The organism is Ascidiimonas meishanensis, assembly GCF_037782385.1.
Lineage (GTDB): Bacteria > Bacteroidota > Bacteroidia > Flavobacteriales > Flavobacteriaceae > Ascidiimonas > Ascidiimonas meishanensis.
In genome coordinates, this window is sequence record NZ_JBBEXD010000006.1 from 173,014 (window position 1) to 288,356 (window position 115,343).

General features: G+C 35.1%; 75 protein-coding genes, 1 tRNA gene and 3 pseudogenes (2 of these 79 only partly in view). 51 read left to right on the plus strand and 28 right to left on the minus strand.

Translation table 11 applies throughout. The annotated features are described in order from the left end of the window. The 18 genes from WBG07_RS12810 to WBG07_RS12895 all read left to right on the plus strand — a co-directional run. A protein-coding gene (locus tag WBG07_RS12810; RefSeq protein ID WP_340201871.1) for an SDR family NAD(P)-dependent oxidoreductase crosses the window boundary here: on the plus strand, positions 1-5,979 show its 3' end. The gene continues 12,321 nt to the left of window position 1, outside the view; only the last 5,979 of its 18,300 coding nucleotides appear in the window; its start codon lies off the left edge, out of view; its stop codon occupies positions 5,977-5,979. A gap of 11 nt (positions 5,980-5,990) precedes the next feature. Next, positions 5,991-14,621 carry an SDR family NAD(P)-dependent oxidoreductase gene (locus tag WBG07_RS12815; protein WP_340201873.1) on the plus strand — a complete coding sequence of 2,877 codons (8,631 nt, stop codon included), beginning with the start codon at positions 5,991-5,993 and terminating at the stop codon, positions 14,619-14,621. A gap of 41 nt (positions 14,622-14,662) precedes the next feature. Continuing rightward, positions 14,663-15,523 carry an ABC transporter ATP-binding protein gene (locus tag WBG07_RS12820; RefSeq protein WP_340201875.1) on the plus strand — a complete coding sequence of 287 codons (861 nt, stop codon included), beginning with the start codon at positions 14,663-14,665 and terminating at the stop codon, positions 15,521-15,523. 165 nt (positions 15,524-15,688) lie between these two features. Next, a complete protein-coding gene (locus WBG07_RS12825; protein ID WP_340201877.1) occupies positions 15,689-16,405 on the plus strand; it encodes a fluoroquinolone export ABC transporter permease subunit in 717 nt (238 codons plus the stop codon). 1 nt (position 16,406) lies between these two features. Beyond that, positions 16,407-17,123, plus strand: coding sequence for a hypothetical protein (locus WBG07_RS12830; RefSeq protein WP_340201878.1), 717 nt, complete (start codon positions 16,407-16,409; stop codon positions 17,121-17,123). Between the two features lie 149 nt (positions 17,124-17,272). Continuing rightward, on the plus strand, positions 17,273-18,223 hold the full coding sequence (locus tag WBG07_RS12835) for an acyltransferase domain-containing protein (protein WP_340201880.1): 951 nt from the start codon (positions 17,273-17,275) through the stop codon (positions 18,221-18,223). A 600-nt stretch (positions 18,224-18,823) separates the two neighbouring features. Then, complete coding sequence (locus tag WBG07_RS12840; protein ID WP_340201882.1) at positions 18,824-20,488, plus strand: leucine-rich repeat domain-containing protein; 1,665 nt, start codon at positions 18,824-18,826, stop codon at positions 20,486-20,488. Between the two features lie 576 nt (positions 20,489-21,064). Next, positions 21,065-22,870, plus strand: a complete 1,806-nt coding sequence (locus tag WBG07_RS12845; protein WP_340201883.1) for a leucine-rich repeat domain-containing protein — start codon at positions 21,065-21,067, stop codon at positions 22,868-22,870. A gap of 284 nt (positions 22,871-23,154) precedes the next feature. Beyond that, a complete protein-coding gene (locus tag WBG07_RS12850; RefSeq protein WP_340201885.1) occupies positions 23,155-23,577 on the plus strand; it encodes an ABA4-like family protein in 423 nt (140 codons plus the stop codon). Beyond that, positions 23,574-24,503: a hypothetical protein gene (locus WBG07_RS12855; protein WP_340201886.1), complete on the plus strand. Its 930-nt coding sequence runs from the start codon at positions 23,574-23,576 to the stop codon at positions 24,501-24,503. The genes WBG07_RS12850 and WBG07_RS12855 overlap by 4 nt, the downstream gene beginning before the upstream one ends. Positions 24,504-24,513: 10 nt before the next feature. After that, on the plus strand, positions 24,514-25,560 hold the full coding sequence (locus WBG07_RS12860; RefSeq protein WP_340201888.1) for a sensor histidine kinase: 1,047 nt from the start codon (positions 24,514-24,516) through the stop codon (positions 25,558-25,560). Positions 25,561-25,576: 16 nt separating this feature from the next. Beyond that, entirely contained in the window at positions 25,577-26,329 is a 753-nt protein-coding gene (locus WBG07_RS12865) for a LytR/AlgR family response regulator transcription factor (protein WP_340201889.1), read from the plus strand. 450 nt (positions 26,330-26,779) lie between these two features. Further along, entirely contained in the window at positions 26,780-27,550 is a 771-nt protein-coding gene (locus WBG07_RS12870; RefSeq protein WP_340201890.1) for an outer membrane lipoprotein-sorting protein, read from the plus strand. Next, complete coding sequence (locus tag WBG07_RS12875; protein WP_340201892.1) at positions 27,547-28,770, plus strand: ABC transporter permease; 1,224 nt, start codon at positions 27,547-27,549, stop codon at positions 28,768-28,770. The genes WBG07_RS12870 and WBG07_RS12875 overlap by 4 nt, the downstream gene beginning before the upstream one ends. 2 nt (positions 28,771-28,772) lie before the next feature. Beyond that, on the plus strand, positions 28,773-29,990 hold the full coding sequence (locus tag WBG07_RS12880) for an ABC transporter permease (protein ID WP_340201894.1): 1,218 nt from the start codon (positions 28,773-28,775) through the stop codon (positions 29,988-29,990). A gap of 4 nt (positions 29,991-29,994) precedes the next feature. Further along, a complete protein-coding gene (locus WBG07_RS12885) occupies positions 29,995-30,693 on the plus strand; it encodes an ABC transporter ATP-binding protein (protein ID WP_340201896.1) in 699 nt (232 codons plus the stop codon). Positions 30,694-30,698: 5 nt separating this feature from the next. Next, on the plus strand, positions 30,699-31,853 hold the full coding sequence (locus WBG07_RS12890; protein WP_340201898.1) for a hypothetical protein: 1,155 nt from the start codon (positions 30,699-30,701) through the stop codon (positions 31,851-31,853). Positions 31,854-31,860: 7 nt separating this feature from the next. Beyond that, positions 31,861-34,368 (plus strand): cation-translocating P-type ATPase, encoded by a 2,508-nt coding sequence (locus tag WBG07_RS12895; protein ID WP_340201901.1) that lies wholly within the window; start codon positions 31,861-31,863, stop codon positions 34,366-34,368. A gap of 158 nt (positions 34,369-34,526) precedes the next feature. Here the strand turns inward: WBG07_RS12895 and WBG07_RS12900 are convergent, their stop codons facing one another. The 3 genes from WBG07_RS12900 to WBG07_RS12910 all read right to left on the minus strand — a co-directional run bounded on the left by WBG07_RS12900 (position 34,527) and on the right by WBG07_RS12910 (position 39,073). Beyond that, positions 34,527-35,444, minus strand: a complete 918-nt coding sequence (locus tag WBG07_RS12900) for a hypothetical protein (protein ID WP_340201904.1) — start codon at positions 35,442-35,444, stop codon at positions 34,527-34,529. 71 nt (positions 35,445-35,515) lie between these two features. Continuing rightward, positions 35,516-36,169, minus strand: coding sequence for a DUF6799 domain-containing protein (locus tag WBG07_RS12905; RefSeq protein WP_340201906.1), 654 nt, complete (start codon positions 36,167-36,169; stop codon positions 35,516-35,518). Between the two features lie 1,065 nt (positions 36,170-37,234). Continuing rightward, entirely contained in the window at positions 37,235-39,073 is a 1,839-nt protein-coding gene (locus WBG07_RS12910) for an SLC13 family permease (RefSeq protein ID WP_340201907.1), read from the minus strand. Positions 39,074-39,518: 445 nt separating this feature from the next. On the opposite strand from WBG07_RS12910, the gene WBG07_RS12915 reads away from it, so the two are divergent. The 5 genes and pseudogenes from WBG07_RS12915 (at position 39,519) to WBG07_RS12930 (ending at position 42,678) form a co-directional block, all read left to right on the plus strand. Beyond that, a complete protein-coding gene (locus WBG07_RS12915) occupies positions 39,519-39,980 on the plus strand; it encodes a hypothetical protein (protein WP_340201909.1) in 462 nt (153 codons plus the stop codon). 137 nt (positions 39,981-40,117) lie between these two features. Beyond that, positions 40,118-40,233: pseudogene (locus WBG07_RS19505) on the plus strand (IS982 family transposase); the annotation flags it as partial. Beyond that, positions 40,230-40,526, plus strand: a pseudogene (locus WBG07_RS12920) (ABC transporter permease); the annotation flags it as partial. The pseudogenes WBG07_RS19505 and WBG07_RS12920, both read left to right, overlap by 4 nt. Before the next feature lie 229 nt (positions 40,527-40,755). Next, the gene (locus WBG07_RS12925; protein ID WP_340201912.1) at positions 40,756-41,589 is read left to right on the plus strand and encodes a helix-turn-helix domain-containing protein; all 834 of its coding nucleotides are present in this window, start codon (positions 40,756-40,758) and stop codon (positions 41,587-41,589) included. Positions 41,590-41,643: 54 nt separating this feature from the next. Beyond that, entirely contained in the window at positions 41,644-42,678 is a 1,035-nt protein-coding gene (locus WBG07_RS12930) for a bestrophin family protein (protein WP_340201914.1), read from the plus strand. Positions 42,679-42,698: 20 nt separating this feature from the next. Here the strand turns inward: WBG07_RS12930 and WBG07_RS12935 are convergent, their stop codons facing one another. Genes WBG07_RS12935 through WBG07_RS12950 form a run of 4 tightly spaced genes read right to left on the minus strand, consistent with a single transcriptional unit; the run spans position 42,699 to position 47,047 of the window. Continuing rightward, positions 42,699-43,715, minus strand: coding sequence for an XdhC family protein (locus WBG07_RS12935; protein ID WP_340201917.1), 1,017 nt, complete (start codon positions 43,713-43,715; stop codon positions 42,699-42,701). A 26-nt stretch (positions 43,716-43,741) separates the two neighbouring features. Further along, positions 43,742-45,910 (minus strand): xanthine dehydrogenase family protein molybdopterin-binding subunit, encoded by a 2,169-nt coding sequence (locus tag WBG07_RS12940; protein ID WP_340201918.1) that lies wholly within the window; start codon positions 45,908-45,910, stop codon positions 43,742-43,744. Continuing rightward, complete coding sequence (locus WBG07_RS12945; RefSeq protein WP_340201919.1) at positions 45,907-46,398, minus strand: (2Fe-2S)-binding protein; 492 nt, start codon at positions 46,396-46,398, stop codon at positions 45,907-45,909. Before WBG07_RS12945 ends, WBG07_RS12940 begins: the two co-directional genes overlap by 4 nt. A 28-nt stretch (positions 46,399-46,426) precedes the next feature. After that, positions 46,427-47,047, minus strand: a complete 621-nt coding sequence (locus WBG07_RS12950) for a hypothetical protein (RefSeq protein ID WP_340201921.1) — start codon at positions 47,045-47,047, stop codon at positions 46,427-46,429. Between the two features lie 946 nt (positions 47,048-47,993). On the opposite strand from WBG07_RS12950, the gene WBG07_RS12955 reads away from it, so the two are divergent. The 4 genes from WBG07_RS12955 (at position 47,994) to WBG07_RS12970 (ending at position 52,963) form a co-directional block, all read left to right on the plus strand. Next, positions 47,994-48,425, plus strand: coding sequence for an HU family DNA-binding protein (locus tag WBG07_RS12955; protein ID WP_340201923.1), 432 nt, complete (start codon positions 47,994-47,996; stop codon positions 48,423-48,425). Positions 48,426-49,590: 1,165 nt separating this feature from the next. Further along, complete coding sequence (locus WBG07_RS12960; protein ID WP_340201924.1) at positions 49,591-50,403, plus strand: hypothetical protein; 813 nt, start codon at positions 49,591-49,593, stop codon at positions 50,401-50,403. A gap of 77 nt (positions 50,404-50,480) precedes the next feature. Then, positions 50,481-51,053, plus strand: a complete 573-nt coding sequence (locus WBG07_RS12965; protein ID WP_340201926.1) for a hypothetical protein — start codon at positions 50,481-50,483, stop codon at positions 51,051-51,053. Between the two features lie 293 nt (positions 51,054-51,346). Further along, entirely contained in the window at positions 51,347-52,963 is a 1,617-nt protein-coding gene (locus WBG07_RS12970; protein WP_340201927.1) for a type I restriction-modification system subunit M, read from the plus strand. Here WBG07_RS12970 and WBG07_RS12975 read toward each other — a convergent pair. Further along, positions 52,947-53,114: a hypothetical protein gene (locus tag WBG07_RS12975; protein ID WP_340201929.1), complete on the minus strand. Its 168-nt coding sequence runs from the start codon at positions 53,112-53,114 to the stop codon at positions 52,947-52,949. The two genes, WBG07_RS12970 and WBG07_RS12975, sit on opposite strands and share 17 nt — an antisense overlap. Before the next feature lie 48 nt (positions 53,115-53,162). Here WBG07_RS12975 and WBG07_RS12980 point away from each other — a divergent pair, with 48 nt between their 5' ends. The 6 genes from WBG07_RS12980 to WBG07_RS13005 all read left to right on the plus strand — a co-directional run bounded on the left by WBG07_RS12980 (position 53,163) and on the right by WBG07_RS13005 (position 68,203). Continuing rightward, positions 53,163-54,407 (plus strand): restriction endonuclease subunit S, encoded by a 1,245-nt coding sequence (locus WBG07_RS12980; protein ID WP_340201931.1) that lies wholly within the window; start codon positions 53,163-53,165, stop codon positions 54,405-54,407. Between the two features lie 173 nt (positions 54,408-54,580). After that, complete coding sequence (locus WBG07_RS12985) at positions 54,581-54,859, plus strand: GIY-YIG nuclease family protein (RefSeq protein WP_340201932.1); 279 nt, start codon at positions 54,581-54,583, stop codon at positions 54,857-54,859. Positions 54,860-55,023: 164 nt separating this feature from the next. After that, positions 55,024-55,302, plus strand: a complete 279-nt coding sequence (locus tag WBG07_RS12990) for a GIY-YIG nuclease family protein (RefSeq protein WP_340201932.1) — start codon at positions 55,024-55,026, stop codon at positions 55,300-55,302. Between the two features lie 224 nt (positions 55,303-55,526). Then, entirely contained in the window at positions 55,527-58,379 is a 2,853-nt protein-coding gene (locus tag WBG07_RS12995) for a type I restriction endonuclease subunit R (protein ID WP_340201934.1), read from the plus strand. Between the two features lie 1,068 nt (positions 58,380-59,447). Next, positions 59,448-64,496, plus strand: a complete 5,049-nt coding sequence (locus tag WBG07_RS13000; protein ID WP_340201936.1) for a hypothetical protein — start codon at positions 59,448-59,450, stop codon at positions 64,494-64,496. Between the two features lie 17 nt (positions 64,497-64,513). Then, positions 64,514-68,203, plus strand: a complete 3,690-nt coding sequence (locus WBG07_RS13005) for a hypothetical protein (protein ID WP_340201938.1) — start codon at positions 64,514-64,516, stop codon at positions 68,201-68,203. Positions 68,204-68,647: 444 nt separating this feature from the next. On the opposite strand, the gene WBG07_RS13010 is transcribed toward WBG07_RS13005, so the two are convergent. The 4 genes from WBG07_RS13010 to WBG07_RS13025 all read right to left on the minus strand — a co-directional run bounded on the left by WBG07_RS13010 (position 68,648) and on the right by WBG07_RS13025 (position 75,305). Beyond that, a complete protein-coding gene (locus tag WBG07_RS13010; RefSeq protein WP_340201940.1) occupies positions 68,648-70,660 on the minus strand; it encodes a tyrosinase family protein in 2,013 nt (670 codons plus the stop codon). Positions 70,661-70,876: 216 nt separating this feature from the next. Then, the gene (locus WBG07_RS13015) at positions 70,877-71,035 is read right to left on the minus strand and encodes a hypothetical protein (protein WP_340201941.1); all 159 of its coding nucleotides are present in this window, start codon (positions 71,033-71,035) and stop codon (positions 70,877-70,879) included. Positions 71,036-71,733: 698 nt separating this feature from the next. Further along, positions 71,734-73,758 carry a tyrosinase family protein gene (locus tag WBG07_RS13020; RefSeq protein ID WP_340201942.1) on the minus strand — a complete coding sequence of 675 codons (2,025 nt, stop codon included), beginning with the start codon at positions 73,756-73,758 and terminating at the stop codon, positions 71,734-71,736. Between the two features lie 1,462 nt (positions 73,759-75,220). Beyond that, positions 75,221-75,305: transfer RNA gene (locus tag WBG07_RS13025), tRNA-Ser, on the minus strand. Positions 75,306-75,795: 490 nt separating this feature from the next. On the opposite strand from WBG07_RS13025, the gene WBG07_RS13030 reads away from it, so the two are divergent. From WBG07_RS13030 to WBG07_RS13045, 4 genes are all read left to right on the plus strand, one after another. Next, positions 75,796-76,551 carry a sulfite exporter TauE/SafE family protein gene (locus WBG07_RS13030; RefSeq protein WP_340201943.1) on the plus strand — a complete coding sequence of 252 codons (756 nt, stop codon included), beginning with the start codon at positions 75,796-75,798 and terminating at the stop codon, positions 76,549-76,551. 257 nt (positions 76,552-76,808) lie between these two features. Beyond that, a complete protein-coding gene (locus WBG07_RS13035; protein ID WP_340201945.1) occupies positions 76,809-77,438 on the plus strand; it encodes an NAD(P)H-dependent oxidoreductase in 630 nt (209 codons plus the stop codon). Positions 77,439-77,464: 26 nt separating this feature from the next. Next, on the plus strand, positions 77,465-78,658 hold the full coding sequence (locus WBG07_RS13040; protein WP_340201947.1) for a DegT/DnrJ/EryC1/StrS family aminotransferase: 1,194 nt from the start codon (positions 77,465-77,467) through the stop codon (positions 78,656-78,658). A gap of 173 nt (positions 78,659-78,831) precedes the next feature. Continuing rightward, positions 78,832-81,060, plus strand: a complete 2,229-nt coding sequence (locus WBG07_RS13045) for an ATP-binding protein (protein WP_340201948.1) — start codon at positions 78,832-78,834, stop codon at positions 81,058-81,060. Here the strand turns inward: WBG07_RS13045 and ribB are convergent. The 11 genes from ribB to WBG07_RS13100 all read right to left on the minus strand — a co-directional run bounded on the left by ribB (position 81,057) and on the right by WBG07_RS13100 (position 92,017). Beyond that, a complete protein-coding gene (gene ribB / locus WBG07_RS13050; RefSeq protein ID WP_340201949.1) occupies positions 81,057-82,202 on the minus strand; it encodes a 3,4-dihydroxy-2-butanone-4-phosphate synthase in 1,146 nt (381 codons plus the stop codon). The genes WBG07_RS13045 and ribB overlap by 4 nt on opposite strands. A gap of 22 nt (positions 82,203-82,224) precedes the next feature. Continuing rightward, on the minus strand, positions 82,225-83,712 hold the full coding sequence (locus WBG07_RS13055; protein WP_340201950.1) for an LptF/LptG family permease: 1,488 nt from the start codon (positions 83,710-83,712) through the stop codon (positions 82,225-82,227). A gap of 5 nt (positions 83,713-83,717) precedes the next feature. Then, entirely contained in the window at positions 83,718-84,365 is a 648-nt protein-coding gene (locus WBG07_RS13060) for an outer membrane lipoprotein periplasmic chaperone LolA1 (RefSeq protein WP_340201951.1), read from the minus strand. Positions 84,366-84,375: 10 nt separating this feature from the next. Further along, entirely contained in the window at positions 84,376-86,838 is a 2,463-nt protein-coding gene (locus tag WBG07_RS13065) for an FtsK/SpoIIIE family DNA translocase (protein ID WP_340201952.1), read from the minus strand. 62 nt (positions 86,839-86,900) lie between these two features. Then, positions 86,901-87,260, minus strand: coding sequence for a diacylglycerol kinase (locus WBG07_RS13070; protein WP_340201953.1), 360 nt, complete (start codon positions 87,258-87,260; stop codon positions 86,901-86,903). After that, positions 87,253-87,759 (minus strand): thiol peroxidase, encoded by a 507-nt coding sequence (gene tpx, locus WBG07_RS13075; RefSeq protein WP_340201954.1) that lies wholly within the window; start codon positions 87,757-87,759, stop codon positions 87,253-87,255. Before tpx ends, WBG07_RS13070 begins: the two co-directional genes overlap by 8 nt. Before the next feature lie 98 nt (positions 87,760-87,857). Continuing rightward, complete coding sequence (locus WBG07_RS13080) at positions 87,858-88,115, minus strand: DUF6952 family protein (RefSeq protein WP_340201955.1); 258 nt, start codon at positions 88,113-88,115, stop codon at positions 87,858-87,860. Further along, positions 88,096-88,410, minus strand: a complete 315-nt coding sequence (locus tag WBG07_RS13085) for a thioredoxin family protein (protein WP_340201956.1) — start codon at positions 88,408-88,410, stop codon at positions 88,096-88,098. Before WBG07_RS13085 ends, WBG07_RS13080 begins: the two co-directional genes overlap by 20 nt. 7 nt (positions 88,411-88,417) lie before the next feature. Beyond that, positions 88,418-89,062: a peroxiredoxin gene (locus WBG07_RS13090; protein ID WP_340201957.1), complete on the minus strand. Its 645-nt coding sequence runs from the start codon at positions 89,060-89,062 to the stop codon at positions 88,418-88,420. A gap of 165 nt (positions 89,063-89,227) precedes the next feature. Further along, complete coding sequence (gene nhaC / locus WBG07_RS13095) at positions 89,228-90,709, minus strand: Na+/H+ antiporter NhaC (protein ID WP_340201958.1); 1,482 nt, start codon at positions 90,707-90,709, stop codon at positions 89,228-89,230. An 84-nt stretch (positions 90,710-90,793) separates the two neighbouring features. Then, the gene (locus WBG07_RS13100; RefSeq protein WP_340201959.1) at positions 90,794-92,017 is read right to left on the minus strand and encodes an aminotransferase class I/II-fold pyridoxal phosphate-dependent enzyme; all 1,224 of its coding nucleotides are present in this window, start codon (positions 92,015-92,017) and stop codon (positions 90,794-90,796) included. A gap of 155 nt (positions 92,018-92,172) precedes the next feature. Between WBG07_RS13100 and WBG07_RS13105 the strand changes: the two genes are divergently transcribed. Continuing rightward, positions 92,173-92,631, plus strand: coding sequence for an Lrp/AsnC family transcriptional regulator (locus WBG07_RS13105; protein WP_340202055.1), 459 nt, complete (start codon positions 92,173-92,175; stop codon positions 92,629-92,631). Between the two features lie 671 nt (positions 92,632-93,302). Here the strand turns inward: WBG07_RS13105 and WBG07_RS13110 are convergent. After that, entirely contained in the window at positions 93,303-94,028 is a 726-nt protein-coding gene (locus tag WBG07_RS13110; RefSeq protein ID WP_340201960.1) for a hypothetical protein, read from the minus strand. Between the two features lie 603 nt (positions 94,029-94,631). Between WBG07_RS13110 and lpdA the strand changes: the two genes are divergently transcribed. Then, on the plus strand, positions 94,632-96,038 hold the full coding sequence (lpdA, locus tag WBG07_RS13115) for a dihydrolipoyl dehydrogenase (RefSeq protein WP_340201961.1): 1,407 nt from the start codon (positions 94,632-94,634) through the stop codon (positions 96,036-96,038). Between the two features lie 54 nt (positions 96,039-96,092). On the opposite strand, the gene WBG07_RS13120 is transcribed toward lpdA, so the two are convergent. Together WBG07_RS13120 and WBG07_RS13125 are read right to left on the minus strand one after the other, a co-directional pair. After that, positions 96,093-97,829 carry an ABC transporter ATP-binding protein gene (locus tag WBG07_RS13120; protein ID WP_340201962.1) on the minus strand — a complete coding sequence of 579 codons (1,737 nt, stop codon included), beginning with the start codon at positions 97,827-97,829 and terminating at the stop codon, positions 96,093-96,095. Positions 97,830-97,919: 90 nt separating this feature from the next. Beyond that, entirely contained in the window at positions 97,920-99,113 is a 1,194-nt protein-coding gene (locus WBG07_RS13125; protein WP_340201963.1) for a heparan-alpha-glucosaminide N-acetyltransferase domain-containing protein, read from the minus strand. 215 nt (positions 99,114-99,328) lie between these two features. On the opposite strand from WBG07_RS13125, the gene WBG07_RS13130 reads away from it, so the two are divergent. The 12 genes and pseudogenes from WBG07_RS13130 to WBG07_RS13185 form a co-directional block, all read left to right on the plus strand. Beyond that, positions 99,329-99,871 carry an NADPH-dependent FMN reductase gene (locus WBG07_RS13130; protein WP_340201964.1) on the plus strand — a complete coding sequence of 181 codons (543 nt, stop codon included), beginning with the start codon at positions 99,329-99,331 and terminating at the stop codon, positions 99,869-99,871. 1 nt (position 99,872) lies between these two features. Then, complete coding sequence (locus WBG07_RS13135; RefSeq protein WP_340201965.1) at positions 99,873-101,168, plus strand: anthranilate synthase component I family protein; 1,296 nt, start codon at positions 99,873-99,875, stop codon at positions 101,166-101,168. 46 nt (positions 101,169-101,214) lie between these two features. Further along, positions 101,215-102,045, plus strand: coding sequence for an alpha/beta hydrolase (locus tag WBG07_RS13140; protein WP_340201966.1), 831 nt, complete (start codon positions 101,215-101,217; stop codon positions 102,043-102,045). Continuing rightward, positions 102,042-103,355, plus strand: a complete 1,314-nt coding sequence (gene tilS, locus WBG07_RS13145; RefSeq protein ID WP_340201967.1) for a tRNA lysidine(34) synthetase TilS — start codon at positions 102,042-102,044, stop codon at positions 103,353-103,355. The genes WBG07_RS13140 and tilS overlap by 4 nt, the downstream gene beginning before the upstream one ends. Continuing rightward, positions 103,352-105,307 (plus strand): protein-disulfide reductase DsbD family protein, encoded by a 1,956-nt coding sequence (locus WBG07_RS13150; RefSeq protein WP_340201968.1) that lies wholly within the window; start codon positions 103,352-103,354, stop codon positions 105,305-105,307. Before tilS ends, WBG07_RS13150 begins: the two co-directional genes overlap by 4 nt. A gap of 78 nt (positions 105,308-105,385) precedes the next feature. Further along, entirely contained in the window at positions 105,386-107,254 is a 1,869-nt protein-coding gene (locus WBG07_RS13155) for a CocE/NonD family hydrolase (protein ID WP_413788825.1), read from the plus strand. A 271-nt stretch (positions 107,255-107,525) separates the two neighbouring features. Continuing rightward, positions 107,526-107,918, plus strand: coding sequence for a hypothetical protein (locus WBG07_RS13160; RefSeq protein ID WP_340201970.1), 393 nt, complete (start codon positions 107,526-107,528; stop codon positions 107,916-107,918). Between the two features lie 156 nt (positions 107,919-108,074). Beyond that, positions 108,075-108,557: a hypothetical protein gene (locus WBG07_RS13165; protein ID WP_340201971.1), complete on the plus strand. Its 483-nt coding sequence runs from the start codon at positions 108,075-108,077 to the stop codon at positions 108,555-108,557. Continuing rightward, positions 108,521-109,312 (plus strand): sensor histidine kinase, encoded by a 792-nt coding sequence (locus tag WBG07_RS13170; RefSeq protein ID WP_340201972.1) that lies wholly within the window; start codon positions 108,521-108,523, stop codon positions 109,310-109,312. Before WBG07_RS13165 ends, WBG07_RS13170 begins: the two co-directional genes overlap by 37 nt. Before the next feature lie 6 nt (positions 109,313-109,318). Then, positions 109,319-110,008 carry a response regulator transcription factor gene (locus WBG07_RS13175; protein ID WP_340201974.1) on the plus strand — a complete coding sequence of 230 codons (690 nt, stop codon included), beginning with the start codon at positions 109,319-109,321 and terminating at the stop codon, positions 110,006-110,008. A gap of 104 nt (positions 110,009-110,112) precedes the next feature. Further along, positions 110,113-111,561 (plus strand): hypothetical protein, encoded by a 1,449-nt coding sequence (locus WBG07_RS13180; protein WP_340201975.1) that lies wholly within the window; start codon positions 110,113-110,115, stop codon positions 111,559-111,561. A gap of 283 nt (positions 111,562-111,844) precedes the next feature. Beyond that, a pseudogene (locus WBG07_RS13185) lies at positions 111,845-112,678 on the plus strand (YifB family Mg chelatase-like AAA ATPase); the annotation flags it as partial. On the opposite strand, the gene WBG07_RS13190 reads toward WBG07_RS13185, so the two are convergent. Continuing rightward, positions 112,583-114,166 carry a recombinase family protein gene (locus WBG07_RS13190; RefSeq protein WP_340201976.1) on the minus strand — a complete coding sequence of 528 codons (1,584 nt, stop codon included), beginning with the start codon at positions 114,164-114,166 and terminating at the stop codon, positions 112,583-112,585. The pseudogene WBG07_RS13185 and the gene WBG07_RS13190 overlap by 96 nt on opposite strands. An 80-nt stretch (positions 114,167-114,246) precedes the next feature. Further along, positions 114,247-115,343, minus strand: partial view of a hypothetical protein gene (locus WBG07_RS13195; protein WP_340201977.1) — the 3' portion only. 766 nt of this gene lie beyond the right edge of the window; 1,097 of the gene's 1,863 nt are visible here — the last part of the coding sequence; its start codon lies beyond the right edge, outside the window; it ends in the stop codon at positions 114,247-114,249.

Genomic DNA, 115,343 nt, shown 5'->3' on the forward strand with positions numbered 1-115,343 from the left:
CCTTCACTAAATTTTGAAAAGGCAAATGAGCATATTGATTTTGACAACAGTCCTTTTTATGTCAATACTCAGCTAAAAAATTGGGAAACGCCACTATCAATGAAGCGAAGAGCAGCAGTTAGTTCTTTTGGCTTTAGTGGGACTAATGCCCATATGGTCATTGAAGAAGCGCCTAAGGTATACTACAAACAAATACCAAAACAAGAGCAGTATTTATTTCTGCTATCAGCAAAAACACCTACAGCATTAAAAAATAAAGCTGAAGATTTATTAGAATATCTCAATCAGATGTCTTCGTCTATAGACGTGTCTAATATTGCCTATACGTTGGCTAACTGTAAAATGCATCTTCCTGTAAGAATAGCATGCATAGCAGCAAATACGAATACTCTTATAAAGTCTATTAAGGCATTTGTTAATGCAGAGAAACAAGATTATTTCAAGGCTAATACCAACAGAAAAACTAAAATATCTAGAGAAGAACTAGAGAGTGCCCAGGTACTATTTCAAAAAAATACTTTTAAATACGAGCTAAAAGAATTAGAAGAATTAGCACAATATTATGTGGATGGCTATGGTTTGAATTGGAATGCTTTTTTTGATGAAGATAAATATCAAAAAATTAATCTGCCATCGTATCCTTTTGAACGAAAATCCTATTGGGTAGAATTAAATGATGATGAACAAGAACTGGAACTCACGCAACAGGTAAAAGAAACAACTACAAAAAGTCCTAGTAATATTTTCAAAAAAATAATAAAATCAGAAGATCCCATAGTTGCGCATCATCATGTAGATTCTTTTCCTGTCTTACCAGGGGTTGCTCATATTGAATTAGCATTACAAGCGCTTCATTATTTTAAAAATACTATAGATTATAAATTAAACGATCTAATCTGGTTGTATCCTATAAAAATAGAAAATGATATTGAACTACATGTTGAACTATGGGAAACAAAACAGAAAGTTAATTTTAGCATAAAAAGTAAGCTTGATCAATCTTGGATAACCCATTCTACAGGTAATTTTACAAAAAACATAACCAGTGATTCAGTTGCATTAGAGATACCTAAGATCAAAGCAAGGTTAGATAAGCACGAATCTCAGGATGAGGTATTTAAAAAGTTAGAGGATTATGGAATGGTTTATGGAACTTTCTATCAAGGACTCATTGAGTTATGGTCAAATAATGATGAAACTCTCATAAAAATAGAACTTCCAGAAGTTCATGCTCCAACATTTAATCAGTATTTTCTGCACCCTACAATAATGGATGCTGCCTTGCAAGGAACCATTGGTATTGTGCAAGATACATTGAAAAAAGACCCCATGCTTCCATTTAATGTGCAAGAAATTCAGCATATTAGTCCTTTATCAAAAAGCGGGTATGCATATATTGCTAAAGCGAAAAAAGCAGATCATTTCAATATTAAAATATTAGATGATAAGGGAAATCTTTGTGTATTAGTTTCTAATTTGGCTTTTAGAGAATATAAGAAAAATACTATACATCCATTATACTTTCCAACTTGGACTCTTAATAAAACACCCTTAGATAGTAAAGAGGTAAAAAACAAAAAAGTACTTCTGGTAAGTGATTTAAGCATGAAACCGCTTTCAGATTTTATTGCAAAAAAACATTTGAATAGCAGCATAGAATGGTTAAACAGTAATGATATAAAATCAGAAATTGATTATTTTTTCTTAAATGAAATTGATACTGTTTATTTTATAGTTGGAGATACCTCAGAATCAATTAATGATGTTAGTGCACTACATCAAGAACAAGAACAAAGTATCGTACCATTATTTCGTTTAGTAAAGGCAGTTTTAGCTCAAAATCAATCAAATTCAAGGATTCAGTTTACAGTGGTAACTAGCAATTCAGTTGCGGTAAACTCTTTAGAAAAAATAAGCCCATTCAGATCTGGTCTTTTTGGATTTATAAAAACAATGTCTAGTGAGTTCAAAAACTGGTCTGTAGACTTCATAGATATTGACGATTATGCTTTTAAAGACATTACTAATTTAGAAAAAATAGCACAGCTAATTAGTAATGAGAAAGGGCATTCTCAAGGACATGAAATAGCGCTTAGACAGGGAGAACGGTATGAAAGGTCATTCAGCACTATTAATTTTGAAGAAGTAACTCCTGTTTTTAAGCAAGAAGGAGTTTATCTCATTATTGGAGGAGCGGGAGCTATAGGAAATCAGCTTAGTGCATTTCTTGCAGAGAAATATAAGGCAAACATAGTATGGATTGGTAGACGTGAACTAACTCGGGATATTAAACAAAAAATAGATCAGAATACCTCTAAAGGAGGCAAAACTACCTACCTGTCTGGGGATGCAACAGATAGTGTTTTTATACATACCTCTATCCAATATATTGAAGAGACAATAGGGGCTTTGAATGGTGTTATTCATTGTGCAGCGGTATTAAAAGATCAGTATATAAAATCAATGCAAGAACAAGATTTTATTCAGGTGTTCCGAACCAAAACAGATAGTAGTTACATTCTGGGTGATTATTTTAAAAATAAACCGTTAGATTTTATGGTGTTCTTTTCCTCTATACAATCTTTTGCAGGAAATGTTGGACAATCAAATTATGGTGCTGCTTGTAATTTTGTGGATACATATGCTAAGTATCTGGACAAATTAACCAAATATCCTATTTATACAATAAATTGGGGCCTTTGGGAAGGCGAAGGTCTTGCCTCTGATGAAAAAATAAATAATGAATTACAAAAAATTGGGTTAACTCCAATTCAATCTCAGGAAGGATTACAAATGTTCTCCAATATTTTGTCAAATAAATATTCTCAGGTAGTAGCTTGTAAAGCAACCAAAAAGTTACTTCAAAAAATGGGACTTGAACAAGAAAATCAAATAAAAAACAGTAATCCAAAGATACAGGAAATAGCATCCATTCCTGTTAAAAAGGAAAGTATTCGTAAGTCATTAGAGCAAGAAATTTATAAAACCCTTTCTGATGTTTTAAAAAATGAACAAGGCAGTTTTAATCAGTACACCCCATTTTCAGATTTTGGAGTAGATTCCCTTCTTGCAGTAGATATTATTCAATCTTTAAACAAGCTATTACAGATTCAGTTACAACCAACTGATTTATTTAATTATGCTACAGTTGAAAAATTGACAGACTATATTCTCGAAGAGTTTGATCCTTTAGTTTTAGAAAAGGATCATACTACAAATAGTACACAAAATAAGACAGTAAAAGTTGAGATAAATAACAAGAATCACAAAATTCAAGAGCAAGCATATAATGCTAAAGCTAACATAAAAGAAAGCAATAATTCTTTTATTGAATCAGAAAATGAAGATATCGCTATTATTGGTATGTCTGGTACTTTTCCAGACGCTCCAGATATTGAAACCTTCTGGGGAAATTTAAAAAAGGGGCAAAATGCGGTCAAGGAAATTTCTCGGTGGAAAGTAGATGATTTTTATAATCCAGATAGAACCAAAGTAGATAAAAGTTATTGTAAATGGGGCGCTTTCATTGAAAAACCATACCTGTTTGATCCATTATTTTTTAATATATCTCCAAAGGAAGCAGAGTTGATGGATCCTCAACAACGATTATTTTTAATGGATGCTTGGAATGCATTAGAAGATGCGGGGTATTCAGATAAAGCTTTGGAAGACCAGAAGTGTTCTGTGTATATTGGTTGCGAATCGGGAGATTATAGTAATAAATTAAATGAAAGTGAGGTTCCAAAAGATGCATATATGTTTACAGGCAATGCAGCTTCTATATTAACAGCTAGAGTATCTTATCTTTTAAATTTGAAAGGAGCCAGTGTGCCTGTAGATACAGCCTGTTCTTCATCGCTAGTAGCCATACACCTTGCTTGTGAAGCGTTGCGAAATAATACCTCTTCAATGGCTATTGCAGGAGGCATTGCTATTATGAATACACCAGAATTTTATACTCTTTCTTGTAGAGCAAGTATGCTCTCTGTAGATGGACAATGTAAAACCTTTGATAGTGATGCAAATGGATTTGTACCTGGAGAAGCGGTAGGTGTTATTGTACTCAAAAAACTTAAGGAAGCAGTAGCAGATGGAGATCATATTCACGCAGTAATTAAAGGTTCAGGAATCAACCAAGACGGTAAGACCAATGGTATTACAGCACCAAGCGCTCCTTCCCAAACAGCATTAGAATTAGATGTTTATGAACGGTTTAACATCAACCCGAATGATATTTCATACGTAGAGGCGCATGGTACGGGTACCAAACTAGGAGATCCAATTGAAATTGAGGCACTTACAAAATCATTTCGTGAATATACACAAGATAAGCAATTTTGTGCCATTGGATCGGTAAAAACAAATATAGGGCATACGCTTACCGCTGCCGGTATATCTGGAGTTATAAAAACGGTACTTTGCCTTAAAAACAAGTTATTGGTACCCTCCTTAAATCTTAAACAAGAGAACCCCTTTATTAATTTTGCTGACAGTCCTTTTTATGTAAATACGAAATTATCAGAATGGCAGAAAAGTAAAAGAATAGCAGCGATAAGTTCTTTTGGTTTCAGTGGAACAAATGCACATCTAATTTTAGAAGAAGCTCCATTATCAAAACCAATGAAGAGTGATCTTAACGGTCCCTATTTATTCCCATTTTCGGCCAAAACACCTAAGGCTTTAAAACAACGCTTAATTGATATAAGCAATTGGTTAGATGAAAATAAAGGAAAGTATAGCTTGCACGATCTATCACAAACGCTATGCTTGGGTAGAAGTCATTTTGACCATAGAGCATGCATAGTGGCTAGTCATAAGGAAGAATTGCTGGAAGAAGTACATAGTTTACTAAACAGTGGGCATTCCTCTTCAGGGTTTATAAGTTATGACAGTAATGAAAAAAACGAGATCATTAAAAATGATCTTGTTTATAATGATCCTTATGATAGTGCTAAAAAGTTTGTAGAAGGCTATATAATTGAATGGGCAGAAAGTAACAGTAGCTACCAAAAAGTACCATTACCTGTATATCCTTTTGATTGTGACACCTACGATGTTCCTCCTAAGAAAGTGCAGGTTATGGATAATAAATTAGAGGCCCAAACAATTTTACATCCGGCAATACATGTAAATGCATCCACCCTTTTTGATGTAAAATTTAAAAGTGATTTTGGAATTCATAACTTTTTTCTGAGTGATCATCAAGTATTTGGAATTCCAACACTACCGGGAGTAATGTATTTAGAAATGGCCAGAGTAGCCGGAAGTATTGCTGTTGAAACTCCCGTCTTAAAATTATCAAATATTGTTTGGATAAATCCATTTAGACTTAATAACAAAGAACAGTTACAATCAATCTCTACGATACTCTTTCCAGATGAGAACCAAATTGTTTATCATATTAAAAATGAGGAATCATTATTTTCCGAAGGCGTAATAGAACTAGATTATATACCAGAGAATAAGGAAGAATTACAAGTAGATCTAAATCGGTTTTTAACAGATTCTGAAGAAATTATTTTGGGTAGTGATTGCTATCAGTTTTTTGAAGAGGCGGGACTTCAATACGGCCCCTCTTTTCAAAGTGTAAAACAAATCTATATCAGAGAAGAAGGCTGTCTGGCTGAAATAGAACTTCCAGAAAATCAATATGAATCAATAAAATCATTTGGATTACATCCTTCTATTCTTGATGCCGCATTTCAATCGGTATTATCTATGATTAGTATAGATGATATGGAAAAGGGAGATTTATTACTTCCTTTTTCTCTGGACTGCCTAGAAATATTAGGCGAATTAACAGCAAACTGTTTTGTTTTTATCACGATAGCAGATAGAACTAATACCAGTAGTTCATTTGATATCATAATGGTAAACCAAAACGGGGAACCTTTGATAAAACTAACTAATTTGATGGTTAGGAAGATTAGAAAAAAACAATTTAGGAAGAATGAAGAACTTCTTTTAACGAGTAATTAATAAAAAGCATTTTGGATAATATAGCTCAAGCATCTCAAGAAATAATTACTGACCACTTAAAAGGTCAGTCCATGTTTTTTAAACCAGTTTGGCGAGAATGTTCTTTAAATATAGAGAACGCAGTAGTAGATTTTCCAGAAGTGGTATTGTTTTTTGGAACGATACCATCAGATTATAAAAAGACATTCAATACGTCTAGAATTATACAAGTTAATGCAAAAGAAAACTATAGGGAATTAAATAATGGCTATGAAATAAGAGCAAAGAATTTTGAAGATTATTCGGCTATCCTCAAGGAGGTAGAAGGTTATAGCTTATTAATTGTTTTTGCTTGGCCATTAATAGCTGAATTTGATTTGTCTCTTGATAAACGTTTGGAATATGGGCCTAGTTCGTTTTTTCTTTTGACTAAAGCGGTACTCGCCAATAAAAAAATCAGAAAAGCTACGTTTCAATATTTTTACCAAGGAAGTTTAAAAGAAACAGAGCCTTTGCATATGGGGCTCAGTGGATTTAATAAAACACTTGCCTTAGAAAATCCCAATTTTCCTGCTAAAATCATTGCTATTCATGAAACGATGTTGTCTTTTGTTAGTAAGCAGGAATATTTTTCAGACCCAGTTACAGATCTCATATGTTATCAACATAATATTCGAAATATACAAGTACTAGAATTAGTCACTAATAGTAAAGTCTCTTCTTCAGGCATAATAATTAAAAAACAAGGAACGTATATCATAAGTGGTGGTGCAGGGGAGTTAGGTCTTATTTTCACTGAATATTTAGCAGCAAAAAACATAGCCACTTTTATTTTAGTTGGGCGTTCAAAACTTTCTCATGAAAAAGAAATTAGAATAAAGAAAATATCTTTTCAAACAGGCTCTCTAATTTTATATTTTCAAACAGATCTTACTAGTAAGACGGAAGTTCAAAATTTAATTAATAAAGTCCATCTTTCTTATGGAAGTATTAATGGGATTATTCATTCTGCTGGAATTTTAAAGGATAGTTTTTTATTAAAAAAAGAACAGCATGATTGGAATCAGGTGATTGCAACTAAAATGAAGAGTACCAATTATTTGGATGAATTTTCAAAAAAGGATCCACTAGACTTTTTTATTTTATTTTCTTCAATTGCTTCCATTATTGGATCTGTAGGGCAGGCAGATTATGCATACGCAAATGGCTATGTGAACGCATTTTCAGAACAACGTAATCATTTATCATCTAAAGAGCTGCGTAATGGTAAAACTATTGCTATTAATTGGCCATTTTGGGAAAAAGGAGGTATGTATATGCCCAAAGAACAAATAAGACTCATGAGGGAAACGGCTAATGTATGGCCATTAACAAGCGCTGAGGGTATTACTGCTCTTGAAAACTCAATTGGTTTTAATGAACCAATACTATTATTTATTAAAGGAAACAAAACAAAAATAGAACGCATGATCAATCATAATTCTAGTACTATAATTACTGATAAAAATAATTCAGGAGAAGAAAAGGGATTGAAGACAAGAGCTGAAAAATTCTTCAAGAAATTACTTGCAGAGGAAATAAAGCTTCCAGCTAGTAAAATTAAATCAAATGCGCCTTTAGAAAAGTATGGTATAGATTCTATGATGATAATGTCATTAACTCAAAAGCTTGAGAAGTCATTTGGAAGTTTGTCAAAAACATTATTTTTTGAATACCAGACGTTAGATGAACTGGTTGATTACTTTATAGAAAATCACTCCAATGCGCTCCTTATTCAAATAGAAGATGAACCTTCTCAACCAGTGAATTTAAAGCCATTGGTTCCAGAAGCAAATAAAGTTTTTAGAAAATTTAGATTTCGAAAAAAACTACCTCAGGAGGAAAAACAAAAATCAGACAAGGAAAAACAAATTCCTGAGGTAGAAGAAATAGCTATAATTGGTGTTAGCGGTCGTTATCCTCAGGCAAATACCTTAGAAGAGTTTTGGGAAAATTTAAAAGAAGGGAAAGATAGTATTACAGAAATTCCAGAAGATCGCTGGGATTGGAAATCTGATTTCTCTCCTAAAAAAGGAGAAGCAGGAAAATATTATAGTAAGTGGGGTGGATTTATGGATGACATAGATAAATTTGATCCGCTGTTTTTTAATATATCTCCTTTAGAAGCTCAGTTAATTGATCCTCAAGAGCGGCTTTTTATGGAGACCGTTTGGCATACGCTAGAGAATGCTTGTTATACAAAATCTCAACTTTCTGGAAAAAAAATAGGGGTGTATGTAGGTGTTATGTATGGACATTATCAATTGCATGCTACATCTGAAGAAGGTTTTGTACCTAGTTCATCTTTTGCTTCCATAGCAAATAGAGTATCTTATTATTTTAATTTTTTTGGTCCAAGTATGGGAATAGACACTATGTGTTCTTCTTCTCTAACATCTATCCATTTGGCATGTAATAGTATTCTGTCTGGTGAAAGTGAAATGGCTATCGCAGGTGGTGTCAACATATCGCCACATCCTCAAAAGTATAAACTATTGAGTCAATCTCAATTTGCTTCTACTGATGGAAAATGTCACAGTTTTGGAGAAGGAGGAGATGGTTATGTACCAGGAGAAGGAGTAGGTGCAGTACTTTTAAAACCTTTAAGTAAGGCAATAAAAGATAATGATCATATCCATGCAGTTATTAAGGGAAGCGCTTTAAATCATGGAGGTAAAACCAATGGCTATACGGTACCTAATCCAAAATCTCAATCAAACCTCATTAAAAGTGTCTTAAAAGACACTAAAATCCCTACAGACAGTATTGGATATATAGAAGCACATGGTACAGGGACTTCTTTGGGAGATCCTATAGAAATTTCGGCGCTTAACAAAGCCTTTGGTACATTTAAAAAGAAAGCAACTTGTGCCGTTGGCTCCGTAAAATCTAATATAGGACATTTAGAATCTGCTGCAGGTATTGCAGCCATAACGAAGGTCTTACTTCAGATGAAGTATCAAAAACTGGTTCCTTCAATTCATTCCCAGAAAGAGAATCCGAATTTACAATTAGAAGACTCCGTATTTTATATTCAGAAAAAATTAACCGATTGGAACCGTCCCGAATTGATGGTCAATACTAAAAAGATCGCCTATCCACTTAGAGCAGGAGTTAGTTCTTTTGGTGCTGGTGGAGCTAATGCTCATATTATTCTGGAAGAGTATAGAAAAAAGGAATCTACGCTTAAAAATGAAACTGAGCCATTAGACCAAACTCATATAATCCCTCTTTCTGCAAAGAATGAAGAACAATTAGTGAAAAATGGTAAGAAGCTTCTTCAGTTCATTAAAAGTCAGGTAAAAACAAAAAAATATTCTTCAAAAAAATACGATAAGGAAGAAGTTTTAGAAGTAATAGCATCAATCGCTTCTCAAATTTGTGAAATTGATGAAAAACATATTGATAACGATGAAGAATTAATGTCTCAAGGTTTTTCTGCGATTGAAATAACTGATTTTAGAACAAGAGTAAATAACTTATTCAAGATAAATTTAGGAGAAGATGTTGTGAATGAGGGGAATACATTAAGAAATATAGCAGAAAGTATTCTAGAATTTATAGGTTTTAAGGATGAGCACAGTACTAGTACAGCTCAAACCATAAAGCTTCAGGATATTGCCTTCTCCTTACAAGTTGGTCGAGAAGCTTTTTCTTATCGCGCTGTATTCACCGCTATCAGTATTAATGAAACGATTCAAAAACTGGAAGACTTTTTAAATAAAGAGGGAGCATCTATGTCAAAAATAAAAATTCATAAATGTGATATGGATGATGATTTTGACCTTGCTAAGATAGAGAACCTTACGGTCAACAAAGACTACGGTGGAATTGTAGAACAATGGAGTAAAGGAGCAGAAATAAACTGGAATCTACTGCATCATCCAATTAAACCTAATAGAATCCCTCTACCAGGATATGAATTTTCTCGAGAGAAATATTGGCTTGGAGTTACGAAAGCAACTCAAGATCAAAAAAATGATATTGAAGGCCCTAAAACCCCAGAAATAGTGGAAAATAGCGTAGAAATACCTGAAAAAATTATTGCTCATCAAGAAGCGTTATCTGTATCAAAATTAACTAAGCTATTGATAAAAGATATTGCAAAGGAAACGGCCTCTTTAATTAAATTAGACCCTAAGCGATTAGATCCCAAAGAAAATTTTGGAACCTACGGTTTAGAATCCATGACCTTTGTTAAATTATCAGAAAATTTAAATGAAATTTATGGAACAGATATAACCCCCGCTATCTTTTTTGAAAAAGGAACTGTAGAAGCGTTAGCAGCATTTTTGATTTCTGATTATAAAGAAAAACTTATTAATTATTACAGTAAAACGAATACTACTCCGGTACAACAAAAAACAAAACCAATGATTGCGCAACAAAAAGTTTCTTCCGTCGTATCAGAAAAAAATAATAAAATTGTTAAAACAGCCCATCTTGAAGAACAAGATGATATTGCTATTATTGGTATTAGTGGGCGTTTTCCAGGTACTAAAAATTTGGAGGAGTGGTGGGATAAATTAGAAAATGAAGTAGATCTTATTTCAGAAGTCCCATCAGATCGTTGGGATTGGAAAGAAATACAAAAAGAATCAAATAAAACCCTGTTTTCGTGGGGAGGATTTATTCCAGATGCAGACAAATTTGATGCAGCTTTCTTTAATATTTCTCCTTCAGAAGCAGAGATGATGGATCCTCAACAAAGAATCTTTCTTGAAACCGTATGGCATACCATTGAAAATGCAGGATATAGAGCCTCGGATTTTTCGGGTAGAAAGGTAGGTATATTTTCTGGAGTCCAATTTCATGATTATCAATATTTGTTAGCTAATAATGGAGAACTTAACCCACATATGGGATTGGGTAATGAACATTCTATTTTAGTAAATAGAGCCTCTTTTCTTTTAAACTCTCATGGGCCGAGTGAACCTTATAATACCGCTTGCTCCAGTGCGTTAGTAGCGTTAAGCAGAGCTGTTGATTCTATCCAAAAAGGAGAAAGTGAAGTTGCTTTAGCCGGAGGCGTAACGTTAATGCTAAATCCTTCGGTAACCGTAAGTGCAGATAATTTAGGAATTCTATCGCCTGATGGAAGATGCAAAACCCTTGATGCAAATGCAAATGGATATGTTAGAGGAGAAGGGGTTGGTCTTGTAATGCTTAAACCTTTACAAAAGGCTAAGAATGATGGAGATCATATTTATGCAGTTATAAAAGGGACCACGGTCAATCATGGAGGAAAAGCGTCTTCATTAACAGCACCAAACTCTAATGCACAAGCAGATTTACTAACAGAGGCTTTTTCTAAAGCCCAGTTTGATCCAGAGACAATATCATATTTAGAGTTGCATGGAACTGGCACTAAATTAGGAGATCCTGTAGAAATACAGGGAATTTCAAGTGCGTTTAAAAATCTTGCAGCCAAGCAAAATAAAACAATCAGTAAACAGAATTATTGTGGTATAGGCTCAGTAAAAACAAATATTGGGCATTTAGAACCAGCTTCTGGAATAGCAGGTCTTCTTAAGCTTGTATTATCATTAGGACATGGAAAATTGCCAGGAATCTTGCATTTGAATGAGCAGAATCCTTATGTTAAACTAGAAAATAGTCCTTTTTACATTGTGAAAAATACTAAGGAATGGAAACGCTTAAAAGATGAGAATGGAAACGAAATTTCCCGACGTGCGGGTGTTAGTTCTTTTGGTTTTGGTGGAGTTAATGCACATGCCGTTCTGGAAGAATATGAAAAAGAAACCCTGGCAAATAGCGGTGAAACATTAGCTTTTATTTTGTCGGCAAGAACAGAAGAACGTCTTAAAACCTATGCACAACTCTTTTTACAATTTATGGAAGAGAGGGAACAAGGAAAATTAATGTATAGTCCAACACTAGATGAAATTGCGTTCACATTACAAGTTGGAAGAGAAAATTTATCCTATCGCTGGTGTTGTATTGCTAATTCAGATGAACAGCTCACAACATGTCTAAAGGATTACATAGAGGGTAAGTCATCAAACAGTTTTCTAACAGATAAAGAAAAGTCCTTTGAGGAAAAGAACATAATAAATGAAGATGAGGTACAATTTGCTCTGGAATCAAAAAATCTTGATAAGCTTATAAAATATTGGGTAAGTGGCACAAGCATAGATTGGAATCTAATCTACACTTCAGAAAATAGACCTAATAGATGTCCATTACCTGTATATCCATTTGAAAGAAAACGTCATTGGTTTACTCCTAAACCAAAAAGCATTACTATCCAAGATGATACGAAAATAGAGCAACAAGCTTCTTCTAAAGTTGAAGTGATTACAGATAGATATGAGTATGTACTTAATTTTTTAATAACTACTGTAGAATCAAAGCTGGACGTAGAAAATATTACTGTTGGAAAGGATACAGATTTTGTTGAAATAGGGGTAGACTCTATTATGTCATCTTTTGTTATGCAAATTATTCAAGAGCAGTTCTCAAATGATATTCCTTTAACCGCTTTAATGGAATATCCAATTTTAGGAGATTTGGCTAGGTATATTACAGATGAATTTCTTCCAGAAGACTTTGGATTCTCTGGAAGCATAACCAGTTCATCAAAAGGCAGTAGTAAAGATCAAGCAAATAAATTTCCTCCAGAAGTGTTGCCTATTAATACTAATGGAAGCAAGCAAATTTCTTTTTGGATTCATGGCGCTACGGGATTTTCAACATTTTTTAAAGATTTGTCGGGTGTGTTAGGTCCAGATTATCCGTTATATGCTTTTCAAGCAAGAGGTACAGATGGTAAATCAGTACCACACACTTTTGAAGAGATGGTAACTCATTATATAGAATGTATTAAAATGATACAACCAGAAGGCCCATATTTCTTAGGAGGGTATTCTTTTGGGGGACTCGTTGCTTATGAGATTGCACGTCGTCTAAATGAACAAGGCAATGAAATCAAAAATCTGGTGATGTTAGAAGCGTTTCCTACCACGGGAACGGTAAATGAAAAGTTTTATGAAACCTATGATTTTGATTTCTTAAAACTATACCTCGTTAACTCTTTCTTGAATATAAAAGACAACCCAGAATTGATGATTACTAAAGAAGATATCGTTGATGTACCTCAAAGAATGAAAATAGGTCACATTGCAAAATTAGCCAAAGAAAGAGCTAATTTATTAATCCCCGTTGATGATATTTACAATTATATACAGGGAGGTTTAACTTGTTCTGATTATGCCGAAGAAGCTTATAAGACCATACAGATTGATAAACCTTATAATGGTTCTGACGTATTGTACTTTAGAACTACAAAAGGATTTATAGGCGAAGATAATTTAATGAACTGGGACTCTTTAGATATCTATGCGCTCTATGACTATATCACACCATGGGAAAATCTGGTGGAAAAAAATATGGAGGTAGTCACTGTCAATAGTGATCACTTTAGTATCCTAGAAGAACCTACTCTCTTTGTAGTAGCTTCCAAAATTGAGCAACTCCTTAATCAACCAGAAACGGAAGATTTTAAAGACTATAATTTATTTAAAAAACAATTTAGTGAAGTAAATAACTTTATTTGTTATCCAATTTTAAAAGCCTTTAAAAGTAAAGGACTCTTCCTTAAAAAAGGAGAGCAAAATACGTATAATGATATTAAAGAGAAAATTGGTGTACTTACAGAATATCATCGTTTAGTAGACGAGTTAGTCAATATATTAATTCAGAATAAATTTCTTAAAAAAGAGGGAAAACATATTGTATGTACTGCAATCATTAATAGTGCAAAAACTAAGAAAGAACTAAATGGTATAGAGGGTACATTAGAGATGTTTTCTAAAGAATATACGGAGGTATCAAACTATTTACCGCTAATGGAAACATGTCTGAAAAAATTTATGAATGTGGTGAATGGAGATTCGCAAGGAGTAGATGTGATCTTTCCAAGAGGTAGCACAGAATTATTAGATCCTATTTATGCAGGGAATTTTCAAATGGATTATTATAATAACTTGATAGCGCAGTCTGTAAAAATGTATATTAAAAACAAACTGCGAATTTATCCAAATACCCGAATTAATATTCTTGAGGTAGGATCTGGTACAGGAGCCACGAGTAAAGTGGTTTTTGATGCTATCCAAGAATATTCAAACAAAATAACATTTTACTATACAGATATAGCCCCTATGTTCTTGCAAATGGCTAAACAACAGTTTTTAGAAAAAAATCCGTTTATAGAATTTACTATACTCGATATAAATAAACCGTTTAGTGAACAAGGTTATGAACCTGGTAGTGTAGATATTGTACTGGGAAGCAATGTTTTACATACCTGTTTTTTAATAGAACCTGTGCTAAAGCATATTCAAGAAGTGTTAAGACCAACGGGTATAGTTTTAATTAATGAGTTGACTCAAAAATTGAATTATAACACACTTACTTTTGGCTTGCTTAGTGATTGGTGGCAATATAAAGATGAAAAATTAAGAATAGAAGGATCTCCATTATTTACAAATCAACAATGGTGTAAATTGTTAGAAGCAAATGGTTTTCTAAAAAGTGAAATAAAAGGGATAGATAGTAATAGCCATGAGAATATGGCACAAAGCTTAATAGTTGGAGAAAAATAAGACTATTCTATTTATAAATTATTCTAATTAAGGATATAAATATGCTAAAGGTAGAAAACCTGTATTATACATACGCCAAAAATGATAACCCAACAATTAAAGGAATTAGTTTTGAAGTAAAACCGGGTAAAATCATAGGATTCTTAGGTCCTAGCGGAGCTGGTAAAAGTACAGTTCAAAAAATTATAATTCGTTTATTGTCAGGGTATAAAGGTGATATAGAGGTGTCTGGCAAAAAACTTCAAGATTGGAATTTAAAAGATTATTATGAATATATAGGGGTAGGTTTTGAATTACCCAATCACTACCTTAAATTAACTGCCTTAGAAAATTTAAATTTATTTGGATCATTTTATAGCTGTCCTATCAAATTTGATCATTTATTAGAGCAAGTTGGATTAGCAGAACATAAAAATAAACGAGTAGAAGAATTTTCTAAAGGAATGAAAATGCGCTTAAATTTTGTACGTGCATTTATGCATGACCCAAAACTAATTTTCCTTGATGAACCTACTTCTGGATTGGATCCTGTAAGTGCTAGAAACCTTAAAAATATAATTATAGAGCAAAAGAGAAAAGGTAAAACTATTTTTCTAACCACTCACAATATGTATGATGCAGAAGAGCTTTGTGATCAGGTAGGTTTTATCGTAGATGGAGAACTAAAGGTGATGGATAATCCGGCAACGCTTAAAAGGGAAGGTTTTACACCTAAAGTGGTATTAAAATATAAAAATGATGAATCCTTTGAAAAGGAATTTGATTTACAGGGTATAGGACAAAATGAAAACTTTATTAAGACGCTTAAAAATACTGATTACACTATTGAATCAATTAACACTAAGAAGACAACATTAGAGGATGTTTTTATAAAAGTTACGGGTGCTAACTTATCCAAATAAGTATTATTAAGCGGTCATTTTCTATGGGGCGTTTCAGTAAGATAAACAATAGTAAAGTAAGTTCTAGTGTAAGTAAATAACATTATACAAGAAATGTAGATTATTAATGCAGGGAATATACGCTCTATGAAAAATAGGAGTATTCCAGAATAAATTAGGTGAGTAATGGAAAGTATGAAAAATAATTTCAATTTATTATACAAAGCTCTGAAATGGGATTTCTATTTACAAAAGAAGTATAACATTCTTTTAATAGCTTTAATCATATCTATATTCTATGCGGTATGCTGGAAAATAATTGGGAACGATTTGCCTGGAGAAGTTTTAGTGATATTAATATTTAGCGATCCTGCTATGTTAGGATTTCTTTTTATAGGTGTTTTGTTGCTTACAGATAAAGGTAGTAGAACATTACAAGTATTCAACATATCACCATTGAGTACAGAGGGGTATATATGGTCTAAAACTATTTCATTAACTATTATTACTATATTTTGTAGTTTAGTAATTACAATAGCTGCTCATGGTTTGGACTTTAATTTTATTTATTTATTACTTGGAGTAATTTTATCTTCTACATTGTTTATTTTCATTGGTTTTATTGCTGTTTCTTTAGTAAATAATTTCAATGAATATGTTTTTGTACTGCCCTTTTTTATGCTTCCATTATGTATTCCATTTTTGAATTATTTTGGGATAACCAACACGAAATTATTTTATCTAATCCCAACACAAGCATCACTTATTCTTTTAGATACCATACTTCATAAGAATACAGATTTTATACAGATTATGTATGCCATAGGATATTTAATATTATGGAACTTCATAGGGTACATAATCGCAAAGAAGTTTTATAAGAAATTCTTAATTAAACAATAATATGGGTAAATTACTTTCACTTTTCATAAATGATGGGAAATTTATTTTTAGAAATTCTATTTTGATTGTTCTAGCAATAGCCCCATTACTTATTATGGGGTTCATAAGATATTTATTGCCTTTTATTGCTAAAAACTATTTGCCCGAATTAATTATTCATTATCCATATATAATAGCGCTATTTTGTTTGATGACAGCAATTTTTCCCGCTTTTGCTATTTCATTTATTATGCTGGATGAAAAAGATGAAGATCTTTTTCAAGTACTACGAGTGATGCCTATTTCATTTTTAGATTTTTTAACGTATCGATTAACTTTTGTTTTCTGTTTTGGCTTTTTCTTTTCTTTTCTAACGTTAAAATTTAATGGTCTTTTAGAAGTAGATACCAGTACTTGTATTTATATGGCTCTATTATTTGCTTTATCAGGACCAATTGTCACTCTGGTGACAGTTACATTTGCATCCAATAAAGTTGAAGGACTAGCTATACTTAAAGCAATTAACTTCATTTTTATATTACCTTTATTATCCATATTTATACCCTCTAACTGGAAATTTGTTTTATCAATTATCCCACAATTCTGGTCATACCAGACTTTTGTTCAGTATTTTAATAATAATTCATTATGGTATTTTATCATAGGGGTACTATTTCATGTCCTTACACTAATTGGGCTTATAGCATTGTTTAAAGTAAATATTTTTCGTCGAAAATAATTAATACCTATCTATTGATTTTACCTACCGCATACACACAAGCTTATAAAAGACAAATCTTAAGAGCTTAATTTTTTCAAATTAATTTAAAGAAGAATATTGGTTCTTTAAAATGAGTACTATTATAAATAAAATATCAATTTAACCTAATGAAAAATCACAAAATCATATTTTTATTTTCAGGACAAGGAAGCCAATACAGAGGGATGGGGCAAAGTTTATATGAAAAAAACCTAGTTTTTAGAGCTAGTTTAGAAAAAAGTGATTTAATAGTTAGGCAATTATTAAATAGATCTTTAATCTATGAATTGTATGAATCTAAGGATAAAGATTTTGATGAATTACTAATAACACATCCAGCTATCGTTGCGGTAGAAATAGCCATGTTTGAGGTTTTACAAAGTATGAATATCAATCCTGATTACGTTTGTGGAAACAGCTTAGGAGAATTCGCTGCGGCATTTGCTAGTAACGTATGGGATTTAGAGACTGCCATAAGATTTTCAATAGAACAGGCAAAAACTATTGTAAATACTGGTTTAGAAGGTGGAATGCTAGCCGTAATTGATAATGAGAAAAAACTTGATAAACAACGTTACTTAGATTATGATCTATTTCTTGCTTCCGATAATTTTGAAGGACATTATACCTTATCAGGTTCAGTTAAAAATTTAGACTCATTTCAAATAGATTCAACTAAAAAAGGGGTGAATTTTGTACGTCTTCCAGTAAAAATTCCTTTTCATTCCTCTTTACTGTTTAATGAGTTAAGTCATGTTAAATATCCAACAATTAACAATCTGGGATTACGCAATCCTACCTCAGGATTTGTTTCCGGAATGAAATGTAAAGAATTAAATATCCTGCCCACAAACTATTTTGAGCAAGTAATAAGCTTGTATATGAATTATACAAAAACCATAAATTATTTGGAAGAAAAAGGAGCATGCTTTTATATTGATCTGGGACCTTCTGGCACAAGCGCAACATTTACAAAGTATAATTTAGATACGAAATCAAATTCAAAGACTTTTCAAATAATGACACCGTTTAAAAGAGAAGTGCAACAGCTTAATGAATTAAAAAATTACTTGAATTAGCTTAAAATTATAGCCATAAAGTTACTATTTGAACTAATTTTATTATATGCAGTAGTATTACCACCAATCTAGAAAACAAACTGAGGTATCATTCTATGGTACACATATAATCATAATCTTAAAGCTGCTTTTTACTTTATGAGCAGTGCATTTTGGGATGCTTATTATAATTCCTTGCAATAACACTTATAATCAGAATCAATCACTTATTAAATTTCATGCACTAGGGTAGGATAAAATCCCATATTTTGTAATTAATAACTCAAACTATGTTAAGAATTAAATTCTGCCATAAGTATTAAGTTGGTAGGGTGAATTTAAATTCGTTCACAATATCTAAATACTAAACAAGTATGAGAACCATAATAGAGGTAAGGTCTGAGACAGAAATAGGAAAAATAGGGATTGTTATTTCTTCAAATTTAGTAGGTTGAAAAATCAAGATTTATAACAACTAATTTCTTTTCATAAAAACCAAAATTAATCTAATGAATGAGAAATTCAACTTTTTATCTAAAGGGCTAAGCCATTTGGTAGTAACATAAAGTATTTCATAAGGTTTTGAGAAGGTAAAAAAACAATTTTTAATAAACTTATTTAATGGGAAATATTGCCACTGCAAGACAAAAAATTAAAGAAGCAAAAGATAACGGAGAGACTATTTTAAATCTAACCATGTTGGGTTTGACTGCGCAAGAATTAGCATCACTAATTCCCAGCATAGCAGAAATTCCAGGATTAAAGGAAGTAGACTTAGCTGAAAATAGAATAGACATACTACCAGATACAATTCGTAATTTAACCATGTTGGAAGAGCTTAATCTAGAAGGAAATGAACTTCAAGGTCTACCGGATTCCATTAGTGATTTACAAAATCTAAAAAATATATTTCTCGCAGATAATGACATTGAACAATTCCCTACCATATTAACAAGTCTAACGAATCTTGAGTATGCAGACCTTCGTGCCAATGCGATGCAAGATCTACCCAGATCAATAACCAGTTTGGGTAATTTAAATATTGATCTGAGTAACAATCCGCTATCTCAAGAAGCACTAACTTGGATAACTACTACTTTTACAGATGGCAATATCACTACAGATCTAAATGCATTAGAGACAGATTATGATATAACTGATGTTATTGAGGCGATGTACCCAGAAACAAAGGATGAAACTTTGGAAATGATAGCTAATTTAGATTTTGGTTCTTTTAGCACCGCTACTCAGAATAATAGAAATGCAAATGATGTTGTTACTGAGTTTTTGAGTAAAACTCCTTTTGAAGGTAGGGTGGCAAGAGAAGTATATCTCCCGGCAACTAAGCAAATGCTTGATATTGTATTAAACCCTAGAAACACAGAAGAAGATAAGAGCACAGAGCTTCAAAAGATGGCAACCTCCCTAGGTAATTGTTCCACCCCTGTTAAAAGTTTTTTAATACAAAATAAGGTAAACAAACAACTAAGCGAAGAAGCTTCATTAACCCCGCTTTTGGAAAATTTATTGGATAGAGAAGCCGTAGAAGATAGAATAAACACCGTTTTTAAAGATAAGTTTAAGTCTGGTGACAAAATAGAAATGATTCAAGCTATGGTAGACAGTATTTTTATGGAAGGTGCCGAGCGTTATCAACATAATACCAATCTTAGAATTACAGGAGAAAGACCACGGTTGGAATCTAAAACGATCAATCAAGAATATGGTTTTAGAAACTTACCAGACGATGCGGCATCTATCTTCGCCAAGCTCTTTTGCGAAACCAATAATGAAAATGCACTTATCAAAAATACAACAGGTGAGTATGTGTTAGACCCTCCAAAATTAAAATCTATTACTTCGGCTTACCGGGCAAGATTTGCCATTATTAGCGCTGAAGAAAGAGTGGTATCCGAAAAAACAGCGAGCTATAATATGGAGGTTACCGCATTGCTTAACAATGACGATTTAATGGAAAACACAACAGAGCCTGATGTCGCTTTGTTATTAGATATCCCTTCGCAACAGGAAGAATTACGGGTGGCACTGTTTCGCACACCAGAAAGTGAACGCGATGCTACCTACGATAGATTTTTGCAAGATCAAAAAACAAAAATCAGACAAGCCATACAAAAATATGCCCCCCAAAAGGTAGTATTACCAGGGCTATTAAATCCTATGAATGACGGTAGGCGATCACCCTCACCAGATGGTGGCGGAAAACGAAAAGCAACTCCTTCTCAAAATGAAGCTTCGCAAAATAAAAGAAGTAGAAGTCCAGGTTAATGAAATACGGTTGATGCTAAAATTAAATTATTTTCCACTTATAGGAGGAAAGTCCTTACACAATATGATTTTTATAAGATTGGTACTTAAAACTTATAATAGAGTGCTATTTTATTTTCTCCTATTTTTTTAATGTCTGGTTGAGCGTTGTTTTCATCCCTCAGAATTTTTTTAGTATACCTGTCTATTTTCACAGTTCTTTTTTAATGCTATTTTTGTGTACACCCAGTTTATAAATGATGCGTTTTTGGTGGAAACCAGCCTATAAAAACCTTTGAGTTTAATATCTCACGGGTTATATTAAATAGTAGTGGTTTTTGTATGGAAAGGATATAAAAAGATAGATTTCAATATTTTAAGTTTAAATATTATATCTATAACTTAAACTCATGTTTTAAATTATTGTATCCCTAATCAAGTAATGGTTTTAAATTTACATAGTTAAGACTTAAATTCAGTACAAATGGTTGAGTTAATATGTAGTGTTTCCATAAGCATCCGCCTAAATATATTTAACTCATTATAGATGGTAAAATACATTCAGAAAATAATGTAACTAATGCTTAAAACAGAAATATGGGGAATATTGAACAAGCTTTGGTAGAAATTGAAAGGGCAGAGCAAGAAGGTTTAGTACGTTTGAATTTGGGGGGGTTAGGACTTACAGATAATGATTTAAAAGAGTTAATATCAAAGATTCAAAAAATTAGTAATTTAGAAGAACTTCACTTGGCAGATAACAATTTAACAGCCCTTCCCTCAGATATTTGTAATATAACCAGTCTTAAGGTATTAAGCCTATCACTTAATAACCTTAGTAGCCTACCCACTAATATTGATGATCTAATAAATCTTGAATCGTTAGATTTGAGCATGAATCAATTTAGTACGTTACCTCACTTTATTAATGAATTAGGTGCTTTAGAGCGTTTAGATTTAGAAGCTAATGAATTAGTAGAGTTGCCAGAACAAATAGGATACTTAGATAATTTAAAAGAATTAATTATTGCAGATAATTCTTTGACCGCGCTACCACCAGAAATTGGTTATTTACCAAGTATTGAAAGATTTAATGCCTCTCATAATGCACTAACAGCGCTTCCCGAAAGCATACTCAATTATAATGAAATAGACGAATTAAATCTAAAGTTTAATCCTTTATCAGAGGAAACAAGAACCTGGTTGTATGAACAGTTTGGTTATGAAGAGTTGGTAGATGATCAAGTTGACTATGATATTTCTGTAGAAGTAACTGTTTTATATCCAGAAACGCATAATGAAGTACTAAAGAAAATTGATGCTCTTGATATTGGAACCTATGATACCGCTGCTGCCAATAAAAAAACAGCACCAGATATTATTAAAGAATTCCTAAGTAAAACACCCCTTCAAGGAGCGATAGCAAAAGAAGTATATCTACCTGCTGCCAAAGAGCTATTAGATTTTATATTACATTCAAAAGAATCAAAGCAAGAAAAGAGTACTCAATTGCAAAAAATGGCTACATCCTTAGGCGATTGCGCTACTCCGGTTAAAAGCTTTTTAATACAAAACGCTATAGATAAACAATTACGTGGTAGTAAACCATTAACCCCACTATTAAACAAGTTAGTAGACAGGGAAACAATAGAAAACGAAATTAATACTAAGCTCAAAAAATACCTTCGAGGTCATGATAAAATTGAGCAGGTACAAGGAATTGTAAATAGCCTTTTTCTGGAAGGAGCAGAGACTCACGAAGATAATAAGTATCTAAGAATTAAAGGTGATAGAGTACGATTAGAATCTAAAACTATAAATATAGAATTTGCTTTTGACCAAATATCAAAATCAGAATCCTTATCTCTTGCGGCTGCTAAACTTTTTTGTGAGACAGATGGGAAAAAGAAGCTTATCCAGAATGAGGAAGGTCAATACCTACTATCTCCGCCAAAAATAAAATCAATTACCTCTGCACACCGGGCAAAACTCGGTTTAATTTCAGATCAGGAAAGAGCTATTGCTTCTAAAACCAGAAGTTACGAATTAGAAGTTATAGCCTTGCTAAGGCATCCGGAGCTGGTTGCTAATTCTATAGAAAAAGACATACAGCCTTTAATGGACCTACCTACCCAACAAGAATCATTACGAGTAGCACTGTTTGGTATATCAGAAAACGAATTCGATGCTACTTATGATAAATTTTTACATGATCAAAAAACAAAAATTAAGCAAGCCTTAGAAAAGTACAGCCCTCAAAAGATAGGATTAGCAGAACTATTAAACCCTATGAATGACGGTAGGCGATCACCTTCACCAGATGGAGATGGGCAAGGAAAAAGAAAAGTAACTCCTTCTCAAAATGAAGCTTCGCAAAATAAAAGAAACAGAGGTTTTAAATAAGTAAATAGTAAAACCAAACAGATTTTCTTTCCCTTTTGATGCCTTATTATCTAGGTATATCTTCCACGAACCTATCTTATCTTTTCTCTTTTAAAGTCATAATAATTTAGTGCATATTTAGGTAGTTTGACTTTAAAGTTGATCAATTCTAATCAGAATTTCGCATGTTCAATAGTAAGCTTAACAATTGAACATCATTTAACGACGGTTCAGCATAAAGTCATATTGTATTGGATAGTGTGCTCGCATCTTTGGAGTAGTATTCAAAATAATAAATCAATAAAATGACACCAACAGATGTTTTCTCACTCGCAAATTTAATCGCCATGCCCATGTGGGTCTTGATGATTTTCTTACCTAAATGGAAAGTAACCAGCTTCTTGATTAATTTCAAACTAGTCCCCATACTTCTTTCCGTTATCTATCTTGTTTATATCATTCAATCAATAGTAACCGGAGGTCTCATGGATTTTGGAAGTCTATCATCTGTGATGCAATTGTTTACACAAGAATATGCGGTCTTAGCAGGATGGGTGCACTACCTCGCTTTTGACCTTTTAATAGGAATGTGGTTATTAAATCAAAATAAAGAATTAAAGATTCATCAGGCACTAATGGCTCCTTGTCTTTTGCTGACTTTTATGTTTGGACCTCTAGGCTTTTTACTTTTCACAATCATCAAAACCTTCAAAAATAAGTCGCTATGAAACCTATAAACACATCAGAGGCAAGTAGAGTAAATATCAACAAAAACATAGCATACCTCTATAATGATATACCTTATAAAAACAACTCATTTTCAATAACGCTTTCAAAATTATTTGCAGAATGGCATAGCATTCTAAAACACATTCTCAAAACGGTAAAGAAGGAAAATTCTACTGCCTATTGGATTGCACTGATTACCTGCGCACTTTCTATTGTTTGCATCCTAGGTCTTGTTATTGATAAAAGAATGCTCTTAGGCGTGAATGTTTGGATAAAGCCATTAAAATTTACAATTTCTATCGCTATCTATATAATAACCACCAGCTTTCTTTTGAGTATATACCCTTACTCTAAAAGAAAAAAAGGAATTATAAACGGAATCGTATCATGGAGTTTGCTTATTGAATTGGGAATTATAATTTGTCAGGCAGCAAGAGGAGTTCAATCTCATTACAATGTGTCTACCGGGTTTGATGCTATTCTCTACATGTCCATGGGCCTTTTAACTGGAATAAATGTGTTCATAATTATAGTATTGATGATTGATAGCCTACGGTTGAAACTAAAAACCAAAAAATCTATTCAGTGGTCTATATTTCTGGGTTTGACTATCATTTTCTTTAGTAGTTGGATAGGCGGACAAATGATAAGTCAGTTATCACATAGTGTAGGCGTTGCAGACGGAGGAGCAGGGCTGCCACTGGTAAACTGGAGCACGGTAGCCGGTGATTTAAGGATTGCTCATTTTTTTGGATTGCATGGCATTCAAATAATTCCGTTATTCGCCTTTTGGTTATCTAAAAAATCGAATACCTCATCTCGAAATCAGATAATAGCCGTTACTGTTTTTAGCTTGTTGTATGCAGCCTGGATAGGTTTCGTATATTATCAAGCAAAACAAGGGATACCATTGCTTGCTATTTAATATAATTTATATGCTATTAAACAAGAAGAAACGTATAAAATATTTAGGATTCAATGATACCTGGTTTATGTTTATAGGGATCATTATCCTAAGTTTTATTATTGACTATATTTTTAATAATTCATTTGTTCGCTACTCTTTTGGTATAGCAATTATTAATTGGGGAATATCTCTTTTCTTTTCGCTGGTAAATTGGTTTTTAATGCGAAGGATTTTGATTTATTTGCGAAAAAGGTATCCTAGTTTTCAAGACTCTCGAAAGCGAATATTGACTATTTTGCCAATACTGGTGATGACGATACTCCTTATAGATTATTTTGGAGGATTAGTATTGGGAGCCATATTTGGGCAGGACTATCATCCGTTGGAGCGTTTTAAGATACTGATATTTGTAATAGTTTTAACTATTATGACCATGGCCATTTATGAAGCCATTTATTTTTATGTGAGCCTTAAGAAATCCATAAGGGAAGAAGAACAATCAAAACAAGCCATTGTTCAGGCAGAGTTGGATGCACTTCGTAATCAAGCGCAACCTCATTTTTTTTTCAATACTTTGAATACGTTGCGTGATATTATAGATCAAAACTCAAAGGAGGAGGCAAAAGAATTTGTTGATAAGCTATCAGAGATGTATCGGTTTTTATTAGAGTCTGGAAGTGCCAATCTAATCTTTCTTAAAGATGAATTAAAATTTGCCAAAGCATACGTCCATATTCAAGCAGAACGCTTTGGAGATAATTTGCAGCTCAATTGGGATATTTCGGAGGCCACATTGAACGCTATGATTGTACCCATGAGCCTACAACTACTATTGGAAAATGCGATAAAACACAACGTAATTTCCAAGGCAAAGCCGTTAAAGATACATGTGATAGCAAAAGACAATACATTATTAGTGAGCAACCAGATACAACCCAAGTCTACCCAACTGCCATCAACAAAAGTGGGTCTAAAGAATATAGAACAACGGTATTCCTTGATTTCGTGTAAACGGGTTGAAATAAAAAATGAAGACAAGCAATTTACCGTAACACTTCCTTTATTAAAAGCATAAAAATAAAATTACAGCTATGCAGATATTGATTATTGAAGATGAAAGACGAGCGGCAAATCAATTAGAACGTTTGCTAAAAGCTTCTAATTTTGATTATGAATTGTTGGAAGTAATAGATACTGTAGAAGATGCAGTCTTGTGGTTTAATAACCATAAAGCACCAGAACTTGTATTTATGGATATTCAATTAGCCGATGGATTAAGCTTTGAGATTTTTCAAAAAACAAACGTAGAAGCCCCTATTATTTTTACAACGGCTTTTGATCAGTACGCTATCCAAGCATTTAAAGTGAATAGTGTAGACTATTTACTAAAACCTATTCAGCAAAATGATTTAAATAAGGCTCTTGATAAATTCAATAAGAACAATAAACCAGTCCCAGTTGAGCCCTTTATTTTGAAACAATTACTCAGCAATATAGAATCTCTAAATAAGCGTGAAGGCATTTTGGTCAAAGAAGGCAACGGATTTCTACAAATCAAGACCAAAGAGTTATTATACTGCTATTCTGAAGACAGTATTACTTTTGCTGTGACTGCCAATAAACGTCATGTTATTAATGAAACCATTGATGATTTGTTTGATTCTTTAGATAAAAATCAATTTTATAAAATTAATAGAGGACAAATAGTTTCTAAAAGTTCCATTGAAAAAATTGATCCTTATTTTAACCATCGGGTTAAATTATTCATTACCAATCCGCGCAATCAACAATTTATAGTTAGTAGACCAAAAACGGGTCATTTTAAAGAGTGGATGAATAAATAGTTTAAAAATAGCTTCAAGCTGCCCTCAGCATTGCGAGTATCATAATTCCGTGAACGCCTCTAGTAATTATAGCGCCTTTGGTTTGAAGTGTATCCATTTTTTATCAAAAGATTAGGTTGAATATTAAATATCTGTGATGAATCATTAGATATCAATGCTTTAAAATGATATAAATCAGAGAGTCTAAGTCAATTTTTTAGAGGATGATTGCAATCTAAAGAGGTTTTGTAGCCAAGAGAGGTTCAAGACGTATAGACAATTGAACAAAACAAATATTAGCCTGATGCCAGCGGAGAAGATGCCTGTTATTATCAAATTAGAATTTATCTAGAAATAGTGGTAGGTATTGGAATCATGGGTAATTATATGAGCAATCATAGCCCTTAATTATAAATTTAAATGCTGATTTATATCATTGTCAAAATAGTTTTTTCGAGATAGATTTAATGTATGAAAAAAGTACAACTAGTTAAATTTATTGGTGGCATTATTCTCTTTGTGATACCTCTTTTTTCCATGCAGTTTCAGCAAGAACTTACAGCAAAAGATATTGTAAAAAAAGCTGATGATAATATGCGGGGTAAAACTTCACAAGCCGAGATCACTATCAAAATAATTAGACCTACATGGAGTAGAGAAATGAATATGCAAGCTTGGACAAAAGGAGATGACTATTCAATGATTTTGGTAACCTCACCTGCCAAAGAAAAGGGAACCGTGTTTTTAAAGCGTATAAAAGAGGTTTGGAATTGGATTCCCACAATTGAGCGCACAATAAAATTACCACCTTCAATGATGTCACAGAGTTGGATGGGTACAGATTTCACCAATGATGATCTGGTAAAAGAAGCTTCTTCTGTTGTAGACTATACCCACAAACATCTGGGCAAAGAATCAATTACAGGAAAAGACTGCTATAAAATAGAAATGATTCCCAAGCCCTCTGCGGCAATAGTTTGGGAAAAAGTAATTGTTTGGATAGATTCTGAAGATTTTTTACAGCTAAAAGCAGCATTCTATGATGAAGATGGAGAATTGATAAACGTTATGAAATCTAGTGAAGTTAAAGAAGTGGGTGGAAGAAAAATAACCTCAAAAATTGAAATGTTTCCAGTAGACAAAGAGGGTAATAGTACAGTAATCATTTACAACAACATCGTTTTTGATAAAGAAATAAACGACAAGTTTTTTACTACTCGTAATATGAAACAATTAAAATGATGCTCTTAAAATTAGCTTGGTTAAATATATGGCGCAATAAGCGTAGAACAATTATCACTGCTACTTCAGTGTTTTTTGCAGTACTACTAGCCATAATTTTTCGTTCCTTAACCGATGGAATTTATGATAATATGATTCATAATGTGGTGAGCTATTCTTCCGGTTATTTACAAATACATCAAAAAGGGTATTGGGAAGAACAGTCTATTGACAATTCATTTACAGAAGATGCAAAACTGTATCAAGACTTACTCAAAAACCCTGAGGTAACTCAGATTATGCCTCGTTTGCAAACATTTGCTCTAGCCTCGTATTCCAACAAAACAAAAGGTGTTCTTATTTTAGGAATAGATCCTCATAAAGAAAGAGAAGTTAATAAGCTACATGAAAAAATTATAGACGGTCATTATATTGAAAGTATTAACGATAATGCAATTGTCTTAGGAGAAGGATTGGCCTCTCACTTAAAGCTAAAAGTGAATGATACCTTGGTACTACTAGGCCAAGGATATCACGCAAGCAGTGCTGCGGCAAAATTCAGAGTAAAAGGCCTTATAAAATTAGGAGCGCCTGAACTGAATAATAATTTGGTGTATATGCCCATAAAACAATCGCAATACATGCATGGAGCCGAAAATAGGTTAACCTCCGTTTCGGTGATGTTGGAGAAATCTACCAATTTAGAAAAACTGAAACATTCTTTACAAGCATCTATTGATTCTGATGCATATGAAGTAATGAGTTGGAAAGAAATGATGCCCGAAATGGATCAATATATAGAGGCCGATAGTACTGCGCATTATATCATTATAGGTATCCTGTATTTCATCATTTCATTCGGATTATTTGGCACCTTATTAATGATGATTTTTGAGCGTAAACATGAATTAGGCATTTTGATAGCCATAGGAATGAAAAAGAGATTATTGGCTTTTGTACTACTGCTAGAATCTATAATGATTTCTTTATTAGGTTGTTTTGCGGGTATTATTGGAGGTATTTTATTTGTAAAATGGTTTACTGTACATCCAATTCATTTAACCGGTGAGCTAAAGGAAGTTTATGAAGATTACGGTATAGAATCTATCATCTATTTTTCTAGCCACGAGAAAATTTTTATTGTTCAAACTTTAATCGTTTTAATATTATCTATTCTATTAGCCTTTTATCCAGGTTATAAAGTGTTGAAATTAAAACCGGTTGAAGCTATAAATAGTTAGTTATGTTATTTCAAATTGCTTGGCGAAATATATGGCGTAATAGATCCAGAAGTTTGGTGGTTATCAGCTCAATCATCATTGGAGTTTGGGCGGGTATTTTTATTTTGTCCTTTTCTTGGGGTTTATATAAGAATAATATTAATGAGTCTGTATATAAACAGTTATCTCATATTCAAATTCATCATCCAGCTTTTGAAGAAGAAAAAGATGCCAAATTCACCATTCAAAATACAGATCAGATTGTAAAACAGTTTCAAGCCAATGATCAAATTGCGTCTGTAAGTTCACGCGTTATTTCAATGGGAATGATAACATCTCCAACAACAGCAAGTGGTGTAAAGATTTACGGAATCAATCCCGCTTTTGAAATTCCACAGATTGCTTTAAACAAAAGTGTGAGAGAAGGCACTTATTTTGATTCTGGAAAAGACAATGAGATACTCATTGGTGAAAAACTAGCCAGAAAACTTAAAATCAAACTCAAGAGTAAAGTCGTATTGACCTTTACAAATAGTAATTCGGAAATCGTTTCGGGAGCATTTAGAGTTGGTGGTATTTACAGATCCAAAAATAGTTCATTAGATGAAGTGAACGTATATGTTCAACAAGAACATTTGCGAGAACTGTTAGAACTAAAGCCTTCTGAGAGCAATGAAATAGCCATATTATTAAAAGATGAAAAACAGTTAGATAGTATTAAAAAATACTGTGTAGCCTTAGTTTCAAAAGCTAAGATTGAAGATTGGAAAGAATTGTCTCCAGAGCTGGGAATGATAATAGAGTCCTTTAATCTTTATACCTACATCATTAGCGGGATCATTCTCTTGGCATTAACCTTTGGCATTATAAATACGATGTTGATGTCTGTTTTAGAGCGCATTCGAGAACTCGGAATGTTGATGGCTATTGGAATGAATAAGCGTAAAATATTTATAATGATTATGCTGGAAACAATTTATTTAACAGTAATAGGTGTTCCAATTGGGTTGCTTATAGGATGGTTGACTGTTATTGTATTAGGAAAGACTGGAATTAATATTTCTATGTTTTCTGAAGGCTTAGCCTCCTACGGATTCAGTTCTATGATATATCCAGCTCTAGATCAAGAAAAATATATGATTATTGTGACTATGTGTTTGATAACGGCCATAGTATCGGCTATTTATCCTGCTTATAAAGCACTGCAATTAAACCCTTCAGAAGCAATACGTAAAATTTAAAATTATGGCAAAAACAATTATAGATGCACATAATGTGAGTAAAACGTTCAATCCAAAAACAATTCCGATTCATGCGGTTCAAAATGTGCACGTCCATATAGAAGAAGGAGAGTTTGTTGCTTTAGTAGGCCCATCGGGCTCAGGAAAATCTACCTTACTGAATATGATAGGCGGATTAGATGACCCAACAGAAGGCACCGTTATTATTGATGGCATAGAGATTACAAAACTTTCAGAGAACAAATTGATAGATTTCCGGCTTCAGAATATTGGTTTTGTTTTTCAATCCTTTAATCTGATTCCAGTTCTTACTGCAAAAGAAAATGTAGGTTTTGTATTGCAGTTGCAACGTATGTCAAAAGACGAGCGCCAAAAGCGCGTGTTAACCTTGTTGAAAGAAGTGGGCCTTGAAGATAAAATAGACAGTAAGCCAGGCGAACTTTCTGGCGGTCAACAACAACGTGTAGCGGTGGCAAGGGCATTGGCCTCTAAACCAAAAATAATACTGGCAGATGAGCCTACTGCAAACTTAGACTCCAAGTCTGCTGCTAATTTATTGGACATTATGGCCAAACTTAACAAAGAAGAAAAAATCACTTTTTTATTTTCAACCCATGACCAAAGAGTAATTAAAAAGGCAAGAAGAGTCATAACATTAGTGGATGGCAAAATAGATTCCGATGTGCAACAAATACCAAGCTAAAAACTATGAAAAGGGTTCTAGTTATACTAATATTCATTTTTATATGGGATGCTTTTAGTCTTTTTGCACAAGAAAAGGAAGAGAAACTCTTCTTAACAGGATACCTTAAAAATCTTCATGAATTGAGTTTTGTAGATAAACTAGAGCAGTTACAATGGACTACTTTTTTGCACAACAGACTCAATTTTAAATACGTTCCTTCAGAAACCTTTACTATGAGATTGGAGTTTAGAAATCGTATTTTTTATGGAGATAATATCAAAAACATTCCTAACTTTTCCAATATAATTTCACGAGATAATGGCTGGGTAAATCTTTCTTGGAATCTAATAGACCAGAGCAAGGTAGTATTTAACGCCACCATAGACCGGGCTTTAATAAACTACAATAAGGGAGATTGGAATATTACCTTGGGAAGACAACGTGTAAATTGGGGAAGAAATTTAGTATGGAATCCAAACGATATTTTTAACACCTATAATTTTCTGGATTTTGATTACGAAGAGCGTCCGGGAAGCGATGCATTACGAGTACAATACTATACAGGTGATTTTAGCAAAATTGAATTGGCGGCAAAGAAAGGAAGAAATAAAAACGATTTTATAGTGGCAACCATGTATGAGTTCAATAAATGGTCTTATGATATTCAGATACTTACAGGTATTTATCATAAAGATTGGGTGCTAGGTGCTGGCTGGGCTGGAAATTTAAAAAATGCAGGATTTAAAGGAGAGGTATCTTATTTTATACCTTATGAGAATACTACTAGATCTGAAAATGTTTGGAGTACTTCTTTATCTGTTGATTACGGGTTTAAAAATGGTCTTTATATAAACGGGTCAGTATTATACAATAGCACGGTAAATGATTTTTCAGGAGGAATTGAAAATTTACTATTTTCAGATATTACAGCAAAGAACCTTCTGCCATTTGAATATGCCGGATTTATTCAATTATCTAAAGAATTTTCACCTATCTTATTAGCTACGATGAGTACTATTTATTCACCTACGAACCATTCTGTTATTATAATCCCTTCTTTTAGATATTCTATTGCTAATAACTTGGAACTTGACTTTACTGGACAATCCTTCTTTGAGTTTAAAGAGTATCAAACCTTAGGGAATAGTTTTTTCACCAGACTGCGCTGGAGTTTTTAAAATCTAAATGATGTCTATAGATAATTTTGGAATTAAGGGATTAACCAAGGAACAAGTCATTAAGGCAAGAGCTACTTTTGGTGCTAACAGGCTTTCTTATAAAAAAGAGAATGGGCTTTTAGAAGCTTTAAAAAGCTTGGTAAAAGAACCTATGGTTGTTTTACTTTTTGCAGCATCAACTATCTATTTCATGAGTGGAAATATTGGAGATGGAATTTTTCTATCCGTAGCCATAGTCTTAGTGGCATCTATTTCTCTATATCAGGATTCCAGAAGCCGCAATGCGCTAGAAAAATTGAAAAGCTTTACCCAGCCTCATTGTAAGGTTATTAGAAGTGGTATAGTTGAGAAAATAAAAAGTGAGAATTTGGTGGTTGGGGATTATGTTATGGTAGAAGAAGGGACTATTATCTCTGCAGATGCCACTATTGTACATTCCAATGATTTTTCGGTTAATGAGTCTATTCTCACTGGTGAATCTCTTGCAGTATACAAAGATTCTAGAAAATTAGATGCTGTTATTTATAGTGGGACAACCGTGGCAAGCGGATTGGCGATAGCTACAGTAACAGCTATTGGAAATGAAACCCAATTGGGTAAAATAGGCAAGAGCCTGGAAAGTATTAAAGAAGAAAAAACGCCTTTAGAATTACAGATTACTAATTTTGTAAAAAAGATGGTTATAGCTGGAGCAATTATCTTTTTAATTGTTTGGAGTATTAATTTTTCCAAATCTTATGAGGTGTTGGATAGCCTACTAAAAGCACTAACCCTAGCTATGAGTATTCTTCCTGAAGAAATACCAGTTGCTTTTACCACTTTTATGGCACTAGGCGCTTGGAGATTAATGAAAATGGGAATCGTTGTAAAGCAAATGAAAACGGTAGAGACGCTGGGCAGTGCTACTATTATTTGCACCGATAAAACAGGAACAATCACAGAAAACAAAATGAGTTTGGCTAAATTATTTGTGTTAGAATCACAAAAAATGATGGACCCCAAAGGTACATTGAATGATGCTGATAAGGAATTGATAACCTTGGCAATGTGGGCGAGTGAGCCTATCCCTTTTGACCCTATGGAAAAGGCACTGCATGACGCATATACTCAGCTAGCACAATTTGATGACCGACCGAACTTTAAAATGATTCATGAATATCCTTTGGGTGGAAAACCTCCCATGATGACCCATATTTTTGAGGACAATTTGGGAAATCGCATTATAGCCGCTAAAGGAGCTCCAGAAGCATTCATACAAATTTCTAATTTAACAGAAAGTGAAAAACAGGAGATCTCAAAGGCAATAAAAACTCTAGGAGAAAATGGATATCGTTTGTTAGGTGTTGGCAGTGCTCATTTCACTAACGAAAATTTCCCAACCAAGCAACAAGAATTTGAATTCAAATTTAAAGGAATTGTTGCTTTTTATGATCCACCAAAGAAAAATATCAATCAGGTGCTTGAAGATTTTCATTCTGCAGGAATTGAAGTTAAACTTGTCACGGGTGATAATGCAACCACTACTATGGCTATCGCAAAGCAAGTTGGCTTTAGAGGCTATGAAAAACAGTTATCTGGCAATGAGGTGATGCTATTGCAAGACTCAGAATTAGAGGAAAGAGCATTGGATACTTTTGTGTTTACACGTATGTTTCCAGAAGCAAAGCTAAAACTGATTAATGCATTAAAAGCAAAAAATGAAATTGTGGCTATGACGGGTGATGGCGTAAACGATGGTCCTGCACTTAAAGCCGCACATATAGGAATTGCTATGGGCAAAAAAGGAACAGAAATAGCAAAACAGGCAGCTTCCTTGATTTTAGTAGAGGATGACTTGTCCAAGATGGTAGACGCCATTGCAATGGGGAGAAAAATTTACACCAACCTAAAAAAAGCCATCCAATATGTCATATCAATTCACATACCTATCATTCTAGTAGTATTTATACCATTAGTTCTAGGATGGATTTATCCTAATATTTTTTCGCCTGTTCATGTTATTTTGTTAGAATTAATTATGGGTCCTACCTGTTCCATTATTTATGAGAATGAGCCAATGGAGAAAAATACCATGATTAAAAACCCCAGACCCTTTACAACTACCTTTTTAAAATGGAGAGAGTTGACCACAAGTGTTATTCAGGGATTGATGATTACATTAGGCGCATTGATTATTTATCAATATGCGGTACTAAATGGATTTAACGAAGCAATTACTCGTACAATGGTTTTTGTAGTACTTATAGCTGCCAATATATTTCTCACCTTAGTAAATAGATCTTTTTTTTATGCTATTTATGAAACTTTAAAATATAAGAACAATTTGGTGCCCCTTATTATTGCCATAACCATAGGCATTTTATGCGTACTTCTTTTTGTAAAACCCTTTACCAAATTCTTTGAATTTGAATCTTTGACCCTGCACCAATTAGCTATAAGTATTGCCGCAGGTTTTTTATTTGTAATTTGGTACGAATTGATAAAATGGGGGAGAAGGTTAACTTCTAAGCATTAGAATTTTATGGGCTTCTTTTTTTAGAAAATAAGAGCCATACTTTAAGCTTAGAGATAACATCATTTTTGTAAATCAATATAACTCCTATAGATGCTTTTGTCCAAAAAGATTTATTTAGAAAAAGTATGAAGACACTAAGTTGCTAAGAATACGATTAGTTATCTACTTTTATTTATTAAAGTGTTCTTATTTTTTTTCGTAGAAAACCAATAGCTAATACCTACCGACCAATAGAATACACTTTCTAATTTCTCTTTAATTATAAGGTCTTCAGTAGTAATTGTCGCACTACTTTGAGGAAATGCCAAGGTTGGACTAAAAGAAAAAATAAAGGATTCATGATAATATTGAAAAGGCATACCCAATTCAATGTTTAGTAAATTGAATTCTGTAGCTTCATTAATTTCTATGGTGTTAGAAATTGTTTGGTTTTGACCTCCAGATCCTTTGCCTTTTCTATTTCCAAGGCGGCTGGTTTTGTAATAAGCTTCATAAAAATTTTGGGTTCCTGCACCCAAAGAAAAAGAAGGCTTAATCAAAAAACGCTGTTTATCTAAATATAAAATTTTACTTAACACTAATTCACCAAAAATATCTGCTCTACTACTCGTGTTAAAAAAACTGTTTACGGAAAGAGAAATTTCTACTGTTTTCAAATCATAACTTATCAGTCCACTTAGGTTAGCGGTCATTTCAGATTGTACGTTGTAACTATCTTCATTGAAGAAATAGCCTGTTACTGAAATTCCACCGCTCCATTTTTTAGAATCAAAAAGATATCCAGTACTTAATAAAAAAAGATCTATACGTTGTTCGGAGGAAGCAGTAAGATAGGATGCAGAGATATCTGCAAAAAAACCGGAAGCATCATAATATCCTATGGAAGGAAAGATATAGGGCGCTGCAATTGAATCGCGTCTCCCCATAAAGATTGCATCGTTCATATAACTTAAATCCGCTAGTATGTAGGAATCTTGTTTTGAAGAAATCTCTTTGATAGAGTTTTTATTATTCTGAGCAGTTACTTCCATAAAGAAAAGGACAATGACTACTGTAAGGCGTAGAATAGTTTTCATTTTAGAATACGGTTATATGAAATTCACAAAGAGCTTTACTCAGTAAAAGCAAAGCTCTTTAGACCTCTATATTATCTTAAACCTACTTTTTTCTTTTTTTGAACTTTCGGTTTTGATTGCATTTTGTTCTTCATCATACTTTTCTTCAACATCGTTTTTCGATGTTGATAGGTGTTCTTGAACATTTCACCACCCATATTGAGACATTCTCCTTCTAAAAGGCGCAGCTGTTTACGATCTCGAGTTTGATAACTTCCATCTGGATTTACAGCTGCACCATCCCCTAAATCAAGTTTTTGTTGTAATCTGTTCTGAGATTGGTTTCTAATTTGAATAACTTCGCCATCAACAAGCATATAATGCAACCTGTTTTGGTTTCTTTCTTGAATCTGTGATTGATTCAGCCCTTTGTTCTCTTGCTTAACCTTGTAACGATACTGGTATTCATTTCTATATTTAATACCATCTGCGTCCAAGCATTCTCCGTCTTTTAATCTTAACCTGTCTCGATCTTTAGTTTGATAGGTGCCATCTATATTCAATATAGAACCATCGTTTAAGGTTATTTTGTCTTTCAATTTAATTTGCTCACGGTCTCTAATTTGTAATACATCACCATCAACTAACATAAGTCTAACTTGCTCACGATCCTGATCGCGATTCTGGGCGGTAATAGCTGTTAATCCTAAGACAACAAGAGCTATTAATAGGATTGATTTTTTCATCTTTTTTTATTTTAATTAGTAATGCTAATGTATAATCCTAAGGAAGTAAATCAAATGATATGGATCATAGTTCTAAAAAATTTATAGTTTCGAGAGGCTATAAACTATATGAAGCTCTTTTTAGATTGTGAACTATAAAAAAGATAATAATATGGAAAATAGAGAGCCTATTAGGCTCTAAATATGATTCAATTAAGGGATAGCGCGTTGCACAAAAAAAGCTTTTTCATAAAACAGTATAATTTAATACTGGATCTTTTTTATTCCCTATAATTTTAAATTAATTTCTTCTTCTTTTTGTTCTAGATGTTCTGCTAGATCTAGGACTGTTTGAATAATTTTCCCTGTGGTAGTTCTTTATACTATCACCCCTATAACCTTTAATACGCACAAATTTGCTTCTATTGAAATTAATGTTTCTATATCTTTGAGGAAGCACATCCACATAAAACCAAACGTTATTTTCTAGATACAGATATTTTCTTAGTGAGAGATCATAGTAAATAACATACTCCGGAAAATAGACATAACGTACGGATTCAATTCTATTTGGATAAAACCAGGGTGGTGGGGGAGTATTCGGATTTGGAGATATAATTAGAGGTCCACAACTCTCAAGGGTAAATGTGCTGATTATTACAAGTAATATGATGAAATATTTTCTGTTTTTCATAACCTAAATATTTATAGTATCAAAGAAACGAAAGTAACAAAGAATTAGAAATGACCTAGGTCACTTTTGGTCACACTATTCGTACTATTTTCTAATCCTACTTCTTAGTGGTAAATGAAGCTTATAAAAAAGAAACAGGTTATTTTAATATCCAAAATATTAATTTCTTTACAGTAGTATGCCTTCAAAAAAGCAAAAGATCTCAAAAACTATGTAAAGATTATAGACGTATAAATTATATAGTGATTGGCCGTATAAAAAATAGGATTTCATAGGCTCCGTGGATCTTCATATTCTAAACCTCAAATAGTACTATCAGGAGTAAAAATTTTAATCATACCATTAGTAGCTTAAAAAGTGTTCTTTTATTTAGAGCAAGTAGGTAGGCACAGTCAAAAAGGCCATATAAGGGGTACCAAAAACAGGGTAGCTATTAAAAACAGTAGCAATAATGGGCTGCCTACTTTCACATAATCTATAAACTTATAATTACCAGCCGTCATTACCATAGCATTAGTAGTGGTGCCCACCGGAGTTAAAAACGCAGTAGAAGCACTAATGGCTACAACAATCATAAACGGTTCTGGTGAAATATGTAAAGAACTGGCTGCCAGTATGGCAATAGGTGCCATTAAAACTGCGGTAGCCGAGTTATTAATCGCCTGGCTAAATCCGGAAGTCAGCAGAAAAACCCCTGCCAGTAAGGCGATAGGATGAATACTTCCCAAACCGCTTACCAAACCATTTGCCGCCATGGTAGCAATCCCCGTTTTTTGCAGGGCAATCCCCATGGGTATCATGGCTGCAATCATTATAACGCTTGTCCAGCTTATACTTTTATAGGCCTTTGCCACGGGTACACATCTCGTAATAATCACAATACCGGCACAGATCATGGCCGCCATAGCACCGGGCAGTATTTTAAATACCAAAAGAACAATCATAAGCAACAAACTACCCAAGGCAATGTAAGATTTATAGGTAAGTTGGGTTAAACTTTTCATCATACTTTCCGGGCTTCCAGAAATCACTAGATTTTTATAGGTGTTTTTTAAGGCTTCTATTTTTTCCCAGGTACCTCTTATAATAAAGGCATCTCCTGCTTTTACCGCTACATTTTTATCTTTTAAAGGCTTATTATTTCTAGAAGCTGATAACAATTGAATGCCATCTTGTTTAATGTACGACCCCATAGGAATTTCCTGCCCCAGAAAAATAGATTTTGGAGTCACCATCATTTCTGCCATACCCACTTCCTGATTGAGAAGCTCGTCTATTAAGTGGTCTTGTTCATTTTTAAAAGGTATAATTCCCAAACTAAACTTTAATATAAACTTATCAATGGCCACCGTATCACCTTTTACGGTTATAATATCATGATATCTTAATTCGGTATCATTACTAGGAAATTCTACATAAGGTTTCACCCCTTGTAAAGGTTTTGGAAAGCGTCTTTTTAAACGAATAATAGAAATGTTATGGTGCTCTTCAAAGTTCCACTGGCCAATAAGTGTATTAATTAAAGGAGACATGGAACGAATTCTTAGTCGGTATAAATTAGCTCCAATACTATATTTCTCTATCCATTCGTGCATTTCAGAATCTAAATCCAGCGGTTTATCTTCCCCTTTATTAGAAGGTAATAGTCTATAGCCCACATACCTAAAATAGAGCAATGAAATTAAAAGTAGCGGCAGCCCGATAAGCGCAAATTCAAAAAATGAAAACGACTCAAACCCATTTTCTTGCAACGCATTACTGGCAATAATATTAGGGGGTGTACCAGTAAGGGTTAATAAACCACCTGTATTAGAACCAAAAGCCACCGGCATTAGCAATTTAGAAGGTAAGGTGCCTATGCTGTAGGCAGACGTTACAATAACCGGCAGCAAGGTAGCTACCGTACCGGTATTACTCACAAAGCCAGATAAGGTGCCAGACCCAAGAGTAACTAGCAGTAGCAATTTGGAAATACTTTTTCCTGCCCATTGTACAAATCGTTGCCCCGCCAGCGCAGTCCACCCTGTTAAAGACAACCCTTCACCAATAATAAATAAAGAAGCAATCATAATAACTGTGGGATTGCTAAAACCACTTAAGGTCTCCTTCAAATCAATAATACCCAATACATAAAGGCTTAACATAGAGAGAAGGGCTACCACATCTGGAGAAAATTTACCCCAAACAAATAGAATGATAGTTACAGTTAAAATAACAAGAGTTACGGTCATGTAATTTTATTTTTTTGAATGCAAAAATCTGTATCCTAGCAGAAATCATTCATTTAAGTCTAATATCTTACTATGGCTGTCAAAAATAGCGCTTATACTTAACTTTCTTACCGTAATTAAAACATGAATACAGTAGCATGCGGTTAAAAATAATGATCGTATTTGTTTTGTAACATAATCTTTAAGTGCAAAAACACTAAATTTTTTTTGGTATCTGGAGCAATAGTTTCACAGTAAAAACATCATATGTATACGGTATAAAGGATGCGTTTGATTTATGGTGTAAGCCCTGTGTATTTTAATCAGCTAGCTTTACACTTATAGATCTTTCTGTTTATTTAAGAAAAAACACAATATAAAGTAAGTTAAAACGTTCAAAATTAATACTCAGAAGTTAGTTTTTTGCTAACCATTAATTTTTACAAACTAAAACTAAATTTTATTTATGAAAACCAACATTTTCGCAGTACTCATCTTATTCAGCATTTCTTTTATTTCCTGTCAGTTAGAAGATAGTGTAGACACTATTGAACAAGAGCAGGTGATTGAAACCAATGATGTTTCAGATAAAGACAATACTGATGCTACTTCAAGAATTCAATGCTTTGGGCAACCTACATGCTCTGCTGGCGTAAGTTTAGGAGTTACCACTTCTTCAGAAAAAGATACTTTTTTAATTATGTACGAAACACCTGATGGGCAACCCAGATTTCAATATGTTACAAAAGGAAGTTATCTAAATAGGGAAGTAAAGTATTACAAACATCCATCGTATCCAGGATACTTTTTTAAATTATGGTTTAAGAATAAATATGTTCCTGAGCCGGGTATGCAATATGAAGAAGTATACGATGGTGACCCTATCAGTACGAAAACTTACCATATGAATTGGAGTTACCAATACTAAGGGTATATTTTATTTAATTAAAAAAAATGACGAAATGCCTGAAAACGAACGTTTCAAGGCATTTTTTTTATGCATTGAATTTTAGAGTTCAACAAGAGCTAATAGTTAAAACAGTAAACGTATTCTAGACTAATTGCATTACCAATGACCAAGTTGGAATCATTGATTATATGATTACCAAAGGCAATACCAATAACAGAAAGCCTTTGCGTTTTCAAGCCTTCATCAAAAAACTTTTGGCAAACTTTTTGGTTGTTTATGGCGGTGATTTATGATGGCTTGTTTTTAATGTCTCTTAATACATTTCAATCCTATCCATTAGATTCTTTTTCAATAGGAGCCACCATGTTCAACCCTATAGATTTATCACGAATCCTTATTTTATTGAAATTAGATATTTCAGCTTTGTTAGGCTATACAGGTGCGGTATTTCAAAAGTTCTTTGGAACCGGTTTTGGATTGTTCATTTCCATTATGGCACTCTCCCTATGGGTGCTTTTACCCGTACTTAACATATATAGAAAGAGCAGAAAAAAAGATTTTTAAAGCGCTAATTTAGCTTCATAGTTTTTCCAAGATGTAGGTATGTTTTTATTTTGTTAACGGTTAACATTTTTTAATTCAGTTGCAAAAAATGGTTGTTTAAGAAAACACTGTAAGGAGCAATCTTTAAAATCTAACATGCCTAACTTTTTGGTATACAATACAATATCTTTGCTTGTATTTTGACATTTTTAGACAACTATAGGAATCAAAAAATCCATATTTTTAGTTCATGGAAAATAGGTATACCAAATTTATACATTGTGATGATATTGAAATAGCAACTTCCTGCGAAGACTCTATTGGAGCAGTTCTTAATACATACCTTCCCTCTACCATATTATTGTTCACTCAAGTGGGTCAATTAAATATAAAGATAGACCAAGAATTGTTTTCAATCCCCAGGGGTCATTTTGGATTACTGAGAAAATACACCACTGTAGAAATTTTTAAAACTTGGAAACGTGATGAAGGATATGCGAAAACCTATGGGTTTATGCTCACCAACAATTATATAAGAAAGGTAATTGATGGAATTGTGCTCCCCAAAGATTTAGCACCTACTACAAAACGTTTTATGAAGGTTCCAAAAACAAAAGAATTAAATGAACTAATGGTTCCTCTTATAGCCCATATTGATAATGGTAAAGATTTGGATACCAATTATATTGAAAATAAAACCTTGGAAGCACTTATAGCATTAGTAAAGGCAAAAAAGGAATTATCTGTTGTGTTCAAAGAATTCTCATTAGCAGAGCGGGCAGATATTGAAGAACTTATGTTTCATAATTATTTATATAATATTCCGTTAAAAACTTTAGCTGAACAATCTGGTAGAAGCCTGTCAACTTTCAACAGAGATTTTAGGTCTATTTTTAATGAAACCCCTCATAAGTGGATTTTAAATAAAAGATTAGAGTATGCCCGCAATATAATGTTTAGCAAGAAGAAGAGACCTTCTGAGGTTTTTTTACAAGCTGGATTTGAAAATTTAGCACACTTTAGCCGATCTTTCAAGAAAAAATACGCCATTACTCCGTCTGATTATTTCAAAACCTTAAATTGAAATTTTTAGTCAAATCATTCCAAAAAATAATAAAGCTCATAAATTTTATAGAAGATGATTGTTACTAAGGGAATCAGTTTTGCAAAATTAATCAAATGGACTTGGTTTCATATTTTATGGTTAGTTGTTTTAATGGGAGTAGCGGCACTTCTGTATCACTTTAAAATTATCAATATTGTGATTCCTTGGTTACCAATTTCAGTAATAGGCACAGCCGTAGCATTCTATGTTGGTTTTAAAAATAACCAAGCTTATGATAGAATGTGGGAAGCCAGGAAAATATGGGGAGGTATTGTAAACGATAGTCGTTCCTGGGGAATGATGGTAGATGGATATGTATCCCTTTTTTTTGCTGAAGATAAAATTGCTGAAAAAGAAGTTCATAGTATTAAAAAACGACTCATATATAGACATATCGCATGGTTATACGCCCATCGCAGTCAATTATTGGTACCAACACCCTGGGAACATGTTAGTCAAGGTGGTTATACAGCAAGGACTGCTAAAATGTATCGGAAAAAATTTGGTCTAGGTCTTATTGATGATGAAATTACAAGAACAGAACTAAAATTATTTATTCCAGAAGAAGAACACGACCGATTAATAAATAATGTAAATACCGCAACACAAATTATTAATGAGCAGGCAAGAGACCTTAAAAAATTAAGGGAACAAGGTTTTATAGATGACTTTAGGCATATGGAAATGGTAAATGTATTAAGTAATTTTTACACATTGCAAGGTAAGAATGAACGTATTAAGAAATTCCCGCTACCTAGGCAATATGCTAATATTAGTAGGTATTTCGTAGGGATATTTATTATATTTCTTCCGTTTTCTATGATTCCCGAACTCTTGAAACTTGGAAACCTGGGAGTATGGTTATCTGTACCTATTACAGCATTAATTGGCTGGGTATATGTAATGATGGAAGTAATAGGAGATTATACCGAAAACCCATTTCAAGGTATGGCCAATGACATTCCGATGTTATCCTTATGCCGGGTAATAGAAATAGATTTGCGGGAAATGTTAGGAGAAGTAGATTTACCTCCTGGTATAAACTCAAAAAACGGAATTTTGATGTAGCCGTATACAGAACTAAATCTCTACTGATGAATCTTACCAACAATACTCCTCAAAGACAGGGCCTCCGTCTCCCTAACAATAGAAAGAATTTCTGATAAAATGGATAAGGCTATTTCTTCGGGGGTTATAGAACCAATATGCAAACCTGCCGGACTGTAAATAACATCTAAAAATGTTTCTGATAATTCTGGAGAATAGTGCATAAGCTCACTTTGTAATTCTTCACGCCGCTTAGAAGATCCTACTATACCAATGTATCTTGGTTGCAATGGTTCTAATTTTAACAGGTATTTTAAATCTTGCACATAGTTATGTGTCATGAGCACTACCACCGTTTCATTATCAATAGGGACATCTAATATTTCTGGTGTTTGCGCGGTTACAGATTTTGCTCCTGGAAAATCAGACACTAGTTTAGGGTCTTTTATAGAAGTAATTACATTCACTTCCCAACCTAATAAAGAAGCCATTGTACATAGTTTAACAGAATCATGCTCGCCACCTATAATTAACAGGTGAAGGCTGGGTTTTAAAATTTGAGAGAATATTTTTAAATCTTTAAAGGTCTTGGGTTCAAAAGTCTTGCTAAATATGAAACTTGAATTGTCATTAAAACGGGTGATACTTCCAAAATCTCCAACTGCGTCTTCTTTTTGTTCATAGTAAGACTCTATTTTAAATGGCTCCCGAGTTTCTAAAACATGTTGAAACTTTTCTAAGAATTCATCTGAAATATTAAAAGGCTCAATTAGAATATACAAGATACCTTCACATCCTAAACGATAGCGTCCATCATACGTAATTACTATAGCTTTATCCTCTTTAAATACAGATTCTGCCCTACGTTTTATTTCGTTTTCAACACAACCACCACTTACGGCGCCCACCATTTTACCATGTTCAGAAATCAGCATACGCACCCCCGGTTTTCTATAAGAAGATCCTTCTAAAAAAACTACTGTAGCCAATACACTTTTCAATTCACTTTGTTGATTGATTTTAGCGTGATAGACTATATCTTTAAATTCGTGTGTCAATTATGGTAGGTATTTATTATATATAATTAGCTCAATTTTAATGGTAAATCTGTTAAACGTTTCCCTGTTAATCTACGCACCGCATTTGCTACTGCTGCACCTATAGGCCCCATAGGGGGTTCTCCAACCGGTAAAGGTATCTCTGCACCTTGAATAAAATGCACCTCAATTTCTTTTGGTGCATGTTTCATTAATGCCATATCATAAGGGCCATAAATTGTGGGAGTTAGTTGTCCGTCTTCCAAAGTCATTTTCTCAAACATAGCTGCGCTCATTCCCATAATTATAGAACCTTCACATTGTGCTTTTACTTGGTCTGGATTTACTACAACACCACAATCAAAAGCACAGGTTACTTTATGCACTTTAATTTGGTTATTCTCAATAGAAACTTCCACCACATGTGCTGCAGGGGAGTTAGCATCCGTAGATGCAGCAAATCCCATTGCGCGTCCATTTACTACTTTATCTTTATAATTCCCTTTTTCGGCAGCCAATTTAATCACCTCTTTAATCCGTTTTGAAATAGGGGCATCACCCAAACTTGAAATTCTAAATTCCACAGGATTTTTTTGCGCTTTAATGGCCATTTCATCAACAAAACTTTCAATAGCAAAAATATTGGCTAATAACCCTAAGCTACGCCACCAACTAGTGGCAAAAGGCAAGGTGGTATGCCATTGTACCGCACGATGATTTGGAATTTTATCGTACATAATATTTGCCCCACGCATAGCCCCCAAATCTGTACCTAAAACATCATGTAAAACTCCGGGTAGTATAACAGAACCAATAGCCACATCTCCACTGGCATAATGGTGTTCTAATGCGTCAAGCAAACCGTTATCATTTAATTTTCCTCGCATGATATGGTGCGTTGGTGGCCGAAATAAATCGTTTTGAAATTCTTCTTTCCTACTAAAAATATACTTTATAGGCTTACCAACTTCTTTTGATAATTGAACCGCTTGTATGGCGTGATTGGTATTTAATTTACGCCCAAAACCACCCCCTAAATACGTAGGTACAATATTTACCTTTTCGGCAGCTACATTCAATGCTTCAGCCACCGCTTTTTGAGTGACGCCTGGTACTTGAGTAGATAAAATTACAGTAATCTCTCCGTTGTTATAATCGGCAACAGCGCCATTGGGTTCTATTTGGGCATGAGCACCAATAGGACTGGTAAATTCCATAGAAACCACATTTTCAGCACCTGCGTCTAGTTTAGCACCTTCTTTTTGGGTCACCATTTTGTTACCTTTACCTACTTGAAGTGTTTCACGAATTTCTTCTTCCGTCCATTTTTTCGGGATATCCCAATCTACTTTTAAATACCTCTTGGCCGCCAAAGCCTGAGGGAAGGATTTAGCAATTACACCCACCCAATCATCCATCTGAACTATTTTCACCACACCCGGCATGTTTTCAGATTCAGAAGTATTCGCACTTTTAAATTTTGCCCCCACGGTACTTGGTCTTACAATTGCTGCATGCAACATATCTGGCATTTCCGCATCCAATCCAAAAATAGGATCCCCATAAACTTTTGCATTTAAATCAATACGTTTAATTGGTTTTCCAATAAATTTATAATCAGACATTGGTTTTAATTCCGGGGTATCAGGAATCTCCCATTCAGTAACACCATCAGCCGCTTCAGCATACGTCATGGTCTTTCCACCGCCAGAAATAACCCCTTCTTTAGTAGATAATTTGGAAACATTCACACTCCATTTTTTAGCCGCTTCATTCTTCAGCATTTCACGCATGGTAGCAGATAATTCACGAAGCGGTTGCCATAAGCCCCCAACAGATAAACTCCCTCCGGTACTCATCATATCTACAATACCGGTTTTGGTAGCTGCGCCTATAACCTCTATTTGATCAATTCTAAGATTCATCTCGTCAGCAATCATTTGTGCAAAACTGGTAAACGAACCTTGTCCCATTTCTACTTTAGGAGAATGGAAAATAAGCTTGTTAGCTTTGGTGAGTTCAAACCATAGGTTAGGCTCTGTACCGCTACCCATATAGGAGGGAGGCAAGGTTTCTACCATTCCAAAAATAGAACGCCGTATAGGATTTCTAAACGCGTAGGTGCCAATAGCTAGAACCCCTAAGGTGCCTAACCCACCTCTTACTAAAAATTTACGACGAGAGATGCCTTTAGATGTTTTTTCTTTTTTACTCATAGCTCTCTATTTAGTGGGTGAGAAGAATTGTTCTTTATTTCGGCGGCACGATGTATGGCTTTTCGCATTCTATAGTACGTTGCACAACGGCATACATTTATAATATTATTGTCTATATCTTCATCTGTAGGCGTTGGATTTTTTTCTAAGAGAGCAGCAGTAGCCATCATAAATCCTGGTTGACAATAGCCACATTGTGGCACTATTTCTTCCATCCAGGCTTGTTGCACCGGATGCGGATTTTCTTTGGTTCCCAACCCTTCTATAGTTGTTATTTTTTTTCCCTCAGCAAATTTTACCGCATAAGAACAGGAACGTACTTCTTCGCTATCTACCATAATAGTGCACGCACCACAAGCTGCTTTTCCGCAGCCAAATTTTGTTCCTTTTAAATCAAGCATATCCCTAATTACCCAAAGTAAAGGCGTATTGCCATCCTCAATGTTAATGGTTTGAGGGCTGTTGTTTATAGTGAATGATATTTTCATACTATCAAGTTGGTTTTCATTTTAATAATTAATCTTCTGGAACTATGGCCCCATTTGCAATCCATTCTTTCACCGCTTTTTTATATTCTTCCAGGGGTACAGGTGGTTTTTTACGTGGCGTTCCATCTGCCTTAACACCGGGTTCCCATGCCCATAATACAAGTTCATGTTCTGTTAAGTGATGCATTAATTCTTCCAGATTGCGGCCTCCATTATTTGCTGGATTAAGCATAGATTTGGCAATTTCAGTACGTGTTAAACCTTCCCACTTCATTTTGGCCGGTGCTAAACTCCACTCAGGTGCACCGGGCACTCCAGAATACGCATTGTTTTCAGATTGGTGGCACGTAATACATTTGGTAGCTTCATAACCTAAATTACGTTCTCCACCCGCCATCCCAAAGTAATGAGGATGCCCATCATCTCCTTGTTTGGGAATGTTATCATTTGGATGGCAGTTTATACAACGCGGACTCGTAAGAACGTCCATCATCTTATTAAAATGCACATTGCTATTTGAAGTTACGGTATCTTTTTTGGATGTTGGAATATACAAGGTATCCAAATCTCTAGGTGTATAATGAGTGGCAAATAAGACTCCAAAAATCAAAAAAACAGGAATCAAAATCAAACGCAATAGCTTTCTCATCTTCTATAGATTAAAAATTAGTCTTTGTAAAAATAAGAGTAAAAGAAGTACATAACTTGACTAAAAATGTCAAAATTCAAATGAAGACCAATTCAGGTAAGTTTCCAAAAACTGCACTATGGAAACAAATGGGTCACCTCTTTTTGCTCTTAACCAGGCAGAGAAATAGGGATGCATTAGATTGCTTCCCCATCTCCCCACGAGATTATAAAGCTAAGAATTAATAGCTTAATAGAAAGAACCCTTCTTTCCATTCCCGGCAGGCAGAGAGAAACTTGATGTAAACTGTCTCCATTTTTGATAGCATGGCAAAACAAACAAACCGTCTGGTACGCTAGGTTTTTGTATGTAAACCAAGAAAAACGCAGTAGGACCTCACGCATAGTATAGCGGTAGCTAGCCTATATGCCATTTGTAAAGTATTTTCGATGCTTCAGCCGTTTGGAAACGCAATATACATTTAGGACCTCCTTAGAAGAAAATAGAAATAAGATGAATTAAAAGTGCTCCCGACTTCCTTAGGGATTCTTTTGGTTTTTTTCTGAACCCTGAGCGCAGTCGCAGGGTAGGTGAGCAAAGAAAATGAACTTAATAATCTAAAAATAAGATTATTAAGTTAAAATAATCTAAAAAATTTTAAAACTATATTTTATGGAGACTAAATCAAACTCACGTTAGCTACCATACGTTCCCACGCATTCCAGCACCTCAAAAGTCTAAGCAGCCATAAGAACGGGGGAATAATTTGCTACCATACGCCCCAAACTCCAAAAATTTTGTTTAACTAATAATAAGGATTACTTAATCATTTTATTAAAATATTAAGAATTTGCTATAAAAAATAACATTTGTTTGCATAATTATAAGTGTTTCTTAACAAAATACCCAAGAATTCTCATTCATATTTGTGAAACAAACAATGGTAACCCAATAAATTTTATATATCATGAGCGTAACATTTAAATCCGTAGCAAAAAGAAATCCACAAAATTTTGACGAAACCCCTAAATTCTATGCGTTAGCCGTTGCCAGTGGCAATGCAGACATAGACCGCCTCTCTGAGTTGGTAGCCGATGGTTCTACCGTGCGGCAAAACGATGTCTATGCGGTAATCATAGGATTGGTAAACGCCATACAAGGCGAATTAAAGAATGGCCGTAAAGTAACGCTGGGTAAACTAGGCACTTTTAGCCTGGGCGTCACCAGCGAAGGCGTAGAAGAAGAAGAAAAACTCTCTGCCAACCAGATTAAAAAAGCCCGTATTAATTACCGCCCTGGTGCAGAAATTAAAGACATGCTTAAAACCCTGCGGTTTAAAAAGCTGCGTAAAGCAGAATCACCAGAAGGAACAACTACGCTGCCACCACTTAATGAATAAAGTCAGTTCGATGTAAATAAGAATTAAAATCCTGTTCGAAGTTGTCTTTTTCCGCAGTGTAACAAGGTTTTCCGTTAAGAATTTTCGAAGCCTTGGAGAAAATTTAGGAAAGCCTTGTGGTTTTGTCCACTTTCTGGACAAAAATACCTTGGAAAAAGTGTCTTTTCTTTTGGTTCGTTTTCTTTGGACAAGCAAAGAAAATGAACGTAAGTAATTTATATGCAACAATTTTAATACATAAAAGACCCTATTTAAGGTTAAAAATAAAACTGAAATTAGATAGAACTCACATTAAATAATTAAACAACAGCTGGCAAGCTAGCAGTAAGGTTTTTAGTAAAGTTTAAAAGCCATCTGGCAGAAAAAGTCCTTCGGGACTTTTTTTTTATGCCCTGTTTTTTCGCTAAAAAGCTACGCAGCTTTGGCCGTAAACCTGCGGTACTTTGGTGGTAAACCTGCGTAGGTTTTACTACCAACCTGCTGAGCTTTACTACCAAACCTGCTGAGGTTGTTAACACAAGCTTCGCAGCTTGACGGTTAAAGGTAAATCTACACTACAGATAGCTCCTTACCTCCCCAAACAATGCTCTTTTGTGTAGCAGATGCGTTATGTGTAAAGTATTTTCGATGCCTCCACCGTTTGAGGGAACAATGCACATTTTAAGACCTCCTTTGTAGAAATAAAAATAAGATAAACTAAAAGCGCTCCCGACTTCCTTCGGGATTCTTTTGGTTTGTTTCTAAACCCTGAGCGCAGTCGCAGAGTGGGCGAGCAAAGAAAATGAAAGGAATACTCTAAAAATAAAAATGTTAGGTTAAAACAGGATAAAAATTTTAAAACTATATTTTATGGAGACTAAATCAAACTCACATTAACGCTACACTACACTACAGGTAGCTTCTTAGCTCTCCAAACAACGCCTTTTTGTGTAGCAGATGCCTTATGTGTAAAGTATTTTCGATGCTGTATGATCATTTTTAAAATACCCTTCCAAGCACACAGTAAGACTCTTTTAATACAGAACAAAAAGCTTAAAACAATATAAAAGCTATAAATTTTATCCGATTTTACTATTTTTATTATACAGAATAATCTTATATTTTTGCTAAGCTTACAGTATAAATCACCTTTTTCTATTACTAATTATAAAAAACCGATGTAAAATTGCCCGTTACTAAAATTAATTTTAAGCAAACCGAAGCGACTTTCCCAATTGCTAAGAAACCGACTGAAAATAAACTTATAGACACTTCTTTTGCGCAAAGTGAGAGGGCTACAGGCAAACTGAGGTTACCGGCAGTAAATAACGGGCGTTACGAATCGAGACATCCTATACTTAATCCAGAAGGGCATACTGTGGGCTATCTATCTAAAGCCGCCAATACTATTGGATATACCTGGAATTGCGTGTACGCAGGGCATTGTTTCTGGCTTACCAATATGACGTTTCACGATACTTTTAATGGCGGTAAATACTCCAACATATCTTTAGTAGCAGAAGCAGGCACCTTTCTTTTTTCATCCACCCGAAAATTTAAGGTAATTAAGGCATTTGCGCTTGACGGAAGCTACGCAGGGTTTACCAGAGCCTTTAAATTACTTAATAATGAGCGTGAGTTGTTTTACCTTACCAACAAAGGTTTTGCCTTGTTTAACACCTATGGCCAAAACCTGATAGCACAGGCAGATTTTCAGGAATATTTAAGCGAGAACACTTGGGATTTTGCCTTATCGCCCAAAGTACCTATACTGGCGATAGTAGCAAGTTCAATGGGTGAAAAAGACCCGGTTGACGGTGCGTACAGATACAAAAACTTTGTTAGGCTCTACAGCATGAAAAACGGTGAGTTAATGGGTGAAAAAATACTGGAAATGAACGGGTTCACACGCTGGGCCATTTACTTTAGCAAAAATGGGAGATTTCTAAAAATAGCATCACCAGAAATTACACTTTGCTTTGAACTTACTGCCCCCTGATATCAACTTATTTTAAATTAAAAAATACGTTAAAAACAACATAAAAGTACTATCATAACCAACAAAACTCATTACAAGTGAATACTGTAAGAATTGAAGAAATCATAAACGATTATAAACGCTGGCGTGATGTTAATCCGGATAGTTGGATAATACATTGTAAAAGTCAAGATAGCTTAGAAGAGGCTATTGAATGTGCCGCCAGAGCAAAAAATCATGAGGGAAAGAAAAACCCACATCAGTATCGGCTTAGAATAAAAGCGATAGATGCTTTTGTAGCGAGTCTAAATGAACAAAAAGCTGCCATTGCCCAAGTACAAACTTTTAAAGAGCTCTTGCAAATTATCACTAAAAACACGGTAAAATACATTGGTCCTTTGGCACACTATGATACGGCTGTACGGATTGGTGCATGGTTAGATTTGTCTCCAGAATATATTTACATACATTGCGGCACCAAAGTGGGTGCCGAAAGGCTGTTAAAAAGAAAAATACGCACCCCTTTTATCAATATTTCAGAACTTCCAAGCCCTTTTCTACAGGCAAGACTTACCAATGACGAACTGGAAAACCTGCTGTGTATTTGCAAAGACTGTTTTCTTGATGAAAACAAACCCTGCCCGCCAGTAAAAACCACTACCCGATGTTAATTAGATATACTATAATTTTATGCTTTAAAAAGTAGCTGTACTTGCTGTTTTTAATAAATCACATTTAATAGATTACCACAAGATAGGAAAGTTAATTTTGAGCAACCAAAGCCAAATATTAATATTAGCCGGGTGGAAACCGATTTAACAGATTATCCTTTATAGATTTAAAATTGGAATAAACCACTTCAAAACCAGTACAGCTAATTTTTACGCCCGTAAATACCATTTTATAGCCGCTACTTTTTATATTTGAAAGATTATACCCCACCCCCACAATAAATACAAACTAAATGTCTGAAGCACATAAAAAACAATTAGAACAACAACTCTGGAATATAGCAAATACCCTACGTGGTAAAATGAATGCAGATGAGTTTCGGGATTATATCTTAGGCTTTATTTTTTACAAATACCTAGCCGAAAAAATGGAACTCTACGCCAATAAAATTCTTAAAGAAGGGGGAGATGTCTTTTTATTTTCTCAAATAGACGAGCATACAGAAACAGGCGCAGCATACATAGAAGCCATAAGAGAAGAATCTTTAGAAAAACTAGGGTACTTCTTAAAACCATCAGAACTGTTTAGTGCAGTAGCCAAAAGAGGTAATTTTGACGATGAGGGGAAACCTTTGGTAAAAGAAGAAAGCGGTACCTATGGTAACACCTCCAATTTTATCTTAGAAGACCTACAGAAAATCTTAAACAATATCCAAAACAGCACCATGGGTACAGATAGTGAAGAAGATTTTGAAGACCTCTTTGAAGATATGGATTTAAACTCCACCAAATTAGGAAAGTCACCAGAAGCCCGAAACGAGATTATTGCCAAAGTACTCGCACACCTGGATAAAATAGATTTTAAATTAGAACAAACCGAGTTAGACGTATTGGGTGATGCCTACGAATACCTAATAGGGAAATTTGCCAGTGGAGCAGGTAAAAAAGCAGGCGAATTTTACACCCCGCAAGAAGTAAGTATGGTACTGGCAAAGTTAGTAACCACCGGTAAAACCAGGCTAAAATCTGTTTACGACCCCACTTGTGGGAGCGGCTCACTCTTGTTACGTGTAGCCAAAGAAGTAGAAGAAGTGAATAACTTTTACGGGCAAGAACTCAACCGTACCACCTACAACCTAGCCCGTATGAATATGATCTTGCACGGGGTACATTACAGACAGTTTGATATTAAACAAGAAGACACCTTAGAACACCCACAACACATAGAACACCGCTTTGAAGCCATTGTAGCCAATCCGCCCTTTTCTGCCAAGTGGAGTGCCAACCAACTCTTTATGAGTGATGACAGATTTAGTCAATACGGTAAGTTAGCCCCGGGTAGTAAAGCAGATTTTGCCTTTGTGCAACATATGGTACACCATTTAGCCGAAAACGGACAAATGGCAGTGGTACTGCCACACGGCGCCTTGTTTAGAGGCAGTGCAGAAGCCCACATACGCCAATATTTAATTGAAGAAAAAAACTTCTTAGATGCCGTTATAGGTTTGCCAGCAAACATATTTTACGGCACCAGCATCCCCACCTGTATATTAGTCTTTAAAAAATGTAGAGAACACCCTAACGATATTTTATTTATAGATGCCAGCGCACATTTTGAGAAAGTAAAAACCCAAAACATGTTGGGTGTGGCAGATGTAGAAAAAATAATAAGCACTTATAGAGAACGCAACACCGAGGATAAATACAGTTATAAAGCATCCCTAGAAGAAGTAGCCGAAAACAATTACAACCTAAACATACCCCGCTATGTAGACACCTTTGAAGAAGAAGACCCCATAGATATAGATACTGTAGCCACCCAAATACAAACTTTAGATACAGAATTGCAAGAAAACGAAACCCTAATTGCTACTTTCTGTAAAGAACTAAACATTAAAACCCCTTTCTAACCGTCATTGCAAACCAAACCATCATTGCAAACCAAACCGTCATTGTGAACCAAACCATCATTGCAAACCAAACCGTCATTGCAAACCAAACCGTCATTGCAAACCAAACCGTCATTGCAAACCAAACCGTCATTGCGAACCAAACCGTCATTGCGAGGGAAGCATGACCGAAGCAATCCCCTAAAACAGAGTAACAACCATGAAAAACAACACACAAACATTAATACCTCCATTACGGTTCCCAGAGTTTAAGGGAGAATGGGAGAAAATAAAATTAGATAATCTTTTAGATTTTAAAAATGGAATTAATGCTTCTAAAGAAGATTATGGCTTTGGATATAAATTTATTAACGTTTTAGATATAATTGAAAATGATTTTATCACTTATGATAAAATTAAAGGTGAAGTGAATGTTCCTAAAAAAGTATTTGAAAAAAACTTAGTTCAATATGGCGATATTCTATTTCAAAGAAGTTCAGAAACGAGGGAGGAAGTTGGGCAATCTAATGTTTATTTAGATAAAGAGAATAAAGCAACATTTGGTGGTTTTGTTATTCGCGGAAAAAAAATAGGAAATTATGAACCTTTTTTCTTTCATTTATTATTAAAGTCATCAATTGCTAGAAAAGAAATTACGACAAAATCTGGAGGTAGTACTAGATACAATGTAGGGCAAGATATTTTATCTTCTATAAAATTACCTTTTCCAAAAATACAAGAACAACAAAAAATAGCCAATTTCCTAACAGCAGTAAATAATCGCATCCAAAACTTAGAAAAAAAGAAATCTCTTTTAGAAGAATATAAAAAAGGGGTGATGCAAAAAATATTTAAACAAGAGTTACGGTTTAAAGACACTTCCACTGCGCTCAGTGCAGGTGATGGGAAGGCGTTTCCTGAGTGGGAGTTTAAAAATGGTAATTTATTACTTCAAAGTATTTCAGATAAAAATCATAATTCGGATTTACCAATTTTAGCAGTAACCCAAGATCAAGGAGCTATTCCAAGACATTTAATAGATTATAATATTGGGGTTACTGCAAAAAGTGTGAGTTCATACAAAGTAGTTCAAGTTGGAGATTTTATTATAAGTTTAAGATCTTTTCAAGGTGGTATTGAATATTCAAGTTATAAAGGGATCTGTAGTCCTGCATATATCATTTTAAGACCAATAAAGGATATGAATAGAGATTTTTATAAGTATTATTTAAAAACACCTTCTTACATAAAAGAATTAACAAGAAAACTTGAAGGAATAAGAGATGGTAAAATGATAAGTTATAAATACTTTTCTGAAATTAAGTTGCCTTACCCTGCTTTAGAAGAACAAACCAAAATTGCTAATTTCTTATCTGCCATAGATAAAAACATAGCCTTAGTAAAAGACCAAATAGAAAAAACAAAGGCGTACAAAAAAGGCTTATTACAGCAGCTCTTTGTATAATGGCAGTGCGAACCAAACAGAACGTCATTGCGAGCCAAACACAACGCCATTGCGAGCCAAACACAACGTCATTGCGAGCGCAGCGAAGCAATCCCACAAAACAGAGCAACAAACCAGAAACGAATTGCTTCGGTCATGCTTCCCTCGCAATGACAGACTAAAAAAAGTAAAGAATGAAACCAGGGTTTATCTACATACTCACCAATAAAAACAATACCACCTTGTATGTGGGGGTTACTGCTAACCTGTCTGGAAGAGTACAACAACATAAAGAAAAAATAAACCCTAAATCGTTTACAGCACGGTATAATTTGAATAAATTAGTGTATTATGAGGCTTTTCAAATGATAGGCAACGCCATAGGCAGAGAAAAACAATTAAAAGCGGGCAGTAGAGCTAAAAAAACAGCACTTATAGAAAGCATCAACCCAAAGTGGGAAGACTTATGTTAGGTAGTAAAAAAGGAATTTGGAGACTAGATTGCTTCGGTCATTGCGAGCCAAACACAACGTCATTGCGAGCGCAGCGAAGCAATCCCACAAAACAGAGCAACAAACCAGAAACGAATTGCTTCGGTCATGCTTCCCTCGCAATGACAGACTAAAAAAAGTAAAGAATGAAACCAGGGTTTATCTACATACTCACCAATAAAAACAATACCACCTTGTATGTGGGGGTTACTGCTAACCTGTCTGGAAGAGTACAACAACATAAAGAAAAAATAAACCCTAAATCGTTTACAGCACGGTATAATTTGAATAAATTAGTGTATTATGAGGCTTTTCAAATGATAGGCAACGCCATAGGCAGAGAAAAACAATTAAAAGCGGGCAGTAGAGCTAAAAAAACAGCACTTATAGAAAGCATCAACCCAAAGTGGGAAGACTTATGTTAGGTAGTAAAAAAGGAATTTGGAGACTAGATTGCTTCGGTCATTGCGAGCCAAACACAACGTCATTGCGAGCGCAGCACAACGTCATTGCGAGCGCAGCGAAGCAATCCCACAAAACAGAGCAACAAACCAAAAACGGATTGCTTCGGTCATGCTTCCCTCGCAATGACAGTAGAATGGCTACGCCAGCAATTGCGGTTAGCATAGTCTCCACGATAATTAAATAAATGAGTACACAACCAGAACAAGTATTAGAAAATCAGTTAATAGCACAGCTAGCAAGTATTGGTTATACTAAAGTGAGTATTCCAGATGAAGCTACCTTATTAGCAAACTTAAAAACACAGCTAGAAAAGCATAATAACATTACGCTCACAGCCAAAGAATTTGAGCGGGTACTCAATCTATTGAGCAAAGGTTCTGTATTTGAAAAAGCCAAAACGCTAAGAGAAAAACAGCATATGGTTAGAGATAATGGTGATAACCTGTATTTTGAGTTTTTAAACACCGAGCATTGGTGTCAAAATCAATATCAAGTTACCAATCAAGTTACCATAGAGGGTAGTTATAAGAATCGTTATGATGTTACCTTGTTAGTGAATGGTTTGCCTTTAGTTCAAATAGAATTAAAGCGCAGAGGTTTAGAAATGAAAGAAGCCTTTAATCAAATAAACCGTTATCAAAGACATTCATTTGGGGCTAAATCTGCCTTGTTTCAATACGTGCAAATATTTGTAATAAGTAATGGTGTAAACGCCAAATACTATGCAAATAACAGGCATCAATCTTTTAAACAAACCTTTTATTGGACAAATAAAGAAAACAAGCGGTTAACCAATATCTTAAACGGGTTTACATCAGAATTTTTAGAGCCTTGCAATATTTCTAAAATGATCTGCAAATACATTGTTCTAAACGAAACACATAAAATATTAATGGTATTGAGACCCTATCAATACTATGCAGTAGAAAGCATTATAGATAAGGTTAAAAACAGTACACATAATGGTTATATCTGGCATACTACAGGTTCAGGTAAAACGCTTACTTCTTTTAAAGCAAGTCAGATAATTATGAAAATGCCACAAGTTAAAAAAGTGGTATTTGTAGTAGATAGAAAAGATTTAGATTACCAAACCACCAAAGAGTTTAATAGTTTTTCCAAAGGCAGTATAGACGGTACAGACAATACAAAAGCATTAGTAAAACAGTTTAGTGATGATACTAAGATTATTGTAACCACCATCCAGAAGTTAAATACAGCCATTAGCAAAAAGAACTATTTAGGTAAGATGGAGAGAATGAAAGAGGAGCGTATCGTCTTTATTTTTGATGAATGTCATAGAAGTCAGTTTGGGGAAACGCATAATCGCATAAAAGCATTCTTCCATAACTTTCAAATGTTTGGTTTTACAGGTACCCCCATATTTGCAGACAATGCCGTTAAAAACGAATTGGGAAAGCGAACCACCAAAGAATTGTTTGGCGAGTGCTTACATAAATACGTAATCACAGATGCTATTAAGGATGAGAATGTATTAAAATTTGCAGTAGAATATGTGGGTAAATACAAGCAAAAAGAATCTGCTACAGAAATAGATATTGAAGTAGAAGATATTGACCGTAAAGAGTTAATGGAATCACCAAAGCGTTTAGAAAAAATAGCAGACTATATTATCGCAAACCACCACCGTAAAACGCATAACAAAGAATTTACAGGCATGTTTTGTGTGGGGAGTACAGATATGTTAGTAGATTATTATGATATGCTGCATCGTAAAAAAGAAGCTGGTGAACACAACCTAAAAATAGCCACCATCTTTAGTTATGTAGCTAATGAAGAAGATGCAGATGCAAACGGCTATATTCCAGAAGAAGTTTCAGTAGTTGAAGAATCTCCTGCCTTATATGGCTTGAATGTACACAAAAGAGATAAGTTAGAAAGTTATATAGGGCATTATAATGAGATGTTTGGTGCTAATTTCTCAACAAAAGACAGCCAATCCTTTTATAATTATTACAACGATATATCAAAGAAAGTAAAAGAACGTAAGATTGATATATTATTAGTAGTAAATATGTTTTTAACAGGTTTTGACAGTCCGTCTTTAAACACTCTGTATGTAGATAAGAATTTAAAATATCACGGCTTAATACAAGCCTATTCACGTACCAATAGAATTATAAACGAACAAAAATCACAGGGAAATATTGTAGTATTTCGTAATCTTAAAAAAGTAACAGATCAAGCCATAACACTCTTTAGTAATAAAGAAGCCATAGAGGTTATCATAATGAAGCCTTATGAAGAATACACACAAAAGTTTAATGAGGCATTTATCAATTTATTAAAAATAACACCCACCGTAAATAGTGTAAACAATTTAGTAAGTGAAGAAGATGAGTTAGCCTTTATTAAAGCATTTAGGGAGTTAATGCGTTTAAAAAACACCATGACCACCTTTGCAAATTTTGATTGGGAAGATTTAGCAATGCAAGAACAACTCTTTAATGATTATAGAAGTAAGTATCTTGATTTATGGCAGAAAACAAAACACGATACAGCCAAAGAAAAAGTATCTATACTTGATGATGTAGATTTTGAGTTAGAACTAATTCATAGAGACGAAATTAATGTTACTTATATTCTTAAACTGTTAGCAAACTTAAAAGATGCTAAAAAGTCAGATCAAGAAGCCAAGAAAAAAGAGATTGTAGATGCCTTGGCAGGAGAAGCCAATTTAAGAAGCAAAAGAGAGTTAATAGAAAAGTTTATAGAAGATAACCTACCACAAATAGAAGATTCTGAGACCATACCGCAAGAATTTGAAAAATTCTGGTCTCAAGAACAACAAAAAGCCTTTGAAGTATTTGTAAAAGAAGAAAATCTATCCTCAGCAAAAACACAAAAACTCATAGAAGATTATCTGTATGCAGAAAGAGAACCCTTGCGTGATGAATTATTAGATTTAATAGAAGGTGATAAACCAAACGTCTTAAAACGTAAATCAATAGGCGATAGAATCTTGTATAAAGTAGTCAATTTTGTAGAGACTTTTATCAACGGTATGGATAGTTAAATAACGTACGTTAGACATAAATAAGAATTGAAAATTCAGTTCGCAATTGTCTTTTCTTTTGGTTTGTTTCTAAACCCTGAGCGTAGTTGCAGGGTAGGCGAGCAAACAAAATATACATAGTCAACTCATATACCCTATTCAAGATTAAAATAAACTGAGTTTGATGTAAAAAGAATTCCTGTTTTATTGATTTTTTCTTTTCCGCAGTGCAGCAGGCCTTTTCCGTTAAAAATTTTTGAAGCCCCAATCCTTCGGGGGAGAAATGTAAATTCATGAACTCCTTAGAAGAGAATAGAAATAATAGGAACCAAAAGCGCTCCCAACTATCTTCGGGATTCTTTTGGTTTGTTTCTGAACCCTGAGCGCAGTGGAAGGGTGGGCGAGCAAAGAAAATGAAAGTAACACTATAAAATACGTATAAGATACCAAAAAACCAACAGGGTTTTCCACCCTTTTTTTTAAGGATAAACACCCGGGAGAAAGCGTGTTTTTCCTCTTTAAAACAACCACAGCTAAGAGTAACTTTAGATTATCATTTAACCTTATAATTAACGTCAGTTCTACGTAAACAAGAATTAAAATCGATTTCGAAATTGTCTTTTTCCGCAGTATAACAAGGTTTTCCGTTAAGAATTTTTGAAGCCTTGGAGAAAATTTAGGAAAGCCTTGTGGTTTTGTCCACTTTCTGGATAAAAATACCTTGGAAAAAGTGTCTTTTCTTTTGGTTCGTTTTCTTTGGACAAGCAAAGAAAATGAACTTAAAAATCTAAAAAGAAGATTGTTAAATTAAAATAGTGTGAAAAAATTTAAATTATATTTTATGGAAGTTATATCGAACTCACATTAATTAAGTTTCCACAGTTCTTAAAATAATACCTCAAGAGAGAGGCTAATGCTATAGAACGCCGGCTACTTAAAACTAAAGATCAACACCCAATTGGTGTCTTCTTTTAAAGAAGTAATTCCTGCTAGCATAACCTTATGTATGCAATAGGGGTCAATTTAACCATTCATGTGTCTTGGTTGGCTGTGTACACAGTTTGCCCTCGCACTTTTAAACCATAAACGATGGACGATAGTAAACTCGCTGCCAAAATTGCCGAACTCACTTCAAATTTAATAGCCAAAGAAGCGTATGACCAAGAGCAACTAACGGCCTTGAAACGCGTGGCGGTATTCAATATAAAAAAGGGGCTGCAAAAAAACACTCTGGCACCCAGTGGCATTACAGAATTAAACATCAAACAGGAGCTGGAAGATACGGCAGCATTTGAAATTAAAGACCCTAAACTAAAGAAGCTTAAGGCAAAGAAGATCCCAGACTTAAGCAAGTATGTGAAGGAAAATCTGGCTTTTAAATACAAAAGGAAAGAGCGCATTCCGGTATTTGAATCCAGAAGTGTAGAAGCCCGCTTACCCATCAATTTGAATCCCGCAGCCGAAGAGTGGCGTTGGAATCAAGTACGGTCTGAGGCGTTGGGCCCCTTTCTTACCGAGCAAGGGCAGCAGTATTGGTTTGATTTATATACCTATGATAAAAAGCTCACCGTTCGCTCTAAAGCAGACGGCCTTGCACAGTTTTTATTTTCCAATGCACGCAGAAGAAAGTGGCAGACGGCACTCAATAATACCAAATCTGTTGCGCTTGCTGCCGGCCATGTTTGGATAAACAGCAAAATGCTCTCCGCAAGCGCTGCCACTAATTCTTATGTGGGCTTTAACATTAAAGGGGGCACTTTTAGCATTAGCAATAGCAATGAATTCAATGGCGATTTTCTAGATTTTTCCGGAGCCTTTACGGGGAGCTTAACCCTGGAGCTGGTGCAACCCAAACCCAGCCTTACTTCCTTTGAAGGTTGCGAGGCAGGGCAAAAAAGCAAATTTGAATACCCCAAACAGTTAAAGTGGGTTTGGAAAAACGGCCAGTTAAAAGAACTGGTGGGTGAAAAAGGCACGCTAGACGGCTATGGGAATCAGATAGACTTTACAGATTTTCAATTGCCAGTAGTAGACAGATCTGATATTAACCACCTTTTTATCCCTTGTGAAGCGAGTAACAAAGTATGGAACGCCCATTTTGAAAATAGTAAGCTATTTAAAGCAAAAGGAAGCGCCGCCATCAAGGAGGCCTATTTGGCGCTCCCCATGGTCACGGTAACTACACCTTCCACGCTTGGAGAACCCGCTAATAGTGGGGGGTGGGTGATGAAGCTTTCTTCAGAACTGGAGTGCACCTGGATTGGGAGCCAGAAAGAACAACCCGTTGCGCTGCCACAAGAGCCTTTGATTTTTGTATACCCAAACGCCTTTTTATTCCATAGCCCAAAAACAAGCATTGACAACAGTTCTCAAAAAAATATAAAGCAAAAATACAGCTGCTGGAACATACAGGCAGACCTTCCCGGGCGAGTACCTTTTGAGCTTCAATACAAGCACTTATTTTCCTTGTACTACTATTGCCATGCAGAAGATGGCGAAACACTAGCCGCAACCTGTGAAGGCAAGGCAAAAGTAGACCGCCCAATGCTCGCACAAGGAAACCCAATTCAACTAAAAGAGTTGATGACAGGGATGGTGTTCTTTGCGTCTAAGGGAAATAAACTCCGTATTTTTTCCTATTTAAACCATACAGATCCGGCTGCGCTAATTAGTGGCAAACGTGATTTACTGACTCTAAAAAATGCGCTGCTGGCCATTACAAGACCGTATGCCCTTATGTTGAAAGGCACCTTGAATTCGTCCAATCCAAACGAAATAGAAAAGGGCACTATGAGCCTGTTTTTAGGCTTAGACAGATGGAAGCCTATACTTCCAGACCCCTATGTGAGTAATTTACAAGGTGGCTGGGGAGGCAGGAAACCCGTAGTTACCAACAGGCTTACTAATGAAGGAATTCATATTTCAACCAACAATGTAAGTGCGGCCTTAGTGGGCAGTATTGAATGGGAGAAACCCAGCGCTCCAGTACTAAAATTTCTTGGGCAACTGCCTTTAAGAAGTGGGGTAGGGATTAGAACTAAAAGTGAAGCCAGCATTCAGCCAACTTACCTGAAAATAGGTAAAAATGAACTCCAGAATGCCAAAGAACATACCATAGATGATGATAAAAAGAAAGACCAAGAAAATATAGACAGGCCTTTTGATCAAATCCATGAAAGGTTAATAGGTTGGAAACTGCTGGACGTATCTACCAATATGGATTTAATAGGGGTTTCTGTGAGTCCGCTGTTTTCCAGAGAAGGCAAGCCCAATATAACCCGTCTGGAGACTGGTGAAGCTGCGATGCTCAATACGGGGCTGGCTCCCACAGCAAGCCATATGCTGGTAAAAGACTTAGCCATGCACACCCCATTGTCTATGGTAAATGTATTCACCTTGCCACAGGTACAATGGGAACCGGTGAGAACCCTGCCGGAAGACCAAAATGAAGTGCTCTTTGGCTGGTATCCTGAGAATCTCTCTTCGGCAGATGACGGCGGGCCTACACACCTTATAGGAACGAGCCAGGTGCTAACACCCATCATACCAGATATAGTAGCCCAGCAAATTAGGGATTCTTTTGATAGTGGTCATGAAGCGCTAGCCTTAACAACATTAGCATTTGGGCTCAAAGTTGCTATGAATTTGACACCTCAAGAAGCTGTAAATAGAAATGCAGATGCGATAGATTTTATACAACCCTCATTTCCAGATAAGAAAATGACGGGCGGCATACAAGTACAATTAAGTGCTGAAGCTGGCAACCCAAAGAATACTTCTCCATCTCCTGGTTTTAAAGGCCTCATGGCACAGTCTCTTAATGGATATGAATTGAGCACCGGCACCCCTTTAGGACTTAGCGTGCTAGGTGCCACACTGCAATCTGATGCGTCTGTTGAGACCCAGTTTAATAAAGAGTTTTCTGGATCAGGCACCAATCCGTTTGTGCCCGTTACTCGCTTTGACATTTCAGGATATGGCGGTTCTAATTATAGTGAATGGGAAAACGAAGCCGCACTAGCTTCTATAGGGAAGGTTAAATTTAATATTAATGTAGGGCGTACCGCCTTGGAAGTGGTGAAGTTTGTTTCCAAAATATATCCATGGGGTACAACGGTAACACGCTCCGTAACTATAGAGCGGCGCAGTGGCGGCGGGGTGATTAGAAAAGATAGCGGCTGGCAACCAAACCAGACAGGGATTCTTGATTTTAGGGCAAAGCCGGCAATTCCAAACAACCCCTATACTTTTAGTCCGGGGGTATTTAGAGGGTGTTTTGATTTGGTAAATATTAGGCCCGCATCAGATGAGATTATCACTTTTACAGATCCTGCTAATGGAAATAATGTAGAATTGGCACCCGTTTATTTTGATGCCAACATTAAGCTGGAAGGTCAGGAATCTGATAAAATAGTATCTACAGGAATTTTAGGCTTTATACAGTTGGCACCCAAACCAGATGCCACCGTTAATCCGTGGATGCCGCAATTGTTGTCTACCCGGGCGTTTCAAGAATTGATAGAACAACAAGGGCCTATAGGTGGGCCCATTGATACCATTCTTGAGGTGGGTAATGCGGGTTTAAAGTTTCGCGCTACACGCTTTGAGGTAGATGTTACAGACAATGCAGGCACAACCAACTTTATAGGTGTGGTGCGCGGTCAACCTTTATTGCCAAACAATGGTTCGTGGTCTGTAGTTAAAATGGCTGCGCCAGGCAATCTGGCAGATCCGCAGGAAGCTACTACCACAGATATCTCAAAAGGAACCCCGTTGCTTTTAGCAAATAATTGGTTGCCACCAGTAGACATGAATATGAATGTAAGCGCACCAAGCGGGCGGTATAGGTTTATAGATCCTACCGATCTATTTGCAGCCCAACCGCGATATGATTATTGTTTTATGCAAAATACCGGCTCTCAATCTTTCTTATTCAGACGTCCGGAAATTGCATTTGGTATGAAGGAAATCCTTTCCAATTTACCTCCCGCTTTTGCAGATCCTTTTGCGATGATGACTAGTAAGGGGGCTTTTCCGCCTGTGGCAAATGCTATTGTGGCACCCAACGCTAATTTTAAATTACTAACACAAAGCAATACCAACCAACTAAAACTAAACCAAGACGTTAACCTTAATAACCCGAGATCACCATTAATATTAAGCAAAGATGGGGTGGATGAGATTTTGATTGAATATGCCGATTCAAAACTGAGGTTGCGCATAGGTTATGACGACTGGAGTGTGACCTTAGATAAATTTGTTATTTGGACCAGTCTCATGGGTATTGAACGATTTTCTGGAGTAGAATACAATTTGGTTGCAGATAATCAAACTTCTCCAAAATTAGTAAACAACTCTTCTTTCCTTAAAAAAGAAATTCAGGACGCATTGCGCTTCTTACCGGGTATGGGAGATTCAAGAGATGTACCCACCATAGAATTGGGTATGACCAATGCCAAGCACGAAGTGAAGGTGCATACCAGTTTTTCCTGTAAGATTGATTTCCTGAAAGGAAAAGTAAAATGTCTTCCGGGATCTGAACCAAAAAAATCTGATGGAGGAGAATTTTCTGGAAACACACAAGAACTATGGCTCAAATTTAAAGGAAGCGTAGGCGTAGATTCTGTTAAAGATACCTCTCTAGGCACCTGGGAAGCATTTTTTGGTGCTACAGTAGGGGCAGAACTCCAAGGAAAAATTCCAATTTCCGGCCCCATATTTATGGTACTAGGCTTAATGGCCGAGGTAGCCTTAAGATCTGCAGCGAGCCCTACCACCGGAACTACTGAGGTAAACTTCAAATCCCTGTCCATTGCCGCTTATGTAGGCGTAGGAGTAGGGGGCTCCATAGGGCCATTTTCTGCCAATGCATTTATAGCCGCAGGTATTGTATTTGTCTATGAAAATGATACGGCAAAATTAGGAGGACTGGTAAGATTGGAGGCCAATGTAGATCTTAAGATCGTGCAGGTTAACATATTTGCCGAACTCAAAGGGGTAGTATACAAAGGAGATTATGAAGGCGAAACAAATGTAGACCTTATTGATGCTACCGGCACCGTAGGCGTTAATGTTTCCATTCTCTTTGTCTTTAGTATCAAGGCATCCTATGCTTATATAACCACTCAAAAACTATAGTTAAAAAAAATAATATCATGGCTCTAATACCTTCAAAATTAACATTAGCTCCTTATCTACAAAGATGGGATGCAGACACCAATACATTATATTTTAACGTACTGGTAATGCCCACCGGGAATCCGTTGCAACCGCTTGGCACTAGCTTGCCTGTTGCCGATAAAGGACCCGCTTTTGCCAATGCCAATTTACATTTTGATGTACGCATCTCAGACCAATGGCAACAGTTGCCAGATATGACGAATTTTGATTTTCAGCAAACGCTGAGTCCTGCCATGCCGCTCCATAGGCCCGCCATCTGCAATACTTTAAAAAGCCAATTTAATATTACACAGCAGGAAGAAGTGATGGTACGTAAAAAAGAGCTTATGATTCGTAAACATTTAATGAAGACGTATACAGAGTCTTTTGCATTTGTTTCGCCAAAAACAACATTGGCATTTACAGATGATACGTATCAATGCCTACTAAATTGCCCACCTAAGAATCCACCAACTCCTGTCTTACCAGACGATTCTGTAAGCTGGGCAGAGGCGTTTTCTTTTGTGATAAGACAGCCAAAGTTAGCCCAAGAATTGGGATTGGTATATACATTAGAAGTACCGCTTCCCAACGCACAATTATTGAAAAACGGCGGTTGGATTTTTATCAGTCTTGATGCTGCCAGCGACTATCACCATTTGTTAGGGACTCCCAATTTTCTAAAAGCATACGCGAGTAGAATTCCCGCCCTGAATAGTAATCGGCCATTATTTACGCCGGTTCTTTTTCCAGTAGCCAATGGGGTACCACTTGCCGGGAATTTTGATGATGCCTTTTTAGAATACGCCACGTTTAATGATGGATTTGCAAAAATAGTTCATGGAGGTCAAGCAAAGAATAGAAACCATTTAGAAGAAAAAGAACAACCAGGCTTTTCTCCTCTAAGGGAAGAAGGAGTACAATTGGGTTGGGACGATGAAGATCTGGTAGTGGCACAAAACAGACAGATGAGTGTAGATCCGGAAACCCTTGCACAGCAGGTGGAAGCACCCATGGGCGTAGTAGGTTACCGAATTGATGTTAGAGAAAAAAACACCACAACATGGCATTCTTTAAATAAAGTGGCTACCGATTCTTTGCTTTATGCAGGACAAAATTTTGGGGCTGTTGCCTGGGAGTCTAGAGTAGAAGTGGCACCTGCTGCTATTGGAGAGCAATTTTGGTTGCCCTCTTATTTTGCAAGATGGAAAGGAGGTTCTATAGTAGTTACAGACGCAGATGACTTGTTGTTATTAAACGGTCAAACCCGTACAACACCCCTGTATTATAAGTCTGTAGATGCACAAGATGTACCCTTAAAGTATGGTACAGCCTATGAATTTAGAGTGCGAATGGTAGATACCACCAATGGGGGACCCACCGTGATGGATGAAGCCATTGTACCTGGGGATGCACCCATCAGTAAAATTAATTTTAAAAGATTTGTGCCACCAGGGGAGGTGACTTGGCCAGAAACCGACTTTAGTCCTGAGGATGCTAGCGTATCCTTATACAATATTTCCAGACCGCGCATGGGCATCCCACAAGCATTGTATACGCAGGTTACCAATGTGAGAAGTGATTTATTGACGCAACAGCAAGCGAATATTGGTAAAAGCGGAGCCGACTTAAGCGAACCAACTATTTTTGATCCAGATACGCCTACTTTGTCCATACGTGTATTGGTAAGAACGCCAGATTTTGATCCTACGGCGCAAGAGGCAGATGAAGAAGGATATATGCTCTGGTACCAGACTACCCGAGATTTTCCACTAAATCCCAAGCTGCCTTTGCCATTACAACTAAGTTTTGTAGATACTCCACGATTGAGCGATTTAGACATAGTAGCATTTAGCGATCCTGGTTCGGCAACGCTACAGCTCCCTACTGCAAGAGATATTAAAATAGAGTTGCAAGCTTTAGGCACCAATGATCTCAATTATTTTGGTAGCGAGCAAGCCCGAAGAGGAACCATATCAGATATTAAGTTGCATAAAATAGCGACTGCAGAAAATGATTTTATTTTACCTCAAACACCACAAGACACCTTAAGATCTGTCTATTTGCAAGGCAGTTCACTTGAAAATGACTTGCAGCCAACGGCTACCGTACTGCAAAATGAATCTTTACCGGTACTGGTACAACGCCTTGCCGGTGCAACAGGTCTGGTGGCAAATGATACTACGCTACTCATGCCACCGGGAGAACGAGGAATCTTTGGGTGCTCTAAAGAACTCAACCATTATTTACCGGCTAACAATAGCAGTCTGGTACTTATGGGGGTTAGTGAATTGTCTAATCAGTGGATCAATATGTTACATTGGAAAATAAATCGCGATTGGACTTGGAAAGGATTTGCGAATCCAGTTTTTGAAGTTACCCGTAGGATTCAATTAAACGGAAATTCTTTTGAGGTGATAGAAAAGGTGGGAAGTGTGCGAATGATGCATGCAGTGACGCCACTGCTTGATGCAGAATTACCCGCAGAGAAGGAACACTTTAGCTTTGTGTTTATGGATGCTTTTCAACCTCCATTAGGATTAAATGGCTTGCCTTATGAAGTGGAAGTGAGTTACTTTCTAACGGTGAATTTTGAAAATGGAGATCAACTTCAACTTGAGGTAGACAATCTTTTACCTATCACTACGCCACCAAAACAAATTCCAAAAGTGGCATCTGCGGGTATTGCCTTAAGTCCGTATGTAACTGGCGAAGCATATGCCAGCACAGGCAAACGAGGAAAAATGCTTTGGCTGGAATTTGAAGAAGCACCAGTAGATGCACGAGATAATTTCTTTGTACGTGTCTTGGCACAAACGGCAGATCCAATGCTATTAGAACACCATCAATCGCTACCAGAGCCACATGGATTTAAACAATGGGCGTTAGATCCTGAATGGGTACGCGTGATTTCTCCTGGACAATCTGATGACTCTGCAGGGCTCACCACTATGCAACGATTGATACCAGCAGCCGATTCTGACCGACATTTTTTAGTGCCTTTGCCATCTGGTACTTATCCTGATTCTCCCGAACTCTTTGGATTTTATACCTATGAGATTCGGGTAGGGCATGACAAAGGATCTGAAGACAATCCATTTTGGAGTACGGCTCAAGGTAGATTTGGTGCGGCCACCGTTTTACAAGGGGTACAGCATCCTTGCCCTACCATGAGTTGCAGTGTGCATCGCGTGCCACATGGGGTGGTGGTCTCATCAAGCTATGCGAAGCCTTATCACCAAGGTAGAGACATCCAGGCCACACCACCCAACACACAGATACATTATGTGCTATATGCAAGAGTCCATCAAGCAGATGGCAGCACCATGCGTAACATAGAGCTGGATAAAAGAGCAGGGCATTCTATAGATCGTAAAAAAGCACTTCTCATTCAAAGTGAAATTGGCATCCAACTGGAACCGGACGTTTCAAATTCCATAGATGCCCAGAACCGCACCAACATTTTGCAAGCTCCCTTACAGGCGCATAGCATTTGGAGTCAAGATGAGATTTCAAATTTATTGACCGGGATGGGATTGCCAGAAGATACCCCGTTGAGCGTGCTGGGAATAGAATTGTTACCAGAGCCTACCGGTTCTTTTGCCGATCCGCTAGGTGGTAATTTAGGGCAAGTTCGAATTTTGCGAACGTCTCCCTTGTATCCCATAGCTAGTATGTGTTGTTAAAGAGGCATTTGTAGTGAACGATTGGGGCTGTAGGTTATGCAAACGCGTATAAAAGAAAGGATACCTTATTGCTGTTTTGTCTTTTTTTAGAAGGTATAAAAGCGTACCTCATATTTAAGGTGAGTAAGAAGTAAATAAGAATTAAAAATCGAGTTCAAAATTGCCTTTTCTTTTGGTTTGTTTTCTGAACCCTGAGTGGAGCCAATGGGTGAAGAAGCAAAGAAAATGAATGTAAGTAATTCATTTAGAGAGTAATACTGCTCTTTCAAACAGTCATTGCGAGTCGCTAAGCGACGAAGCAATCTCATACACTGTTTTATCATAGAAATCAGGTTTACTACTAAAAACGCATTTATAGCTAATCCTATAAAATAGCAAAAGCCTACCCGAGGTGGGTAGGCTTTTGTATGAATTGTATGATGATTGGTTCAACAGCTATGTAACCTAACGCTGTAGAATCAATTTACCTGTTTTCTGTATGCCTTGTGCTTCCAGTGTGTAGAGGTAGACACCATCAGGAATGTTTCCTGCATGGAATACGGCTCTGTGTACCCCTGGTTCCTGAGAGATTCCGTTGACGAGTCTTTTGATTTCTCTTCCGGTGATATCTCTTACCGTGAGTACTACCTTGGTAGCTTCAGGAAGGGTGTACTCAATGGTGGCGGATTGTGAGAATGGATTAGGGTAGCCACGCATGTCCAATTCCAGTTCTTCCGTTAAAACAATGTCATCCTCCTGGGGTGGAGCAGAATTTCCTGAAGACGTGTAGAAACATACATTGTCAATCGCCATATCACTACGCCAGTTACCTCCAGTTGTACCTACGAATCGCAAATAGTATCCTGTTGGACCACTGTTTGTGTACGCATAAGGAATATCTAATACTATACCACCCCAATCTTCTCCCTGATCTCCACTCTTTGTCCAAATCGTAGAATATCCAGAAGTAGCATAGTTACTCACTTGAAGTACTAGGTTACCCATATTACTACCATTCATATTATACCAAAATCCTACTCTGTTAACATCCCCGCTTTCAATACGTTTTCGCAAAATAGCTTTTTTTGACGGATAGCTAGTACCACTGGTACTTGCTTCTATATACGCGTAGTAGTCTCCTGTAAAAGCACCACTAGGTCCTGTATTGGTAGAAGAGGTTCCGCCCTTCTGTCTTAGCCAGTCTCCATCATCTCCGGCCATATTAACCCAGCCATCCCAGCCTGAATCGAAACCATTGCACTGACCATTCGATATATCACCAGTAACGGATATATCATCAAAAGCCATGCCGTCTGAAGCAATAGTATAGTTATCATATTGCTGGAATTTAATCTTAAAGGTACTGGTGAGGCTTAATCCCGCATTAGCTGCAAGCGTGGACACATTTAGGGTCTCTTGTTTATATGTGGTATTACCCCCACTTAGGTTAAAGACTTTGACAAAAGGACCTCCGTCAGAAAAATATATACCATCCTCATTGTGGTATTCGTCGTTCCACTCTTTCCAATAAAAACTAAGTGAAACATTAGAGGTATTGGCAAGATTCAAATTAATTATAGCTTGATTTGTAGTGAAGTTGGTGTTGGTGTTCGAATCCATGGTTAGGTGAGAACCGGAGCGGGGACTATTGGCGCTAGTAACCTGAACCCGCCCAAAACGATTAGAACTTCCGATATAGGTATAGATATCTACTTCACCACTATTAAAATTCTGACTATACGGTAGACTTGCATATTTTCCATTACACAGTTCATAGTCCCAATACATCTCATCTACCCAGGCATGCCAAATCCAGAAAATAGCTGATGCCGGAGATGCTAGAGAATTCTGCATAACGCCTCCAACGGCGCCATGTACCTTATTATGTTCACACTCCAAATCTGCTGCAAACTTATCAATAGGACGAGTCCTTGAACCAGTTTGGTCAGCACAAGATGTAACAGTATTCCCATTATTGTAATTAGTACAGAAGTTATTATTGGTAAATCTACTAACATTGTAGTTAGTACCATTACTGTATGGATCCGAGATTGTTACGGCAGTAAAGCCGCCAGGTAACACAGCGCTACTACCCCTAAAGGCTGAAGGTATGGTTGACGTTGGATCCCAATACGGTAACATATTATTGCATTTGTTTCTAAGATAAGAACTTAATTTAGGCATGACATACGCTTCCATGCCTTCTATAAACCTTCTGTGCCAACCCAAAAATACTTCGTTGTAGTTATGAATGTAGGCATCATTATCTCCATGTTCTTTGACAATTGGGTATCGGTCCAAGAGAGCTGCATTCGTATTTTGATTAAGCTTTAGATAGTCCATTATATGATTCCTAAGTGTAGTTTGCTCAGTACCTGTAAAATTGGAGATAGGCACCCTTCTGCCTGCAAAAGCATCTGTGGTGCTTAAAAGGGCTAGTAGCAAGCCCATAAAAATTAGCTGATAATTTTTCCTCATAATGTAATTGTTTAATATGGTTATTTAGGTTAATTGAATGCTTACTCTATTCAGGCTTTTCAGCAACCGCCTTATATTATGTTTCGACAAGCGTAAAATTATATTTCTTGAGAATATCTCCTTGAGATTGAAGCTAAATGAAACATTGTGTTATCAGATACTATATATCCGTTACTTAAATCGGTATATCTATGGCGCTTTCTAAATTCATTGTCTTTATTTGTCATCCCTATGGACATACCCTACCATCAAATATTCCTTAACATATTTGTTTACAATTAAATCAATGGCAGCCTTCTTTTCAAAATCTATATTTTGAGAAAGCACCTTTAAACAGGGCAGAAGCATTATGGATATAGTTAAGGGTATTTTCATTTTTCTTTCCTGTAGCGTAAATCGTAATCAGCGATTTAATATATAGCTTTGTAGTGTTAGGTTAAGTTATAAATTAAAATGTAAGGGATTTTTTCTTTAATCCGTTTTAATGTGATCTGTTTTGAAGTTTTGCACAACAAGTTTATCCAATTAATCTTACAAAGTTTTTGCTAAAATTTTGTTAAAGTTAACCAAGAAAATAGTAAGGAAACAAAAGGAATTAATAACCGGTAATGTGATAGGATAAATGGTAATATGGAGTTATAACCGGAAATATAGTAGCATAACCGGGACTATGCAGGTATAATTGGGTTAATGAATAATGACCACTTTTACTGTAGTTTAAGTAATATAGAAAGACAGGAAAAATCTTATTATTTGTTATACAAGGCTAAATTTGTACTGAGTGGAGCCGATGGGTGAAGAAGCAAAGAAAATGAACGTAAATAATTCATTGCGAGAGCGGTACTGCTCTTTTCAGACAGTAATTGCGAGTTGCTAAGCGATGAAGCAATCTTATTAGACTGTTTTATCACATTATAAATAGAGGACTTCACTTTATTCGCAATAGCAACGAAAGATGAACAATCACTACTAAAAACAGATTTATAGCTAATCCTAAAAAATAGCAAAAGCCTACCCATCTCGGGTAGGCTTTTGTATGAATTGTGTGATGATTTGCTCAACAGCTATGCAACCTAACGCTGTAGAATCAATTTACCTGTTTTCTGTATGCCTTGTGCTTCCAGTGTGTAGAGGTAGACACCATCAGGAATGTTTCCTGCATGGAATACGGCTCTGTGTACCCCTGGTTCCTGAGAGATTCCGTTGACGAGTCTTTTGATTTCTCTTCCTGTGATATCTCTTACCGTGAGTACTACCTTGGTAGCTTCAGGTAGGGTGTACTCAATGGTGGCGGATTGAGAGAATGGATTGGGGTAGCCACGCATGTCTAGTGTGAGTTCTTCCGTTAAAACAATATCATTGTCATCATCCAGAGTCGGTGCAGAACGTCCTGAAGACGTGCTGAAACATATATTGTCCACCGCCATATCACTACGCCAGCTGCTTCCAGTTGTACCTACCAATCGTAAATAGTATCCTCCGCTTAGGTAAGTTGAAGGGATGGTTACCGTTGCACTTCGCCATGAATTTCCCTGGTCTCCAGTCCGGCTCCAAATCTGAGTATATCCGCTAGTAGTTGAGTTGCTCACTTGAAGCGCTAGAGTACCCATAGTAGAGCCGTACATATGATAGTTAAATGATACCCTACTAAGAGATGAGTTAAAAATTTGCCTCTGTAAAGTTGCTCTTTTTGACGGATAGCCGGTACCATTACCACTAGCTTCTAAATAAAGGTAGCGGGTTCCACTAGCAGCACCAGTAGGCCCTGTGCTGCTAGACGTAGTTGAACCTGCATGTCTAGTCCAGTCTATATCATCAGAACCAGAATTATTGAGATCAAACCAATAATCCCAGCCTGTTTCGAAATCAGTACAATGGCCACTCGCCATAGTACCGGTGATGGATACACCATCAAAAGCCATGCCGTCTGTAGTGATAGCATAGTTATCATATTGCTGGAACTTAATCTTAAATGTATTAGTGAGGCTTAATCCATTATTAGCTGCAAGTGTGGATACATTGAGGGTTTGTTGCGCCCATGTAGTGCTACCACCAGTGAGGTCATAGACTTTGACAAAAGGGCCTCCATCAGAAAAATACACACCATCCTGGTCGTGGTTTTCATCGCTCCACTCTTTCCACCAAAAATTAAGTGAGACATTAGACATACCAGCAAGATTTAAATTCACTATAGCTTCATTTTCAGCGAAGTTTGTGTTGGTGGTCACATCCATAGTTAGGTGTCTAGAACCTGATTGTGGCCCATTTTGGGTAGTCACTTGAACTCGCCCAAAACGATTAGAGCTACCTACATACCAAGAGTTATCTAGCAAATTATCAAAATTCATGCTATAAGGTATACTTGAATAAGTTGGATTACATACTTCATAATCCCAATAGAGTTCATCTACAAAGGCGTGCCAAATCCAGAAAATAGCTGCTGCCGGAGAATGTAGCGAATCTCCCATAACGCCTCCAATGGTATCATGTACACTATTATGTTCGCACTCCAAATCTGCTGCAAACTTATCAATCGGTCTAATCGCATCATCAGTTTGTCTAGCAGTTTGAGTAGCACAATAGGTTGCAGCTTGCCCATCATTAGGGTAATTATTACAGAAGTTGAGATCGAAAAATCTATTAAAGTTATAGTTACCACTGCTGTTAGGGTTCGTGTTTTCGATAGGATCAAATCCAGATAATACAGCGTCAGTACCGGAAAATGCCGAAGGGATGGTTGTCGTGGGACTCCAAAATGGTAACAGATTATTGCATTTGGTTCTAAGAGAAGAACTTATATTAGCCATGACGTAGGTTTCCATTTCTGCTATATACCTCCTGTGCCAACCCAAAAATACTTGGTTATAGTTATGAATGTAGGCATCATTATCTCCATGTGTATTGACAACGTTATATCTATCAGTACCAGATGCACTCGTGTCTATATCAGAGTTTAGATAGTTCATTATCTGAGTCCTAATTGTAGTTCGCTCACTACTTGTTAAAGACCAGATGCTTACTCTCCTACCTGCAAAAGCATCTGTGGTGTTAAGAAGGGCTAGTAGTAAGCCCATAAAAATAAGTTGGTAATTTTTCATAATAATGTAATTGTTTAATATGGTTATTAGGTTAATTTAATGCTTACTCTATTTAGGCTTTTCAGCGACCGCCTTTTCTTGTGTTTCAACAAGCGTAGAATTATATTTTTAAGCACATTTTTTTGAAATTGAAACTAAATGAAGCATGTTGATGAAGCATGTTGCTTTTAGCTGTTATATATCTGTTTATTAAATCCGTATTTTCAATGTGCTGGGTAAATTCATTGAAATTATCTATAAAACCTATAGTTGAACATTCCTTACAATTGAATCAATGGCAGCCTTCTTTTCAAAATCTAAATTTTGAGAAAGTACCTTTAAACAGGATAAAAGTATTATGGTTGTGGTTAAGAGTATTTTCATTTTTCTTTCCTGTAACGTAAATCGTAACCAGCGATTTAACATATAGCTTTGTAGTGTTAGGTTAAGTTATAAATTAAAATATAAAGGATTTTTTTCTTTAATCCTTTTTAATATGATCTTTATTGAAGTTTTGTAAGATAAGTTTATAAAATTAATCTTACAGGGTCTTAGCTAAAATTTTGTTAAATTTAGCAAGTAAATTAGTAATAAGAAAAAAGGAATTCATAACTGGTAATTTGATGAAATAAGGGGCAATATATGGTTATAACCGGGAATATGGCGGCATAACCGGGAATATGCAGGCATAATAGGACTAATGAATTATAGCCATTGATGGTGTAGTACAAATGCTGTGTAAAATTGGAAAAGTATTATTATAAGTTATGCAAGTCAAGACTTTTGCTGAGTTTGTATAAGTAAAAAGTGTCATGAAAAGTTTTTTGCCTTGCATTCATCATTAATAATGGGAACAGATGACGTACTTGTAGGAACTTGGAGAACCCATATTGAACCGATGTAAGTTATTTAAGGAGCAATGGGTAAGCAGAAGGTACATTTTAAAGCACTACCTTTCTAGTGCTGTTCCCAATGAAATGAAATAATTTTCTTAACGGTTTAATGATCCCAGAAGGGAATCCTTGGCAAGCATAAAACCCACACCAAGCTATGCTTGTTGTTTTTTTGTTTCCTTTCGCAAGCTGAAACGAGTTTCGCTCGCTCTAGAAAACAAAAAACCCGCAACTTTCGTTGCGGGTTTCTTTTGCGGAGAAAGAGGGATTATTTTCAATGATCCCAGAAGGGAATCCTTGGCAAGCATAAAACCCACATCAAGCTATGCTTGTTGTTTTTTTGTTTCCTTTCGCAAGCTGAAACGAGTTTCGCTCGCTCTAGAAAACAAAAAACCCGCAACTTTCGTTGCGGGTTTCTTTTGCGGAGAAAGAGGGATTATTTTCAATGATCCCAGAAGGGAATCCTTGGCAAGCATAAAACCCACATCAAGCTATGCTTGTTGTTTTTTTGTTTCCTTTCGCAAGCTGAAACGAGTTTCGCTCGCTCTAGAAAACAAAAAACCCGCAACTTTCGTTGCGGGTTTCTTTTGCGGAGAAAGAGGGATTCGAACCCCCGGAGGTGTGACCCTCAACAGTTTTCAAGACTGCCGCATTCGACCACTCTGCCATTTCTCCAGTCGTATCTTTATTAAGAAAAAGAACTTTTAACTGCCGCTCCCGATACTTCGGGACGACCACGCTGTCTTTCTCCAGTCGTATCTTTATTAAGAAAAAGAACTTTTAACTGCCGCTACCGATACTTCGGGACGACCACTCTGCCATTTCTCCTAAGCGGATGCAAATATAGAAAGCTTTTTATTGTATTAAAAGTAATTCTTTAGATTTTTTAATAGAGGTTTTAATATTTTTATAAAGTATTAATAATCAGTCATCAGGCAAAATGCTATTTCTGTCTTTGGGAACCTTTTTATCTAAATAAAAGAGCCCTTCTCATATCATTATTTCCTGAATAGCTTTTAGATTCACCAACTGCTCACTTCATCTCAGCATTCACGAGTCTTACTAATTCTGGTATTAAAATAATTAGAAAAGCAGTCTTTGATTTTTTCATTGGATGTTCTTCAATACTTTAAAAATATAGTATTTTCACCGTTAAAAGATTGAAATGAACCCTATTTGGGAATTTTTTCTATTAGTTATTGTAGGTTTTACTACCGGTTTTATAAATACCATGGCAGGTGGAGGCTCTTTAATAACGCTGCCTATTCTCATTTTTTTAGGTTTACCTGCAGACGTGGCTAATGGCACTAACAGGATTCCCACATTTATTCAAAGTATAGCTTCTATTGCTGGATATAAAAGTAAAGGATTAAAGATAAAACCTTTTGCATGGTATCTAAGTATAGTGGCATTTGCAGGCGCTTTAATAGGGGTGAATCTGGCATTGGATGTAAAGGGGGAGCTATTCAACCGTATTCTGGCTATTGTGATGGTGGTGGTGGTAGTTTTTATGGTAATTAAGCCTAAAAATGTTTCAGGATATTTAGAAGAACGTACTAAAGGAAAATACTTTTGGATGAGTATTTTTATATTTTTCTTCATTGGAATTTATGCGGGTTTTATACAAGCGGGTACGGGGATATTTACGTTACTAGTACTCTCTTCTGTAAACCATATTTCTTTAGTAAAAGGGAATGTAATTAAGGCGGTAATGATCTTGATTCTCACAACAGGAGCACTTACCATATTTATACTCAATGTAGAAATAAATTGGAGATACGGACTGTATATGTCACTTGGAAATGCTTTTGGCGCATGGTGGAGTAGCCGTTGGTCTGTAAATAAAGGAGATAAAACTGTAAAAATATTTCTCATGATCATGGTAATTGCAATGGCAATCAAACTATGGTTTTTTGATTAAAAGCCTTTTGATTAAAACAAATAACAATTGCCATACTACACTTTAAACTCCAATTGAAAAGTAGTATTTTTACGATATATTACTTAAATAAAGGTTTTGATTACGGGTATAAAAGCTTTTATTATTCTGGGGAGTTCTGGAAGTAAATGAAATGGGGACAATAAGTTGTAGTAATGATGAAGAAATAAATGGTATACCTGAAAAAAAGTAAATAACAGATTTGAAAAATTGAAGACAAATAATTAAAAAAAATACAGATGAATATAATTGAAAAACTGCAATGGCGGTATGCCACAAAGAAGTTTGATAATCAAAAAAAATTAAGTAGAGAGTCAATTGAAACCTTGAAAAAAGCGTTTGATTTAACCGCTACTTCTTATGGATTACAACCCATTAAATTAGTGATTGTAAGTGATGACAAAGTAAAGGAAGAATTGTTACCGCACAGTTGGAATCAAAAACAAGTGGTTCAAGCATCTCACATTTTAATTTTTTGTATAGAGACTGCCGTAGATGAGCGTTATATCAAAGGATATTTTGATCTGGTGAAAGATGAACGTAGTACGCCAGACGAAGTATTAAGTCCTTTTAGATCAAGCCTTATTAAGAGTTTTGAAAAGATGACGGAAGAAGAGAAGTATATATGGGCTTCTAAGCAGGCATACCTGGCTATGGGAAATTTGTTAACCGTCTGTTCGCTTATGGAGGTTGATGCGTGTCCTATGGAAGGCTTTCTTCCAGCAAAGTATGATGAAATTCTTTCATTAAAAGATAAAGGCTTAAGTTCTGTTTTAGTGATGCCGGTAGGATATAGGGCAGAAGACGATATGTTTTCTAACTTTAAAAAAGTAAGGAGAGGCGTTTCTGAAAGCGTTATAGAATTATAAAACTTTAAAATCAAATATTATAAGGAATGCCAGGATTTGAACTTTTTGGAGAAGAAGAAAGAACGCAGGTAAATGAGGTTCTTAATACTGGCGTGCTCATGCGCTATGGTTTTGATGGCATGCGACAAGGACAATGGAAAGCAAAATCACTGGAAAAAGCCTTAGAAGAACGGTTCAAAGTAAAGCATGCACATTTGGTGAGTAGTGGTACTGCTGCGCTCACTGTAGCATTGGCATCTATGGGTATTGGAGCAGGAGATGAGGTGATCATGCCTGTATTCACCTTTGTTGCCAGTTTTGAAGCTATTATGGCTTTAGGAGCCATACCTGTACCTGTAGATATTGATGATACGCTAACACTAGATCTGCAGGGAGTAGAAAATGCTATTACTAATAATACTAAAGTAGTAATGCCGGTACATATGTGCGGTTCTATGGCGAGGTTAAAAGAATTAAAAGCCATTTGCGATAAATATAATTTGCTCCTATTGGAAGATGCATGTCAAGCAATTGGAGGTACTTATGAAGGAAAGCCACTGGGTAGCTATGGAGATGCAGGTTGCTTTTCATTTGATTACGTAAAAACCATTACCTGTGGAGAGGGTGGTGCTTTAATTACGAATCATACCGATTGTTATGAAAACGCACATAAATTTTCAGATCACGGTCATGACCATATTGGAATGGATAGGGGGGCAGAATCTCACCCATTTTTAGGCTATAACTATCGAATCTCCGAATTGAATGCAGCTGTGGGATTAGCTCAAGTTCATAAACTGGATACATTTCTCAAAATTCAAAAGAAAAATTATCAGATCATAAGAGCTCAGATTGAATCTTTAGAAAAAATTCAATTTAGAACTGTACCGCTGGAAGGAGAAGAAAGTTATGCATTTTTAACCATTTTTTTACCCAATGCAACCACCGCCCAAAGTGCAATGAAAAGTTTAAAAGCTAATGGGGTAGATGGCTGTTTTTACTGGTATGATAATAATTGGCATTATATAAATCAATGGAAGCATTTAACCTCATTAAGGTCATTAGGTAAATTACCAAATGAATTGAAGATACAGTTTGAAAAGCATATGAATCGTGATTTTTCAAAATCAGATTTCTGGATGCGTAGGACAATTTCAATACTTATCAAACTCAGTTGGACGGAAGAAGAGACAAAAGCAAGAGCGCAAAAAATATATGCTTCTTTAAAGAGTGTTATTTAAAGCTACACTAGTTTACAATCAAATCGCTTTTTTTATTTAAATCATTTTTTACCTCTATATAATCCTCTTTTCACATGGATATTTAAGCATTTTACATCAAAAACGCCTCATTTTTTGATTATTAGCATTTTTTTGACAATCTTTACGTACCCTAAATCATTACCTACAGCTAAATGAAGTTTTATATAACCATTTATGCGGTCTTTTTTGTTATATTCAATTTTAATGCTCAGGAAGCAGAATATGCCAGCGTTAAAAAAATTGATAGTTTGCTAAGGCAAGCAAATAAAGATTTCCGTTCCTACCAACTCAAAAAGTCCATTGAGACAGCCTCTCAGATTATAGAGATTAGTGACCCCCGTGACCATCGTTACCAAATCATACGTGCGTATGAGATCAAGGGAAAGAATTACCAACTTATCAAAGACTATAAAGCAGCAGAAAATACCTATAGAGAAGCCATTGGTTTGGCTTCAACCAAATTTGATACACGGTTACTTGCTTCTTTATATAATAATTTAGGAATTGTCTATTACAAGGGATATGGCGATTTTGAAAAGGCCTTATCTTATTATGAAGAGTCGTTAACTTGGGCAAATAGGTCTTTGAATGATTTTGAAAAAATAAATCCACTTTTAAATATTTCAAGATTATTATTAAATGAAGATAATTATGACAAAGCATATACCTATCTATTAAAAGTAAAAAGGCTTATAGCCGAGGAGGGAACCGCAGATTCAAAAGCCCAAATAAATCACCTTATGGGACAATATTATTTTTCCGAAGGAGTATATGACAAGGCAAAAGAGTCTTTTGAACAAGGTATAGAGATTGCAAAATCAAAAAGAAATTATTCTGTTTTAGCTGATATTTATCTTACCTATGCTAAAATACTTGCGAAACTTGATGAGAAAGATATGGCCTATGAGGCTTCTATGAATTATATTAAATATTCAGAAAGGGTTCTTAACCAAGAAAGAGTAACACAATCTGAAATTTCAAAAGCCAGATTTAATCTTGATGAATATAAAAGAGATTTAGTAGTAGCAAAGCGAGAACGGGAACTACAGAAAAAAGCATCGGAAAAAACGCAATTACTAAATGCAATTACACTGGTAATTACCGGTATCTTGTTTGTTCTATTAATTTTATTATTTAAAAGTTATAATTCCAAAAAAGGATTCAGTCGTATTTTAGAAGAAAAGAATCTAGAGTTAGAATTGGCAAAGAATGAAGCTGAAAAACTTTCACGCCTTAAAACACAATTTATTTCTACGGTAAGTCATGAGCTAAGAACACCACTTTATGGGGTGGTTGGTTTGACTTCTTTACTGTTGGAACGAAATAATCTTTCACAACGGGATAGTAAGTTCTTGCGATCACTAAAATTTTCTGGAGATTACCTTTTAAATTTAATTAATGATATTCTTCAAATCAGTAAGATAGATTCAAACAAAGTGAAGCTTCAAAATGTAAGTTTTAATATCAGAACTTTGCTGGAAGATATGTCTAAGTCATTTCAATATCAGCTAGAAGAAAAGCAAAATGAGTTACATCTTATGATTGATGAAAATCTACCGGATATGCTTATTGGAGATACGGTTCACTTGTCTCAAATAATGGTTAATTTGGTTGGGAATGCTTGTAAATTTACCGAAAATGGGGATGTCTGGATTCTTTTAAAAGTAATAAATAGGAAAGATAACAAAGTGCGGGTTAGATTTGAAGTAGAAGATAATGGCATTGGTATACCCAAAGAAGAACAATCATTGGTTTTTGATAATTTTTCTCAAATAAGATCAGAAAAAAATAATTACATGGGTACTGGTTTGGGACTTTCTATTGTTAAAAATCTTCTGAACATAATGGGAAGTGATATTAGCTTAGAAAGTGAACTGGGTAAAGGCACAAAATTTGTGTTTGAACTTGAACTTGAGTTAGATAAACCTACATTCAAAATAGAAATTCAAGAGCCAGATTTACTAGAAAAAGCCAAAGATGAAGGCTTTAAGATTCTAATTGTAGAAGATAACAAGATTAATCAAATGGTTACTCAAAACATTCTCATGAATGGAAAATTTCAATATGGGAATGCAGAAAATGGAAGAGAAGCGATTCAAAAGGTAAAGAGAGACCACTATGATCTTATTTTAATGGATTTGAATATGCCAATTATGGGAGGTATAGAGGCTACCCAGAAGATACGAAGATTTAATAAACAAATACCTATTGTAGCACTTACGGCATCAGAAATAGATACTAAAAAGCAGGATATTTTAGATGTAGGAATAGATGATATAATCATAAAACCTTATGATACACATGAGTTCTATCAGGTAATTCTAAAAAATATTTACAAAAAGGCAAAACAGAAAAAAGTATTAATTCCAGCAAACGATTAATAAGGGGCGTAGGATACAATTTCTAGACCATAACCAATCATACCTACTCTTTTAGTTTGTATTGAATTTGAAATAAGCTTAATTTTCACAATATTTAAATCATGAAGAATTTGAGCACCAATACCATAATCTTTGGAATCCATAGGTATTTTTGGGGCAACCAGTTTTTCTTGATTTTGCAGGTCTTTAATTTCAGATAATCGCTGAATAAGATTTACTGCCTGATTTTCCTGATTGATAAAAATAATAGCACCTTTTCCTTCTTTGTTTATAACATCAAACATATTTTGCAGTTTTTTATCTGCATTCATCGTAAGTGTACTTAAAATATCATTACTTATCAGCGTAGAATTGATACGGGTAAGAACAGGTTCATCAGAAGACCAACTGCCTTTGGTGAGTGCAATATGAACCAATTTATTAGTTGTTTGCTCATAAGCGCGAAGTCTGAAATTACCAAAACGGGTATAGATTTCAAAATCCAGTTTTTTATTAATTAAACTGTCATGTTGCATCCTGTAGGCAACAAGCGCTTCAATTGAAACTAATTTAAGATCAAATTTTTGTGCTACTTCTACTAATTGCGGCAGTCTGGCCATAGAGCCATCTTCATTCATAATTTCCACAATAACCCCTGCAGGTTTTAAGCCCGCCAACCTTGCGAAATCAATAGCAGCTTCCGTATGCCCTGTGCGTCTTAAAACACCTCCTTCTTTGGCAACTAAAGGGAAAATATGTCCGGGTCTACCTAGTTCAAAAGACTTAGTGCCTGTATTCACCAGTGCTTGAACCGTTTTAGCACGGTCTGCAGCAGAAATCCCTGTGGTTACACCACTTCCTCTTAAATCTACTGAAACTGTAAAAGCAGTTTCCATAGGGTCTGTATTGTTGCCAACCATCATATGCAGATCCAATTCTTTGCATCTGTTTTCCGTTAAGGGAGCACAAATAAGGCCTCTGCCATGAGTTGCCATAAAATTAATCATCTCTGGCGTTACCTTTTCTGCGGCAGCTAAAAAATCCCCTTCATTTTCACGATCTTCATCATCTACCACAATAATGACTTTACCGTTGCGAATGTCTTCAATAGCTTCTTCTATCGTATTAAGTTGAATATGGCTAGTTTTGATGGTGGTATTCATGAAAGAATTTTTGCAAATATAATTATTTTTCAGACAGATTTTTTTTGACTTTTCTAAGTTTTCTGAAAATAGTTCCAAAGTTTAATAAAAATCCATCCGTATTAAATACACCTTTGTCTGCGGTGGCTCTTCGGGTGAGAAAAATACCTAATGGCATCATAACTAGTGTAGCTAGCCAAGACCCTAAGATAGGAGAAATACTGCCATCTTCTGCGTAATTTTTTGCAAATAAATCCAAAAAATAATAGGTAAGAAACAATCCTATGGCAAGCACCATAGGTAATCCCAAACCGCCTTTTCGCACAATTGCGCCCAGTGGAGCACCTATAAAAAACAAGATGATACAAATAAATGCCAGCGCATATTTTTCATGAAGGGATATGATGTGATGATTAAGTAGTTTTTCTCTCCTGAGTCTGTCACTTTTGCGTCCTTGAATAGTGGCTATAATATTAGTGGTATTGTTAATAGCAATATCTAGTAATTGCTCTTGTTTCCATTCTGGAAACTCATTCATTAAAGAATCTCTATGGGTAATAGGCATTTTAATAGAATCCTTTTTAACAGTTACGGAATCTACAGGATTATTTTTTTCAATATTTACAAATGCATTTACACCAGTTCTACGGTAAATGTTGTTGCCAAAAGTATTGGCAACCCTTTTGTTGTCTTTTGAAATGGAGTCAATAAAATAATCAAGTTCGCCAACATTGAGCATTTTATAAAGTCGAGTTGATTTTTCTTCATCCAGATCTACATCATTTAGCCCAGAAAGATCCATATTTATGGTATAAAACTTGAATTCTACCTTAGCATGTGGGAAATGAGTAGTGCTTTTGGGAGAATTTGTTTTTATATCTTCATAATAATGTCCATCTTTTAATACTAATTGCAAAATGTCTGAGTCTTCACTGCTTTTTAATTCTCCTTCGTTGGCTTTTATAACGACTCTGTTCTCCTCAAATTTATTTTTTTTGTGAATGATGACATTCTTAAGAAAATTGTCATTTTCACCATACTTTTTTTCTACTTTGATATTGATAATATCTCCAATATCATTAAAAACACCTTCGTTAATAGCAAGTGCAGGTTTTAATTTTGCTATATTTTTTCGAAGATTATACGATTTATTTTCGGCTTTAGGGATTACATCGTTTGCAAAGAAAAAAGTGCCAATTCCAAGCAAAAACATAAAAATCATGAGACTTTTCATCGCACGTTGTAACGAAATACCGGAAGCTTTCATGGCTGCAAACTCATAATTCTCAGCAAAGCTACCAAAAGTCATTATAGACGCTAATAAAACCGTTAGCGGAAGCACTTTATTTACCAAAGTAGGTGAATAGTAAAATAAGAATTTAGCTATTATAAGTAGATCTAATCCTTTTCCAGCAAACTCTTCAATAAAAAACCAAATGGCTTGAAATATGAATATAAACATCAGTATCACAAAAGAACTTGTGAAATTAAATAAAAAGCGTGCTAAGATATACCTATCAAGTATTTTCAACGATCCTAATTTCTAGTGATGTAATAACCTTCATCTTCATATTTCTTTTCATTAAAGGTAAATAAGGATTTTGAGATAGGTTGGTTTGTTTTAAAAGAATTAACAGTGATCGTTGTTTTGGTGTTATTACTAGCTACTTGAATTAAATTATAAATATGTTTTGTCTGAACGTCTATTCCTAGCAATAAGCTAACCACCTCAGAATTGGAATCTATAGGAGTCATTTTTATAAACTGAATCTTTCTCCCTTTAATATTCTGAAGAATATCCCAATCATACTTATATCCCTCCATATAAAAAGTAAGCATTTTAGAGGGTGTAATCGTATTCTCATCTTCGGCATCCTGTTTTTCAATGGTAACTTCTTCGTTTTCTGGAATAATAGTATGTACCATTTTCCCATCGTATAACACGGTTGCGCCTAAGTAGTTTAAAAGGTATTTGTCACCCTGCATCGTAACATTTCCACGAGTCTCCTGGTTAATGTTTTCTGCTTTATTATTTAAAACATATTTAAAGTCAATAAATATATTTTGATAGCTTTTTGCTTTGGCATATACTTCATCAAGCAAAGCTTTTGCTTTGGCACTGTTCTGTGCTGGTGCGGCTATAGATACAAATATCATGACGAATAAAATAGCTATTTTTTTCATGCAATTCCTGTTAGTTTTTTTCATTATTTAACAATTCTTCTAATGCTAGGATATCACTTACCAAAACTTGTCTTGCCTTACTTCCTTCAAAGGGGCCAACAATACCTGCTGCTTCTAATTGATCTATGATTCTCCCTGCTCTGTTATAACCTAGTTTTAGTTTTCGTTGCAACAAAGAGGCAGAACCTTGTTGGGCATTTACAATCACTTCTGCAGCATCTCTGAACAATGCATCCCTGTCTGAGATATCTACATCAAGACTTGTGCCAGAATCTTCTCCGGAATATTCTGGAAGTTGATGGGCTTCTGGATATGCACGTTGGCTTCCTATGTATTCTGTGATCTTAGCAACTTCAGGGGTGTCTACAAAAGCACACTGTATTCTTACAATATCATTACCTTGTGTATAAAGCATATCACCACGTCCAATAAGTTGATCTGCTCCTTGACTATCAAGAATGGTTCTTGAATCTATTTTTGAGGTTACTCTAAATGCAATTCGTGCGGGGAAGTTTGCTTTAATAATACCAGTAATTACATTTACAGAAGGTCTTTGTGTGGCAATTATCAAGTGAATCCCCACCGCACGGGCTAACTGTGCTAATCTGGCAATTGGCATTTCAACTTCTTTACCAGCTGTCATAATTAGGTCGGCGAATTCATCTACAACCAATACAATATAGGGTAGAAATTTATGACCGTCGTTTGGATTTAGTTTTCTGGATTTGAATTTTTCATTGTATTCTTTGATGTTTCTAACCAATGCATTTTTTAATAATTCATACCTGTCATCCATCTCAATACAAAGTGAATTTAAAGTATTGATTACCTTGTTATTATCGGTAATAATAGCATCTTCTGTATCTGGAAGCTTCGCTAAAAAATGTCGCTCAATTTTATTGAATAAGGTGAGTTCTACCTTTTTAGGGTCTACGAGTACAAATTTAACCTCTGCAGGGTGCTTTTTATATAACAATGAAGTTAGTATTGCATTTAAACCTACTGATTTACCTTGCCCAGTAGCACCAGCCATCAAAAGGTGAGGCATTTTAGCGAGATCTACCACAAAGGTTTCATTGCTAATAGTTTTACCCAATGCGAGTGGTAATTCCATTTCTGCTTTCTGAAATTTAGAAGATGCAATAACAGATCGCATAGAAACAATAGAAGCATTTTTATTGGGGACTTCTATCCCAATAGTTCCCTTGCCTGGTATGGGTGCAATAATACGAATACCCAAAGCGGCTAAGGACAAAGCAATATCATCTTCAAGATTCTTTATTTTAGAAATTCTAATTCCTGCCTCGGGTACAATCTCATAGAGTGTCACCGTAGGGCCTATAGTTGCCTTGATTTGAGAAATTTCAATTTTATAGTGCCTTAGTGTCTCTACAATTTTATTTTTATTCTCTTCAAGCTCTTCTTGATTTATGGTGATACTGCCTACACCGTAATCTTTCAAAAGATTGAGTACCGGAAACTTATAATTTCCTAATTCCAATTTTGGATCAAACTCACCAAAATCTTTAACCAGTTTATCTGCCAGAACATCTGTAAGTTCTGGTTCATCTTTTACTTGTTCTACCTCAATTTTCAGAGATTCTTCTGCTTCTTCCTTTGAAGATTCTGAAGGCAGTATAACCTCTTCTTCTGGAGCAATTTTTACTTCAAAAGAATTTTCAATATCCACATCAGATATTTTGTCAATGGTAGAGTAGTTTTTTATAGTAGGTTCTTGTTGTTTAAGGGAAAGTTCAAAAATAGAAGTTTCTTCTGTGGTTGCTTTTTCTTTAGTTGTTTGAATTTGAGATGTTGTTTCTTTAACAACATCTTTTCCGTTTTCAGAAACAACTTCATGATTGGATAATTCCGTTCTTAATTGCTCTTTTCTAGCATTGATAAAATTAATAATTCGTTCTGGAGTTAGTTTTACCCTAAAGGCCAGATAGGTAATAAGAATAAAAGTAAGTAACAATATAACTCCTAATTTACCAATATACAATTGTAAAAAGTCGTTAAGTTCAAAACCTACCGTTCCTCCAAGTAATGGTTCCTTTTTACCAATAAAGCCAAAAAGAACAGATAGCCACATCATAACTAGGAGACCCCAGAACCAGCGATTGATAAGTTTGGATCTATCTGTTTTAAGAAAAAAGAACAGGCCCGTAAGCATTAATAAAAAGGGAATAATGAACGAGGCAATTCCAAAACCTTTATAAATGAAAAAATGGCTTATTGCAGCTCCAAATTTGCTTAACAAATTTTTGGTTTCCTTACTTCTGTCTGCAAATTGTGTTAACGTACTTTGGTCGTCCTGCCATGTAAAAAAATAGGATATAAAAGCAACAAACAACGCAATACTTACCAATACAAGTAAACTACCCAATACCAACTGATGTTGTTTGGTGAATTTAAATGCAGGCAGTGAACGTTTTGAAGTATTCTTAGATTTAGTCGTTTTTTTTCTGGCCATTAGCAAGCGTTAGGTTGTGTACAAAAGTACAAATTACTAACGTTTTGAATTCATTTATATTTTCAAAATATTTTTGGTAGGTAGATAAGACATCCCACAATAACTGCTGCAAAAGCGCTTACAAAAACGGCACCAGCGGCAATATCTTTTATAAATCCAATTTTATTATTAAAATCCGGATGAATAAAGTCGGCAATTTTTTCTACGGCAGTATTTAAACCCTCTATAGAAACAATTAACGCAATTGTTATAGTTTGCAACATCCACTCTGTAGCACTTATTTTAAAGTAGAATCCAGCTATGGTTACCAACACTGCTATTAAAAGTTGCACTTTAATGCTTGCCTCTGTAGTAACCAATAACAAGATTCCTTTAAAAGCATAGCCTATACTTTTAATCCTTTTACTTATAAAATTAAGCATTGTATAAGGCTTCCAAAGCTGCCTTATAATTAGGCTCATCGGCAATTTCGCCTACCTGCTCTGTAAAGATCACTTCTCCATTTTCATTTAAAACAACGACAGCTCTGGAATGTAAACCTTTTAAAGGGCCATCTATTATTTCCAGTCCGTAATCTTTTCCAAAAGCTCCTGTGCGAAAGTCGGAAAGCGTTATGACATTTTCTAATCCTTCGGCACCACAAAATCTGTTTTGGGCAAATGGTAGATCTTTAGAAATACAAAGCACTTTAGTGTTATCAAGTTCTGCTGCTTCTGTATTAAAGGTTCTTACAGATGTAGCACATGTGCCTGTATCGATGCTTGGAAAAATGTTAAGTACTACTTTATTCCCTGAAAAATTTTGTAGCGATACTTCAGCTAGGTCTTTTCCAATTAATTTGAAATCTGTTGCTTTTGTGCCTAACTCTGGAAGATTTCCACTAGTGTGTATTTCATTACCCTGTAATGTAATAGTTGCCATATTTTTTATATTTTGTTGAATTGTAAAATTAACATAAAAGAAAATCCTCTGCGTACATTTGCAGAGGATTTATTTCTTTCTTTATCAAATTTTTAACATTATTGATCTATAGAAGCTAACACTCTTGACATAAAACTATTTAAAGCTTCTTTTTTAGGAACACCTTCTTTAATCATTTTATGCACTTCAATAGCGCCGTACATATTAGAAATAAGCTCACCAATTACGTCCAGTTCTTCTTCTTTGAGCGAAGGAACTTCTGTAAGCGCCTCTAGCGTTTCTATAGTTTCAATAATATAGTCTTCGTCATTTTCTTCAATAAATGAAGATAAATGCTTAATTACTGGTAACTTCATTGATTAATTCTGTTAAAACTTCTAGTTTGTTAGTTTGTACTTGATTTACAAAATTTCCATTATTGAATGCTGCAAACGTAGGCAGATTGTTAACATTTGCCAGTTTACGAGATTCCGGAAATTTTTCGGCATCAACAATAACAAATTTCGCATTTTCATGAATAGAAGCCATTTTTTTAAATTTTGGCTTCATAATTCTGCAATTTCCACACCAACCCGCAGAATATTGTACTAACACGGTTTCGTTACTGTTGATAACGTCTTGAAGATTATCTTGTTCTAACTCTTGTATCATAGTTGTTCTAGTTTAAAGCATTTGCCAAATATTCAGCTACTCCTTCACGGTTTGCTTTCATTGCCTCTTTACCTTCTTCCCAGTTAGCAGGGCAAACTTCGCCATGTGTTTGAACATGTGCATAAGCATCAATTAGTCTAAGATATTCATTTACATTTCTTCCCACGGGCATGTGATTAATCCCTTCGTGAAAAACGGTGCCTTCTTCATCAATAAGGTAGGTTGCTCTATAGGTTACATTATCTCCTTCATAAATAATAGAATCTGTGTCTTCATTATAAGTTTCAGATTGAATATCTAAAATTCCTAATATATTTGAAAGATTTCTATTAGTATCTGCAAGCAGCGGATACGTTACTCCTTCAATTCCGCCGTTATCTTTGTGTGTATTTAACCATGCAAAGTGTACTTCGGCAGAATCGCAAGATGCTCCAACCACTATGGTGTTTCTTTTTTCAAATTCAGGTAATGCTTCTTGAAAAGCGTGAAGTTCTGTTGGGCAAACAAAAGTAAAATCTTTTGGATACCAAAAAAGCAATACCTTTTTACCTTTGTTAGCAGCTTCTTCAAATATGTTAAGTTTAAAAGTATCACCCATTTCATTCATGGCATCAACGTTTAAGTTGGGAAATTTTTTACCTACAAGTGTCATAATAGCTTTATTTTTTGTTTAATAATTACAGTGCAAAAGTAAAGCTGAAAACAAGCTTTTATTCAATGATTGGATTTTAAAATTCTATAGAACTATAGAATTTTTTAATGATGAAAATCTCAGAGATGTACTCGTTATTATATCAGGGATTTACAAGAAATAAAGTTAGGCGGTAAGTCTTTTAATTTTTATTTGTAGTGCCGCAAATATTAAAGTCATGACGGGACTTAACCAATTAAAAATAGCATATAAGAAATACTCTCCAACACCTACACCTAAGACACCTGCCTGATAAGCTCCACAGGTATTCCAAGGTACAAGTACAGAGGTTACTGTCCCTGAATCTTCCAACGTCCTGCTCAGGTTTTCAGGAGCTAATCCACGATCTTTATAAGCTTTAGAGAACATTTTACCGGGCACTACTATGGCTAAATATTGGTCTGATGCCGTAATATTTAAAGCAAGACAACTACCAACAGTGCTTAAAAATAATTGGAAGGTTGTTTTTGCCATGCTTAGTAAGGCAGTACTAATTCTAGACAATGCACCAATAGCATCCATTACCCCGCCAAAAACCATGGCGCAGATAATTAACCAAATGGTGCCAAGCATGCCTTCCATCCCTTTGCCTTGAAATAGATCTGCAAGTTCATTAACTTCTGTAGGGACCACTGTTTTAACAGTTATAGCATTTAATACACCCATATAGGCGGCACGGAAATCTAAGGATTCTTGACCGCTAACCATTAAAATAATAGCTGGCTGAAAAATAACTGCAAATATCCCTGCAAGTAATGTTCCTGCCAATAGTGCAACCAAGGGTGGCGTTTTTCTAATAATCATAAATATAACCACTACGGGAACTAAAAAAAGCCATGGAGTGACATTAAATTTTGTATTGATTTCGTTTAATAATTGGCTGGTATCTGCAGTTCCGGTCGTATCAAAGTTTAAGCCAATAATTATAAAAACAACGAGTGTGACAATTATAGTAGGAACAGTAGTATAGGTCATATATTTAATATGACTAAATAATTCACCTCCGGCCATTGCAGGAGCCAAGTTAGTGGTATCACTCATAGGCGATAATTTATCTCCAAAATAAGCACCAGAAATTACAGCACCCGCGGTCATACCAGCAGGGATGCCCAGTGCACCACCCACGCCTACCAAAGCAATACCTACTGTAGCAGAGGTTGTCCAGCTACTTCCGGTAGCAATTGAAATTAAGGCACAAATAATAATGCTCGCGGCGAGGAATATAGAGGGGTTTAAAATTTGAAGACCGTAGTAAATCATACTAGGAATAATTCCGCTTACAAACCAAGTTCCGGCTAGACCACCCACCATTAATAGAATTAATAACGCACCAACGGTAGATTTAATATTTAAAGCTACTTCTTCAATCATTTGTTGGTAAGAAACTTTATTAAAAAAGCCAACAACAGCAGCAACTGCTGCCCCCATAAGTAATATGAATTGGTTGCTTCCACTTAGCGCATCATCTTTAAAAGCAACTAAAACATTGTAAGCAAGCATACCAATTAAAGCAAATACAGGAATAAGAGCCTCCCAGATGTTTAGTTCTTTGTTACTTACAATTGGCACATCCTTTCTATCGGAAGGTTTTATTTGTTGACTTTCCATCTATGGTATTTTTCTTTAACGGTGTAATAATACGATAATACCAATCCTTTTGCAAATTGAGTAGTATAGATTTTACAATGCATATTAAACCGGTTCCTGAGATGTTTTTGGAAGTATTTCTAAAGATTGCATGCATTTTTTCATGTGATGGTATGTACGCTCAATATCGTTATCCAATCCTATAGAAAAACGGATTAATCCATCAGATAGCCCAATTTCTTGTCTCTCTTCCTCAGGAATTTCAGAGGAAGTAGAAGTTCCAGGGGCACTAAACAAGGTTTTGTAAAACCCAAGGCTCACTGCAAGATAACCAAGGTTTTCATGTTGCATTTTCTCCATAAGTTCATTCGCCTTGTCAAGAGTACCAACATCAATGGTTAACATGCCTCCATACCCATATTCTTTATTCATTTGTGTTTTTAATATTTGATGTCCTGGATGAGATTCTAGACCCGGGTATACAGTGCGTAATCCATCTTCTTCAAATCTTTGGGCAAGATAGAGCGCATTTTCACTATGTTTTTTCATGCGAATATGCAGCGTGCGCATATTTTTGAGGATGGAAGCAGCTCTTAGACTATCCATGGTACTGCCAAAAAGCATACAAGCACCATCATTTACATCTTTAAGTGCTAAAATAAGTTCTTTAGAACCGCAGACTACACCTCCTACACAATCACTACTTCCATTAATAAATTTAGTTAAGCTATGAATTACGACGTCTGCTCCTAAAGTGGCGGGTGCAATAGTTAATGGAGAAAATGTATTATCTACTACCAAAGGAATATTATTTTCTTTAGCCAGTGCCGCCAGTGCCTTTATATTTGCCACCTCTAATAAAGGATTGCTAACTACCTCGCAATACAACATTTTTGTTTTGGGGGTAATTGCCGCTGCCACAGTTTCTATCTTAGTGATATCAACAAATTTGGTATCTATATTGAATTTGGGTAGAAAGTTTTTCATAAAAGCATAAGTACCTCCATAAATAGTGCGGCTTGAAACAATTTCTGAGGCTGCTTTGCAATATTGCATAATAACAGCTGTAATAGCACCCATCCCAGAGGCTGTAACCGCAGCAGTTTCAGTTCCCTCTAGTGCGGCCATAGCTTCGCCCAAATAAAGATTAGAAGGTGAAGAATGCCTAGAGTATAAATAACATCCTTCCGTATTACCCTCAAAGGTGTCAAACATGGTTTTTGCTGAAACAAAGGTATAGGTAGATGAATCTGATATTGACGGATTTACACCACCAAATTCACCAAAATATTGAAGGTCTTGTATCTGATCTGCAGGATTGAATTTCATGATCTTTAGTTTAAATTTTAATCGAAATTCGTAAATTGATGTATATAAAACAATGATAATTGGCATATGTAGATTTAAAATCTAATAAAAGTGTTTTTTAAAGAATTTAAATCTATATTTATTGTTTTATAGAAGTAAACAATGAAAATATGATTTTGAAGCTGGATTCTATTGATAAGCAACTTTTGGAGTTATTGCAGACCTATTCTAAAAGAACGCACAAAGAACTTGCAAATAGATGTGGATTATCTGTAACTGCGGTATATGAACGTATAAGAAGATTAGAACGTGAAGGAATTATTAAAAGCTATGTGGCCATTTTAGATAAGAAAAAAATAAAAAAGTCATTTACAGTCTTATGTCATATAAAATTGGTGAAACACACCAAGGAATATGTAACCCTCTTTGAAAAAGAAGTTTTAAAACTTCAGGAAGTTTCTGAATGTTTTCATGTAAGTGGAGATTATGACTATATTCTCAAAGTTCATGTGGAGCATATGGAAGCATACCGCGAATTTATGATTTCAAAACTAACTGTGTTGAAACATATCGGGAGTACTCAGAGCTCCTTTAGCATCAAAGAAGTAAAATGTACTACGGTTATTGATCTATAAGACTTACCGTCTACTTAATTCGTTTTGATACTCCAAGACTTATACATTTTGCCCTTCAATTCTAGCTTTAAAATGACAAAGAGCAGCTGTTGTTTTTCGTAACCTTGCCAGTGATGAAGCAATAAAAAAAGGATATAGCATGAAGATTTATTCATCCATTATTAATAAATAGCAAGGAATTTATACCGAAGGTGAAATAGAATTGCAAAGTCCAAATCGCAAGAAAAAAACCGATTACCATTAGGCATAAAACTGATGGCTCTTACAGTAGCAGCGAAGGAAGCTAATATTCTTTTTCCATCACTGTATCAAACAGTGTAGCTGGAACTGTAAGAGCCCTATTTGTTTTTTCAATAAGTATAAAGGTGTGGCTTGGCAAGGTTTAGTAGGGAGAAGATTAGCTAAAAGAAAGACAAAATCTAATACCAGTAATACGTATTTAAATGACAGCTAAAGAGATCTTAGAGCCTACGATCCCAAAAAAAAATAAAGCGCTGAACTAAAACAAAATCCACTTTAAATAAAGGTCCGTTGAATTAAAAAAGGCTATACTGTTTTAAAATCTAAACAAAGTAAAGCGAAAACAAGATCTAAAACCCCCACAAGGGGGGATGAGTAAACGCTAATGTTGACATCAACTATTTTTCTTGTTTTTGATGCAAAATGCCTTACTATGCTAACACTGGGCCACGTTTCTTTTCTTTTTGCTTTTTTGTACTATTCAAAGAAGAACTAGCACTAGCTCTTGGTTTTGGAATTGGAAGTGCATTACTGGGCACCTTTGGAAAGACCAGACCTTTAAGTAGTTCGCTTGTAGTCTCTTTAGACGCATTCTGCTTTTCATTTGAAGAATTTACTTTGGGTTCGGTGAAATTGTTTTTAGAAAGTCCTGTTTCGACATCGTATGTGAGAGGAACTCCAACTTCAATGCTGACAGGAATACCAACTGCTATAACAGGTAAACCCTGTTTATTTTCAACAGACTGATCATCTATAGGCATAAATAAGTTCAATAGTTCCGCATCGGTTGTTGTAGCTTCAGGTTTATAACTATCGGAAAGCAATGGTTTGCTATCATTGACAAAGCCATCCCCTTCTTTTTGACTCTTTCTTAAAAAGCTTCCACTGGCAATACTTTTTAAAGTAGCAGAAATGGGCTGGAAAAACCTATTTACCGTGTTAGTAGCTCGCTGTATTGGGGTAGTGTTCACCGCAACTGCACCCCTGCCATTTATTTTACTTTGAGCTTTACTGATCTCAGCCGCATAGCTAGAAGGATTGTCTACAATATTACGTAGAACCTGTTGTACCTTTCCTTCATTTTTGGGGTAGGCTTGTCTTAGCGCATCCTTAAGTTGTTTAACCTGTAATTCCGCTTCTACTTGTTGGTTTTTCATAGTTGTAATTTTAAATAATTAATTTTTAGGTTTAAGAATAAAATTTTTCGAGTCTCTGACTTTAGTTAATTCATTGTACTTTTTGAACATTCGGTTCATATATAGGTAAAAGAAAAAGATGTTTCCCCCCAAACACACCTCTTTTTTTTACAATTTAATCTTTGTCCGAACAGTATATTCTGTGTTGGACATATGGCTATATACGCAATGTTATTATTTGAAAAGAGTTCTTCTCTTATTTTCCAACAGCAGATATTATACTTGAAAAAAGGCAAGTAGCTAATATTTTCATCTTCTATTTACTTGGTGGAATTGCAAAGCGAAAGTTAAGAGCCTTTTCTTATACTATTGATGTTGTAGATTCAACACATGGTTGCAAGTACAGAAAGTAGATGATGAGGTACTCAAGGTAACTGTATATGGGATCAAAGAAACAAAAGTTGCTCTTTATTAGAACAGGATTACCCACTATTGAAGACTACAAATATCCAACGTTTTCCATACCCATTAGGCATTGCCCAACCACAAAACATTCGTATTTTTGTCTGGTACGATAATTTAAATTCGTATCCTTAAAATTAGTCCTGAACTAACAAAAATAATATGAATCAATACGATGTAGCCATTATAGGCTCGGGTCCTGGGGGATATGTTGCAGCAATTCGTTGCGCTCAATTAGGAATGAAAACAGCAATCATTGAAAAATATGCTACACTGGGGGGCACCTGCCTTAACGTGGGTTGTATACCTTCTAAAGCATTGTTGGATTCTTCGCATCATTATGAAGATGCCGTAAAGCATTTTAAAGAACATGGTATTGATATTCCAGGTGAGATTAAAGTGAATTTAGAACAAATGATTTCTCGTAAGCAAGGGGTTGTAGATCAAACATGCGCTGGAGTAAAATTTTTAATGGATAAAAATAAGATTGATGTATACGAAGGTCTTGGATCTTTTGCAGATGCAACTCATGTAAACATCAAAAAGGCTGATGGAAATGAAGAGAAAATAGGTGCAAAAAACATTATTATCGCCACTGGTTCTAAGCCTGCTTCGTTGCCGTTTATCACTATTGATAAAGAACGTATTATAACCTCAACAGAAGCCTTAAAGCTCAAGGAAATTCCAAAACATATGGTTATCATAGGGGGTGGAGTGATAGGTCTTGAACTAGGACAAGTTTATAGAAGACTTGGGGCAGCGGTATCTGTAGTTGAATATATGGATCGTATTATTCCGGGAATGGATAAAGCACTAAGCAAGGAGTTGCTTAAAGTAATGAAAAAGCAAGGGGTTAAATTTTATCTCTCGCATAAAGTAAAATCGGTAGAAAGAAACGGAGATACAATTGTGGTAAAAGCAGATGATAAGAAGGATCAAGAAGTGGTTTTTGAGGGCGATTACTGTTTGGTTTCCGTGGGGAGAAAACCGTATACGGATGGTTTAAATACAGCCGCCGCCGGCGTAGAACTCACAGATAGAGGACAAGTAAAAGTAAACGATCATTTGCAAACCACAGCTGCGAATATCTACGCTATAGGAGATGTAGTAAGAGGTGCAATGTTGGCGCATAAGGCGGAAGAAGAAGGTGTACTGGTAGCCGAAATTATAGCAGGGCAGAAGCCACATATAGATTATAATCTTATTCCTGGTGTTGTCTATACTTGGCCAGAAGTAGCGGCGGTAGGTAAAACGGAGGAAGAGTTAAAGGAAGCGGGTGTTAATTTTAAAGTAGGACAGTTTCCTATGCGTGCTTTGGGAAGAGCCCGTGCAAGCACAGATACAGATGGCTTCGTGAAAATCCTTGCAGATGCTGAGACTGATGAAGTTTTAGGAGTACACATGATAGGAGCCAGGGTGGCAGATTTAATAACAGAAGCAGTTACGGCTATGGAGTTTAGAGCTTCTGCAGAAGATATTGCTAGAATGAGTCATGCACATCCAACGTATGCAGAGGCAGTAAAGGAAGCTGCCTTGGCAGCTACAGAAAATAGAGCATTACATGTATAATCTATAGGTTATCCAAAACAAAAAATCCCGGCAAGTTGTCGGGATTTTTTGTTTTTAGATTCTTGCTTGATAGGTATATAAGTCGTAATATCTTCCTTCTTTAGAAATAAGTTCGTCATGCGTTCCTTGTTCCGCAATATGTCCATTTTCAATCACAAGAATTTGATCTGCCTTTCTTATGGTGCTCAAGCGATGTGCAATGACAAAGGTAGTTCTGCCTTGCATTAATTCTCCTAAACTTTTTTGAATAAGGGCTTCGCTTTCTGTATCTAGATTAGAGGTAGCTTCATCAAGGATGATAATTTTCGGGTTTGCCAGAATTGCTCTCGCAATCGCAATACGTTGTTGTTGGCCTCCAGATAGTTTTACGCCTCGCTCCCCAATTAAGGTGTCTAGTCCTTTTTCAAATCTATCGGTAAACTCATTTACATAGGCCGCTTTTACAGCGTCTTGTAATTCAGCTTCAGAAGCATTGGGTCTAGGAAACAAAATATTTTCACGAATGGTGCCTTCAAAAAGAAAGTCATCTTGTAAGACTACCCCAAGGTATTTTCTATAGCTACTAAGTTTGATGGTCGCAAGATCTTGATTATCTACCGTAATAGTACCCGATTTAGGGTTCAAAAAAGAAGCCGCAAGACCCGCTATGGTAGATTTACCAGAGCCTGAAGAGCCTACCAAAGCCGTTATGCTACCGGAGGGAGCTGTAAAATTAATGTTGTGTAAAACTTCAATTCCTTCTTCGTATTCAAAACTTATATTGTTGAAGTGAATATCACCTGTTAAAGATTCCAGTTCTATATTTCTCTGTAAAAGCGCATCCTCAGAGGGCATATTCATGAGTTCTTCAGTACGGTCTAAGCCGGCAAAAGCTTCTGTCATTTGACTTCCAATACTACTCATTTGAATAATAGGGGCAATCATATACCCTAATAACAAAGTGAATTGTAAGAAATTACCAGTAGTTAACTCATCACTTATCATAAAATGACCTCCAATACCCATAATTCCTGCCGAGGCAATACCTAAAAGAAAGGTGGAGGCACTGGTAATAAATGCTGTTGAGGTTAGACTTTTTTTCACATTCAAGAATAAACGTTCAACCCCCTCTTCAAATGTTTTTCCTTCTTGCGCTTCGGCATTAAACCCTTTTATAATTCGCACTCCATTAAGAGTTTCGGTAAGTCTGCCAGTAACTTCTGCATTAATAACCCCTCTATTTCTAAAAATAGGTCTTATAAACTTAAAAGCTTTTAAAGCTACGAATGCAAAAATGGATATAGGTACAAGAACAAATAATGTCATCATAGGACTTATCTGAATGAGAAGAACCAAAGATATGACAGCGGTTACAGTACCTCCAACCAATTGCACCAGACCAGTGCCAATAAGGTTACGAACGCCTTCTACGTCACTCATAATTCTGGAAACTAATGCCCCGGATTTAGTATTGTCAAAGAAACTAATAGGTAGCGATAATACCTTTTTTTGTACTTGTGCTCTTAAGATAGATATAAATCTTTGAGCCTCAACACTTAATATTCTGGTGAGTAAAAAAGAAGTGGAAGCTTGAATGGTAATACCAACCACGACAGCAATCAGCAAATATCGTAACATCTCGTAGTTTTTATTGACAATTACATCGTCAATTAAATACTTAGTAGAAATAGGTAATACAAGACCAGCAAGTTTGCTGATAACAATTAATACTAATCCTAAAGATATAATATTTCTTCTAGGCCATATAATGGTTTTAAAGGCCTTGGAGATACTTACTTTGCGTTGCGACATTTTTTCTATAAAATTAACGTGTAAAAGTAATCATTCTACACTATAGAAGACAAACAACTAAAAAAAAGTAAGTAAAAGATTATATTCTATTTAACTTTTTGAGGAAATCATATATTCCTTGACTTTTTTGTACAAGCGAATGAAGGTATGAGATGCCTCCCGTAAAGAGAACTTAGAATAATTAAGGGCAACTGTAATTCTCTGATTCAAATGGGCATTGATAAGCACCTTATTTCTTCCGTACAAAATAGATAAATATGTAGTTACTATCATAAAGATAATAGCGCCAATCACAATGATTACAGGGCTTAAAGAATGATGAAAATATTTGTAAAGACCTAATCCAGTAAAACTTCCATATAAAATCATAAAGTGAATTACATAGATATACAGTGTGCTTTTACCAATTTCTAAGGTTAATTTAGAGGTAATTAAATTTCTAACTGCCATAAAAAGGGCAAAAAGAATTAAAACATTGCCTAAACGAATAAACAAATAATTATTATTGAAAATATCTGCAAATAACTGTATTTGAGTTTTTTCAAATAAACTTAAGAAGAAAGCAGATGAGAAGAAGGTTAAAACGATACCAAAGAGCAGACATAGTAAAATAGCTTTTGGATACATGTGTTTTACCTTGTTATATCGATGAAACAATATGGCCATAAATCCGCCAAAAGCAGCATACCCAAACCAAGGGAAAATAGTAAAGACAGAACCATTGGCTTTTGTGAAATAATTTGCGAAAAGATCTGGTAAAAAAGAATAAGACAAGGTTTTATATGCAGGTTCTAACATAAAAATCAGAAAAGCACTTAAGCCCAGTAAAGCGGGTAAAACATAGGCTCTTTTTTGCTGACTATAGGAGAATATGGCAATGATAAATAGAATAGAGAGCCCAATGCAGTGCAATACATCAACCATAAAAAAGCTGGCATAAACCTGCCCTGTGAGTAATCCAAAAAGATTCATTCTCAGTAAGTAGCCAATACCAATAAGCATTAAACCTCTCTTAACTCCTTTATTAATTCTTTGGTTAACTTCATGTGAACCCTTTTCTTTTTCTCTAAGTAGAAGATATAAAAAAATAAAACCAGAAACGGTAAAAAAGGTAGGTGCGGTGATTCCTCTGAAAAATTCCCAAGTAGCAAATACTATATTGTTTGCATCCCTGTAAATAGGGTCTAGTAAACCATCAATAAAATGCCCTTGCAACATCATAAGAATAGCCCATGCACGCATGACATCTATAAAATATAATCTTTTTGTTTCGGCCTTCATCATAAAGTAACTAACTCAAAATCAGAATTATTTAATACTGATTAATGTTTACCGCAAAAGTAATTAAAATTATCTTTTCACTTACTGTGTTCTTTAATACATACGTTTTATATTTGAAAACAGATTATTTTAAGGGAAATATGTCATCTCTATTATTCAGATAAAGCCCTAGTATGTAATGTGGTTTAGTTTTTTAAACGTTAAAATCTTTTTACTGTATGCCTAAATTATTAGCTTTTGCCGGAAGTAATTCCTCAACCTCTATTAACTTTAAACTGGTTAAATATGCTTGTTCTTCATTAAGTGAAGTGGATATTAATCTGCTTAATTTAATGCATTATCCTTTTCCCATGTATAGTGAAGACTTAGAAAAATCTTCTGGATTTTCAAATTCTTTGAATGAGTTACTTAGAGAAATTAAGGAGGCAGACGGATTGTTAATAGCCGTTAACGAGCATAACGGAAATCTTTCTGCTTACTTTAAAAATGTACTTGATTGGCTTTCACGTTTAGATAAGACCTTTGTTAAAGACAAAAAGATCTTTCTCTTAAGCACTTCACCAGGAAAACGAGGAGCTATTGGTGCCCAAGAAATTGCAAATCAACTTTTAGGTAGAATGCAAGCTGAAATAATAAGTACATTTTCACTTCCCTCTTTTAAGGATAATTTTGATACAGATAAGGAATGCATTACCGACAAAAAGTTGGATGATGAATTGATGAATTCATTACAGATTTTTCTGGATGGCTTAAAAAATTAGTTTGAGAATTTCCCAAAAATTTCAAATCTCTAATATACCTCATTTTAAAAAACAACTTTTACAATGGGCACAACAACATGATGAGGTGTTGTGGCTTGATTCAAACGCCCATAAACAACTATATGGTAGTTTTGATGCGCTTTTGGCAATAGATGCGCTTACTTCTATAGTCACTGATTCCATAGATGGTTTTGATAAACTTTCTGAGTATAGAAATACCACCAACGATTGGATTTTTGGGTATCTAGCCTACGATCTTAAAAATGATGTGGAAATACTCTATTCCAAGAATTTTGATGGATTAGCGTTTCCTGATTTGTATTTCTTCCAACCTAAGAAAATCTTTATCCTACGAGGGGCAGAACTTGAAGTACAGTATTTGCGAATGGTAGATGATGAAATTGACTCAGATTTTTCAGAGATCAAAAAAATGGTGCCTATACTAAAATTGACTACTGGAAATAAAAAGCCCATCAAAGTAAAATTACGTATCCATAAAGACGCCTATCATGCCAAAGTCAATACTATATTGCAACACATTCAAAGAGGTGATATTTACGAAGCGAATTTTTGCCAGGAATTCTATGCGGAAGAAGCAGAATTGCATCCCTTGCTAAGTTATTGGCATCTCAATGAAATTTCAACACCTCCTTTCGCAACCTTTCTCAAATTACAACAGCACTTTTTAGTTTCGGCCAGCCCAGAAAGGTATCTGCGGAAAGAAAGTAGCAAGGTTATTTCTCAGCCAATAAAGGGAACCTCCAAAAGAGGTTCAAGTGTTGATGAGGACGAGCTGCTAAAAAAACAACTCGTTCAAGATCCAAAAGAGCGTTCTGAAAATATAATGATCACAGATCTTGTAAGAAATGATCTTTCAAAAACTGCACGGAAGGGAAGTGTAAAGGTGGAAGAATTATGTAAAGTTTATGCTTTTCAACAAGTGCATCAAATGATTTCTACTGTTGTGTCTGAGGTAAATACTAATATTGACCCGGTAAACCTCATAAAAACTACCTTTCCAATGGGAAGCATGACCGGGGCTCCTAAAATTGCTGCAATGAATATCATTGAAAACTTAGAGGAAACAAAACGTGGTTTGTATAGCGGAGCCGTAGGTTATTTTTCACCGGAAGGAGATTTTGATTTCAATGTGATCATAAGAAGTATTCTGTACAATGCTATTAAAAAATATGTTTCCTTTTCAGTGGGAAGTGCTATCACCGCAGGTTCTGTTCCCGAAAAAGAATATGAAGAATGCCTTATTAAAGCAAAGGCAATGCGGGAAGTACTTGAATAACAAACTTCAATTCATTTTTATTAATTGTGAATAGTATCTTTACGCTATGAAGTATCAGGAATTTCAACTCTCCATTCAAAACTTACCATTGCACGTATGTCATTGGCATCAAAGTGTCGTAAGTCACCTCATTATTTTAGTGCATGGTATGGGTGAACATGCTGGTAGGTATGCAGATTTTGTAGTTCCTAGTTTAGTAAAGAATGGAGCTGCGGTTATTGATTTTGACCAAGTAGGTCATGGTAAAAGCGGGGGTAAAAGAGGGCATTGTTCTTCTTATGAAGTACTTTTAGAAAGTTTACACTTAGTAATACAAAAGGGAAAGGAATTATATAAAGAAAAGCCAGTTTTTGTTTATGGGCAAAGTATGGGAGGAAATGTGTCTTTAAATTATACCCTTCGTAAGACTCCAGAATTATCAGGTGTGATTGCTTCAAGTCCGTTTTTACGCCTAGCCTTTCAACCACCTGCTTGGAAAATGACTTTAGGAAAATTACTTTTAAAAATTTTGCCAGCAGTAACATTACCTATGGATTTAGATACGAACGCTTTATCAAAAGATCCAAAAGAAGTTAAAAAGTATGAGCAGGATCCCTTAGTACATAACAAAATAAGTCCTAATTTTTCTTTCCCCATCATAGAGGCAGGAGAATGGGCAATTCAAAACTCCCAAAAACTATTAGTTCCCGCACTAGTGATGCACGGAACCGCAGATAGGATTATTGATCATAAAGGAAGTATTGCCTTTGCAAAAAACAATGATTTGGTAAGTCTGAAACTGTTTGAGGGTGGCTTTCATGAATTACATAATGATCTTGAGAAAGAAGAGGTTTTACTGTTTGTAACAGACTGGGTTAATCATCAGCTTAAAAAATGAATATTCGCTTTCAACAACATATTGAACGTACATTCCCGTATTTGCGTACCTCAAAGTTTTTGGTAGCAGTAAGCGGTGGATTAGATAGTGTGGTATTGGTGCATCTCTGTAAAGAAGCAGCATTAGATTTTTCAATAGTGCATTGTAATTTTAATTTACGAGGTAAAGAAAGTGATGAAGATGAGGCATTTGTTAAAAAATTGGGTACGGCACTTAAAGTAGAAGTTTATACCAAAAGTTTTGATACACAGTTACAAGTTACTAACACGAATCAATCGGTTCAAATGGTAGCCAGATCACTTAGATACCAGTGGTTTAATGAATTGTGCCTAGATTATGGGTTTACGTATGTGCTAACAGCGCATCACCTGGACGATTCTATGGAAACATTTTTCATCAACTTATCAAGAGGTACTGGAATTGAAGGGTTGACAGGCATTCCTGAAAGAAATAAAAAGGTTCTGAGACCCTTGCTGCCTTTTTCGCGTGAAGAACTCAAGAATTATGCGGTTAAGAAAAAAATTTCATGGCGCGAAGATAGTAGCAATCAAGAAACTAAATATTTACGAAATAAAATTCGTCATACTTTAATCCCAATCTTAAAAGATCTACATCCAGATTTCACACAAAGTTTTACCAATACACAAAACTTTCTTAAGGGCACCTCAACAATTGTAGAAACCCATATTAATACACTTAAGGGTAGCCTTTTTATTCATCAAGATTCTGTTATTACAGTTGATACCGATGCGCTACTTGCTTTAGTCCCTTTAGATGCCTATTTGTACGAATTATTTAAGGAGTTTCAGGTAACCGCTTGGAAAGATTTAAAGCATTTGTTAAAAGCACAAAGTGGCAAACAACTTCTATCAGCAACGCATAGATTTGTAAAGGATAGAGATAGGTTATTGATTACCCCACTTTTAAAATCTTCTGTAAATTCTGAAGTCTATTATTGGCCAAAGGAGACAAGCTACATCAACGCTCCAATTTGTTTAAGTTTTAGGGAAACTAAGAATTTAGGTAAGACAGATGCGCTAAAAATAAATGTTGATAAAGAAAAGTTAAAATTTCCATTAATCGTAAGAAAATGGAAAAATGGTGACTATTTTTATCCAACAGGCATGCGTGGAAAAAAGAAGTTGAGCAAGTTTTTTAAAGATGAAAAATACGCTCTTCCAGATAAGGAAGCGCAATGGCTACTCTGTAGTGAGGATGCTATAGTTTGGGTAATAGGAAAACGTGCAGATCGCAGGTTTTTACCAGAATTAACCACCACTAGTATTTTAGAAATAGCTTATACCGTATGAAAAGATTCATTTTCTTAATTTCTGTTATCTGTACTTTCTTTGGATATGCGCAAGACCCTATTAACTGGACTAGTTCCGTTGAAAAAATATCAGATACTGAGTTTATACTTGTTTTTCAAGCAGAGATAGAGAATGGTTGGCACCTCTATTCAATTAAAGAACCCAAAGATCTTGGTCCCATACCTACCAGTATTAATTTTGAAAATAAAAATAACGATTTTGAAGTTTTGGGCGGTCCTACAGAAAGTGAGACTATTACCGAATTTGATAAAGTTTTTGAAACCGAACTTTCGTTTTTCGACAAAAAAGCCATTTTTAAACAGCGTATTCAAATTTTAAACAAAGCTACCAATCAAATCAAGGCATGGGTAGAATACCAGGCATGTGATGATGAGGTGTGTATTTTTAGAGATGAGGAATTTCTATTTTCTCTAGATGGTTCTGCAGTAAAGCAAGAGGCGGTGACACTGGATGCAAAAAGTATTGCACTTTCAAATCAATTAAAACTACCGCTTGAAAATAAAGGAGTGTTATCAAAAGATCAAAAAGAGATTACAAATGGTGAAAATTACTGGGGCATTTTTGCCTTAGGCTTTCTTGGGGGATTACTAGCACTATTAACTCCCTGTGTTTTTCCTATGATACCCCTTACCGTATCTTTTTTTACAAAAAGTGCCACAACTAATAAAAAAGGGATTACAAATGCCATTCTCTATGGTTTTTTTATTGTGTTGATTTATTTTCTTTTGAGTCTTCCATTTCATTTTCTTGATAGTATTCAACCAGAGTTACTAAACACCATTTCAACCAATATTTGGTTAAACCTATTTTTCTTTGTTATATTCATATTTTTTGCTTTTTCATTTTTTGGATATTATGAGCTTACGCTTCCTGCTAGTTGGAGCAATAAAATGGACAATGCATCTGGAGTTGGCGGAGTTATTGGTATTTTCTTTATGGCGGTTACCCTTGCCATCGTTTCTTTCTCTTGTACAGGTCCTATACTAGGAGGTTTACTTGGTAGCACTACATTATCAGAAGGTAATGTAGCATTTAATTTGAGTCTGGGAATGACTGGATTTGGATTGGCATTAGCATTACCTTTTGCACTCTTTGCTTTATTTCCAGGTTGGTTGAATTCCCTTCCAAAATCAGGAGGCTGGTTAAATACGGTTAAGGTAGTTCTAGGATTTCTTGAATTAGCGTTGGCTTTTAAGTTTCTATCAAATGCAGACCTAGTGTCTCACTGGGGAATTCTTAAATATGAAATATTTATAGGTATATGGATTGTGGTATTTTTATTAATGGCACTTTATCTATTTGGCAAACTGCGATTTAATCATGATGCACCCCTAAAAAAGTTGAGTAAAATTAGACTTTCGTTGGGCATTATTACGGTTCTTTTTGTGCTCTATCTAGCTGCAGGTTTAGGAAAAATGATTCCTCTAAAATTAATAAGCGGTTTTCCACCACCACAATTCTACAGTGTTTTTGAAACAAAAAATGATTGTCCTTTAGGACTCAATTGTTTTAAAGACTTTGACGAAGGGCTACAGTATGCACAAAAAAGTAATAAACCTATTTTATTAGACTTTACAGGATGGGCATGCGTAAATTGTAGAAAGATGGAAGAGACCGTATGGAGTGATCCGGAGGTATTCAATCTTATTAATGAAAAATATGTTTTAATATCACTTTATGTAGATGATAGAAAAGCACTTCCTGAAGAAGAACAATTTGGGTATCAATTGAAGTCTAACCGTATTAAACAGATTCAAACAATTGGGGATAAATGGGCTACTTTTCAGGCATTAAATTTTCAAACAGCTTCACAACCTTATTATATTTTGATGAGTCCAAATTTTGAAATACTAAATGAGGCACAACAATATTCAGGTACAGAAACTTATTATAATTGGTTGCAGGGAGGACTTAAAAATTTTAAGCCTTGATATCAATACCCCAATCTAATTTCAAGAGTATTTATTAAATAAGGGTTATATTTAGACCACTAAATCCAATCAAATTTTATGAAGACTACATTACTCAATGAATTGAGATTATTTAAGTTATTAGCCATTTTAATGCTGTTTTCTTTTACAGCAATTTTTGCACAAGACTTTGCAGTAAGAGACCATTACAATAAACAGGAAGTGACTATTGAAATGCGAGATGGGGTTAAACTCCATACCACTATATACTCCCCAAAAGATACGAGCAAAAAACAACCAATATTACTGCAACGTACACCCTACAGTTGCGCTCCTTATGGGGAAGATAGGTACCGTTCTAAAATTGGACCTAATGAAGTCTTAATGAAAGAAGGGAATATTATTGTTTACCAAGACGTAAGAGGGCGTTGGAATAGTGAAGGAGTTTATGACAATATGCGAGCCTATATCCCTAAGAAAAAGCGAAATCAAGTAGATGAAGCCTCAGATACCTATGATACCATTGATTGGCTGGTGAAAAATGTTGCTAATAATAATGGAAGAGTAGGAGTATGGGGAATATCTTACCCTGGTTTTTATGCCACCTATTCTTTACTAGATTCACATCCAGCATTGAAAGCGGTATCACCACAAGCTTGTATTGGGGATTTTTTCTTTGATGATTTTCATCATAATGGAGCTTATTTGTTAAGTTATTGGAGAGCAACAGCTGTATTTGGCTATGAGAAGACAAGCCCTGTTAAAAAAGCCTGGTATTCTTTTCCAGACATAGGAACTAAAGATCAATATCAATTCTTTCTGGATGTAGGCCCTTTAAGTAATCTAGATACCTATTATAAAGAAGACAATGTTTTTTGGCAACAATTAAAGGAGCATCCTAATTATGATGAATTCTGGCAATCTAGAGGTATAATTCAGCATTTGGAGAAAATTAAACCTGCAACTATGATTGTAGGCGGCTGGTTTGATGCGGAAGATTTATACGGCCCTTTAGAAACCTATAAGAATATAGAAAAGCGAAGCAAGAATTACAATACTTTGGTTATGGGACCATGGAGTCATGGAGATTGGGCAAGAACAAAAGAGAGACAAGCTATTGGAAATATTTATTTTGGGAATGATATTTCTAAATTTTATCAAGAAGAGATAGAGACTACATTTTTCAACCATTTTCTAAAAGGAAAAGCAGATGGTAATTCCGGACTTCCGGAAGCCTACGTATTTGATACAGGGCGAATGGACTGGAAAACCTTTGAAACATGGCCTCCTAAAGAAATTGAAACTAAAATATATTCATTGCAGCAAAATCAGCGTATGGGGGCCATAGCAACTCGTGAATTTTCATTTCAGGAATTTGTAAGTGATCCCAATAAACCGGTACCGTATACAGAAGATATTAAAATGGTATTTACGCCTCGTAAATATATGACCGATGATCAACGCTTTGCAGCAAGAAGACCTGATGTATTGGTTTTTGAAACAGAAGTCTTAGAGAATGATGTAACACTTGTAGGTGATTTATTGGCAAAGTTACAAGTTTCTACTACGGGTACAGATGCGGATTGGATAGTAAAACTGATTGATGTATTTCCGCCTGATGCACCTGATTATGAAGAAACACAAGACTACTTAAAAATGAGTAATTATCACATGATGGTTAGAAGTGAAGTGATGAGAGGCCGTTTCCGTAATAGTTTTAGCAATCCAGAACCGTTTACCCCTAATGAAATAACCAATGTAAACGTAAAACTGCAAGATGTTTTTCATACCTTCAAAAAAGGACATAAGATTCAGGTTCAAGTGCAAAGTACCTGGTTTCCTTTAATAGATTTAAATCCTCAAAGCTTTGTTGATAATATTTTCAAGGCAAAGAAAGAAGATTTTACAAAAGAGACTCACCGCGTTTATAACACATCAACGATTAATTTTAATGTTTTGAAAGACTAAAGTGTAGATATTATCTTTAGGATTGATAAGAAATTTACATCTATTTTGTAACTTATTTATAATGAGTATTGTAGAATTTACTTCTATGAGATTTAGATATAAATGAAAGTAGATAAAATTCGTTTTGATTTTAAGTTTTTAAGTATGATTTTTTATGTTAAATTTGAAAATACGTTATACATAAAATTGTCATTTTTTCGTCCGAATTTTTTCAGATGAATCGTAATTGTTTAATCAAAATTTTTAACCAAAATCCTTAAAATTCTAAATTATGGGAAAAAAGCCAAAAAACGTTCCGCTTAAAGAAGCACAAGATTGGGTGAAGTGCTGGAGAAAAAAACAAGGTAGTTATAATAAGCACCACAGAATTAAAGGATTCCTCATCCCGATGGACGATCTTACAGCTATAATGGCTGAACCCGAAGTAGCTAACGTAAGAGCTTATATTGGGGTAGAAGAAAAAACAGACGGTAAAAAGCATACTTCCGAGGAAAAGCTTTTGCTGGTTGGAGTTCGTGCAGATGGTACAGATATAATTTATGACACTGCCAATGGTCTAGTTGGAGAAGATCCAACAGATGATGGAATCTATGACTTCACTGAACCTTGTCCAAATACATGTGACACCAGTAGTCCACTTTATGACACTTCAAACGGAGGATAAATGTCTATAATGCGAATAATCTCATTAATCAGTAATATAGTATTGCTGATTAATGTGATTCTTTTTTTTATCTTTCTATTTCGCAAGGGAAAGACATATAAGGTGTTTTCATTTTACTTGTTAGGTATATTTTGTATTCAATTGATTACAATAATTATGGCTCGATTAAAAATGAATAATATCTATATTTCTCATGTCTATTTTATCTATCAGTTTTTATCCTTAAGCTATTTTTATTTTTTGTTGATGAAAGATCAAATGCAGAAAAGAATTGTACTTATTGGAACTGGAATTGTATTGTTGAGTTTAATCATACAATATTCACTTAATTTTAATGGAATTTTTTATCAGTTTAATTTGTTTGAGGTTTTTATTACCTCTTTTTTCTTAATCCTTTTTGCAGTTTTACATTACTACAATATGCTGAGTCATCAAAAACAAGTAATGTATATTAATACAGGTGTGATTGTCTATTTAATGTCAAGCAGTTTATTGTTTATTGGTGGAAACTTAGTTATTAGCTCAAGCACAGAAATCACTAAATGGATTTGGATTATCAATGCAGCAATATACCTCATCTACCAATTGCTTATTTTTGTAGAATGGAAGCAAACCTACCCGGCCAAGAACCTTCGGTAATTAGTGCAATTATTTTTGGAATACTCCTGTTACTTCTAATGGCAGGACTTTTAATTCTTTTTTTCTTTCTATCTCGAAAAAAAATTATACAAAAGGAACTAGAAAAAAAGGATATGCTTATTGAACATCAAAAGCATTTACTACATGCTACCATTATCACACAAGAAGAAGAACGTAAACGTATTGCCAGAGATTTACATGATGACATTAGTGCGAAGCTTAATATTGTATCCCTTAATTCACATTTACTCAATGACAAGATTAATCAAGAGGAAAAACAAGAGGTGATAACCAATATCATAACCATGACGGCTAAAGCCCTGGAAAATTCTAGAAGAATTGCACATGATTTATTGCCCCCAGTTCTAGAAAAGTTTGGTCTAAAAGCAGGAATAGAAGAATTGTGTGATGAATTTGCAACAGCTAAGAATACCAAGGTTACCTTATCTATTGATGCTGATTTTGATAAACTAGATGAAATTGAAGGTTTAAACCTATTTAGGATTCTTCAGGAATTGATGAATAATTCACTCCGGCACGGGAAAGCAACGCTTATTGATCTTAAATTTTCAAACGATGGATCAAGAATAAAATTGAATTATCTAGACAATGGAGAAGGGTTTGATATGAAAATACTAGCAAATAAAGCGGGTCTAGGAATGAAAAATATAGAAAGTAGGGTTGAATTGTTAAAAGGAACAATTAAATTTGAAAGTGAAACTGGCAAAGGCGTAAAAGTTTTGTTACTGATTTAAACAAAAATGAACGGTAAAATCAAAATAGCACTAGCAGATGATGAAGTTTTATTTCGGAAAGGAATAGGATTCATACTCCAACGTGAACCTGATTTAGAAATAGTTTTTGAAGCCAATAATGGAAGAGAGTTGATAAACTTTATTCAAGAAACAGATACTCTTCCAGATATTATTTTGATGGATCTTAAAATGCCAGAATTAGATGGGGTGGAAGCGACTAGATTCATTCACAATAAAAATCCAGAATTACGGGTTATTGCCTTAACAAGTTATGATACCAAGGCTTTTAAAGCGAATATGATTAAATTAGGAGCTGCTTCTTATTTAGTTAAAAATAGTACGCCCTCAGAAGTTATTTTCACCATAAGGGAAGTGATGGAAAAAGGCTTTTACTATGATGCCAGTGTCATGAAAATTATTCATGAAGATGTATTATCAGGAAAGAGTGCTAAAAAAGATTCAGAAGACGAGAAAATATTAACCCGTAGAGAAAAAGAAGTATTAAAACTTATCTGCAAACAACTCACTACTGGTGAAATAGCCGATAAACTTTTTATTAGCCCAAGAACCGTAGAAGGGCATCGGAATAACCTCTTGTTAAAAACAGAATCTAAGAATACCGCAGGGCTAGTGATCTATGGTATTAAAAAAGAACTGATTACTGTTTATCCGGACGAGAATAACCTCAAAAAGTAAATCTAGCTATCTATTCTTTTAACATAAGAATAAAAACAGGTGTTTCTACGCTGGTAGAAGAATTTTCTTATTTGTTAATTTGTAATAACCAAATTACAATAAATATGAAAAAACTAACCTTTCTTTTACTGGCAATGGTGATAGGATCATGCCAGCCAAAAAAACAAGAACAACCCACTTCAGAAAAAGACCTGGCGCAGGCAACAATTGAAACAGCTTATTGTTTTGATCTCTCCAAAGTTCACTTTTGCGAAGATAAAACAGATACATTCTGTTCAGAATTACCTTTGGATGTACAAAATATGAATAGTGCAGATGGAGGTTTTGGGTTTGGATATACTTCTAAGCTAAGTCCTGAATTCCAGCCCTCTTTTGATCTTTTTTCGTGGCAGACTTTTATAGCCCTTAATTGGCCTGCGGATGCTTCGGGAAATCCAACAGGAGATTTAACAGATCATCCTGATGCATTACGGGTATGGGAACATTATACCGATGTAAATACCTTATTTGAAGCAAATACAAATGCATTGACTGCCAAGAATAAACTTTCTAGTGAAAAGCCTACTAGATTCTTTTATTTAGACTCTAAATCACCAACTGCAGAAGTGAATCCTTCTAGTTTTTTACAGGCAGATGGGTATCCTTTAATAGACAGAAATTTAAATTTTGTTGTGTTTGAGGAAAAAGTAAATGCTATTGAAGAAGGTTTTATTACAAGCAATGATCTCACCACTAAAGCAGGTATAGACGCTTACTATAATGCCAATAATCAAACCTTTGAAATGCCAGTAAATACTGCTAGTCTTCCCGGAGCTATGGAAATTAAAGCGTCATGGAGAATATTAGATACCAGCAAAGGAGATGATCTTTCAAAATATTACCATCAAAATGCGGTAATCTATATTTCTGCAGAGAGCAGTGCAACAGGCGAAGCGTTTACTATTAATTGCATTGTAGGCCTTGTAGGACTTCATATTGTGCGAAAAACTGAAAAGTTTAAAGATTGGATCTGGAGTACTTTTGAACATGTAGACAATGTTCCAGATAATCCACAGCAAGCACAAGATCAAATGGAAAAACAATGGTCATTCTACAACCCAGAATGTTTAAATTGTGAGCCTAACACGCCCCCACCGCACGTTGCAGGTGATACAGTGAATAACAAAGTGATGTACCGTTGGAATAGTACCGCTCCTTACGCAGCTCGTTATGCACAGAGCGTACCAGGCGAAACAGGTGATGGTTTTGGCACCCAGGTAACAAGAGTCTATCCTATTTATTTTTGTACTGAACAAATGAATGCGATATGGCAAGCGGCTTTAAAAAACCAAAATTCAGTATTTGCAAATTATAGACTCATAGGAAGTCAATGGACTAAAAGTGATGGACCTACCAAGGCGCCAGATGCTCCATTTTTCTTGGGAAGCATTACCGCAGAAACCTATATGCAAAATACCTCTTCTTGTATAACCTGCCATAATTTTGCGGGGATTACCTATCAAAAAACAAAAATTAAGACAGATTTTAGTTTTATTTTCGGGAATGCCGAGTAAGAATTTTTAAACCATTTTCAGATAAAATAAATATGCGTACAACTTTAAAATTGTGCGCATATTTTAATTTAAAGAATAAGCTATCTTTTTTTGAATTTAACGATAATAGGAATACAATACGGTATCTTTTGGTATTTGAATTGGCTCCTCATAATTAATTTTTGTAGGTTGTATTCTTACCCATTCAAGGAAGTAGTACTCCATAAACAGTAATATATAATGTAAGATAATTCTCTTTATTAAAAAGAAATTATTTTCTTTGTAATCGTAATTTTATGTGTAAATGCTTACAAAAGTTTATGGAAGTGCCGTTTTTGGAGTAGATGCTACCACCATCACAGTAGAAGTTAATGTTGCAAAAGGAATAGGGTATCATTTGGTAGGATTACCAGATAATGCCATTAAGGAAAGTAATTATCGCATTGCAGCAGCCTTACAAAACAAAGGCTTTAGGATTCCCGGAAAGAAAATCACCATCAATATGGCTCCTGCCGATATGCGCAAAGAAGGGTCTGCCTATGATCTTACGCTGGCAATGGGTATTCTGGTAGCTTCCGGACAAATAAAAGGAGCGCAGCTAGATCAATATATTATTATGGGAGAACTGTCATTAGATGGCAGTCTTCAGCCTATAAAAGGAGCTTTGTCTATTGCCATACAAGCCAGAAAAGAAGGGTATAAGGGTTTTATTCTTCCCAATGCCAATGCAAAAGAAGCCGCAATCGTTAATGATTTGGAGGTATATGGAGTAGATACCATAGATCAAGTAATTCAATATTTTGATGAGGATATTCCATTAACGCAAACTATAGTAGACACTCGTAAAGAATTTTATCAGGCATTAGATTTTCCAGAGTTTGATTTTGCAGATGTTAAAGGACAGGAAAGTATCAAACGTTGTATGGAAATTGCCGCTGCTGGCGGACATAATATTATACTAATTGGTCCTCCAGGTGCCGGAAAGACCATGCTCGCCAAGAGATTACCAAGTATTCTACCACCAATGACGCTTCTTGAAGCCTTAGAAACCACCAAAATACACAGTGTAACAGGACGTATTCAAAAAGACACAAGCCTTATGGGCCAACGCCCCTTTAGAAGTCCGCACCATACCATTTAGGGTGTGTTGCCCATTTGTTTGGGATTCTAAAAAAGGATGAGACTCGCTGTCGGGAAGGATTTTATAGAGATTAATATCGATTTCTTCTTTGCCGATAATGATTTTTTCAGTGATGGTTTCAATGACTTCCCTCTTCTGTTCGTGAGTTAAGTGTTCCCACTTTTCAAATAAGTTCTTAGCAAGTTCCAAAACTTCATTCGTAGATTTTTCAGCTACGTTATCAAATGAAATATCACGTTCAAGTTCAGTAATACTAGATTCGACTTGTTGAATCTGTTCGTAGGGTTTTTGATGGTAGGTATGGAATGCTTCGGTAGCAATCTTTCCTTCTGTATGAAGGAGTAAGATGCTTTCGATTTGTTTGTCTAATTTATCTTTTTCTCTTCTGAGTTTTTGCAATTGTTTTTGTCGGTCTTTGAGTATTACTTTCAAGCGTTTAAAATACGAATTAACTCGGTCTTCTGAAACTGTGTATGAATGTAATTCGTTTCGGAAGATTTCTTCGATGTCATCTTTTCGTATAAGATTGCCACAACTTTTATGACAAACATAATTCTCACTGTTATACCTCGTGTACATTCGTGCTCCGCATTCACAGAATACAAATCCTGTGAATAAGTGAACTTTGGTATTGAGAACTTGTTTATGACTTCTCTTTTGTGCTTCAATTATCCTATTAACAGCTTCCCATAGTTCTTCTGACACAACTGGCTCAACTTCATGGAATACCCATTCTTCCTTTGGTTTAAATTTATTTGGTTTTGTATTACTGCTATATCTCGTATTCATAATGTGAATACCTTTTGCAACAGTGTTCTTTAAAAGTCTTTTTACTGTGGAGTCCGTAAACTTATTACCACGCTTAGTTCGATATCCTTTTTCATTCAGAATATTTGCTACCGTCTTTTTTCTTTTATGCTCCAAAAAGAGCTCGTACATAAGTTTAAGGATGGGTGCTTCCTCTGGATGAGGAGTTATTTTTTTATCCTTATACATAAAACCATACGGTGCTTGTCCACCAATATGTTTCCCTAATTCTGCACGAGTGATAATACTGGCGGAGATACGTTCCGAAATCATCTCTCGTTCCCATTCAGCCATTGAACTCATTTGCCTAAAGAAATGGCGACCAATACTTGTTGATGTATCAATACTCATATCCATAGAGATAAGGTCAGCAGAATGCTTTTGGAAGATTTCTGAAATTTCAATAAGTTCTTTGGTATTACGAGCAAGTCGTGCAATTTTTGAAAACACCAATCCAGTTATCGCTCCAGTTTTTACATCATGGAGCATCTGTTTTGTTTGTTCATAGCCCATTATCGATTTACCACTTAATGCTTCAAGGCGATATATTTTTCCAATTTTCCAATCACGAGATTTCACAAATGATTTCGCACGCATTTCGTGGTGGAGATGGCTCTCTTTATCAACCTGCATGGTTGAACTCACTCTTACCCAAATCCCTATTACTTTTTTACTCATAAGTCATTAATTTAGAAGTTCAAACATCGATTTTGTTTTAGACACATCCAAGGGGTTTGTTGCTTTACTTTGAAAACTTGCTACCTAATAACAGGAACGGGACATATAGGAACAGCATCCATATTTAGACCACATCTAATACAAATTCTAGGAAGCTTGAAACTTTGAGTTGATTGGAATATTTTTTTGATTTTATTTTTAATCGAAATAGTACCTATCGATAACTGATTTAAATGATTAAGATATGCACCACCATCATCCATATAATCAAAATTAATAACCTCTTTATAAATGGCATCAACTAAATTTTCATATTCTTTAGGTAAAGATTTATTATCTTTTATCGAGAAGTTTTGTAATAAATTTTCACGTTTGTTAAATAGAGCATCTTTTTCTTCTTGAGTTAAAGTTATTTCTTGATTAATTTCATCATCATAAAAAGTAACATTTTCAAAAGTTATTTTTTCATTACGACTTTTAATATGATTCTCTATTTCAGTACTAATAATTTTTTTATACCTACTCTCGATTTTTTCAATTTCTGCATATATTTTTTTACTTTCTTTATAATACCTTTTTACAGTTCTATCATATTGATTTTTAATTTCTTTTTCATTGATTGCCTCTTCCTTAAATTGTTTCTGTTTATTTGATTTCTCTTTGCTAAAGAAGGAAGTTATGAATTTAGTAGCATCAGCTTGAAAAGCTTTATTTACAGATTTTAAAATTCCTTTTACTAGATCATTGCCAATATCTGGCAAAAGTTCAGAAATAAACCCTATCCCAGTTGAAGATACTACTGAATACAATTCTTTTAATATATGATGTGATTTTGGAGATTTAGTTTTCGCATCTTGTTGAAGGTTATTAACTTTTTTATCAACTTCAACCTCAATATCAACGCCCTTTTGATATGTCCACTTATCTTTATCAAATATGTAATCAGCTTTAGGATTATTTGTTGGTTGATGATTACGGTAATAATTATAAAAATTTCGATGAGTAGCTTGAGCAGCTTTAAATTCAGAACTCTTTTTAAAAACTAGCTTAATAGTTTCTATAGTATCTATATACTTTCTTAATTCGTCATCTAATTGTCTACCTAAGTCTTCATCCCAAAGTGAAACTCTATGTGCAATGACATACGAATTAAGCTCTTCAATCAAACTTTCATAAT

Excerpts from the sequence above, each read along its gene's own strand:
- WBG07_RS12820 (WP_340201875.1), top strand. The coding sequence starts at position 14,663 with ATGCTAAAGGTAGAAAACCTGTATTATACATACGCCAAAAATGATAAC.
- WBG07_RS12825 (WP_340201877.1), top strand. The coding sequence starts at position 15,689 with ATGGAAAGTATGAAAAATAATTTCAATTTATTATACAAAGCTCTGAAA.
- WBG07_RS12830 (WP_340201878.1), top strand. The coding sequence starts at position 16,407 with ATGGGTAAATTACTTTCACTTTTCATAAATGATGGGAAATTTATTTTT.
- WBG07_RS12835 (WP_340201880.1), top strand. The coding sequence starts at position 17,273 with ATGAAAAATCACAAAATCATATTTTTATTTTCAGGACAAGGAAGCCAA.
- WBG07_RS12840 (WP_340201882.1), top strand. The coding sequence starts at position 18,824 with ATGGGAAATATTGCCACTGCAAGACAAAAAATTAAAGAAGCAAAAGAT.
- WBG07_RS12845 (WP_340201883.1), top strand. The coding sequence starts at position 21,065 with ATGGGGAATATTGAACAAGCTTTGGTAGAAATTGAAAGGGCAGAGCAA.
- WBG07_RS12850 (WP_340201885.1), top strand. The coding sequence starts at position 23,155 with ATGACACCAACAGATGTTTTCTCACTCGCAAATTTAATCGCCATGCCC.
- WBG07_RS12855 (WP_340201886.1), top strand. The coding sequence starts at position 23,574 with ATGAAACCTATAAACACATCAGAGGCAAGTAGAGTAAATATCAACAAA.
- WBG07_RS12860 (WP_340201888.1), top strand. The coding sequence starts at position 24,514 with ATGCTATTAAACAAGAAGAAACGTATAAAATATTTAGGATTCAATGAT.
- WBG07_RS12865 (WP_340201889.1), top strand. The coding sequence starts at position 25,577 with ATGCAGATATTGATTATTGAAGATGAAAGACGAGCGGCAAATCAATTA.
- WBG07_RS12870 (WP_340201890.1), top strand. The coding sequence starts at position 26,780 with ATGAAAAAAGTACAACTAGTTAAATTTATTGGTGGCATTATTCTCTTT.
- WBG07_RS12875 (WP_340201892.1), top strand. The coding sequence starts at position 27,547 with ATGATGCTCTTAAAATTAGCTTGGTTAAATATATGGCGCAATAAGCGT.
- WBG07_RS12880 (WP_340201894.1), top strand. The coding sequence starts at position 28,773 with ATGTTATTTCAAATTGCTTGGCGAAATATATGGCGTAATAGATCCAGA.
- WBG07_RS12885 (WP_340201896.1), top strand. The coding sequence starts at position 29,995 with ATGGCAAAAACAATTATAGATGCACATAATGTGAGTAAAACGTTCAAT.
- WBG07_RS12890 (WP_340201898.1), top strand. The coding sequence starts at position 30,699 with ATGAAAAGGGTTCTAGTTATACTAATATTCATTTTTATATGGGATGCT.
- WBG07_RS12895 (WP_340201901.1), top strand. The coding sequence starts at position 31,861 with ATGATGTCTATAGATAATTTTGGAATTAAGGGATTAACCAAGGAACAA.
- WBG07_RS12900 (WP_340201904.1), bottom strand. The coding sequence starts at position 35,444 with ATGAAAACTATTCTACGCCTTACAGTAGTCATTGTCCTTTTCTTTATG.
- WBG07_RS12905 (WP_340201906.1), bottom strand. The coding sequence starts at position 36,169 with ATGAAAAAATCAATCCTATTAATAGCTCTTGTTGTCTTAGGATTAACA.
- WBG07_RS12910 (WP_340201907.1), bottom strand. The coding sequence starts at position 39,073 with ATGACCGTAACTCTTGTTATTTTAACTGTAACTATCATTCTATTTGTT.
- WBG07_RS12915 (WP_340201909.1), top strand. The coding sequence starts at position 39,519 with ATGAAAACCAACATTTTCGCAGTACTCATCTTATTCAGCATTTCTTTT.
- WBG07_RS12925 (WP_340201912.1), top strand. The coding sequence starts at position 40,756 with ATGGAAAATAGGTATACCAAATTTATACATTGTGATGATATTGAAATA.
- WBG07_RS12930 (WP_340201914.1), top strand. The coding sequence starts at position 41,644 with ATGATTGTTACTAAGGGAATCAGTTTTGCAAAATTAATCAAATGGACT.
- WBG07_RS12940 (WP_340201918.1), bottom strand. The coding sequence starts at position 45,910 with ATGAGTAAAAAAGAAAAAACATCTAAAGGCATCTCTCGTCGTAAATTT.
- WBG07_RS12945 (WP_340201919.1), bottom strand. The coding sequence starts at position 46,398 with ATGAAAATATCATTCACTATAAACAACAGCCCTCAAACCATTAACATT.
- WBG07_RS12950 (WP_340201921.1), bottom strand. The coding sequence starts at position 47,047 with ATGAGAAAGCTATTGCGTTTGATTTTGATTCCTGTTTTTTTGATTTTT.
- WBG07_RS12955 (WP_340201923.1), top strand. The coding sequence starts at position 47,994 with ATGAGCGTAACATTTAAATCCGTAGCAAAAAGAAATCCACAAAATTTT.
- WBG07_RS12970 (WP_340201927.1), top strand. The coding sequence starts at position 51,347 with ATGTCTGAAGCACATAAAAAACAATTAGAACAACAACTCTGGAATATA.
- WBG07_RS12975 (WP_340201929.1), bottom strand. The coding sequence starts at position 53,114 with ATGACGGTTTGGTTCGCAATGACGGTTTGGTTTGCAATGACGGTTTGG.
- WBG07_RS12980 (WP_340201931.1), top strand. The coding sequence starts at position 53,163 with ATGAAAAACAACACACAAACATTAATACCTCCATTACGGTTCCCAGAG.
- WBG07_RS12985 (WP_340201932.1), top strand. The coding sequence starts at position 54,581 with ATGAAACCAGGGTTTATCTACATACTCACCAATAAAAACAATACCACC.
- WBG07_RS12990 (WP_340201932.1), top strand. The coding sequence starts at position 55,024 with ATGAAACCAGGGTTTATCTACATACTCACCAATAAAAACAATACCACC.
- WBG07_RS12995 (WP_340201934.1), top strand. The coding sequence starts at position 55,527 with ATGAGTACACAACCAGAACAAGTATTAGAAAATCAGTTAATAGCACAG.
- WBG07_RS13000 (WP_340201936.1), top strand. The coding sequence starts at position 59,448 with ATGGACGATAGTAAACTCGCTGCCAAAATTGCCGAACTCACTTCAAAT.
- WBG07_RS13005 (WP_340201938.1), top strand. The coding sequence starts at position 64,514 with ATGGCTCTAATACCTTCAAAATTAACATTAGCTCCTTATCTACAAAGA.
- WBG07_RS13010 (WP_340201940.1), bottom strand. The coding sequence starts at position 70,660 with ATGAGGAAAAATTATCAGCTAATTTTTATGGGCTTGCTACTAGCCCTT.
- WBG07_RS13015 (WP_340201941.1), bottom strand. The coding sequence starts at position 71,035 with ATGAAAATACCCTTAACTATATCCATAATGCTTCTGCCCTGTTTAAAG.
- WBG07_RS13020 (WP_340201942.1), bottom strand. The coding sequence starts at position 73,758 with ATGAAAAATTACCAACTTATTTTTATGGGCTTACTACTAGCCCTTCTT.
- WBG07_RS13030 (WP_340201943.1), top strand. The coding sequence starts at position 75,796 with ATGAACCCTATTTGGGAATTTTTTCTATTAGTTATTGTAGGTTTTACT.
- WBG07_RS13035 (WP_340201945.1), top strand. The coding sequence starts at position 76,809 with ATGAATATAATTGAAAAACTGCAATGGCGGTATGCCACAAAGAAGTTT.
- WBG07_RS13040 (WP_340201947.1), top strand. The coding sequence starts at position 77,465 with ATGCCAGGATTTGAACTTTTTGGAGAAGAAGAAAGAACGCAGGTAAAT.
- WBG07_RS13045 (WP_340201948.1), top strand. The coding sequence starts at position 78,832 with ATGAAGTTTTATATAACCATTTATGCGGTCTTTTTTGTTATATTCAAT.
- ribB (WP_340201949.1), bottom strand. The coding sequence starts at position 82,202 with ATGAATACCACCATCAAAACTAGCCATATTCAACTTAATACGATAGAA.
- WBG07_RS13060 (WP_340201951.1), bottom strand. The coding sequence starts at position 84,365 with ATGAAAAAAATAGCTATTTTATTCGTCATGATATTTGTATCTATAGCC.
- WBG07_RS13065 (WP_340201952.1), bottom strand. The coding sequence starts at position 86,838 with ATGGCCAGAAAAAAAACGACTAAATCTAAGAATACTTCAAAACGTTCA.
- WBG07_RS13070 (WP_340201953.1), bottom strand. The coding sequence starts at position 87,260 with ATGCTTAATTTTATAAGTAAAAGGATTAAAAGTATAGGCTATGCTTTT.
- tpx (WP_340201954.1), bottom strand. The coding sequence starts at position 87,759 with ATGGCAACTATTACATTACAGGGTAATGAAATACACACTAGTGGAAAT.
- WBG07_RS13080 (WP_340201955.1), bottom strand. The coding sequence starts at position 88,115 with ATGAAGTTACCAGTAATTAAGCATTTATCTTCATTTATTGAAGAAAAT.
- WBG07_RS13085 (WP_340201956.1), bottom strand. The coding sequence starts at position 88,410 with ATGATACAAGAGTTAGAACAAGATAATCTTCAAGACGTTATCAACAGT.
- WBG07_RS13090 (WP_340201957.1), bottom strand. The coding sequence starts at position 89,062 with ATGACACTTGTAGGTAAAAAATTTCCCAACTTAAACGTTGATGCCATG.
- nhaC (WP_340201958.1), bottom strand. The coding sequence starts at position 90,709 with ATGGAAAGTCAACAAATAAAACCTTCCGATAGAAAGGATGTGCCAATT.
- WBG07_RS13100 (WP_340201959.1), bottom strand. The coding sequence starts at position 92,017 with ATGAAATTCAATCCTGCAGATCAGATACAAGACCTTCAATATTTTGGT.
- WBG07_RS13110 (WP_340201960.1), bottom strand. The coding sequence starts at position 94,028 with ATGAAAAACCAACAAGTAGAAGCGGAATTACAGGTTAAACAACTTAAG.
- lpdA (WP_340201961.1), top strand. The coding sequence starts at position 94,632 with ATGAATCAATACGATGTAGCCATTATAGGCTCGGGTCCTGGGGGATAT.
- WBG07_RS13120 (WP_340201962.1), bottom strand. The coding sequence starts at position 97,829 with ATGTCGCAACGCAAAGTAAGTATCTCCAAGGCCTTTAAAACCATTATA.
- WBG07_RS13125 (WP_340201963.1), bottom strand. The coding sequence starts at position 99,113 with ATGATGAAGGCCGAAACAAAAAGATTATATTTTATAGATGTCATGCGT.
- WBG07_RS13130 (WP_340201964.1), top strand. The coding sequence starts at position 99,329 with ATGCCTAAATTATTAGCTTTTGCCGGAAGTAATTCCTCAACCTCTATT.
- WBG07_RS13140 (WP_340201966.1), top strand. The coding sequence starts at position 101,215 with ATGAAGTATCAGGAATTTCAACTCTCCATTCAAAACTTACCATTGCAC.
- tilS (WP_340201967.1), top strand. The coding sequence starts at position 102,042 with ATGAATATTCGCTTTCAACAACATATTGAACGTACATTCCCGTATTTG.
- WBG07_RS13150 (WP_340201968.1), top strand. The coding sequence starts at position 103,352 with ATGAAAAGATTCATTTTCTTAATTTCTGTTATCTGTACTTTCTTTGGA.
- WBG07_RS13155 (WP_413788825.1), top strand. The coding sequence starts at position 105,386 with ATGAAGACTACATTACTCAATGAATTGAGATTATTTAAGTTATTAGCC.
- WBG07_RS13160 (WP_340201970.1), top strand. The coding sequence starts at position 107,526 with ATGGGAAAAAAGCCAAAAAACGTTCCGCTTAAAGAAGCACAAGATTGG.
- WBG07_RS13165 (WP_340201971.1), top strand. The coding sequence starts at position 108,075 with ATGGCTCGATTAAAAATGAATAATATCTATATTTCTCATGTCTATTTT.
- WBG07_RS13170 (WP_340201972.1), top strand. The coding sequence starts at position 108,521 with ATGGAAGCAAACCTACCCGGCCAAGAACCTTCGGTAATTAGTGCAATT.
- WBG07_RS13175 (WP_340201974.1), top strand. The coding sequence starts at position 109,319 with ATGAACGGTAAAATCAAAATAGCACTAGCAGATGATGAAGTTTTATTT.
- WBG07_RS13180 (WP_340201975.1), top strand. The coding sequence starts at position 110,113 with ATGAAAAAACTAACCTTTCTTTTACTGGCAATGGTGATAGGATCATGC.
- WBG07_RS13190 (WP_340201976.1), bottom strand. The coding sequence starts at position 114,166 with ATGAGTAAAAAAGTAATAGGGATTTGGGTAAGAGTGAGTTCAACCATG.